This is a genomic window from Vibrio sp. 10N.286.49.B3 (assembly GCF_002873395.1).
Taxonomy (GTDB): Bacteria; Pseudomonadota; Gammaproteobacteria; order Enterobacterales; family Vibrionaceae; genus Vibrio.
On record NZ_MCUV01000035.1, the window covers coordinates 271,805 to 353,183 of the forward strand.

Consider the following 81,379-nt stretch of genomic DNA (forward strand, 5'->3'; position numbering starts at 1 on the left):
TCGAATGGGGTGATACAGATGAAGTCATCGCTGATCCTCAGCACCCTTATACACAGCTGCTGGTATCAGCAGTGCCAGATCCTAAAAAATCAATCCACGATAAGTTAAAAGGCAACAAAGGTGAAATACCACTTTGGACGCCTGACTCTGTGGGCTGTCCGTTTGCTGGGCGCTGCTCTCATGCCATGAGCAAGTGTAAAGAGCAATTACCTGGCGTAACACAACTCGCCGAGAATCACTTTGTGCGCTGCTATTTGCACGAAAGCTAAACCGCGTAATTAGACCCTTTCACTAGGGTCTAATTAACTTCTGATTTTATCACTATTGACCATCGCGACATAAAACCTAGGCAGAGAAATCTAGGCATAATGATAATGGAGTACAGAGTTGCAATTACTAATCAACCATATTGGCTATGAATCGAAAGGATCTAAGCAAGCCATTTTACAAACGCCTCAGCCTCGCTTATCTAATTACTCAGCGCTGCTGGTTTGTGCACAGAACCATATCACGGTCGATAACATTTCCATTGAAAAAAATGGAGAGGTTGATAATTGGCACTTTGGTCATTTTTATACGCTCAATTTTACCAAGTTTACTCAGCCTGGTACCTATTACATTCGTTTTGATAACTTACGCTCTGAAGTGTTTGAGATCAGCGAAAATCTACTCATGACACGCACCTTCTCCGATGTTCTAAACTACTTTAAATCACAACGCTCTAGTGGTCGCTTTGATAAGCAAGATCAGAATATTTCAGTCCTAAACAGCGACCAAACGATGGATGCTCACGGTGGCTGGTATGATGCATCTGGCGATGTGAGTAAATATTTGAGTCACCTTTCTTATGCCAATTATTTAAACCCACAACAGATACCAATGGTTGTGTGGAATATGCTTAAGGGGTTATCACTGACCGATTCTCACCCTGAGCTCTCACCATTTTCACAAGAGCGCTTAATCGAAGAAGCGCTATTTGGTGCAGACTTCCTATTAAGAATGCAAAGTACTGATGGCTACTTCTTTATGACCGTGTTTGATGGTTGGAGTAAAGAAACCCAGCAACGTGAAGTGTGTGCCTATGAAACTCAAGCAGGAAAGAAAACCAGCGATTATCAAGCAGGCTACCGTCAAGGTGGTGGTGTAGCGATTGCTTCTTTAGCAGCGACGGCTCGATTAGAACGAACTGGTGACTTTAAGCCCAATGAATACTTGCAAGCGGCTGAACGTGGCTATTGGCATTTACGTGAAAACAATCGCCACTATTTAGATGATAATCAAGAAAACATTATTGATGAGTACTGCGCGCTACTGGCTAGCTGCGAGCTATTTAAAACCACTCAAGAGCAGCGCTACCTAGCAGAAGCCAGAGATTGGGCGCAACGCCTGTCATTACGCCAACTTTCCGATGATAACCTGCAAAACTTCTGGTCTGCAAACCATGATGGTTCGCGCCCTTATTACCATGCAGTCGAAGCTGGGTTACCCGTTATAGCACTGTGTGAGTATTTAAGTATCGAAACAGAGTCTGCATATAAACAGCCGATTGCCACGGTTGTACTGCAAGCTTGTCAGTTTGAATTAAATATCAGCCAGCGTGTTACCAACCCTTTCAGCTACCCGCGCCAGTACGTCAAACCTGTTAATGGGAAGAAACAAGAAACTTTCTTTATGCCACATGATAATGAAAGCGGCTATTGGTGGCAGGGAGAAAATGCCCGCTTAGCCTCAATGGCAACTATGGCGTATCTTGCACAAGATCATATTAATAACCCTGCACTAAAAGCAGAACTGATCAACTTTGCGCAGCGTTCATTAGATTGGATTTTGGGGCTCAACCCTTACCATTGCTGCATGCTTGATGGGCATGGTCGCAATAATCCAGACTACCTACCTAAACATGGATTTTTTAATGCAAAAGGCGGCATCTGCAATGGAATAACATCAGGGGTTGATGATGAAAAAGACATCGCCTTTAATCCAACAGAGCATAAAAATGATAGCGAGCAAAATTGGCGCTGGGGAGAACAGTGGCTACCACATAGCGCTTGGTATCTATTGGCAATAATGGCGCAAACCTATCATTTTGAATCCATAAATAAAGCTAACGGCGAGGGTTGATGATGAGCTATCGTTTAGATTTTACTGTCTTATCTGAGCAAGATAACCACTGCCGACTCGGGTTAGCCTTACATAACTTAACTGATCAATCGATTAGTGCTTGGTCTTTGCATTTTGGTTTTGAGCGTTTTATTCAAGTCGATAGTGTTACTCAAGGCAGCTTATCTCAAGTTGGTAGTTTCCTAACTTTTACGCCCCCATCCTTGACACTTGAAGCCAATGAGCATATCTACATTGAATTTGACGTCGGTACTGCACCTTTGCGTTTCTTAACCGATGGTATTAAAGATGCGTTTATTCAGTTAAGTGAGTCATCCGTGTGCCCTATTCTACCGGTAATGGTCACTCCAATTGCTTTAGCTTCACCTTACCATCAGCGCACTCACATAGCGCATGTTGACAGCGCTCGCTATCCACTGATCCCTTTACCACAACAGCTAATTGCCCATGAGGGTGACTATACGTTGAACGATCAGAGTGAATTGTACTGCCACTGCGAACAGGCTCTTGACGGCGCTCACTGGCTACAAGAAGAACTGAATAACCTATACCAACTAACGGTTGCGGTTCATAAGCCAGCTAAAATCACTTCAACGTTGAATATTGACAACAACACACAGCAGTCCATCGCTTTCATAACTCTGCCGACTCTAGATGAGGGGCATTACCGCCTCTCAGTTAGTGCACAAAGTATTGTGATTTACTCTGGATCAAAAAGTGGCTTTATCCACGCTGCTGCAAGTTTAATCCAGCTTATTAGCACCAATAAAAATAGTAAAACATTATCAATACCTTGCTGTGAAATTGAGGATTCACCTCGCTTTGGTTATCGCGGCATGATGCTAGATTGCGCTCGCCATTTTCACTCAGTGACCAGCGTTAAAAAACTGATTAACCGCCTTGCTCACTATAAGTTCAACACCTTTCACTGGCACCTAACCGATGATGAAGGTTGGAGAATTGAAATAAAGTCACTACCTGCTTTAACGGATATTGGAGCATGGCGCGGTATAAATACAGCCATTGAACCACAATATTCTCACTTATCTGATACTTACGGTGGTTTTTATAGTCAGGCTGAAATTAAACATATCATTGCCTATGCCGAGCAGCGTGGGATCACGATTATCCCTGAAATTGATATTCCTGGACACTGCCGAGCGGCGGTTATCTCATTACCTGATTTATTGATCGACCAAGATGACACAACGGTATATCGCAGCATTCAAAACTATAGCGATAACGTGCTCAATCCTGCACTCGAAGGCACCTACTTTTTCTTAGATAGTGTTTTAGAAGAAGTCGCTGCCCTATTTCCTGGTCCTTATCTGCATATTGGCGCTGATGAAGTCCCTAATGGCGTTTGGCTTAACAGCCCAAAATGTCAGCAATTAATGAGTCAGGAAGGCTATCAAGAACCCAAAGAGCTGCAAGCTCACCTATTACGCTACGCCGAAAAGAAACTCAAAACACTGGGTAAGCGCATGCTGGGTTGGGAAGAAGCACAGCATGGTAATAAGGTCAGCAAAGATACCATTATTTACGCTTGGCAAAATGAACAAGCCGCCATTGATTGCGCTAAGCAAGGGTTTGATATCGTCCTGCAACCTGCTCAATTTACGTATTTAGATATGGTGCAAGATTACGCTCCAGAAGAGCCTGGCGTTGATTGGGCGGTCGTTCTTCCACTAGAAGCCGCTTACCGCTATGAACCTCTTGCCGAGATAGAAGCGAGCAGCCCGGTTCATCAGCGAATGTTAGGAATCCAGTGTGCAATGTGGTGTGAAGGAGTAAAGGACGAGCAACGCCTTGATTATCTGCTCTTTCCACGTATGACTGCGATAGCTGAAACCTGCTGGACAGCAGCGAAAAGCAGACACTGGCATGATTATTTAGCACGCCTCAAAGGGCACTTACCACTGCTCGACCGTCAGCATATAAATTACCGTCAACCTTGGTGATATCCAGCAAGTTTGGCAATAAACAGTAGCAAAAGGAAAGGCTCCTTTTGTTGAGCAACTTTAGTTAGCGACTCAATACGCTTATTTATAAGGAAATGACCATGAAGTACGGCTATTTTGATAATGACAATCGTGAATATGTAATCACTCGTCCAGATGTACCAGCGCCTTGGACTAACTACCTTGGCACTGAAAAATTTTGTACCGTCATTTCTCATAATGCTGGTGGGTATTCATTTTATAACTCTCCTGAGTATAACCGTGTTACCAAATTCCGTCCCAACGCCTCTTTTGATCGCCCAGGTCACTATGTTTACTTACGTGATGATGAGACGGGTGATTACTGGTCAATCTCATGGCAGCCTGTTGCTAAGAGTTTAGATGAAGCCAGTTATGAAGTGCGTCATGGTTTATCGTACTCAAAATTCAAATGTGACTACAACGGCATTGAAGCATCGAAAACGCTCTTTATTCCTAAAGGTGAAGATGCTGAAGTTTGGGATATTGTAATAAAAAACACCTCGGACAAACCACGCACTATCAGTGCCTTCTCATTTGTTGAGTTTTCATTTAGTCACATTGAATCTGATAACCAAAATCATCAAATGTCTCTCTATTCAGCAGGCACAGCATATCAAGACGGTGTTATTGAATATGACTTGTACTACAACACTAATGATTTTGAAGGATTTTATTACTTAGCCGCGACTTTTGACCCTGATAGCTATGATGGTCAGCGTGATAATTTCCTTGGCTTGTACCGTGATGAAGCCAACCCTATCGCTGTAGAGCAAGGGCGCTGTAGTAACAGTGCACAAACCTGTTATAACCACTGTGGCTCATTACATAAACAGTTTGTTATTCAACCTGGTGAAGAAGTTCGCTTCGCCTATATTCTCGGTCTAGGTAAAGATAATGGTGCTAAGTTACGTGAAAAGTATCAAGATCTTGCCAATGTGGACGCGGCTTTTGCTGGCATCAAATCTCACTGGGAGACTCGCTGTAACAAATTCCAAGTCAGCTCACCTAATGAAGGTTTGGATACCATGATCAACACATGGACGCTTTATCAAGCCGAAACCTGTGTTGTTTGGTCTCGTTTTGCATCATTTATCGAAGTCGGTGGACGTACCGGTCTTGGCTATCGAGATACCGCTCAAGATGCCATCTCGGTTCCGCACTCAAATCCAAGCATGACTCGCAAGCGCATTGTCGATCTACTGCGTGGTCAGGTACAAGCGGGTTATGGTCTGCACTTGTTTGATCCTGACTGGTTTGATCCAGAAAAATCCGATATTGAACCATCAAAATCTCCAACTGTTGTACCAACACCAAGCGATGAAGATAAGATTCATGGTATCGATGACACTTGCTCTGATGATCATTTATGGATTGTACCAACTATCTGTAAATACGTAATGGAAACCGGTGAAGAGAGCTTCTTTGACGAGCCGATCCCTTATGCCGATGGTGGCGTTGCCAGCGTCTATGACCACATGAAAGCCGCGTTGGATTTTTCAGCTAAATACGTAGGGCAAACGGGAATTTGTAAAGGGCTGCGTGCTGACTGGAATGATTGTCTAAACCTTGGTGGTGGCGAGTCGGCTATGGTCTCTTTCTTGCATTTCTGGGCACTGCAAGAGTTTATTGATCTAGCGAAGCACCTAGGTCGCCATGATGATGTCGATACTTACAGCACAATGGCGGAAGGTGTTCGTCAAGCGTGTGAAAAGCACCTTTGGGACGATGAAGGCGGTTGGTATATCCGTGGTCTCACTAAAGATGGCGACAAAATTGGTACTGCGCAACAAACCGAAGGTCGCATCCATTTAGAATCTAATACCCTTGCCGTTTTATCTGGCGCAGTTTCGCAAGAACGTGGTGAAATAGCGATGGATTCTGTCAACGAGCACCTCTATTGCGAATATGGTCTACACCTTAATTCCCCTTCCTTTTCAACACCAAATGATGACATTGGCTTTGTAACTCGCGTTTATCAAGGCGTGAAAGAAAATGGAGCTATCTTCTCTCACCCTAACCCTTGGGCGTGGGTTGCTGAAGCTAAGTTAGGTCGCGGTGATAGAGCAATGAAGTTCTATGATGCACTCAACCCATACAATCAAAATGACATGATTGAAACTCGCTATGCCGAACCTTACTCCTACGTACAATTTATCATGGGGCGCGATCACCAAGATCACGGACGTGCTAACCACCCTTGGTTAACAGGAACTTCTGGCTGGGCTTATTTTGCCGTTACCAACTTTATCCTTGGGGTGCGTTTAGGCTTTGATGGATTGATTGTTGACCCATGTATTCCAACCGAGTGGACAGGATTTTCTGTCCGTAGAGAGTGGCGTGATGCGGTATTTAATATCACCATAGAAAACCCAAATAATGTCAGTAAAGGGGTGGCATCCATCACCTTAAATGGCAATCCAATCGAAGGCGCGATTCCAGTTCAAGCAGCTGGAAGTAGTAATGATGTTGTTGTGGTACTCGGTTAAGTATCTTTCATTTTAGGGGAAGAACTCCGCTTCCCCTTACCGTATAAAAGGATTTTATTATGATCAAATTTGGAACCGGTGGTTGGCGCGCTTTTATTGGTGAAGAGTTCACTAAAGATAATGTACGCCTCGTAGCACAAGCTATTGCTAATATCATGCACAACGAAAACGTGACTGAAAAAGGCTTTATTATCGGTTATGACCGCCGCTTTTTATCCGATAAAGCGGGGGCATGGTTTGCCGAAGTTCTCGCCGCTAATGAGATCAAAGTGAGCTTTATTAATCGCTTTGTACCTACGCCTATTGTCATGTTTCAGGCTAAAAAAGATCAATGTGCCTACTCTGCTTGCATCACGGCATCACATAACCCTGCCGATTATAATGGCATTAAAATCTTTATTGAGGGTGGTCGTGACGCTGACGAGATTATTACTGAAAAGATTGAGTACCAAGTCGCTAACTTACAACAATCTGATGTTAAATCGGTCGATTTTGAACAAGCACTAAATGATAAAACTATAACAATCATTAATCCAATGAACGATTTCGTCGATTCAATCATTAATTTTATTGATATTGAGGCGATCAAAAAAGCCAACTTGCGTGTACTTATCGACCCTATGTTTGGCGTGGCAAAAAATGCCCTACAAACGGTATTAATTAACGGTCGTTGCGATGTTGATGTTATTAATGATGGCAAAAACCCTGATTTTGGTGGACTGATGCCATCACCAAGTGCTGCAACGCTTTATCGTCTAAAACACATGGTTGCAGCAGAAGGCTATGACATTGGTATTGGTACTGATGGCGATGCGGATCGATTGGGTATTATTGATGAAAAGGGGCATTTTATTCACCCTAACGAAGTGCTGATGCTGCTTTATTACTACATGCTTGAGTACAAAGGTTGGAAAGGTTCAGTGGTGCGTAATATTGCGACGACACACCTGCTCGACAAAATAGCTGCAGATCATGGTGAGAAAAGCTTTGAGGTGCCAGTTGGCTTTAAACACATTAGCTCACAAATGGAAGCCGATGACTCACTGATTGGTGGTGAAAGTTCCGGTGGTTTAACTATCCGAGGTCATATTAAAGGTAAAGATGGCGTATTTGCCTCTAGCTTATTGGTTGAAATGATCAGTGTCACTGGTAAAAAACTCTCTGACTTGTTAAACGAAATATACAGTAAATATGGCTATGCCTATACCGCTGAAGGTGATTGCACATTTAAACCAAACCAAAAAGAAGTGTTGTATAAGAAAATTTATACCGATAAGCAACTTCCTGAATTTATCCATGAAATTGAAAAAGTGAGCTATGAGGATGGTGCAAAAGTTTACTTTAAGAATGGGGGGTGGGTTATTGCTCGCTTCTCAGGAACGGAGCCTTTGCTACGAATTTTTGCTGAAATGGAAGATAAAGAAACCGCTGAGCAGGTAATGCTTCAAGTGAAGGAATTTTTGTCATTGTAAAAGTTATAGATTGCCTGCTTTATTCAGCACCAGCCTTGTCGCTGAAACCCTTTAAGTGAGGCACTTTGCCCAGCATGAGTCTGCTGGGCTTTTTTTAACAAACGAATAGCACTTTATTGGTGACGATTGTTATTGGTATAAAAAGCTAATATCCCGTCCGTTTCAATTTTCACCGTTACTGATTGCCCGACATTCAACATTTCTGCAGAGGTTGCGATAAATTTATTCCCTTCACTCTCGATAATATAACGACAATGCTCACCCATAAACTGTCGCTCTAATACCGTTATACGGCTTGCCTTGGCGATGGATAATTGGATGTGCTGAGGTCGAAGTAATAACTCACACTCCTGCCCCTGCGCTATATCATTTTGAGACTGCGCTTCGATAATACCAAACTGAGTATCAAACTCTGTTGCAGCTCTTTTCACTGCGGGTAAATAGCTGCCACCACCTAAAAAGTCGGCAACAAATTGACTTGAAGGCGCATAATACAGCTCTGCAGCACTCCCATATTGCTCAATAACGCCATGGTTCATCACTGCCATTTTATCAGCAAACGCAAAAGCTTCTTCACGGCTATGGGTGACAAAAATCGCTGTCACACCCTGCTTTTTAAAAATCTTCCTAATCTCGCTAATTAACTCATGGCGCACTTGAGTATCTATATTTGAAAATGGTTCATCGAGCAACAATAGATCGGGCTTACAGGCTAAAGAGCGTGCAATGGCGACTCGTTGCTGCTGACCACCCGATAGTTGGTGAGGATAACGCAGACCAAATCCCGTTAAATGTACCAGCTCCAGCATTTCTAAAACGCGGCTGGTTTGCTCTTTTGGGCTTAATAAACGCAATCCAAACGCGACATTTTCTTCGACCGTTAGATGGGGAAATAAAGCGTAATCTTGGAAAATCATCCCGATATTACGCTCCTCTGGTGCTAGCCAAGTTTCCGCATCATCCATAGTGACACCGTTCAGTTTCATTACGCCATGACTCAGTGGTAACAACCCTGCTATTGATTTAAGTAACGTCGTTTTTCCACAACCACTTGCGCCCAGTAAGCAGACAATTTCATCATGCTTTACCTGCAGTGATAGTGATTCTAATATGATCTGTTGATCGTATTCACAGGTCAGGTTTTCAATTGATAATGCGCAGTTCATCAATGGCTTTTCTCCAAGGAGCGGTTAACGATAACAAGAGGGATCAGCCCGACAAGTACAAGCAATACCGCCGGCATCGCAGCCAATTCTAGATGTTCATCTGATGCATAGTTAAATACATAAGTCGCAAGGGTTTCAAAATTAAATGGGCGTAATAATAGTGCCGCATTTAACTCTTTCATTGATTCTATAAAAACCAATAGCATCGCAATCAATACACCACGCTTTATCAATGGAAAGTGAACGCGGCATAACATCTGGGTGGTATTGCAACCCATAGTACGTGCAGCCATATCTAAAGAGGGGGAAATTTTATTTAAACTGCTTTCAATACTGCCAATGGCAACCGCTGAAAAACGTACAACTAAAGCAAAAGTAATGGCAAACATAGAACCAGAGAAAATTAGCCCAGGTCGACCCCAGTCCATCGCTTTGGCAATATCATTGACCGTATGATCCATCGTCAATACCGTTACCATCACCCCGATGGCTAATACTGTGCCAGGGACGGCATACCCCATCGATGAGCCACGCATAAATAAATGACTCAAACGACTTGGGCTTAATCGATGATAAAAATTGACGACAACAGCAAGGATAACCCCTATCACTGCTGCTGTTGTTGATACCTGTAAACTATTTAAAGCAAACTGCTTAAACTCGCTCGTCCAGCTTTGCTCAAAATATTGGAAAGCGTATAAACAGAGTTGCAAAAGTGGCAATAGAAATGCGATACCGACCAACCCCCAGCACCAAATCAGTGCAAACCATTTTTTCCAGCCTGTTAAGGTATAACGAAAATCTTCATGACTGCTAAATTGGCTTTGAAATAGTTTCTGTTTGCGTCGGCTATAGCGCTCTGCACTTAATAGCAATAAGACAATTATAAGCATAATAGCGGATATCTTCGCCGCAGCTGTTAAATTTGAATAACCCAACCACGTATCATAAACAGCAGTAGTTAACGTACTAACAGCAAAGTAGTTCATCGTGCCAAAATCACCTATCGTTTCCATTGCAACCAGGGAAAGACCCACAGCCATAGAAGGACGGACAAGCGGTAATGATATGCGACGAAAGCTTTTCCACGGTGAGCATTTTAATAAACGAGCAGATTGCAGTAACGATACACTCTGCTCCATAAAAGCCGCTCTGCATAAAAGATAAATATATGGGTAGAGTACTAGCGCTAGGACAATAGCTGCACCGGTTAATGTACGAATATCAGGAAACCAGTAGTCGCCGGCTTGCCATCCCGTCAGGTCGCGTAAAAGTACTTGGATGGGACCTGCAAAATCAAACCAATCAGTAAAGATATAACCCACTATATAGCCCGGCATGGCAAGCGGTAACACTAGTGCCCACTGCAACCACTTCTCACTCGGTAAGCGACACATTGCCATCAACCAAGCGCTCGGTATTCCAAATACAAGCGCAAGTAGCATGACAGCAAGGACCAAAACTACCGTATTGTAGGTATAGGTAAACATCACAGTCGACATTAGGTGACTGAATATATCGTCAGTCTCACCTATTGCAGTATAAAAAATCGCTAGAATAGGAAAAATCAGCAGTGAAGTTAGAACTCCGCTACTGATTTTCCATAATGCATTTTTTTCTTTCCCTTTAAAGTTAGGGATATGGTTCATCTTTTCAGCTCAATTAAAGGTCAAACTTCACTTCATCTAGCAGACGAATAGCCGTGCTATGGTATGAAGCGATGTCATCTAAAGATACCGTATCCGCTTTGAAATCACCCCATGAAGCAACTAAATCTGAACGCTTAACGCCTTCTTTTACAGGGTATTCAAAGTTATCTTCTGCATACATTTGTTGAGCTTTTGTATCGGTTAAAAACTCCATCAACTGAATAGCATTAGCTTTATTTGGTGAGTATTTTGCCAGTGCCATACCACTAATATTGACGTGTGTACCCTCTGCATTTTGGCTTGGAAAGTTAATATAAACGGCATCCGCCCACACTTTTTGTTCCTTGTCATTAAGCATCTTACCTAGGTAGTAACTGTTTCCTAATGCGTAATCACATAGCCCCTCTTTAATCGCTTTAACTTGAGCGCGATCGTTACCTTGTGGTTTGCGAGCTAAGTTTGCTTTGACCCCTTCAAGCCACGCTTTGGCTTCCGCCTCCCCTTTATGGGCAATCATGGCTGAAACTAATGACACGTTATAAGGGTGTTTTCCACTGCGAGTACACACCTTACCTTTTAACTCTGGGTTAGCGAGATCAGCATAGGTAAAGTCATCACTTAATTTACCAACACGATCGCGAGAAGTATAAATACTGCGCGTTCTTAATGTTAAAGCAAACCACTCATTATCATCGCCTTGATACTGTGCAGGAACATTTTTTTCAATCAATTCACTACTTACTGGCTGAACTAAATCTTTGCTTGTTAATTCAGCTAAACGACTAATATCTGTCGTTAAAACAACATCTGCAGGGCTGTACTCTCCCTCTTGAATAAGCTTTTCGGCAATGCCTTTTTTAGCAAACTTCACATTAACCTTAATACCAGTCTCTTCGGTAAAGGCTTTAAACATAGAAGCAACAAGGAAGGGTTGACGATAGGAGTAGACATTGACCTCTTCAGCAGCGAATACGGCTGAAGGTAATACGCTTGCTGCCAGTAAATAAAGGGGGAGTAGTTTGTTCATTAAGAGCCTTCCTTGAATATGCGAATTGTAATGATAATGTTTATCATTTGTATCATTATATTCAGCCCATTACTATTTACAAGCTTATAAATAAAAAAAGCTGCTACTTTAAAAGTAGCAGCTTAATCTTTATAAGATAAGTAACTTAAGGTTTAATCATTACTTTGTAGTAACGAACTCTGGGTAAGCACCAACACCACAGTCGTGCATATCCATACCTTCAAGCTCTTCTTCTTCTGTTACTCGAATGCCAATCGTTGCTTTCAGTACAGCCCAAACCGCAAGACTTGCACCAAATACCCAAGCAAAGATAACAACTGCACCAAGTAGTTGCGCGCCAAATGTTGCTCCATCGTTGCTTAGTGGAACCATCATTAGACCGAAGAAGCCACATACACCGTGTACAGAGATTGCACCAACTGGATCATCAATCTTAACTTTATCGAAAGCAATGATACTAAAGACAACCAATGCACCAGCACCAATACCAACCGCAACAGCCATTAGTGGCGATGGAGAACTTGGGTCTGCAGTAATAGCAACAAGACCAGCAAGTGCACCATTAAGAATCATTGTTAAGTCCGCTTTGCCCCACGTTGTCTTACACACTAATAAAGCAGCGATGGCACCAGCAGCAGCAGCAGCGTTCGTGTTTAAGAATACTTGACCTACCGCTGTTGCGTTTTCAGCGTCAGATAGCATGAGTTGTGAGCCACCGTTAAAACCAAACCAACCAAGCCATAGGATGAATGTACCTAAAGTAGCAAGTGGCATGTTTGAACCTGGAATTGGGTAAATTTGACCTTGCTTACCGTATTTGCCTTTACGTGCGCCAAGCAGTAACACACCAGATAGCGCAGCAGCAGCACCAGCCATGTGAACAATACCAGAGCCAGCAAAATCACTAAAGCCTGCTTCTGCTAGGAAACCACCACCCCATGTCCAGTAACCTTCTACTGGGTAAATGAATGCCGTTAAAACAACCGCAAAAATAAGGAAAGACCATAACTTCATTCGCTCAGCGACTGCACCTGATACTACAGACATTGCCGTTGCTACGAATACTACTTGGAAGAAGAAATCTGCTTCTAATGAGTGAGTTGCGCCATCATCTTGAGTTCCGATTAATGAACCAAATGAAGGTAACCAACCACCAGCGCTATTATCTATGTACATAATGTTGTAGCCGACAACTAAGAAAGTCGTACAAGCAATAGCATACAAACAAAAGTTCTTAGTTAAAATTTCTGTGGTATTTTTCGAGCGAACTAGACCAGCTTCTAACATAGCAAAGCCAGCTGCCATCCACATGACTAACGCACCTGAAATAAGAAGGAAAAAGGTGTCTAGCGCGTAGCGAAGTTCAATGACTGTTGTTGATAATTCCATAATATAATCTCCAATCCCTATCTTAAAGTGCTTCTGAATCCATTTCACCAGTACGGATACGAACCGCCTGACTTAGGTCATACACAAAAATTTTACCATCACCGATTTTGCCTGTGTGTGCAGCTTTGCTTATCGCTTCAACGACACGGTCAACATTATCTGCGTGTGTAGCGATTTCTAGTTTCACTTTTGGTAAAAAATCGACTTGGTATTCAGCACCACGATATAACTCTGTGTGCCCTTTTTGACGACCAAAGCCTTTAACTTCAGAGACTGTCATACCTTCAACACCAACATCTGCCAGCGCTTCACGAATATCATCAAGTTTAAATGGTTTTACTATTGCATTAATAAGTTTCATTGCCTTCCCTCTGCACACTAAGTTTTAACTCACTGTCTATAACTAATCAAGTTACGTGCCAATAATTAAACTATTGAATTTAAAGGTCTTTATTTGATTTGGGTAATTTAGATAAAAAAAACGCACCGTTATGGTGCGCAAGGTTCACTATATTAATGCAATTAATTGTATGCTCACCAATAAAGTGCAGAGCGTTACTAGGAATGATTAACGGTAACCAGTAAACTCTTTCCATTGATCGATCAATGACTCGAAATCTTCAATTCCACAACTTGCCGTGCTCTCACAATTATAGAAATCAAACTCACTGCCTTCTTCCATTTCTTCATCACTATTAAGGCTATTTTCCTCAACAGTGACTTCATCGGCACTAATCATCAAACTAATTTCACGTCCAATTAAACGATGTTCTTGTCCCATTTGCTTTTTAGCCATATCAATCAGATCGGTAACGTCGTCAATTTTTCTGGGTGTTTTACCTATCTCTTCTTGCAACCAACGACCGACAATCTCATGACCCATACTGCACTTTACGTAGTACTCGCCCATTAAGGTATTACGTGTAAATTGAAATTCCATCGCCGTTCGCCATATAAAATAAGAAAATTAGCCGGCTATTATAGCGTAACCACTGATAAAAAATAAAAAAAAGAGCCTATTGAATAAATCAATAAGCTCCTTGATTGCATACTACTGATCTCTATCGTAATAAACTCATCACGTCTATTTAATCAGCATCCTTTCCCCACGATTAAGCGGGTTCTTGGAAGATAACCTCTTGCGCTTTTTCTGTGTACTGCTCCATACGATGGAAGTTCAGATAGCGATACGTATCCGCTGCTGTCGCATCCAATTGCTGTGCATACTCTAGATACTCTTCCATCGTTGGTATACGACCTAAGATAGCACCGACTGCTGCTAATTCCGCAGAAGCTAAGTAAACATTCGCACCAGTACCTAAACGGTTCGGGAAGTTACGAGTTGAAGTAGAGATAACTGTCGCTTTATCAGCAACACGCGCTTGGTTACCCATACATAGTGAACAACCCGGCGTTTCAATACGTACACCAGCGCGACCAAAGATCCCGTAGTAGCCCTCTTCCGTCAGTTGGTCTTTATCCATCTTGGTTGGTGGAGCAATCCATAAACGTGTATCAAGCTGCCCCTTGAACTTATCAAGCAGCTTACCTGCAGCGCGGAAGTGACCAATGTTAGTCATACAAGAGCCAATAAAGACTTCTTCAATGCTTGTACCAGCAACATCTGCCAATAAGCGAGCATCATCAGGGTCATTAGGTGCACATAGAATAGGCTGATCAATCTCGGCTAAGTCGATTTCGATAACATGAGCATAGTCAGCATCACTATCTGCACTCATCAAGTCTGGTTTATCTAGCCACTCTTGCATTGCTGTCACGCGGCGCTCAAGCGTACGACGATCGCCATAACCTTCAGAGATCATCCACTTAAGCATAACAATGTTTGAGTTCAAGTACTCAGAAATTGACTCTTCTGATAACTTAACCGTACAGCCTGCAGCAGAGCGTTCTGCCGATGCATCCGATAGCTCAAATGCCTGCTCTACCGATAGATGTTCAACCCCTTCAATCTCTAATACACGACCAGAGAATTCATTGATCTTACCAGCTTTCTCAACGGTTAATAGCCCTTGCTTAATCCCATAGTAAGGGATCGCATGAACAAGATCGCGCAGGGTAATACCTGGCTTCATTTCACCTTTGAAACGTACCAAAATTGACTCTGGCATATCCAGTGGCATCACGCCCGTTGCAGCAGCAAAAGCCACTAAGCCAGAGCCGGCTGGGAATGAAATACCGAGAGGGAAACGAGTATGAGAGTCACCACCAGTACCTACAGTATCAGGTAGTAGCATACGGTTTAACCAAGAGTGAATAACACCATCACCAGGACGCAGTGAAACGCCAGCACGATTCATAATGAAGTCAGGCAGTGTATGGTGTGTATTGACATCAATCGGTTTTGGGTAAGCGGATGTATGACAGAAAGATTGCATCACAAGATCAGCTGAAAAGCCCAAACACGCTAAATCTTTCAGTTCATCACGGGTCATTGGTCCTGTTGTATCTTGAGAACCAACCGTCGTCATTTTAGGTTCACAGTAAGTGCCTGGACGAACGCCAGTAACACCGCACGCTTTACCAACCATCTTTTGCGCTAATGTATAGCCTTTGCCTGTATCTTCAACTTCAACTGGACGACGGAAAACTTCCGATGCTTCTAGCCCTAATGAAGTACGAGCACGATCCGTTAAACCGCGACCAATGATCAGTGGGATACGACCACCAGCACGCACTTCATCGATCAATACTTCTGTTTTTAGACCAAACTCGGCTAATACATCTCCAGAAGCATGGTCACAAACCTTACCGGCAAATGGATAAACATCAATAACATCACCCATGTTGAGCTTAGTTACATCCACTTCGATAGGTAATGCACCCGCATCTTCCATCGTATTGAAGAAGATTGGCGCAATTTTGCCACCAAGTACGTAACCACCTGCACGCTTATTCGGTACACATGGAATATCATCGCCCATGAACCATAAAACAGAGTTTGTCGCTGACTTACGTGATGAACCTGTACCAACTACATCACCAACATAAACAAGCTGATGACCTTTTTCTTTTAGTTGTTCAATCTGTGTGATTGGACCGATTTCACCCGCTTGATCTGGTTGAATACCTTCACGTTCATTTTTTAGCATCGCTAACGCATGAACAGGAATATCAGGGCGAGACCATGCATCAGGAGCAGGAGAAAGATCATCGGTATTCGTTTCACCGGTGACTTTAAATACGGTTAAAGTAATCTTCTCTTGTAAGGCTGGCTTAGATAAGAACCACTCGGCATCCGCCCAAGATTGCATGACTTGCTGTGCGAAGGTATTGCCTGATTTCGCTTTTTCTTCTACGTCATAAAATGCATCAAACATAAGAAGTGTATGAGATAGTGCTGTCACTGCAATTGGAGCAAGCTCGGCATTATCTAACAAAGCAATAAGAGGCTGAATATTATAGCCACCTTGCATTGTACCTAATAACTGAGCTGCCTTTTCAGGGCTAACCAGTGGTGAGCTCACTTCACTTTGAGTGATCGCCGTTAAAAAACCAGCTTTAACATAAGCGGCTTCATCGACACCTGGTGGAATACGGTTTTCTAATAGATCAAGAATAAAGGCTTCTTCACCTTGAGGCGGAGTTTTTAGAAGTTCGACCAAACTAGCCACTTGATCAGCGTCTAGTGGTTTAGGTACAACTCCTTCAGCAGCACGCTCTGCGACGTGTTTACGGTAAGCTTCAAGCACGACTTTTCCCTCTTATTACGGTCCCTTCACTTAGAATTAAATGAAGTAAACATCCTTGGAAATTTGGCTATCCATTGCCATGTCATCAAACAATATTGTGGGTATGATGAGTCATATTAAGTGATAAATAACACTAGATGAACCAATCTATGGGTGGCAGAATAGCAAGTTTAACGATAAATGAAAATCTTATCATCTTAACCAACATAGCAAGTTAAGCGAAATCCACTCTCTCAGTGCCACTGCTATCCTGTTTTTCTTAATAAAAAATAGCTTATATAATATCAACTGCAATAAGTACGTTGCTTAATTGAATGTGGTACCAATAATTAAGTAAAACGAACTAAAGTTATTTTCAGTTTGTCCATATGAGAAAATCATCGGACCAATTAAAGAATCAATGCCAACAAATACTGATCCTGCTGCGTACATTGGCGCATCTTTGAATTTCACATCAGATCCGGTCCATACACCGCCATACTCAATGGAACCACCGAGATAAATCGGCGAAACAAATAAGCCGAAATCATTTTCCGCCAATCGATAGCGATAAACTAAACTGCTAAAGGCAGAATTACTCCCGATCAAGCTATCATGGGGAACACCAGACAGTTTAAGAAAGCCCCCTAATGAACGAGGATTAATCAGTAAATCTGTCGACTCATTCATCACCACACCATAATCCATATTTGCAACAAGAGTATGACGCTGGTAAGTATGTGCGGCAGTGAAAGTCATCGAGATTTCTGAAACGGTATCTGTTGTTTTGTAATTCGTACCATCTTGCGCTTTATCATTCGATAAAAGGTAATCAATATCAAAATATAAGCCACTTGTTGGCAAACTAAAACTATCTAATGTATCTAAGCGGTAATTAGCAAAAACGCCTTTACGTTTAAATTTCGCATCAGTATAGCCACCCGAACTGACACTACCATCGGTATAACGCCCACCGATTTTAAACTCTTGCCACAGCGTTGGTTGATAGCCACCAGCCACTTCCAGCATGAAGTCTTTATAATTAAAAGATAAATATTCAGAGCTAAGATCCGTAGAATTGTCATCACGAATAATGGCATTATGGCGTTCACTGTTATACTCCACACTCGCTAAGGTAAATAGCTTTTGATTAAATAGTGATGGGCTGTATAACTCTAATTCCAGGTGCTTATCGGTACCAATATCCAGATTCGCTCTAAGCTCTGCGCCTCTGTCATTTAAATTGGTAAAGTTGGTTGATACCCCAAATGAATATTGGCTAGTCGTATTAAAATCATCTTCTAAAAAGAAGCGAAAGTCAGCGTAGTTAGGTCCCCAAGATTTTTCTTTTACATTGATGTAGAGATCCGTATTGCCATCACTTTGATCATAGCGATAAGTAATAAGTTCAAAGCGGTCTAATACATAAAGTGCTTGGATGCTCTCTTCTAATTCTTTAGTGCTTAATCTCTTTCCTGGTTCAATATTTAAACGATTGGTAATTAACTCATCGCTGTAGTGAGTATTATTTTCCACAAAAATGCGATCAACCACATTCTTATCACCATAATGTAAGTGCTTTTTTACACTCTGTTTATGATCAATATAAGCTTGATATTGCGCACTATTAACGGATAAATCTTGTAGTTTTTTGATATGTTCATAAGCGACTTGATAGCCTGCTAAGTACGCCTCTGGCATTTTAGCAAACTCGGTTGTTTCCATGGATCCAACGTTTGGCTTAAGGTAAACATCTTGGTTAATTAAGTTTTTTGATTGCTCTTTTGTACTACGACGTACTAGGTAGTTTGATAACTGATCAGCGACCGCTAAGAAGTTATTAAAATCCTCTTTGCTTTTGTAATCAGTACTAATATCCACAGCAATAACAATGTCGGCTCCCATCGCTTTGGCGACATCAACCGGCATATTATTCGTTACGCCACCATCGACTAACAAATGCCCATTGAGCTCATAAGGAGGAAGCGCGCCAGGTACGGACATGCTTGACATCATCGCATCAACTAAAAAGCCCTGATCAATAACGACCTGCTCAAGGTGTACAATATCGGTTGCCACTGAGCGATAAGGAATGGCTAAGTCATCAAAGGAGTTAAATGCGGGGAGGTTCCCTGTTGTTTCTCGCAAAATACGCAACATATTCTGCCCTTGAACCACACCTTTAGAGGCTTTGAAACCATCTAAACCAATACCAAGATCGACATTAAGTTGATAACGATCTTCATATTCTTTGTCTCGAACACGGCGTTGACTACGATTAACCTTATCTCGATAACCACTATTCCAGTCAACGCTATGGATAAAACTTTCTATTTCATCGGCACTCATCCCCGTTGCGTATAAGCCGCCAACGTATGCTCCCATGCTAGTCCCTGCAATGTAGTCGACGGGAATATTGAGTTCTTCTAACGCTTTTAAAACACCAATATGAGCCGCACCTTTTGCTCCACCACCAGCAAGAACCACACCTATCGTCGGTCTTTCTAAATTTTGATGATACTGATCAGGCGTAGCTAATAATGTTCGGCTAAAAACAAGACCACAAAAGGCAAGTATGCAATAACATACTTTCATATAACGATGTCGCTTCATTTCACATCAACCCTTAATTCAAATATCCATTTCGTTATCATTACAGGCAATTGGGGTAACTAAGCATTACCTGTCACTGGCATTAACCTACCATGAAAATAAGTCAACTAACCATTGTTGCGGTTTATTTTCACAGCTTTGTTTCATCTGTCCTTTTCTATCCCAAACTGGGAGCTTAAAGTCATTTTTACAATCTAACATTAGCCCGCCACCCACATCTTTTTTAAAGCCAAGTGTTGTGATCTGCTGTGGCCAAGGAAGTGTTAGAGGCTCTGGAATGCGTTTTTTTAAATAGTCAGCATAAACTCGCAGCGCACCGCTAGAACCCGTTAGATTGATTGACTTATTATCATCACGACCTAGCCAAATAGTTGTCACCTCACGACCATCGACCCCAACAAACCAACTATCTCGGCTATCATTACTTGTACCGGTTTTTCCGGCTAACCCCGCCGAAGCAAAATTGTGTTGTAAGAATCGTCCCGTTCCCTCGGTGACCCCTTTTTTCATCGCATAAGTGGTTAGCCAAGCAGCCTGTTGATCAACGGTTTGACTGACACTTGGTAAAAATTGATAAATCACTCGACCGTCGTTATCAACCACTGCACTTAATGCCGATAGTTTTGCCTTTTTCCCTGAATTAGTGATGCCTTGATACATTTGCGCTACCTGATATGGCGTCAGTGAAAATGCACCTAAGAACATAGAAGGCACTGGGCGTATCTCTTTTTTATCAATACCAAGCTTTTCTAACGTTTGTGATACCTCTGGAATACCAAGCGCCATTCCTAGCCTAACCGTTGGAACATTTAATGACCGAGCTAGTGCTTGATAAAGAGGCACATCACCACGAAATTTACGATCAAAGTTTCGCGGCGACCACTTCGTTCCTTGATTTCCTTGTAAGTGTAAAGGCGTGTCATCTAGCGTTGAAGCCAGTGTGTATTTATCCGGCTGAGCTAAAGCGGTTAAATAAACTGCCGGTTTAACTAGTGAACCGATTGGGCGACTGGCATTCAATGCGCGATTAAAGCCATCATAACCGGCACGTTTTCCTCCGACCATTGCACGGATCTCACCACTATGGCGATCAACGGCAATCGCTGCAGCTTCTAAATCACCACCCGCTCTTTTGGTTAGATTAGGAATGGTACCTATAATCGCTTTTTCTAGTTTCTCCTGCGAGACCGGGTCAAGTGATGTGAAAACCCTTAGCCCAGTACCCGAATGAAACTTATTACCCACTTTATTTCGTAATTCACGTTTTACTTGCTGAAAATAGGCTGGCTGGCGACTGGCAATTTTTATATTAGCCTGAATATCTAATGGGCGATTAACCGCTTGCTCATACTGCTGGGCGCTTAAAATATTTTGCTGCATCATTAAGCGCAAAACTAAGTCACGACGCGCCAATGCACGTTCAGGGTGACGAGCAGGGTTATAATAAGAGGGTCCTTTAACCATACCAACTAACAGCGCTAACTGATCGACTCTTAACTCTTGAATCGGCTTACCAAAATACAATCGTGCAGCTAAACCAAAGCCATGGATCGCTTCATTACCACTTTGACCTAGATAAACTTCATTTAAGTAGGCTTCTAGAATTCGATCTTTGCTGTAACGGTAATCGATAATCAAAGCAATAAAGGCTTCTCTCACTTTGCGCCAGAGCGTTCTCTCTCTTGATAAGAATAAGTTTTTCGCCAACTGCTGAGTTAATGTACTACCACCTTGTACGGTACGCCCTGCTTTTGCATTTGCAGCAAAGGCGCGCACAATGGCAACGGGTGAAACGCCACCATGCTGATAAAAATTACGATCTTCTGTTGCTAATAATGCATCAACCATCACTTCTGGAAACTGCTCCCTACGCAAAAATAATCGCTGCTCATCACTGTCTTTTTCCAGCATTCCTAGCATTTTAGGATCGATGCGTAAGTAGCCCATATCACGGTTACTTTCTAAAGATTGGATTCGGTTTAGTCCTGAGCGGTCAAAGTGCAACATGACATGACGATCGGGCTCTGGTCCATCTATAAACTCAAAAGGACGACGAACGAGTTCTATCTTTGTTGCTGACGAGGAGTACTCACCGGCGTGCCTTGGATGCCCGACCTTACGATAATTAAGCACATCTAACTCATTACGTACTTGTTGAATTGCCACACTGTCACCAGGAGAAAGCGTTAGTACGCGCCCATAGACCACCGTTGGTAGCTCAAAGAGCTGCCCTTCAAACTTTTGTTTTACGACAGAGTCTAAATACAGAGTAACAAAGACACAGATAGCCAGCACAGTTAGAGCCAGTTTCCACGCGACGCCCCACAGCATATTTAACCAATGGCGTTGACCTGCCTTTTTCTTGGTGGTTTTCTTTGCTGGCTTACGCTTCGCTGCCGGTTTCTTTGCGGTTGCTCGTTTCGCAGGTGCTTTTTTTGCTGCCGGAGACTTTTTAGGCGCAGGCGTTTTTTTTCCTGCTGTGACTGTTTTTATACTCATTAATTTAATTGTCGTTTTGTTTTTGTGGTCGCGATGTGATTCGCAGGATCATCGGGCCATACGTGCTTAGGGTATCGACCTTTCATCTCTTTTTGGACGTCTTTATAAGAACCACGCCAAAAACCTGCTAAATCCTGGGTCACTTGTAATGGGCGCTGAGCTGGAGATAGTAACTCAAGCACTATTTTTACTCTTCCTTGAGCAATGCGGGGTGAATCATGCTCACCAAAGACCTCTTGCATTCTAACCGACAGCATAGGATCGACACCGATTTGGTAATGGATCTTCTTTCGACTTCCTGTAGGTACACTATGGTGAGTCGGCAACCAATCGTCTAATTGCTGATTCAAAGGCCAGCCTAAACGTGCCAATAATGCCTGAGATAAGGGGATAGACCTCAGTCCTTTAACTGAAGAAACACCGGTCATATAAGGCGCTAACCAATCAGCTAACTCTGCAAGTAAACTGTCATTATCCATCGCTGGCCAAGGCTGCTCAGGAAGCCACTGTGCACCACAACGAATACGAGTCAGTAGCTGAGTGGTCGCTTCATCCCAATGTAAACTATCAAGCCCTTTACGTCTTATATAATTGAGTAAAGCTTCTGTTATTTTTGCTTTATCAGGCTCAGGCAATCGCTGTTTGTCGATAATAATATGGCCAATACGTTGCAATTTTTCTGCAATTAGACGACCACGTTTTTCATCCCAATCAACACGCTCTTCACTGATAAATTGTTCGGGAAAGAAAGCTTCTAATCGTTCAATATCCAATTCACAAGCTAAGAATATTTGGCTTGCTCCCTGTTGTGATCGCATCAAATCAATCGCGATGACATAACGGTTTTGCGCTAAAGGTTTTCCTTCCGCAATGAAAGCCCCATGGCCATTTGATAAAATAAAACCACTCGATGAGTCACCCGAAGAATTCGATCGCAGTTGTGCCACTCGATCTGGAAAAGCCAAAGTAAGTAACATTGCAACCAAAGAAGTATCAACTAACTGAGGCTTAAAATGAACATTCAGTTTATTCGATAAGGATCGGATGCGCTGTTCGACCAGACGAGCATTTATATGAGAGCCTTGTAAAAAATGCTGGATACTATCTTGAAAGTCAAAAACGCTTCTTTCTGGCTCTTCAAGTAAAGCGGCAACAAGTATTGATGTGTGCAACCATTGAGGAACAAAGCGCTCATTTAATGATACTTTATCTGCCACTCGAACCAGCATGCTGCCAACTCTAGGTTCAAGCCCTAAATGGTACGCCTTTTTTCCCTTTGCTGTTAACTGCCCAATCGGGTACTGAGAATCGGGCTCAACAAGCTTAAGCGTATGCAATAAATCCTGAGCTTGTTGCCACGCTGAATTCGCAGGAGCATCTAACCAGCTAAGAGTCGTCGCATCACGAGCTCCCCAGTAAGCTAACTCCATGCTAAGCCCTGTTAAATCGGCTTGCATAATTTCCGGTAAAGGAACCATCGCTTGCTGTTTGAGTTGCGCCTCACTGTATAAGCGAACGCAAATACCTGAATCTAAACGCCCTGCTCGCCCTGCCCTTTGCTCAGCAGAGGATTGGGCAATGCGCACCTGCTCAAGACGAGTGATACCTGTTTTTAAATCAAACCTTGCTACTCGTTCAAAACCAGAATCCACCACTAAGCGTATCCCCTCAATGGTTAGTGAGGTTTCCGCAATATTTGTCGCTAACACCACCTTTCTTTTACCATGCTGACTCGGAGCTATCGCCTTTTGTTGAGCTTGCTTGGTTAGCTGTCCGTAAAGAGGATAAATATCAACCTCTGCTGCTAAGTGTTTTAATTCTTGAGCGACTTGTTGGATGGTATTAACGCCGGGTAGAAATGCTAATAGCGAGCCAGTCTCATTAGCAATTAAAGCCTCTATATGTCGAACCATACAAGGCACTAAACGCTCATTCACCTTCATTGGCTGATAACGATACTCGACTGGATAGCTTCGCCCTTGAGATTCAATATAGGTAGCACTAGGCAGCAGATCACATAATGCGCCTTGATCGAGCGTGGCAGACATAACAACAATGGTGAGATCATCTCGTAATGCCGCTTGAATATCTAAACTCAATGCCAGTGCGGTATCTGCGTGAATACTACGCTCATGATATTCATCAAAAATAACCATACCAACCCCTTCTAGCTCGGGATCGGATTGGATCAGGCGCGTCATGACTCCCTCAGTCACAATTTCAAGTTGAGTATTACTACTCACTTTTGTTTCACCACGAATGCGAAAACCAATGGAATCACCAACCGATTCACCAACCTGATCCGCTAGGTACTGAGCGATGTTTCTAGCAGCTAAGCGACGTGGTTCAAGCATGATTATTTTGCCTGCCACTTTGCCTGACTTTATAAGTTGCAAAGGAAAGTATGTTGATTTACCAGCACCAGGTGCAGCTTTTAAAATAACCTGTTGGTAAGAATCAATGCTTGATAGTAGCTCTGGCATTACCGCTTCAATTGGCAATTGTGACAATGGAGGAAACCTTGCAATAAAAATAGATGAGGGAAAGTGCGGTTATAGTACCTAAAAATAGCGGATAAATGCACTTTAAGCTCACAGTCATTATCTCAAATCAAATAATTAACCTTGGCACATTCTCTTTTGCCATCTAGGCTTAAAATCAGCACCTTAGTTGCCTGGCTAAAAATTGGAGAGTGTAATGAATGAAACCTTGATAGGTAAATGGATTGGACTATCAACCTCTTACCTACCTAGAGAGGTTGCTTCTATTTTTGAAACCTATTTTTATATACAAGAGTATGGGGATGATGTCTCAATATTAAGTCACCCTAAGGTTGAGTTTTGCTTTTTCTTTTACGAAAAAAACACGAGTATCTCTTTATTACAAAGCGCGATATACGTCAGCAAAAATCTTGATAAAAAACTAATCCTTATTCACCAAGGTGAGCTACCTGATAGCTTATTAAAAACTAACTCTATCTACGACTATTGCGATATTAATAGCGTTAATATTATCCAATGGATAGAGCAATTACGCCATAATCTTAGCCAATACTTTGTCATCTCAGATTCTATAAAACCAACAATTGATCAAGTATGTAAACTTGATCAAAAAACACATTTTTTTAATAAAGATATCAGTGACATTCTTCACTACATTGATACAAATTTAGACCAATCACTTAGAGAAGAAGATGTTGCTAATTACTGCCACTACTCAGTTACTTACTTTTCTAAAGTCTTCCATCGCTCTATCGGTATCACCTTTCGTGACTACGTTATAGCGAAAAGAATTGCGATGGCAAAAAAAAGACTGATTGAGAATCATAAAACCAAAATATCATCCATTGCTTACCAGTGCGGATATCGAGATGTTTCCTATTTCTCTCGAATTTTTAAGAAGAAAACGGGAGTATCTCCTGGAATATACCGACTTAATCATACAAACAGTGTGCATATTGATAATTAGCGTATTAATAATAACGGTAAGGATGCGTAGATCTTGAAAGAAAACATCAATAATGGATTTAAAAATATAACCCTATTTTTAGCCCACGAATTATCCAGAGATAAAGTCATCTATTGGACAACATTCATTTCAACGGTTTTAGCCGTAAGCCTCTCTTTTATTAGCGGGGGAGACATTCCATATAATGCCAACCAATACCTTAATGTACTGGTTGAAGCTGGCTTTATTACCTTGGTCATATGGTATTGCTACTATTATCTACGCCTTCTGTTTAAATTACATCCAACCCCACTTCGTGCCTTGTTTTTACAATTTAAGCTCTTATTCACGCCTTATTATCGCCCTATTTATCTAGCGCTGATATTTGCTTGTATTGGTGTTAGTTTATCTAATTTTACTTTTGTTAAGGCGAATATCCCTTTCCTTAACCCTTATCAATATGATCTCATTTTTTCTCAACTGGACCAAGCATTACATTTTGGTTATCAACCTTGGCAATTAACTCACGCTTGGTTTTCCAGCATATATGCAAGTTTGACTATCAATATCGCCTATAACGCTTGGTTTTTTGTTATGTGGGTAACCCTCATCTTCTTTATTTTTTATCGCAAAAACGATCACTTACGTAAGCAGTTCTTACTGTGCTTTTTTCTCAGTTGGTTTCTCATTGGAGGCGGTATGGCAACAATTCTCTCTTCCATGGGCCCCTGCTACTTTGAGCAAGCAACTAATTCCAATTTATATATACCACTGATGATAAGACTATCAGAACAGAGTGCCATGCTAGTTGAAAATGATCACTTGCCATTATGGGCTATAAATACCCAAAAAGATCTATGGGTAAGTCATATCAATCAAAGCGGAGGTATCGGCGCTGGTATTTCGGCGATGCCAAGTATGCATGTATCGATTGCAGTATTAATTGCTATCAGCCTGTTTAAATTGAATAAAACCCTTGGAGTAGTCGCGTGGGGATATGCTATCTTAATTCAAATTGGATCTGTCCATTTGGGCTGGCATTATGCTGTCGATGGCTATATTAGTGCGATTATGACTTCGCTACTATGGTTAATTATTGAAAAAAAGATCCATCAATTATAGGGCTAACTTTTCATCTGATTATTATACTATTTCACAATAATTAACATCACAGATTACTTTAAGGTGTCGCTTGACTTCTTACTTCTGAAAGTGCTCTTTCTAAGTTTTCATTCGCAACTTTATAATACGAGGGATTCTTATCAATAGCTTGCTGCAAGTAAGGGATAGCCTCTTCTGGCTTACCCTGTAATATCAAAAAATATCCAACATTATTCAATGCTTCAGCGGCACCTACTTGTTTAGTAAAGACATTAATCGCTCGCTTAACTTGACCTTTAGCTAAATAAATAAGAGCTAAATTGTTCTGTGCCTTTTCATTATTGGCATCTTCTTCTAAAGCCGACACCATAAAGCGCTGAGCTTGTTGATAGTTACCTGACATATAATACGAATAGCCTGTATTGATTAAAGCATTAACTGAATTCGGTGTTATATCAAGCGCTTTAGCATAAAAAGATTGCGCTAAACCATGCTTACCATCGACATCATATAAAATGCCAATCCCCATATAAGCTTCGCTTGGTGATGCGGTATCAACAGATAAATCTGCTACTTTGGCAACGATCGATGAGCTTTGTATATCAATACTTTTACCACTTTTTAAACGAATCTGATCGGCATTAATTGCTCGATAAAAGTAACTCTTGGCCTGGTCGACTTTCCCTGATTTTAAATAAATGCTACCGAGCTGCTCTAATACTTGCTCATTGTTTGGGTTGGCTTTTACCGCTAATAAATAAGCCTGCTCTGCTAAAGAGTAGTTTCCTTTAGTTTGATGAATACGACCAATGTTATATAAGGTTTTATCTTGATACTTCGCCTCTGGGAACTCTAAAGAACGAAGATATTCATACAGTGCTAAATCGGTATTATTACTTTGTAATGCAGTGTCACCACGCATAATCGCCTCCTTCTCATTTAAAGGAGGCGCCTCTGAGCTTAACGTATCAACCGGCTTACCATTGTAAAGTGGGTCATTAAATGATGCTCTTTCTGGCTCTGATGCACAACCAAACATCAAAATGATGACTAGCCCAGAACAAAGCTTTATAGATCGTAATCGCATTGTTAACTCCATTATTGAAATGCATCAGATAAACTAATCAGGGCTGGCCCCACCGCAACAATAAAAAAGCAAGGCCAGATGAATAATAGTAGAGGGAAAATCATTTTTGTTGGGATTTTTGCAGCTATTTCTTCCACCGCTTGATTGCGTTTATCACGAAAGTCTTCAGTATAATCACGTAAAGTTTTCGATAAACTACCACCTATACGCGAAGCATGAGAAAGCATACCGACCAAACCTTGAATTTCGACCAGCCCTGTACGCTCAATCATCTCATCAAATGCTATTGGCATTTCGACCCCTGCTTTCATTTTTGCGCACACAGTCAGTAGCTCACCGGAAAAGTCAGGATGAGAAATTACAATCTCATCACCAACACGACGTAAAGCCGCATTAAAGCCTAAACCTGATTCCGTACATACCACCAGCAAATCAAGCGTATCAGGTACTGCTGCGCGCATTCTATTCTGCCTTTTAGATACCAACTGAGCCAATATGATATTAGGTAAGAAGAGACCAATAGCAATAGAGGCAATAATAAGCAATTGACGAAAAGCGATATCGGGATAGAAGAAATAAATAATTGCCGCTAAGCTTACACCTGTAATTATTGTAAATAGCTTTATTGCATAAAAATAAGATGGTGCCGATTGAGCATAATAACCAGCATGCATAAGCTTTTGTTTTATGGACGCTCGTTCTTTACTACTTTTAGGCGCCGTAATAGGAGATAATGACTCCAGTGTATTTTCTAAACGTGAAGAACGATTGTTGGTTTGAAAGTTATCTTTGTTACGTAACGTACCTAGCTTCATTCTAAGCGGTGATCTGGATGATAGGAATAGGCTACCAAGAATAAGTACAAATAAGCTTACTGATATTAATATCATAAGTAATATTAGCATCTGTTTATCAATGTTGATATTTGCCAACCATCGAAGAATATCGTCCATAACAATCACACCTCAAAGTTAACGATATTACGTATCCATACCGCCCCTATAAATAAACTAACGACACCAAAACTGATTAGCTTAATACCTCGCGGATCTTTATATAATGGCTCAACAAAGGTTGGATTAAAAATCGTCAAACCAAAAAAAAGAACAAAAGGGGAAAGAACTAATATCCAGGCTGATAAACGACTTTCAGCTGAAATGGTTTTAATTTTTCTAACCAGTTTAAAACGAGAGCGTAGGACAGCTGACACTTTATCCAGGTTTTCAGATAAATTACCACCGGTCTCCTTTTGCAATAAAACAGCACTAGAAAAGGCCAACATAGAAACGGTTGGAGTACGATCTGCCATCTGCATAATAGCCAAACGTATATCATAGCCATAATTAAGGAGATTGAAGGTATTCTTAAACTCAACGCCAATTGGAGCTGGCATTTCATTACCCACCTCATTAAAGGCTTGAGTAAGAGGCTGACCCGCTTGGAGCATTCGACGAATAATATCCAAAGCTTCAGGTAGTTGCTCTTCAAATAGAGCCAGCCTTTTCGATATTTGGCTTTTAATATAAAAATAGACTGCAGCCAATACTGAAATAAAAGCAACAATCGCCAAATAAAAAGGCTGCCCAAGGGCTAATAAAGTAATCGCAAATACTCCGCCTAAAAAAAATGATATCCCTAATGCCTTGCCTAAGGACCAGTCTAACCCTGATAGCTCTATTGATTTACGCAGCGAAGAAAAAAATGAGAATTTAATTAATTGACGATCAATAGGCGATAAACCCTTTAAGTAACGTTCATTAAGCAATGTTTTACTTTCTTCATCTAAAGTTGAGTGCGCCTGCTTCAGACGTTCGGCTAATTCACTGTGCTTTATTTTTGAGCCTGCTGCTGGCAGTATTAACGCTTGAGAGATAAAAACCACGGCAAAAAAGAGCAGTACAAGGAAAAAAGTAATATCATCAAATTCCATAATCGCCTCTACGAATTGGTTTCATTAAATACTTCAAATGGAATATGGCATCCTCGCTTAGACAGATGATCATGGCAACTAGGTACAATACCCGTTGAGGTGTAATACCCTTGAACATTCCCATCTTCATCTAACCCTCGCCGATTAAACTTAAACAGTTCTGACATTGTAATCACTTCACCTTCCATGCCATTAATTTCACAGATACTTACCATCCGACGCTTACCATCTTCTTGGCGCTCCATTTGTACAACAAGGTGGATAGCGGAAGCGATTTGTGCTCTTAAATTTTTGGTTGAAATATTCCAACCCGCCATGGAAAACATATTCTCAACTCGACTCAAAGCATCACGAGGGGTATTGGCGTGAATCGTTGCCAGTGAACCATCATGCCCTGTATTCATTGCCGCTAACATATCAACTGCTTCACTGCCCCTCACCTCACCAAGGACAATACGATCTGGTCGCATACGTAGTGAGTTTTTAACCAATTCTCGCTGCCCTATTTCCCCTTTACCTTCAAGGTTAGCTGGTCTTGTTTCCAAGCGGATAACATGGGGTTGTTGTAGTTGTAGCTCTGCTGAATCTTCAATGGTAATAATACGTTCGTCCTTAGGGATAAAACCAGAGAAAATATTGAGCGTCGTCGTTTTCCCAGAGCCAGTACCTCCAGAAATCAAAATATTCATTTCACCCTTTACGGCAGCTTCAATAAAAGTAGCCATGGCTTCTGATAAGGAATCAAAAGCTAATAGGTTATCCATAGTTAATCGGTCAACAGCGAAACGACGGATAGAAAGTGAGGGACCATCTAGCGATAAGGGAGGTATAATGGCATTAACACGCGAGCCATCTAATAAGCGCGCATCAACCATTGGTGATGATTCATCTATACGTCGCCCTACTTGGCTAACTATGCGATCAATAATATTACGTAAATGACGTTCATCAAGAAAAGTATAAGGCGTTACTTCTAGCTTACCGGCACGTTCAACATAAACGCTTTTAGGGCCATTCACCAAAATATCTGACACGCTTTTATCGTGCAGTAAAGGCTCTAGTGGTCCTAGCCCAAAGACCTCATCTTCTATCTGATTAATGACCCGTTTGCGCCCTTCAGCACTAAGAGCATGCGCTTGATCATCCGCCATTAGTTGTATGATGGCATCATGCAGATCTTTTTTGGCTCGACCTTTCTCAAGACTGGCTAGGAGACCTAAATCTAACGTTTCTAATAAACGCTTATGATAAAAGTGTTTAATTTCTAATTCTTGCTCTAGTTTTTTTCTATCGATATCAACTGCATGCTCTCGTGCATCAATTTCTCTTTGTTTTTTATCGATACTTGGTTGCTCTGTTATAATCTCTTTCTCTGGTTCAAGGCTAGAATCTCCACTAACTAAATCTGTCTTTTCTGTCTGCTCAGCCATCATGATTTTCTTTTGCAGATTCGTGTTTACATTTTTTCTTTTAAAAAACATACCGCTTCCTTAAGTATCAATAACATGATGAATATTGAATGTATTTTCTCTACGAAAACATTCGAGTTAACCAACCTTTAGGCTTATCTTGTGCTGGCAACTGTTCTTGAGAAAAAGAGACGATAGCTTTGGTTAAAGCGCTATTCTTTTTGGTCATAGTAAAAGGTTGACCAAGATTGCAACTCTCAGACGCAACTTTAAAGTCATTAGGCAATAGCTGGATTGTAATATCTTTATCGAACGTCTCTTCAATGTGCTTCAAGGTTATAGACTGATGTTTATCAAAACGATTCACCAAAATAGTCATTTGGTCTTTCGTCAAACCAAAGTCAAAGGTAAGCATGTTAGTAATTTTCGTAATGTTTTTTATCGCAACTAGATTTTGCTGAGTAACAATAAATGCTTTTGTCGCTGGAGCAATAACACACGAAAACAGCCGGTCAACACCACGAGACAAGTCGACAATGACGTAGGGATATAACTCTCTGAGTATAGGTAACAGTGGCCTAATTTGCTTAGCTTTATCATAATTATCATCACTATTATCTTGCATAAAACTTAGTGTATGTAATCCACTAGAGTGTTTAGTCACTAAACTATCGAGTGACATTTCATCTAAATCGGCAACATTCACAATAGCATCTGCAAGACCATAAGCTGGTGATAGGTTTAAATAGTCATCGATAACGCCAAACTGTAGATCAAGATCGAGTAAAAGCACATCACCAGGGTAGTGAGTCGCCATTTCAACAGCGGAGTTAACCGCGACTGTTGAGGCACCGGATCCCCCTTTAGCATTAATAAAAACCAATAATTCACCAAGGTTACGACTTGCGATCTTATCATCCGCAATGCTCTTCAGTAGCGGTAATAAATCATCTATCTCAGCATCGGCGGAGATAAAGTCGGCAGCCCCTAACTGCAAGGCTGTTTTGAGAGCAGTGCTATCACTTTCATCACCAAAAATAACTAAAAGTGCTTCATGTTTATGGCTTACATTATCAACATCAAAGCCATGCATTTTAATAATACTTTCAGCCCAAAGTTCTTGCGCCTCAACCACAATAAGATCGGGTGGTGAAAAAGATTTAAATTTAGAAGCTGTAACGCTGTCCATTGGTACTAAGTTGAGGTTCATGTTATTGCATTTTTCAAGCTCACTTTTAATATGAGATTGAAAAGCATCACTCGAATATAGAATCCAAACGGTTAAGTTTGTTTTAAGCCGTATCTTTCCTTGCTTGTTTGCCATAGATAAAACCGATTCAGACATATACCTTCCTTAACACCCCGTAACACCACTAGAAAACGCACCTAAACTTTCACTTGGTATCGTTGTTTCAAAACTTGGAATAGAGACGAGTCCACTACTTCCTAAAAAGTTAAGTAGTGATATAAATTGATAATTTAAACCTACCGCGCGCGCGCGAACAAAGCGCACATTATTTTTTGATGGTGATGCTAATACCGCGCCATTCACATCTAAATATTCAACTTCAATTCCGCTGATCCCACTAACTAAGCCGTTATTAGCAGCAATGGTGGCAATAGAACTGCTTGAGCTAATTGGGCATACCGCTGCTAACCTTGCTGCATGCCGAGTTGACTCGTTAACGGCTTGCAAAACGAACATGAAATAACCAATAGAAATAATTGAAAATATGAGTAAAAATAAAACAACCGATGCCCAAGTAAACTCAATAATTGCTAAACCTTGCTGTTGCTTACTACGATTTAAAGTATATTGCATTAGAAAATCCTCATCACTGAAGAAGAGGTCATCGGCACTGATAAAGAACGATTACTTATTGGTAAACTTGATGCAAATGTAGGCAAAAATGTATAACTCGCAACAATGCTAACATATTGATTATCAGTACAATTAATTACAACATCGCTAACCTGCCAATTACGTAATTGTGCTGATGTTCCATTGACTGAACCAAAAACCACAACTTTCTTGATATCCTCAATACGATTATTAACTGGGCCACACCCTGCTGCATTCGTTTGGGTTGAAGCATACCTTGCACCTATCCTTACCGACTTATTTAAGGTATTTAGCTCTAGCATCATGCGTGAAACCTCAATGACAGCAACCAACAATAACAATAACACTGGTAATGCGATCAGCAACTCAAGCGCAGCAAACCCCTTCGAAGGTGAGTTCATGATCCACCTCCAACTGAATTAGCATCTTTAAATAGTACAATTCGAGTTACTCCGGTATCGGTATCATTTTCAGATAAACCGCCTTCAACAACATGGCAATGATCGATAAATTCACCAAAGATACTCTGCTGCCCCTTGCTACTACTTTCTTTCTTGCCACTATTTCCGTTGTTATCATTAGTTTCATCAGCGCTTGATGCCGTTGATGTACCTTCATAAGCATAACGTTGAATCAAGAAAAAACACCCAATGCTTGTTACGGTAAACTCGGTTTTACCACCATTACCTTTGGCTGTAGTATTAGATGAATCACAATCTAAAATAGGCACTGGCAATACTCGTCGCCAAGCAGAACCACCATCGGTGCGACACTCTTCATCGGCTAAACAACTTACCGTTTCTGTCTTATAAGTTTGGTAAGTCAATTTGTCAGCATCGGTCGATTGATTATAGTCGGCTAGATTATCAAGTGTGATTTCGGTTTCTGGCTCAACAATAATTAAGTCAGGAGCGTAATACACACCATCAAGTGTCTCCCCAGTAAATCGACTATCAATACTCCCTGTTGGACCAACAGCATTGCCCGGCTCTGTTGAAATCTTATCTCCAATAGTAAACACTGTGCTATTTCTGCCTACCAGAGCATCACTGACATCACTTTTACCATTGCCTACATCTAATAGATGAAAGTTACCCGAACCTAACCCACCATCATCGGACTGGCTGCCCGATTTAATTTCATACACAGTTCCTGAGGTGTAACCTGCCGGGCCAGCTTCATCACCTTCACACATACCAATAGGGAGTACATTTGAGGTTTCATCAATAAAAGCGGGACCAGCGACTGTACTTGCTGACACATTTTTATCTAAGTTAAAAACCTGTAAGAAGAAACTAGTTATCTCTAAACCTAGCACCTGAACCCTGACATAAATTCGCTCCGATGAGAGAGGGAACGTTGAGGAAAATGTTGCTGTTGGCGAGTCTGCATATTGAATAGAGAGTGAGTGCAAACCGCTTTGCTCATCAGCTAATGCAATTTCATCATTGCCAGAAGATGTCATGATTGTCTTATAAGCCTCTATAACACTATCTTCTGTTTCATTTTTCGTTTTGAGGGTATTCGCAATTGATGCACCAGCTAAAGCTGCAGAGTCAACCGCATTTTGTAGACGTGTTTTATTAACTACCAGATGGTTTACATCAATAGCAAAAGCTGCAATGGCAATAAATGTTAACATAGCCATCGTCACCATAATTAAAACAAGCCCCTTTTGTCGGCGGACTTGATAGCGAGCATTGATACGTCTCATAATGAGTCCTTAGGGTTATTGTGCAAACCCTTCTAGGAACTGGCTATCACTTCCATTAAGCTCTGAATCTGACTTCCCTGTGTAAGTATGATAAGCCCCTTCCATTCTTTCCCCACTGCCGGTAGGAATAACATCTACGTTATCTTGCGTTGCAGTAAGGTCATATGTTTGTTGTGCGCGCATATTTGCAACATGGTGCCCTAGCTTTGCATTATTATGAGCGCAACCTAGTAAAGAAAGTATAGCTAACATTAGCAATATTGGCTTAATTTGAGTCCACATATATGTATCCCTTAATCTCTAGTTATCTATAAACTGTGTCCAAATACACCTTCCGAGCCACCTTGTGAGTCATCTATATCATCCATGCTTCTCGGTACATTTTTTCTTGATTGGTTAGATGGTTCTGCAATATATGCACCTTGCCCTAATAAATAATATTTCATATCGGTAGGCTCTACATAAGCATCGGTTGGTAGACTGACTTTGCTACGATCTATCGGTTTAGCAAGCCTTGGAGTAACCAATATCACTAACTCTGTTTCTCCCGACACATACTCCTGGCTATTAAATAACTGGCCTAATACAGGAATATCACCAAAACCAGGCATTTTATTTGAAACATCGCGCACATTCTCACTTAACAAACCAGCAATCCCAATGGTTTGCCCATCGGCTAATTCTAATGTTGATGATGCACTACGACGAGTTATTGGCGGAATAATATAAGAACCGTTGGTATCGCCAGGACTTAACGTTAATGCACTAGCACTCGCTATTTCACTGACATCTACCGCTAAGTTTAAGTTTATTTTTTGATCACTTAAAATTGTAGGGATAAATTTAAGTCCTACACCATACTCTTTATATTCAATAGTGACCCCATCGTCATTTGGCACAGGAATAGGGAATTCTCCACCAGCTAAGAATTCCGCTTTTGAGCCACTCAATGTGGTTAAATTCGGTTCTGCCAGCACCTTCGCAGTACCATTTTGCTTAGCCACATCAAGTGCAAAAGAAAATAGAGTATTACCATCAATAAATGAGCCTAATATCCCATAATCTCCTGAGGATGGAATATCAAAAATAGGTGTCGCTCCAATAATGCCAGAAGCAACGGATGATGCTCCCCATGTAAAGTTTGAGCCACTTGATTGGAAAAAAGTAAAATTCGCATCAAACTTTCGCACTAAACTGCGCTGAACTTCGGCAATCGTCACCTCAAGCATCACTTGCTGAGCACCCCCTATAGTCATTAAGTTAATGACACCGGTTTTATTTGCCTGTTGGCTTAATGATTGCCCTTCTTTATCAGCAGAAACACCCGCCGTGTAAGTTTCTGCGACACGTAAAGCAGTATTCATTTGTGCCTGTGAACTTACTTGACCGTTTAAGATCAGGCGATTTTGGCTACTGTGAACCTCTATAGTTTCATTAGGTAAGAAGTCATATAATTTGGCTTTTAAACTGTTAAGATCATGCGTCACTTCTATATTCATTGATTCAATTAGCTTTCCACTACGATCCCAAGCCATCAAATTGGTTGTTCCTAACTTTTTACCGATTAAAAAAGCCTCATTAGATTTAAGCATCACAATATCCAATATATCAGGATCGCCCAACGAGACTCGTTTTGCCGAACCTGACAACTTGATCGGTATCGATTTATGATGAGGGACCGTGATGGTTTTCCCAGTCTGAGTTGAACTCCAAGCAGAAAAGCTCATAAAAACAGTAACAATTAACGACACAACTAAATTTTTCATCTATCACCTCAATTATTGACTCGAACATTCGAAGACTGCGTCCCTTTAATGATGGTGACACTGGGTGCGACGTAACGTTTTTTATATTTCATTTTTTTCGGTGGCGGTGGTGGTGGCGTATTGGGGTTGCGCAACGTGAGCTGGATTGCCCCTTTACTGCGCGCACTAAGCAACTTTTCCGCTTCTAAAGGAGAAACCTCAAGCGTTACTGCTCGGACGATCAGAGGTTTGTTTTCTTTCGTTCTAGCCGTTTGGTCAATCGCTAATACTTTAATATTTTTCAATACTGTTTCGGTGTTTGCGGAATTTTTACCCTTGGTTATGGTATTTAATACATCAACTCTATTTCCGGGTAATAGAAAGCCTGCCACCCCAATGACATCATTAACCCGAATGGTTACTGCTCGTTTATCTTCAGGGATCAACGTAGCAAAAGTTGAACCTTCACCGTTGACGCCTAATCGGAAGGGTAAAATAATCTCACCTGGGTAAATATTATTGGATGCCACTTGCCCTATTAACTCATCTTCAGCAGTAAACTGATTATCACTACGCCACTCTTTTTCAAGTAATTTAGTGGTTAAGTGACGATCTTCTATTACTGTCCCAGCCGGTATTTCTAGCGCTGCAATGATAACAGGCTCTCTTTCCACTACCTTTACATCAACTTGTGGTTGCAGTTGTGTTTGATTTTCCATCCACTGTTTAGCAAAAAAAACAGCCGCTAAACCAAACACGATTGATAGCAAGAGCAGTATAATTATTTGACTTCGACTCATTGTGAATCTCCTTGGGGCTCAGTAGTAAAGTAAACACTCCAAGCCTTATTCAACATATTCGCTGTTACGATCGGCTCTAAAGCTTCAAATGCGGCAATATCACGACAGATTCCAGCTAAGTCTCTTGGTAAACAAGGGATATAATCAACCTGATGAATACGATGTAACTCTAGCGTAGTCGTGATTGCTGATTCATCAAGAGTCAACTGCCTTTCTTTTGCTACAGTGCGCCATAACTGAATGTACTCAGACTCTGTTAAAGGGTTAAATTGAATCTTATAACCAAGCCGTCTTAAAAAGGCTGGGTCGGCTATTTTTTTAGGGCTTAAGTTTGTTGAAAAGGCGAGAGTTAAAACAAAAGGAACACTTATCTGCTGGCCATTAGGTAAGGAAAGGTAGTCATAAGAATACTCCATTGGCACAATCCATCGATTTAACAGAGCATCGACAGGCATCGCTTGACGCCCTAAATCATCAATAATAAAAATGCCGTTATTGGCCATCATTTGTAACGGGGCCATCCACACTCGATTATGCTCAGTATGGTTAACCTCTAGCATGTCCATGGTCAACTCACCACCAACTTGTACACTTGGTCTATGGCATAGCACCCAGCGAGCATCATATTGATCTTTAAATACAATGGAATCGGTTTTATTTTCTGTTACCCGTTGATGATGCTGAGAAGACAAAACTTTAATCACATTGCCATCAGCGTAAACAGCATGAGGTATGTATACTGAGGTCTTCAATGCATTCAGTAATCGAGTCGCTACAAATGTTTTCCCCATCCCGGCATCACCATATAATAGAAGCGCTCGACCTGAATTAATGGCAGGGCCTAAAACCGAGATAAGGCGCTCAACACCGAACACATCCTCTAAAGATCGCTCGACATCAGGGCGTGTAACCTTGTTGTTTCGAACATCCTGCGCAATAACCATTTGGGTATAATTGGCTAAGGAAACAGGAGTAGGCCCAAGATATGCATCTTTCACAAAAGCCTTATTCGCCTCCTTAGCCCCTAACTCTGACAGTGCATAACGAACATTACCTTGGGTATTACTAGAAAATGTACTACTAAGGCTTGCGAGGGGTTGAAAAACCTCAAGGTAGTTATTTTTCCTCAGATTAAGTAACAATTCCTCTATCATATGACTGTTTATCGCCATTAATAGCGCCAATTGACGTAAATCAGATTTAGGGTAAGCTGCTAAGTGTTTTAGTATTAAATTCTCTAACACTGCAACTGGAACATTTAGTTCGCTAAAGGTTGTCGGGACTTGAGGGGCTGAGACTTGAGGAACTGGAGATGTAGGCGTATTAAACGATTTTTCTTCACTGTTTACCTGCTCTTTCATAGCAGAGCTCCTAAAAATAATAAAATAAAGCAAGCCCTAAAACAGCAGAAGGAGCAAAAGGCATTTTTTGGCAATTTTCACGGCGCACAAAACCACGTTCACTAATAAATATTTGAGTGGACAAGGTTGAATCACGAACCGATGAAAAACCTCTCAATAAGTTAGCATTGGGTCGCTTTAATAGAATGTAATCAAATAGTGCAACAACTCCTGCTGCCAATAAAATCCAGTAACTCACCGCTAATAAGTTTCCCCAACCAACAAGAAAACCAATTACACCAAGAAATTTTACATCGCCTGGTGCCATTGCTTTTAATAGATAGAGAAGTAATGCACCACTAAATAACACTACACCTCCAAGTAAAGCGCCGCTAAAAGAGTGCCATAGCGCTGTACTATTGGTGATAATTACAATGCTGTGTAATACAAGCAGCAGCATGAGGTATACATTCGGAATACGGTGTTCTCTGGCATCATAAACAGCTATAACAACCAACAATGCCCAGATAGTAATATTCACGTTTCGCTGCCTATATATTGTAATTTTAGTTTAACCATCACTGTAAAATCGATTGTATTTTTGTAATTAATGTACCCTGATAGCCTAAGAAAAGGCTTAACAGGGCTCCTGCTAGTAATGCAGCTCCAATAACATATTCAACAGCAGTTAAACCTTCTTCATCAAGAAAAAAACATTTTACAGCCTGAAATTTCATATTTATTCCTTACTGTTGTGTCTATTTTTTCTTATTGTCAGAGTTAAATACTTTTATTGATAATGTATAATTATTACTACTTGCCAATTGAACTTATTGTTGATGTCAATTTTTCAGCTAAATCTGTTTTTAATGAACCAAACACTGCTGTTAACGCCGCAACGAGTAACGCTGCACCAATTACATACTCAACCACTGTCAGTCCTTCTTCATCACGCATGAACGCTTTGATATTATTCAATACAGTTTTCATTGTTTTTCTCCTAATATTAAGCAATTCATTTTATTGCTACTTTCAATCTAGTTACTGACAAAAGTAATAGTTAGGACTTTTATAGCCTCTTTTGGTACTTTTTTGTCATCGGAGGTGTATCACAACTAAATAAGTTAATCGCACCCCATCTGGAATACCGAGCGAAAAAGACCTGCGCGAACTCACAATTTTGATCCAATTACGCGACTGAGGCGTATTTTTATCCATTGTTTTATTTCCAGGGATTGAAATCTCACCAACTGCACACCATATAAGCTCGAAACATTCATCATTATCATAGTGAATGGAAGCGCCAAGCGGGTGTTGCCCTACGATAAAAATGTAAAGCAACCATTAGCAAGTAAGAGCTTAAAATAAAATACAAAATTAACTTTATAACGCATTGAAAAATTAAGTTAGTTACATATTGTACTTAAGTTTACTATTGATTATTTGCCACCACGGGGACTTTCTGCTATAGATAGCCGCCTCAAATTAACTGTATTGCAGTTGACTAGGTGTAAGTAGGAGATGCGGTATGCCAGAAACAAGAAAAAAAGCGCTAGGCATCCTAGCCATTGCCGGTGTTGAACCGTACCAAGCAAAAGCAGGTGAAGAGTACATGTCACCTGAGCAAACGGATCATTTTACAAAGATTTTGGATGCATGGCGCAACCAACTCAGGGAAGAAGTAAATCGTACTGTTAACCACATGCAGGACGAAGCAGCTAACTTTCCTGACCCAGTTGACCGTGCCTCTCAAGAAGAAGAGTTTAGCTTAGAGCTTCGTAACCGAGACCGCGAACGCCGCCTAATCAAAAAAATCGAAAAGACACTCAATAAGATTGAAGAAGAAGATTTCGGTTTCTGTGATTCATGTGGTATCGAAATCGGTATTCGCCGCCTTGAAGCTCGCCCTACAGCTGATTTATGTATCGACTGTAAAACGCTTGCTGAAATCAAAGAAAAACAGATGCAAGGTTAATCCTGCACTTGTTTATAAAGGGGGCTTCGGCTCCCTTTTTTAATTAACCATTGCTTTATTCTATTGATATGAACAACGAAAACGCCACCACATTCAATCGCACCTCCCCTTACGTGGGACGTTTTGCCCCATCACCATCAGGGCCACTGCATTTTGGATCGCTCGTTGCTGCTTTAGGGAGCTATTTCCAAGCTCGATCAAATAATGGGCAATGGTTAGTTAGAATGGAAGATCTCGACCCTCCTCGTGAAATGCCAGGAGCAGCAGACCTGATATTAAAAACGCTTGAAAGCTACCACCTCTATTGGGATAGCAATATTGTTTACCAAAGTCAGCGCCATGACTTTTATCAAGCGCAAATTGACCAGTGGTTGTTAGAAAATAAAGCCTATTACTGTCAGTGCACTCGTAAACAAATAAAAGAGCAAGGTGGCTACTACCCTGGCACTTGTCGCAATGCTGCGATTAATACACCAGAAAACAGCGCTGTTAGAGTCGTAATGAATCATCCGGTCGAAACATTCATCGATCAGAAACATGGCGACGTTATTATACCTAAAGCCCTTGCCCGTGAAGATTTCATCATCAAACGTCGCGATGGCTTATTTGCCTATAATTTGGCGGTAGTATTAGATGATATTGACCAAAAGGTTACTGAGGTAGTAAGAGGTGCAGACCTCATTGAGCCAACCGGTCGGCAGATCAGTCTCTACCATAATTTGAATGTGACGCCTGTTGATTATGTACACTTGCCATTAGCGCTAGATGTATACGGTCAAAAACTATCCAAGCAAAATCATGCTACAGCGATTGACTTACAGGATCCAAAGCCAACATTATTGCAAGCAATGCACTTTTTAGGTTTTAATATCCACAGAGATATGAATGACTTAACTATCGATGAAGTGATTAAGTGGGGCTGTCAAAATTGGCATCTATCGCTGTTAACTACAGAGAACAAGATAACGCCAAGATTCTCAAACGCCTCACTCTAGGCTATTATAGCCCACAATAACATAGAGCCGATCCATTTTAGGACTAAGTAATGCAGAGTTGGCGATACCAATCTTTGCCATAAGCTAATGAATAAAAACGACAATACCCCACGCGATGAACGCGAACACGGAGATATCGATCTGAATATTACAACTCGCCAAGAGCACAATATCTCACGTAAGCAGATCAGCGATAATGCGCTTAAAGTTCTTTATCGACTGAATGGTGCGGGCTTTGATGCCTATTTAGTCGGTGGTGGTGTCCGAGATCTGCTCTTAGACCAACAGCCTAAAGATTTTGATATTGCGACCAATGCCACACCAGAGCAAATCAAAAACCTATTTCGTAACTGCCGTCTTATTGGCCGTAGGTTTCGCTTAGCTCATATCATGTTTGGTCGTGATATTATTGAGGTCGCAACCTTCCGTGGTCACCATCAAGAACCCGATAAAAACGTTTCAGCACAATCGAAAGAAGGCATGTTACTGCGTGATAATGTCTACGGTACGGTGGAAGAAGATGCTGAGCGCCGTGATTTCACGATCAATGCAATGTACTACAACATCGCAGATTACAGCATCCACGATTATGCTGGCGGCATGGAAGATCTTGAAGATAGACTGATTCGTCTTATCGGTGAACCTGAAGTTCGCTACAGAGAAGATCCAGTACGAATGCTGCGCGCTATCCGTTTTGCTGCCAAATTAGATTTTGATATCGAAGAAGATACCGCTGATCCTATTGAGCATCTTGCACATCTGCTACAAGATATTCCAGCAGCACGCTTGTTTGAAGAGTCTCTAAAGCTTCTACAATCAGGCTATGGTCTTGAAACGTATCACTTAATGCGTGAATACAATCTATTTCAACAGATGTTCCCTCTGATTTCTGAGCAGTTTACCGCTGACTACGCATCACAAACAGAACAGATGTTAGATCTCGCTCTCGACTCTACCGATCAGCGTATTGAAGAAGATAAACGCATCAACCCTGCTTTCATGTTTGCCGCTATTTTATGGTATCCAGTGAAAGCGCTTGCTGATCAAATGATGGTAGAGCAAGGCATGGCTGAATATGATGCCATTATGGAAGCAAGTAATGTCGTACTTGATCAACAAGTAAAGAGCATTGCTATTCCCCGTCGTCATACGGCTACGATTCGTGAAATTTGGCAACTGCAACTTCGCCTGCCACGTCGCAGTGGTAAGCGTGCATTTAGACTCATGGAACTGAATAAATTCCGTGCTGGTTACGATTTCCTCGCAATGCGTGGTGAGATCGAAGGTGGTGAAACCGCAAAATTAGCCAAATGGTGGGAAAGATTCCAAAGCGCTGGACGAAATATGCGTCAAGCAATGGCAAACGATCTTGCCGCACCAGGTAAGCCGAACCGCCGCCGTAATAACTATCGTAATAAAAAGAGTAAATCGGCAGAATGATAACGGTATATATAGCGATCGGTAGTAACTTAGCCGATCCTATCACTCAAGCGAACAGTGCGATCAATGCACTAAAAACATTGCCGCAGAGTGCGTTTATTTGTTCGTCTCAACTCTACAGCAGCACTCCAATGGGGCCACAAAATCAGCCCGATTATATTAATGCTGTTGTCGCGATAAAAACCCAATTAACGCCTCTTGAACTACTTGATTGCACACAGGCCATTGAGCAAGAGCAAGGGCGTGTCCGTAAAGATGAACGTTGGGGACCTAGAACACTAGATCTCGATATTATCTTATATGGCAATGAGGTGATCGATTCTGAACGCTTAACTGTACCTCATCATGGTATGGCTGAACGTGAGTTTGTTCTTTATCCACTCGCAGAAATCGCACCAAATTTACAACTCCCTGATGGGACGAAGCTAACAACGCTAATAGACCGTGTTGATAAAAACGGGCTTAGTATTTGGCATAAATAGCCAGATCCTAGTAAGGATAATTAATGAAAAAAATCACAATTAATGATCTTCGCAAATACAAAGCGGAAGGTCGCAAATTTGCTTCTTCTACTGCTTATGATGCAAGTTTTGCTCAACTGTTTGAAAGCCAAGAGATGCCAGTATTATTAGTTGGTGACTCTTTAGGTATGGTATTGCAAGGTCAACCTGATACTTTGCCAGTAACAGTTGAAGATATTGCTTACCACACGCGCGGAGTACGTGCTGGTAGCCCAAATAGTCTACTAATGGCTGATATGCCATTTATGAGCTACGCAACGCCAGAAGAAGCTTGTAAGAACGCAGCAACGCTAATGCGAGCTGGAGCAAATATGGTAAAACTTGAAGGTGGAAGCTGGTTAGCTGAAACTGTCAGCATGCTTGCGGAGCGAGCTGTACCTGTTTGTGCTCACCTTGGTTTAACACCACAGTCAGTGAATATTTTTGGTGGCTACAAAATTCAAGGTCGCGATCAAGAGCAGGCCGATAAAATGGTTGCTGATGCATTAACGCTACAAAATGCTGGTGCACAAATCGTCCTACTTGAGTGTGTTCCTGCTGAACTTGCCGAGCGCATCACAAAAGCATGTGATGTTCCTGTTATTGGTATCGGTGCTGGTAATGTAACAGATGGACAGATCTTAGTAATGCATGACATGTTTGGTATTTCAGCAAACTATATGCCTCGCTTCTCTAAGAACTTCCTTGCTGAAACTGGGGATATGCGTACTGCAGTTGCTAAGTACATTCAAGATGTTGCCGATGCAACTTTCCCTGATGATGCTCATACTATTGCTTAGGAGACAGCATGCAAACTTTTGCTGAAATTGCTCTATTACGTGAACAAATTAAACAGTTTAAACGTGATGACCGTACTATTGCTTTTGTCCCAACAATGGGTAATTTGCATGAAGGTCACTTAACACTTGTTCGTAAAGCTCGTGAACAGGCTGATATTGTAGTCGTGAGTATTTTTGTTAATCCAATGCAATTTGAACGTGCTGACGATCTTAACAACTACCCTCGCACACTAGAAGATGACTTAAGTAAATTAAATGGTGAAGGTGTCGAACTTGTATTTACACCAACACCAGAAATCATGTATCCGGAAGGGCTAGATAAGCAGACGTTTGTTGAAGTACCTGGGTTATCTCAAATGCTAGAAGGTGCCTCAAGACCAGGGCACTTTCGTGGTGTTGCAACCATAGTGACAAAGTTATTCAATATCGTGCAACCCGATGTTGCATGCTTTGGTGAAAAAGACTACCAACAACTTGCTGTCTTACGCCAGATGACTTTGGATCTTGCCTTAGATATCACCGTTATTGGTGTACCTACCGTTCGTGAAATGGATGGGTTAGCCATGAGTTCTCGTAACGGTAACCTAACGATGGATGAGCGCCAAAGAGCCCCTGTTCTTGCTCGCACCATGCGTTGGATTAGCAGTGCTGTTCGTGCTGGTAGAGATGACTATGCCTCTGTGATTGAAGATGCAAGTGACCAGTTACGTGCTGCGGGTTTGCAACCTGATGAGATTTTTATTCGTGATGCAAGAACGCTGCAATCTATCAATTCAGAATCAAGCCAAGCCGTCATTTTAATGGCTGCATTTTTAGGCAAAGTTCGCTTGATTGATAATCAGGTTTTTGATCTTACTGTTGAAGCAAAAGAAGAGCCTGAAGCAAGCGAGTCTACAGAATAAGTTTTACTTAGCTCAACACATTAAAAAGCCAAGAGTATTCGATAACTCTTGGCTTTTTACGATATTAACTTCTTAAACCAATACCTTTCGTTACTAGGTAGTAAGCAACAGAGTATAAACTGATAATAAACAGACCTAATACACTAAATGAAGCGACGATACCCACATCAGATACACCTAGGAATCCGTAACGGAATGCATTCACCATGTAAACAATTGGGTTGAGTTTAGATACACCTTGCCAAAACTCAGGCAGTAAACTGATCGAGTAAAACACACCACCTAAGTAAGTCAGTGGAGTTAACACGAAAGTCGGTATTATCGAAATATCATCAAAGGTTTTCGCAAAAATAGCATTAATTAATCCACCAAGTGCAAAAACGACCGATGTTAAAAATACCGTTACTATGATTACACCCCAATGCTGGATTTGTAGATCGACAAAGAATAACGAAACAAAAGTAACGATCGCACCGACCGCTAATCCTCGCGTCACACCACCCATAACGTAACCAGCAATAATGATGTAATTAGGTACCGGTGCAACTAATAGCTCTTCGATATTCTTTTGTAATTTAGCACTAAAGAAAGAGGAGGCTACGTTGGAATATGAGTTAGTGATAACTGACATCATAATTAAACCAGGAACAATATATTCCATGTAACTAAAGCCATTCATTTCACCAATTCGCGAACCAATCAAGTTACCAAAAATGATAAAATAAAGAGACATAGTGATCGCAGGTGGGACAATCGTTTGTACCCAAATTCGCGTAAAACGTACGATTTCTTTTGTTAATAAACTTTTGAATGCTGTCCAATATTGTTGATACATTACTTATCACCTTGTTCGTTAACGATACGAATAAATAACTCTTCTAAACGGTTCGCTTTATTTCGCATAGATAACACTTTGATACCTTGCTCAGTTAACTCTGAAAATACATCATTTAATGGCTGGCTTTTGTCTATTTCTACTTCCAAAGAACCATTATTATAATGTGATTTATTAACGCTTTTTAGTTCTGGCTCTGCGCTACCTGGTAGAAGATCTAAAATAAACGTTTCAACCTTAAGCTTACCAAGCAGGGACTTCATTGTCGTATTTTCAATTAACTCACCACGATTGATAATACCAATATTACGACACAACATCTCAGCCTCTTCAAGGTAGTGTGTCGTCAAAATGATCGTGATCCCCTGCTGGTTGATCTTCTGTAAAAATTCCCACATCGAGCGACGTAGTTCAATATCAACCCCAGCGGTTGGCTCATCTAAAATAAGCAGTTGCGGCTCATGCATTAAGGCGCGCGCTATCATCAAACGACGCTTCATACCGCCTGATAAGTTACGAGCTCGTTCTGCTTTTTTATCCCACAAATCTAATTGAGTAAGATATTTTTTAGCTCTTTCTTTTGCAACGGGCTTCGGTACACCGTAATAACCAGCCTGCTGTAAAACAATTTGCTCGACAGTTTCAAATTGATTGAAGTTAAACTCTTGAGGAACAAGTCCTAAATGCTGCTTAGCTCGCTCTAAGTCTTGATCGATATTATGACCAAATACCTTTACGCTACCTGAAGTCTTATTCACTAAAGAAGAAATGATGCCTATCGTAGTCGACTTTCCTGCTCCATTTGGTCCTAAAAGCGCATAAAAATCGCCTTTCTCCACTTGTAAGCTGACACCTTTTAATGCTTCAAACCCACCAGCGTAGGTTTTACGCAACTGTTCAATTTCTAATGCATACATAAAATGCGATACCTTGCTCTAACGTAGTAACTTTAATGGCTCTTTTATACCACTTTACTGTTAAGATTCGCAGAAAATTCAGGGATAAAACAGAATTATCCTCACTATAAAAAGAGTGGTATATTGTTATCACTTAATTTTAAATGACGATGACCTCTCTATTTTAAGCTGAGCAATAGCATTACCGCTTACTCACTGAACGGATTCAAGTTGAGCTCATCATAAATATAAGTGTCACAGACATCAGATGAGTTCTTTTCTGAGAATAAAGATAGGAAGAAAATTTAGACATTGTGTATAGTGTCTGAAGTATTATAAGGGAAATAAGATGCCAGAAATTAAAGAACTTTTTGAAAATAATTCGATTTGGTCAGAATCCATTAAAGCGAAGAAGCCTGAGTATTTTTCAAAACTAGAAGAAGGTCAAAACCCAGGTTTCCTTTGGATAGGCTGTTCTGATAGTCGTGTACCAGCAGAGCGCTTGACTGGATTATATTCTGGAGAGTTATTTGTTCACCGTAATGTCGCTAACCAAGTTATTCATACCGATTTAAACTGCCTTTCTGTACTGCAATACGCTGTTGATGTATTAAAAGTCAACCATATTATAGTTTGCGGTCACTATGGTTGTGGCGGTGTCAATGCTGCAATAGATAATCCACAACTTGGGCTTATCAACAACTGGCTACTTCACATTCGAGATTTGTACCTCAAACATCGTAATGTTTTTGAACAGCTACCTCGTGAAGAATGGGGTGATAAACTGTGTGAAATCAATGTAGCAGAGCAAGTTTATAACGTCGGTAATTCAACGGTGATGCAAAGTGCATGGGAGCGCGGACAGGAAGTTGAGATCCACGGCGTCGTCTATGGAATCGGTGATGGTAAGTTAGAAGATCTTGGTTTACGTAGCTCAAACCGAGAAGATTTAGAGGCATCCTATCAGGCGGCTCTCGCTAAGATTCTCAATCTTAACTAATCTCTTTACCAGAGTTATACCATTAGCTCGCTTTTATTAAGATATAAAAATGCCCATAATATCCGCTGATTTATGGGCATTTTTGTCATTTATTTAGCAAGGTATATTACTCTTGCGGAACCACTTTACCAATGTAAGATAAGTGACGGTATTTTTGTGCGTAATCAATACCCACACCAACCACAAACTCATCAGGAATAGAAAAACCAATCCATTTAGCATCCACTTCAATTTCACGACGTGATGGCTTATCAAGTAAAGTACAGATTTGAATCGATTTAGGCTCTCGTAAAGATAATATCTCCACGACTTTTGTTAGCGTGTTACCTGTGTCGATAATATCTTCAACAAGTAAAACATCCTTACCTTTTATATCATCATCAAGGTCTTTCAGAATGCGCACATCTCGTGAGCTTTCCATGCTATTGCCGTAGCTTGATGCTGTCATGAAATCGACGTGATGAATCAAGTCTATTGCACGAGATAAGTCAGCCATAAAAACGAAAGAACCTCGTAACAGCCCGACTAAGACTAACTCATTACTACCCTGATAATGCTCGGTGATCTGTTGACCTAACGCTCGTACTCGATCCTGAACTTCTTGCTCAGTGATCATAACTTCAACTGTATGCTTCATGTTGTTCTCAATTCATTGGATGATAATCGCATTTTTATCTTTAATGCCCCATCAATGATAGAACACACAAAGTAAAATGCCGACTTACTGCGCCGCTATCTTAACATTTCATAGAAGTTAAATTAAAGCGTTTCCCATTCGCTCACTAATTCTCATTTATGAGAAAATATTGTTTTTTTTGATTAAGATTAAGATTATCAGCATGATAGCCTCTAAATGAGTTGACAGCCCCATATGCATCATTACACTCAATAGTAAATAAAACATAATGACAGCATAGTCAGTAATGTGCATATAAATCACTTGGCAAGGAATAGCAATGAATACTACAGCACCGAAAACAAGAACGAGGCTTTCACCTCAGAAACGAAAATTACAGCTCATGGAAGTAGCATTAGGTGTATTTGCTCGACGTGGAATTGGTCGTGGGGGACATGCTGATATTGCAGAGATAGCTGGTATTTCAGTTGCCACAACGTTTAATTACTTCCCAACTCGTGAAGATCTGGTTGATGAAATACTTAATCACACCGTCAGTCAATTCTCGAACTTTCTTGTTGAGAACATCGACTTTGATCGCCATGTAAAAGATAACCTTTATAACATCACTACAGCAATGCTTGCCCTAGTACAAAAAAATGAAGACTGGGTTAAAGTCTGGTTTGAGTGGAGCGCATCGACTCGTGAAGAAGTGTGGCCTTTATTTGTTCATGCCAACCATACTAATCAACTACTCATTGAAAATATTTTCGCTAAAGGTATCGAGCGTGGTGAAATCTGCTCACAACATCAAACGCGTCATTTAGCGAGCTTATTTCATGGTTTATGCTACTCACTATTTTTACAAGCAAATCGCATACAAACAGACAACATTGAATACTCTCACATTAAATTATGCGATTTATCAGAAAGCTACATGAACATGCTCTGCATTTATAAGTAATCTCACTTTCCTTATTTAGAGTAAACAACAGATCATACAAAAAGACCGCTGAATATTCAGCGGTCTTTTTATTTAAAGAATTCTATCTTTATTTTTTTCTTTTTACTGCTTTTGCATTTGGTAAGTCAGTAATTGTCCCTTCAAAGACTTCAGCAGCTAGACCAACAGATTCATGCAGTGTTGGGTGAGCGTGGATTGTCAATGCGATATCTTCTGCATCACAACCCATCTCAATAGCAAGGCCAATTTCACCTAACAGTTCACCACCATTGGTACCAACGATAGCGCCACCGATCACGCGGTGAGACTCTTTATCAAAGATAAGCTTCGTCATACCTTCAGCACAATCAGAAGCAATCGCACGCCCTGATGCAGCCCAAGGGAAAGTCGCCACTTCAAAGTTCAAGCCTTCTGCTTTTGCTTCTTTTTCTGTTTTACCTACCCAAGCAACTTCTGGCTCAGTATAAGCAATTGATGGGATAACTTTAGGGTCAAAGTAGTGCTTCTTACCCGCAATAACCTCAGCGGCAACATGACCTTCATGCACACCTTTATGAGCAAGCATTGGTTGGCCAACAATATCACCAATCGCATGGATATGTGGAACATTGGTGCGCATTTGCTTATCAACATTAATGAAGCCACGTTGATCAACTTCAATGCCGGCTTTTTCAGCATCCATTAATTGACCATTAGGAACACGACCAATAGCAACAAGTACAGCGTCATAACGCTCAGCTTCTGTTGGTGCTTTCTTGCCTTCCATTGATACGTAAATACCATCTTCTTTCGCTTCAACCGCTGTTACTTTCGTTTCTAGCATTAGGTTGAATTTGTTCTTAATTTTCTTTGTGTAAACTTTAACGATGTCTTTATCCGCTGCTGGGATAACTTGATCAAACATCTCAACCACATCGATTTTAGAACCTAATGAATGGTAAACCGTTGCCATTTCAAGGCCAATGATACCACCACCCATGATAAGTAATTTACCTGGTACTTCTTTTAAATCTAGCGCATCGGTTGAGTCCCAAATACGAGGGTCTTCATGAGGAATAAATGGCAGTTTAATTGGGCGCGAGCCTGCTGCAACGATAGCATTATCAAAGTTAACAGTGGTTTTTCCATCTTCGCCATCAACTTCAATTGAGTTAGGACCTGTGAACTTACCAAAGCCATTAACAATGTTAACTTTACGCATCTTAGCCATACCGCCAAGACCGCCAGTTAGTTGGTTAATTACTTTATCTTTCCATAAACGAATTTTATTAATATCCGTTTGCGGCTCACCAAATACAATGCCGTGATCCGCTAATGCTTTTGCTTCTTCGATTACTTTTGATACATGAAGTAGTGCTTTTGATGGAATACAACCAACATTAAGACAAACACCACCTAGCGTGCTGTAACGTTCAACGATTACAGTTTCTAGACCTAAATCTGCGCAGCGGAAAGCAGCTGAATAACCAGCAGGACCTGCACCAAGTACAACAACTTGGGCTTTAATTTCTTTGCTCATTGTGACCTCTTGTAGTCATTATCCCTAACAGGCGAAGTATTACCTTCTCTTAAAATGCCTTTCAAACCTTCTCCATATTTTACAGAGATGTTAATGCAGTGAAAGTAGCATCAAGTTAGCCTGTGAGCTAGACAACAATTCATTGCTCGTAGTGTCAAACCAGTAACCCCAACAATGACATTATTGTCCAATCGATTTATCTTGATTAAAAATTAAGGTGACTGCAAAGCCACCTTAATCATTATTCCTATAGTACTAGGCGACGAATGTCAGACAAAGCACTGTTTAGGAAAGTAATGAAACGAGCGCCCTCTGCACCATCAATCACACGGTGATCGTATGATAATGACAATGGAAGCTGTAAACGTGGCTCAAATTCTTTACCGTTCCAGACTGGCTTAATCTCTGATTTCGATACCCCTAAGATACCAACCTCAGGTGCATTTACAATTGGGGTAAATGCTGTACCGCCAATACCACCTAGGCTAGAAATCGTGAAACAGCCACCTTGCATATCTGAAGCGGTTAGTTTGCCAGAACGTGCTTTCTTAGAAATTACCATTAGCTCTTCAGATAGCTCGTAGATACCTTTCTTGTTTACATCTTTAAAGACTGGAACCACAAGACCATTTGGCGTATCAACAGCGATACCAACATTGACATATTTCTTCAGAATAATGCTTTCACCGTCTTCAGATAGAGACGAGTTAAACGCTGGGAATGCTTCTAACGCTTTCGCGACAGCTTTCATGATGAACACCAGTGGCGTGATCTTCATGCCTGTATCTTTCTTCGCTTCGATAGCATTCTGTTCTTTACGGAATGCTTCTAGCTCAGTGATATCAGCATTATCCCACTGAGTAACATGCGGGATCATTACCCAGTTACGGTGCAGGTTAGCACCCGAAATTTTCTTAATCTTAGAAAGTTTCTGTACTTCTGTATCACCAAACTTGCTGAAATCAACTTTTGGCCATGGTAGTAGACCAAGAGCAGAACCGTCACCACCTTTGCTCGATGCTGCAGCACCAGACTCTAAACGCTTAAGCGCATCTTTAACGTAAGATTGAACATCTTCTTTAAGAATGCGGCTCTTACGACCAGTACCTTTAACTTTAGAAAGATTAACGCCAAATTCACGAGCAATACGACGAACAACTGGAGAGGCGTGTGCGTAGTCACCGTTCTCTTGGAAATCGCCTGCGGTTGCTGGAGCTGCCGTTTCTGCTTTAGGAGCCGATGCCGCTGGAACTGCTGCCTGTGCAGGAGTTGAAGCGGCGACTGGAGCGACACCTTCCACAACAAACGTCATGATTAGAGAGCCAGTTGATACCGTATCTCCTGCTGCAATCTTGATTTCTTTAACGGTACCAGCAAATGGTGCTGGTACTTCCATTGATGCTTTGTCGCCTTCCACAGTAATGAGAGATTGCTCTTCTTCTACTATATCGCCAACCGCGACCATAATTTCAGTAACTTCTACTTCATCACCGCCGATATCTGGAACGTTTACTTCTTTTTCAGCTGATGCTGCTGGAGCCGCAGCAACTGGTGCCGCCGCTGGGGCTGTAGCAACAGGAGCACCTGAGCCAGCCACTTCGAATACCATGACTAGAGAACCCGTCGATACTGAGTCACCAGAAGCAATCTTAATTTCTTTGACCGTACCTGCAAATGGTGCTGGTACTTCCATTGAAGCCTTATCACCTTCGACAGTAAGAAGTGACTGTTCTTCTTCAACGCTATCACCGATAGCAACCATGATTTCCGTCACTTCAACTTCATCACCGCCGATATCTGGAACATGAACTTCTTTAAGTTCAACCGATGCTGGCGCTACAGCAGCAGGTGCCACTGCTTCAACGACTGGCGCAGCCGGTGCTGCTGCACCTTCTACGTCAAAAATCATAATAAGAGAACCCGTTGATACTGAGTCGCCTTCAGAGATTTTAATTTCTTTAACGATACCCGCTTGAGAAGCTGGAACTTCCATCGAAGCTTTATCGCCTTCAACAGTGATCAGTGACTGTTCTTCTTCAACTTTGTCGCCAACGTTAACCAGAATCTCAGTTACTTCAACCTCATCTGCACCGATATCAGGTACATTAATTTCGATTGTCATTGTATTTTCCTACCTTAATGGAAGTCTTATGCGTATTGCGGGTTAGTTTTCTCAGTATCAATATTGAATTTAGCAATGGCTTCAACAACCACTGATTTATCAATATCACCACGTTTCACAAGCTCAGTTAGCGCTGCAACTACTACATAGCCAGCATTAACTTCGAAGTGACGACGTAGGTTCTCACGGCTGTCTGAACGACCAAAGCCATCAGTACCTAGTACCTTGTAAGACTCAGCAGGAACGAATGCACGTACTTGCTCAGCGTAGTTCTTCATGTAATCGGTGGCTGCAATCGCTGGCTCACTACCAAGAACCGTTGTGATGTAAGGTACTTTTGCTTCCGCTTCTGGGTGAAGCATGTTTTCACGCTCTACCGCTTGACCATCACGAGTTAGTTCATTGAAAGACGTTACAGAGAACACGTCAGACGCTACGCCATAATCATCACTTAAGATCTGTGCAGCTTTACGTACTTCGTTCATGATCGTACCTGAACTCATCAGCTGAACTTTTGCTTTCGCACCAGCGTAAGATTCAAGCTTGTAGATACCTTTACGAATGCCTTCTTCAGCGCCTTCTGGCATTGCTGGCATTGCGTAGTTTTCGTTCATCACGGTTAGGTAGTAGTACACGTTCTCTTGGTTCTCACCATACATACGACGAATACCATCTTGCATGATAACAGCCAGTTCATAAGCGAACGTTGGGTCATAAGAGATACAGTTAGGTACTGTGTTTGCCATGATGTGCGAGTGACCATCTTCGTGCTGCAGACCTTCACCGTTTAGTGTGGTACGACCTGCTGTAGCACCCAGTAGGAAACCACGAGCTTGTTGATCGCCTGCTAACCACGCCATGTCACCAATACGTTGGAAACCAAACATTGAGTAGTAAATGTAGAATGGGATCATTGGTAAGTCATTGGTGCTGTATGACGTTGCCGCAGCAACCCATGAAGCCATAGAACCTAGCTCGTTGATACCTTCTTGCAGTACTTGACCTGAGGTTGCTTCTTTGTAGTAAGAAACAATGCCTTTATCTTCAGGTGTGTAATCTTGACCGTGTGGGTTATAAATACCAATTTGACGGAATAGACCTTCCATACCAAATGTACGTGCTTCATCACAAATGATAGGAACAATATTCTTACCAATGCTCTTATCTTTAAGCAGAATATTTAGCGTTCGAACGTAAGCCATCGTCGTAGAAATATCACGCTTTTGCTCACCTAACAGTGGTGCAAATGCTTCCAGTTCAGGAACTTTAAATTCTTGAGTAAACTTAGGCAGACGCTTAGGTGTGTAACCATGTAGCGCATCACGACGAGCGTGCAAGTAGTTATACTCTGCCGAACCTTCTTCTAATTTAAGGTAAGGAAGTTCTGTGATTTTCTCATCAGAAAGCAGATCTTGTAGACCCAAACGATCACGTAGGTGTTGAACATGAGTCATGTCCATTTTCTTCACACCATGCGCAATGTTTTTACCTTCCGCAGCATCACCCATACCGTAGCCTTTAACGGTTTTAGCTAAGATTACCGTTGGCTTACCGTTTGTTTCTTTTGCATTGTTGAATGCAGCAAACAGTTTAGAAGAGTCATGACCGCCACGTTTAAGCGCGAATATTTCATCATCTGTCATATCAGCAACAAGTGCTGCTGTTTCTGGGTACTTACCAAAGAAGTGCTCACGTACGTAGGCGCCATCTTTAGATTTGAATGTTTGGTAGTCACCGTCGATAGTTTCGTTCATTAACTGAAGAAGCTTACCCGTCGTATCTTTAGCAAGAAGAGAATCCCAGTTGCTACCCCAGATAACTTTAACAACGTTCCAACCTGCGCCTTTAAATAGACCTTCAAGTTCTTGAATGATGCTACCGTTGCCCATAACAGGACCGTCTAGACGCTGCAAGTTACAGTTAATTAGGAAGCAGAGGTTATCCAGCTTTTCACGAGCAGCAAAAGAGATTGCACCGCGTGATTCTGGCTCATCCATCTCACCATCACCTAGGAAGGCATATACGCGTTGCGCTGACGTTTCTTTCAGACCGCGACCATCAAGGTACTTAAGGAAGCGAGCTTGATAGATAGCAGAAATAGGACCAAGCCCCATAGATACTGTTGGGAACTGCCAGAATTCAGGCATTAGTTTAGGGTGCGGGTAAGAAGGAATACCTTTGCCATCGACTTCTTGGCGGAAGTTATCTAGCTGCTCTTCCGTTAGACGACCTTCAACGAATGCACGAGAGTAGATACCTGGAGAGATATGACCTTGGTAGTAAACGAGATCGCCACCATCTGTCTCGTTTGGAGCACGGAAGAAGTGGTTGAAACAAACCTCGTAGAATGCAGCTGCTGACTGGTAAGAAGCCATGTGACCACCAAGGTCTAGGTCTTTCTTAGAAGCGCGCAATACGATCATGATTGCGTTCCAGCGAATAATTGAACGAATACGGCGCTCAAGAGTTACATCACCAGGATAAGCTGGTTCTTGTGCTGCTGGAATGGTGTTGATGTAGTTAGTGTTGATACCCGTTGGCATATCAACGCCATCTAAACGAGCTTTATCTAATACCTGCTCGAGTAGATATTGAGCGCGCTCAACACCTTCTTCTCGAACAACTGACTCAAGTGCTTCTAACCAATCTTGAGTTTCCAGTGCATCAACGTCATGCTTCATGTCAGACATTGCAATCTATCCTTTTGTTAGTGGGACTCTGCTAAAAACGCAAAAAATCGTTAAATTACGACTCTTTACCTTGTTCAATTCGGCGTAAAGAACGCTCTCTTCGTGACTGCTCTTTCGTCAAATCTAACAATGTTTCTTCGATATATGCTAAATGTGAATGTGACATTTCTCGTGCTTTCTCTGGCTGACCAGAAATAATCGCATCCACTATATTAGCTCTATGTTTACTGACACTATTCACCACCTCAGTACGGCGATGTAATAGCTTTAAATTCTGTAGCATATTTTGTTCAAGCAGTGGGGCTAAGCTGCGTACAATATGGAGCAATACAACATTATGCGCCGCTTCCGTTAAAGCGACTAAAAAACCCATGACAGCAGAGGCTTCTGCCTTAACGTCATTGTCTTGTTGTGATTGGTGTATTGCTTCTTGGCAAGCTTTAATACGGGCAAAGTCTTCATCAGTCCCTCGCAGTGCTGCAAAATAAGCCGAAATCCCTTCCATTGCATGGCGAGATTCCAATAAATCGAGTTGTGTTTCAGGATGGGACGATAATAAATCAAGCAATGGATCAGAAAAACTTTTCCAAACGTCAGTACTTACAAAGGTTCCACCGCCTTGACGACGAGTAAGTAAGTGCTTGGCTTCTAAACGTTGAATGGCTTCTCGGATTGAAGGGCGAGAGACATCAAATTGCTTAGCTAACTCTCGTTCTGGTGGTAATTGCTGCCCTGGAGCAAGCGTTCCTTCTACAATCAACCGTTCTAACTCTTGCTCAATAACATCAGAGAGTTTGGGTTGACGGATCCTTTGATAAGTCATATTTATTATGCTCATTCCCTTGACGGTAATTGGTCATACCAATTTTTCAACTTAGACAAGAAATTAACATAATCAAAATGGCAATGTCCAGCCAAAAATTGACTTAAATCATAAAACAGAGGGCTAGATAACAGTGAGTTAACAACAAAATCTAGATTGGGTAATATACAGAAAAGGAAGTGTTACAGAAAAAACACTCTAAAACAGCACTTAGAACAGCCCTAAATTATGTAATAATCATACAAATGTAAGTTTGCTTCACTGGCAATTGATTACATATTCAGCGTCACCTCTCTATTAATAACCATTAAGAGTTAATATCCTTTCATCATTCTGTAAGTTATTACGAAAACTTTCATTTTTTTTCATTATTTATTTCAACCATTTTTGCTATTTTTCGAGCCCCATTTTCACAACAAAAGATAACATGGCGATATGAGGGACTCAGCATGGTGGCACAACAAAAAAAACACAAATTCCTCACATAAAAGACAAGATATAAAACCCCATGACTTACTCCCCTTTCAATAAACTGCGGTAATACGACCAATCAAAACATAGACCGGGATCCGTTTTACGTAATGGTGCGATATATTGATGTCCCGTTATTCGCTCTTTTATAATGGCTGGATAGTGTATTTGTAGAGTTAGGGTCAACTGTTGTAAGGCTTGATATTGCTGCTTGGTATAAGGAACAAAGTCACTCCCTTCTAGTTCAACCCCAACAGAGTAGTCATTGCACTTTGAACGCCCAGCAAAACACGAAAGCCCGGCATGCCAAGCTCGGTGCATAAACGAAACAAACTGAACAATTTCACCATCACGACGAATTAAGCAATGTGCCGATACTTTCATCTTATAAACAACTGAAAAAAAACAGTGCTCTTTAGGGTTTAGCTTGCCTGTAAACAGTTGCTCAATATAGGGACCACCAAATTCACCAGGAGGCAAACTAATATTGTGTAACACCAAGAGTGATATATCTTTTATATCTCCTCTTTGGTCATAAAATGGTGATGGAACCTTTTTAACGTCGCTTAGCCAACCTTGCTTATCAATATTCATCATTTCTCTACTCTTTTATTTATTGACTAGCCAGAGTATCATTCTCATCTCACTCTCTTTCAAGAACAGATTTGCGATGAAAAATACCCACAACAGCCAAGAACGCCTTGACTACCTAAAGCAACAACTTCCCCTTGAGATCACTCGCGCCGTGACTGATACTCTAAAAGAAGATTTAGGTGGATGTCTTGATCCTGCCGCTGATATAACCGCAAGTCTAATTCCTGCTAATGCCCATAATACCGCAACCATCATTACTCGTGAGCACGGTGTGTTTTGTGGTCAAGCTTGGGCTGATGAAGTCTTTAAGCAACTTGGCGGTGAAGTTAACATCGATTGGCATGTACAAGATGGCGACAAAGTCGTACCAAACCAGGTCCTTTGTACTCTATCTGGACCATCGCGCATCTTATTAATCGGTGAACGTAATGCGATGAACTTTATTCAGACACTTTCTGGCTGTGCGACCGTGGTAGCGCAATACGCTGAGTGTATCCAAGGTACAGGTTGTCGCCTACTCGATACGCGTAAAACGATTCCTGGATTACGCAGCGCATTAAAATATGCCGTAGCATGTGGTGGTGGTCATAACCATCGTATTGGCGTCTTTGATGCTTATTTGATTAAAGAAAACCACATTATTGCTTGTGGCGGGATCACACAAGCAATCACAACAGCAAAAGAGCTCAACCCTGGTAAACCCGTTGAAGTTGAAACGGAAAGTTTAGATGAACTACGACTGGCTATTGATGCTGGCGCTGATATCATCATGTTAGATAACTTCACCACCGATATGATGCGTGAAGCGGTTAAAATTAATGCTGGTCGCGCTGCATTAGAAAACTCTGGTAACGTGACTTTTGAAACGATTCGTGAATTTGCAGAGACTGGTGTTGACTATATCTCTGTTGGTGCATTAACCAAGCACCTTAAGGCGATGGACTTATCCATGCGTTTTAAAGATTAACAACCATTGATACTCATAAGAAACTGATTTAATTTACTATCGATAGCATAAGCGCTGACTTATTTAATTCAGCGCTTTTTTTATACATACAAATCATACCTCCGCTTTTACTCTTCAAAAACCATCGCTATACCACTTGCTAGCCATGATAAAACTTGAGAATGATCACATATCAGTTGAGCATTTATGCAACAAAAATCAAAGTGTAATTAAGCTAGTCACAAAAATAATCACTAGCGCATGAGTCACGACTTCATATAAATCTATGCTCCATTTCGACCCATACATATAACAAAGGACAAAAATATGGTTAATCGAAAGAAAGCTCAACACGGATTTACTTTAATCGAACTGATGATCGTGGTCGCCATTATTGGCATCTTGTCGGCTTTTGCTGTGCCGGCATATCAAAATTACACCATGAAAGCGCATGCTACCGATATGCTCAGTGCTTCCGCCGCCATGAAAACCAGTGTCGGGCTCTGCTTGTCAGAAAATGGAAGTTCAACAAACACGCCATGCTTCTCGGGTACGAATGGCTCAATTCAAGCTCAATCTTTTGATGGTTTTGATTTAAGCGCAGCGGTTAGCGGTGCTGATGTCACTATTTCGGCAAAGGTTTCTGGTGCAAAAGGAGCGCTACCAAGTGATGCTGCCGTTAAACTCACCGCGGTTCATAATGGCAATAGCATCAATTGGGGCGTATCGTGTTCAGGGGAAGATAGTGATGAGTGGTGCCCATCTAATGATTAATTCAAATCTTATTAATGTTTTAAGCCAAGCTAACGTACTCAAAGCAAATCAAGTTGAGGCTATTTTTCAACACACTCACTCAACATCACTCAATGAACTGGAAGCCTTGTTTGATCTAGAATTATTGGAACCATCATTCATTACTGAACAATTAAGTGCCCTCTTTGGCTTACCTGAAGTTGATCTCGAGTTATATGAGTACCAACCCCTTTGCAAAGAGTTAGGGTTACGCGACCTGATTATCCGCCACCAAGTGATCCCGATTAGTCGCAGTCTGACAACATTAACACTTGCAACTTATGATCCCACGAATCAGCAAACGGAAGATGATTTTCGCTTTGCTACTGGTCTTCAAGTGTCCTTAGTGGTTTGTCATTTCCGCTATATACAAGGGGCTATTCGTCGCCTGTATGGTCAGCAGCACAACCCTGTTGAACATAATCATAAGGAGATACACCAAGATGAACTGCCCTACCTGCTAGATATGGAAAAAGAGCAGACCGAAGAGCTCGATCAACAGCATCTTGATGACTCTCCAGTTAGCCGCTTCATTCAACAGGTTTTATTGGAAGCTGCGGCTAAAGGTGCTTCTGATATTCATTTTGAGCCTTATGAGCAATGCTACCGAGTGCGTCTAAGGTGTGACGGTATACTCATTGAAACACAGAGCTTAACCCCGCAACTAAGCCGTCGTATGACTTCTCGAATAAAGATCTTAGCCCAACTTGATATTGCCGAACGTCGTTTGCCACAAGATGGTCGCATGAGCGTTCGAGTCAATGACACAACCACGATTGATATGCGCATCTCAACATTACCAACATTATGGGGAGAAAAAGTCGTATTACGATTACTCGATAACCGCACCACACAACTTGATATTGACCAGCTTGGTTTTAGTGATATTCAGAAAAAACAATATCTAACAGCACTAAGAAAACCACAGGGAATGATCCTTGTTACTGGTCCAACAGGAAGCGGTAAATCGATCTCCCTTTACGCGGGGTTAAAAACGCTCAATACACAAGAAGTGAATATATCGACCGCAGAGGATCCCATTGAGATGCCAATTAACGGCGTCAACCAAGTTCAAGTTTTACCTAAGATTGGGCTCGATTTTTCGCAAGCACTACGGGCATTTTTACGCCAAGATCCCGATGTTGTTATGGTGGGCGAAATCCGTGATTTAGAAACAGCTGAAATAGCAATGAAAGCATCCCAAACGGGTCACTTAGTGCTCTCTACCTTACATACCAATTCCGCTGTGGATACGATGGTCAGACTAAAGCAGATGGGAATCGAGCCTTTTAACCTCGCCTCTTCATTAAGCTTGATCGTTGCTCAGCGGTTAGCTCGTTGTTTGTGCCCGAAATGTAAAGAAGTTGACCAGCGTTCAGCCTACTTACAGCAACACCTTAATTTACCGAACAGTAGCGTCTTATATGAAGCGAATCCTTCTGGTTGCCCAGAGTGTATTAATGGTTACCAGGGAAGAACGGGCGTCTATGAGGTATTAGAAATCAACGCCCAAATAACTGAAGCATTAATGAAAGGGGCAAATACTCAGGAATTAGAGCAACTAGTCTATCAAAACCAAACCTCTAACTTGCATCAGTCTGGGGTAGAAAAAATGCAAAAAGGACTAACAAGCTACAACGAATTACAACGTATCCTTCATGATTTCTAACTTTTCCCTCCTTGTTTTATCCAAGCAAGGAGGTCTTAAAGAGAGGCAAGCTATGTTTAAAGGAACGAAACCTCAATTAAAAAACTACCGCTGGAAAGGGTTAGATAGTCGCAATGGAAAATGCTCTGGAAACCTATTGGCTCTGACTGAACAAGAAGCTCGACAACACCTCAACCAAAAGAATATCCGCCTTTTTCGGCTCAAGTCAAATCCCCCATCCTTATTGGTACGCCTATCTCAGCGTTGTAATAATAAGGACATTACCCTACTCACACGGCAAATGGCGACAATGCTAGAAACCGGTATTCCATTAACTCAAGCATTACAGCTAGTCAGTAGCCACCAAACCAAAGCAGAAATGACCTCTATACTGACTCACTTACGCACGCAAATAGAAGGCGGTCACTCTCTGTCACAAGCATTAAACACGACTAGTCCCGTTTTTCATGGTCTATATGTTGATTTAATCTCAGCGGGTGAGCAATCGGGTCATTTAGCTCATGCCTTTTTACGCCTCGCTCTGTATCGAGAAAAGAGTGATATATTAAAATCCAAGGTCATCAAAGCACTTATCTACCCTAGCATTATTCTCATCACCGCTTTAATTGTCTCTTATTTAATGCTTACCCAAGTCATTCCACAATTTGAGAGCATGTTTTCTGGTTTTAATGCTGAATTACCTTGGTTCACTCGTAAAGTTTTAACCCTTTCCGATTGGGTTCAAAATTACAGTCTCTTTATTATGTTGGTGACTTTAACGCTCACCTCGGTTTTTTACTCTTGGCAAAAGCGTTCACAAGCGGTGCAATTAAGGCTGCATAAATTTGCCCTGCAACTGCCCATTATTGGCATCATTTTATCGAAAGCAGCCATTGCAAAATTTAGCCGTACATTAGCCACGAACGTTGCTGCTGGTATTCCGCTGATATCCAGTTTAAATAGTGCTTCTCATACTGCTGGTAACCTTTTTTATCAAACTAATATCAGCAAAATATGCCAAGAAACGGCAACCGGTGTGCCTATTTATATTGCAATGAAGAACACTCAAGCCTTTCCCGATACTGTTGTCCAAATGGTTATGATTGGAGAAGAATCAGGGCAATTAGATGACATGCTCAATAAGATCGCCACCATGTATGAAAGCGATGTCGATCATAGCGTTGATAATTTGGGGCAAATGCTAGAGCCATTAATTATTGTTTTATTAGGAGGATTAATTGGTGGGCTCGTTATTGCGATGTATTTACCAATCTTTAACTTAATGAGCGTGATAGGATAGAATCACTATTTCATTATATTTTTAAGAGCATTAACTCATGGAAGCGTTTCATTATTACCCTTGGCTTTTTACTTGTTTAGCTACAATTTTTGGCTTGGTCATTGGTAGCTTTCTAAATGTCGTCATCCACCGATTGCCCATTATGATGGAGCGAGAATGGCAAGAAGAGTGTGCGGAGGCTTTCGAAAAATACAATATTCCTAAACCAGAGGGAAAATACAATTTAAGTATTCCACACTCTAGTTGCCCTCAATGTCAGCACCGCATTGGCATTATTGACAATATTCCACTCATCAGTTGGTTATTATTAAAAGGTCAATGTCGTCATTGCTCTCACCCAATCAGCGCTCGTTATCCACTGGTCGAACTATTAACCGCTGGGCTGAGTTTTACCATTGCACATCATTTTGGCTTTGGCTATTTCACCATCGCTTTACTGATCTTTACTTTTATTCTGCTGGCGGCAACATTTATTGACCTTGATACCATGCTACTGCCTGATCAATTGACCTTACCCTTACTTTGGGGCGGGATTAGTCTGGCATTATTAGAGCTTAGCCCCGTTTCATTGCAAGATTCTGTCATTGGCGCGATATGTGGTTACCTGTGTTTGTGGTCGGTCTTTTGGGGCTTTAAACTGCTGACAGGTAAAGATGGAATGGGATATGGAGACTTTAAGCTCCTAGCTGCCTTAGGCGCATGGCTTGGTTGGCAATATTTACCGATGATCATTTTACTTTCTTCATTCATCGGATTAATTTTTGGACTCATTCAACTACGCTTGCAGAAAAAAGGCATCGATAAAGCCTTTCCGTTTGGTCCTTATCTTGCTATCGCAGGTTGGATCAGCCTAGTTTGGGGAGAGCATATTCTGAATTGGTATTTAACATCTATTGTAGGTATCTAACTATGCCATTAATTATTGGTCTCACAGGTGGGATAGCAAGTGGTAAAACGACCGTTGCAGATCTATTCCAGCAGCATTTTAATATTGATATTGTTGATGCCGATGTGGTAGCGCGTGAAGTCGTTGCGCTAGGCAGTGTAGGGCTAAGTAAAATTGTCGATCACTTCGGCTCTGCTATCACCCTTGAGGATGGTCAATTAGATAGGGCCAAGTTACGTGAACACATTTTTTCAAACCCTCAAGAGAAAGCGTGGTTAGACCAATTATTGCACCCAATGATCCGTGAGAAAATATTAAGCGAACTATATAAAACAACGTCTCCCTATGCTTTACTAGTTGTGCCTTTGATGATTGAAAACAATTTACAGGTCTTAACTGATCGACTGCTGGTTATTGATGTAAGCCCTGATATTCAGATTCAACGGACAATGGACAGGGATAATGTGAGTGAAAAACAGGTCCGTGCTATTTTACAATCTCAAGCTAGCAGAGAAGAACGCCTACTGCAGGCTGATGATATTGTGGAAAATAACACATTAAATCAACCTCTCTTGCCTAAAATCACAGAATTACATCAAAAGTACCTAGCCATCGCTAGGGGTAATCTGGGAAAATAGAGCTGAGCACATTGAGAAATAAGAAATAATATGAGTACGCATAAATTTGAACACCCATTAAATGAAAAGACACGCATTTACCTGCGAGTTGAATCACTCCTAAGGCAGTTGCATCTGTCTTCTGCATTTTCTGATGCTCAGCAGTACCAATTATTTTTTCGCTCTTTGTTTGATTTATTAGAAATCTTTGAGCAAGTACAAATAAAAAATGACTTAGCAAAAGATTTAGAAAAGCAGCGCTTATCCTACCAAGCATGGCAAAGTGTTGAGGGTGTCGATCAAGATATGCTCACAAGCCTACTAACCAATATTGAGCTAATTCACACGCAATTAATTAAAGCTGAACGATTTGGTCAAGCGCTTAAAGAGGATCGCTTCTTAAGTGCCACGCGTCAGCGATTTAATTTACCTGGTGGCTCTTGTTGTTTTGATCTGCCAGCACTTCATTACTGGTTGCACTTACCAACAAATAAAAAAGCCAAAGATGTCAATCGCTGGCTCACTAGCCTTAAGCCTCTTTCCGATGCGCTTAGCCTTTGGTTAAAACTGACTCGTGAAACTGGTCAATTTAAAGCCAAAATTGCTCGTAAAGGCTTTTTTCAAAGTGATGCCGATCAAGCAAACATTCTTCGCTTAAGCATCCCTTTAAGTCACGGGGTTTACCCTATGATATCTGGCAATAAAAACCGCATTGCCATTAAATTTATTAACTTTGAATCCGGTCAAGCTTGTACTCAAGATGTTGAGTTTGATCTTGCGATTTGCTGTTAAGCTTACTTAGATATTTTATTCAGGATCTATTTTTTATGACCAAACCTACCATTGTTCAATGCCCTCAATGCCAAGCTGACGTCGAGTGGGGAGAGCAAAGTCCACATCGACCATTTTGTAGCAAAAAGTGCCAAATGATTGATTTCGGAGAATGGGCAGATGAAGAGAACTCTATTCCTGGCGCACCAGATATGTCAGATTCGGATGGCTGGTCAGAAGATCCATATTAAAAAAGTTCTTATTTGAATTATTATTCGATTAGTTTTCTTTCAGACACAAAAAAACGGAGCCAAATGGCTCCGTTTTTATCATGAGAAAGCAAAAGAATTACTTCTTAGCAAGTTTCTCTTTGATACGAGCAGACTTACCAGAACGCTCACGTAGGTAGTACAACTTGGCACGACGTACTGCACCACGGCGTTTAACTTCAATGCTATCAACCATTGGAGAGTGAGTTTGGAACGTACGCTCAACACCTTCACCGTTCGAGATTTTACGAACTGTGAATGCTGAGTGAAGGCCACGGTTACGAATACCGATTACAACACCTTCGAACGCCTGTAGACGCTCACGGTCACCTTCTTTTACCTTAACCTGAACTACAACAGTGTCACCTGGTGCGAATTTAGGAAGGTCTGATTTCATTTGCTCTTGCTCAAGAGCGTTGATGATATTACTCATTTGTAAATACCCTAGAATAAACTGATACTAAATTTAATAGGTTACTGCTTACTTTTTATCATTCGCTTTATGCGACTTAATAAATTCAGCCAGTAATTGTTCCTGTTCGTCAGTCAGAGCTAGGTTTTCCAGGAGCTCTGGTCTTCTTAGCCAAGTACGGGCTAACGATTGTTTCAATCGCCAGCGACGAATATCCTGATGGTTTCCAGATCTGAGTACCGCAGGCACTTCAGCTCCATCTAACACTTCTGGACGCGTATAATGAGGGCAATCTAACAAGCCATTGGCAAAGGAGTCTTCCTCTGCTGACGCAAAATCACCTAATACACCCGGAATAAACCGAGAGACAGAATCAATTAACGTCATGGCCGGTATTTCACCACCCGTCATCACAAAATCACCAATTGACCATTCTTCGTCAACTTCGGATTGAATGATACGCTCATCTACCCCTTCATAGCGCCCACAAATAAGAAGTAAATTCTCATTAGTAGCCAACTCTTCAACCCCTGTCTGGTCGAGCTTGCGACCTTGAGGAGAAAGGTAAATGACTTTCGTCTTACCTGGTGATGATTGTTTGGCTGTTTGGATAGCATCGCGCAAAGGCTGAACCATCATTAACATACCAGGACCACCACCATAAGGTCTATCATCAACAGTGCGATGTTTGTCATGAGTGAAATCACGAGGATTCCAAGTCTCTATAGACAAAAGACCTTTTTTTACCGCTTGACCTGTTACCCCAAAATCAGTAACTGAACGGAACATTTCAGGAAATAGGCTAATTATGCCAACCCACATGTGTTCTCTCGCTCTCTACGTTTTAAGGGATTAAAATCCAGGATCCCAGTCAACTTCGATCCGGCGAGCTTCGCGATCAACTTTTTTGATCACTTGCTCTTCAAGATACGGAATTAACCGTTCTTTTTGGCCAAAAGCATCTTTAAGATTTGCTTTAACTACCAAAACATCATTTGAACCCGTTTCCAATAAGTCAGTGACTTCACCAAGGTTGTAACCTTTAGTGGTGAAAACTTGCATACCAAACAATTCACGCCAGTAGAATTCATCTTCTGACAATTCAGGTAGAGAGGCAGGATCAATAGCAATTTCAAAGTTGGTTAGTAGTTGTGCGTCTTCACGTACATCTAACCCTTCCAGTTTACATACATAGCCTTGACCATGACGTTTCCAGCTTTCTACTTTGTACTCGACCCATTTGCCTTTTTGGTTTAAATACCAAGGTACATAATCAAAAATGCTTTCAGCATTGTCTGTGTAGGAAAAAATCTTAAGCCAGCCACGAATGCCGTAAGTAGACCCAAGTTTACCCACCACAATTCTTTCGTTTTGCTCACTCACTATTTTCTTCTCCTTCATCGACATAAGCTACTTCTCTATATAATAAAGAATTAAGCCGCTTTAGAAGCGTCTTTAACTAGCTTAGCTACGCGGTCTGAAACAGATGCGCCTTGACCAACCCAGTGATTTACACGGTCTAGGTCGATACGTAGGCCTTCTTCTTGACCTGTTGCAGTAGGGTTAAAGAAACCTACTTTCTCGATGAAACGGCCAGTTGCTGAATTACGGCTGTCCGCTACTACGATTTGATAGAATGGACGCTTTTTAGCGCCATGACGTGCCAAACGAATGGTAACCATATCGTCCTCTTTGCTTTCTTAAAAAAAAAATTAACCCCAGGAGCTAGGTACTAATGAAAGACTAGCTTGGGGTCTCGTGCCAAATTAAAGCCCCAGAATTTTACTCTTATTCAGAACCAATGCAAGGGCTTTAGCTACTTTTTCGCCACTAATAATGACAAAAATAATTTTATAATGAAGTCAGATGTATAAAAAAAACGACTAACTTATTTATTCATAAGAAAAATAAAGCTCATCGTTTTTTATATGGTTTTATTCACACATAGATGAATTAGCGACCAAATGGACCGCCCATGCCACCCATTCCGCCCATACCACCCATCATGCCTTTCATATTTCGCATCATGCCTTTCATTCCACCCTTCTGCATTTTCTTCATCATTTTTTGCATTTGAGTGAACTGTTTTAATAGGCGGTTGACATCTTGAACTTGAGTACCAGAACCCGCAGCAATACGTTTCTTACGAGAACCTTTAATTAATTCAGGGCGTTGACGCTCTTTCATCGTCATAGAATTAATCACAGCTTCCATTTGCTTAAACATTTTGTCATCGACTTGATCTTTAACATTATCTGGAAGGTTGCTCATGCCAGGCAATTTGTCCATCATGCCCATCATGCCGCCCATGTTTTGCATTTGACCTAACTGCTCACGGAAGTCTTCTAAATCAAACCCTTTTTTCTCTTTGAATTTTTTCGCTAACTTTTCAGCTTGATCAGTATCAACATTGCGCTGTAAGTCTTCAATTAAAGAGAGAACATCACCCATGCCTAAAATGCGAGAGGCAACACGATCAGGGTGGAACGGTTCTAGTGCATCGGTTTTTTCACCAACACCTAAGAATTTAATTGGCTTACCAGTAATATGACGCACTGATAATGCAGCACCACCTCGAGCATCACCATCAACTTTAGTTAAGATAACACCGGTTAACGGGAGTGCATCGCCAAACGCTTTCGCTGTGTTCGCGGCATCTTGACCAGTCATTGCATCAACAACGAATAATGTCTCAACCGGAGTAATCGCGGTGTGAAGATCTTGGATTTCTCCCATCATTTCTTCATCAATCGCTAAACGACCAGCCGTATCGACAATCAGTACATCGAAGAATTTCTTTTTCGCATGATCGATCGCAGCATTCGCAATCGCCAAAGGCTTTTGATCAGCCGATGAAGGGAAGAAGTCAACGCCTACATCCTCAGCAAGTGTTTCTAGCTGTTTAATCGCAGCAGGACGGTAAACGTCGGCAGAAACGACAAGAACTTTCTTTTTATCTCTTTCTTTTAATAGCTTTGCCAGTTTACCTACCGATGTGGTTTTACCCGCACCTTGTAAACCCGCCATCAAAATAACAGCAGGTGGTTGAGCTGCTAAATCAAGCGCTTCATTTGACTCACCCATTACCGCTTCAAGTTCAGCTTGTACGATCTTAATGAACTCTTGACCTGGAGTAAGTGATTTTGACACCTCAACGCCAACAGCACCTTCTTTAACGCGTTTAACGAAATCACGTACTACAGGTAGAGCAACGTCAGCCTCTAACAGTGCCATGCGCACTTCGCGTAGGGTTTCTTTAATATTATCTTCGGTCAATCGACCTTTACCGCTGATATTTTTCAGCGTTTTGGATAGTCTATCCGTTAAATTATCAAACATAATTCTCTCTTCGCTCAAGGCTGCGATCTATTAAGGTAAGTATACCTTAGGGTTTAGGTGAGTCATACCCGTGAAATAAGGCATATTTACCAGCCACATTCGGAACTGAGAACTCACTCTATATCAATTCTATTTATTTACACCATAGCCCAATAGCCAGATGCAGGGTATAATTCATTAATTCAGTTTTATTTGTGTAGGAAACATGGACAGTTTATTGGCTATTTTTGCCGTCGTTCTCTATCTATCAGCTATCATCATGATAGTACCGGGTCTTGTTCAGCAAGCTGGTATTAAGGCAAAATACGTTTTTGTCTGTGCACTGCTCGCTCTTACTTTTCATGCCGGCTTGTTAAGTGACTCGATCGTTAACGACTTTGGGCAAAACCTTAGCATTTTAAATGTCGCCTCACTGATCAGCTTTATTATCTCTTTTGTTATGAGCGTTGCCATGCTGAAAACTCGCTTATGGTTCTTATTACCTATAGCTTATAGTTTTTCTGCTATAAATCTAAGTGCTTCTGCTTTTCTTCCTAGCACGTTTATGACGCATCTAGAGCATAATCCTAAATTACTCATTCATATTTCGCTTGCTTTATTTGCTTACTCTACACTAACGATAGGCACTTTATATGCAATTCAATTAGCTTGGCTTGATCATAAGCTGAGAAAAAAGAAAAAACTCACAATCAATCCAAACCTTCCCCCTTTAATGATGGTGGAGAGGCAGCTTTTCAAGATCATTTTAATTGGTAATCTATTATTAACCGGCACTCTATTTACTGGGTTCGTGTTTATTCAAGATATGTTTGCTCAAGGAAAGGCTCATAAAGCCATCTTATCTTTTGTTGCTTGGCTTATCTATTCCCTGCTGTTATGGGGGCACTACCAACAAGGTTGGCGTGGAAAAAAAGTCACTTGGTTCGCTATTATTGGATCAAGCCTTCTCACACTCGCTTACTTTGGTAGTCGATTCGTACAAGAAATCATTTTAAATTAAATTCAACAAGGTAAGCTTGTTTAGCGTGATAATAATGTCGCCCTTACAATGCTCATGACTTAGCACTTCAGGTCATTTACAAACCATACTATATATAGGGATCATATTGCTTTGAACGACATATCTACGGGTATTTTATTTGCAATACTTGCATGTCTCATCGTTATTTCGGCTTACTTTTCAGGTTCAGAAACAGGAATGATGTCTCTGAATCGCTATCGACTTAAGCATTTAGCTCAAAATGGACATAAAGGCGCAAAGCGAGTCGAAAAGCTACTTGATCGCCCAGATAGACTTATTGGATTGATATTAATTGGTAATAACCTCGTTAATATCTTAGCTTCTGCTATCGCCACGATTTTGGGGATGCGTATTTATGGTGATGCTGGGGTTGCTATTTCAACGGGGGCATTAACGCTCGTTATCCTTGTCTTTGCTGAAGTCACGCCAAAAACGATTGCGACACTCTACCCTGAGCGTATTTCCTATATCAGTAGTGTTCTTTTGAGCCTACTTATGAAGGTGCTATCTCCACTGGTTATTTTGGTCAACTTTATTACCAATGGCTTTATTCGTATTTTAGGTATTAAAGTTGATCATTCATCAGAAGATAATCTCAGTTCTGAAGAATTAAGAACCGTCGTTAACCAAGCAGGTAAGCTCATCCCTAGTCGTCACCAGGACATGCTTATTTCTATTTTGGATTTAGAGCATGTTACCGTTAACGATATTATGATCCCACGTAATGAGATCTCTGGGATAGATATTAATGATGACTGGAAATCGATCGTTCGCCAACTAACGCACTCTCCACATGGTCGTGTGGTGCTCTACCGCGATCAAATTGATGAAGTGGTCGGAATGTTAAGGTTGCGCGAAGCATACCGTCTTATGCTTGAAAAGAATGCCTTTAGTAAAGAGACGCTATTGCGTGCTGCTGATGAGGTTTACTTTATTCCTGAAGGCACACCTTTAAATGTGCAAATGATGAAATTTCAGCGTAATAAAGAGCGAATTGGCTTAGTGGTCGATGAGTATGGCGACATTAATGGTCTTATTACGCTTGAAGATATTTTAGAAGAGATTATTGGCGAGTTTACCACTTCGATTGCACCTAGCTTATCTGATGAGATCACACCACAAAATGATGGTAGCTTTTTAATTGAAGGCAGCGCTAACATTCGTGATATTAACAAGAGTTTGAAATGGGAGCTACCCACTGATGGTCCCCGTACATTAAATGGCTTAATTTTAGAGCACTTAGAAGATATACCGGAAAGCCATATTAGCCTAAGTGTTTCAAGGCACCCAATGGAAGTTCTAGAGCTAGAAGAAAACCGCATTAAGTTGGTTCGAGTATTTCCAAAACTCAAAAAAGCGAATGCATAAATCAATGTAGTATCAAGCTATTTAGCATAAGGCAATTTAACGCCTTACGATTAAGTTAGCCGATACAAAACAACAAAAAAGACCTTGAGTGCTCAGAGCGAATCAAGGTCTTTTTATTTAGAGGTTGAGTAATGCTAATTATAATTTAGTTAACCTTTAACTCTTGCAGCATACTCTCAGGTAAAGCCAACTCATCATTGCTATTGGTTCCGATACCAGAATCAATAATAGCCTTAGCAATCTCTTGTGCCTCTTGTAGCGAATGCATTGCTGCGGTGCCACATTGATATTCATTTAGCTCAGGAATCGCATTTTGGTCTGATACTTTCAATACGTCTTCCATCGCGGCTAGCCAAGCCTCTGCGACTGCATTTTCGCTCGGTGTACCAATTAAGCTCATATAGAAACCTGTACGACATCCCATTGGTGAAATATCGATAATCTCAACACTGTCACCATTTAAATGTGCACGCATAAAGCCTGCGTATAAATGCTCTAAAGTGTGTATACCCTTTTCCGATAAGATATCTTTATTCGGCGCAGTAAAACGTAAATCAAAGACGGTTATCGTATCGCCTTTTGGGGTTTGCATTGTTTTAGCAACTCGTACTGCTGGAGCGTTCATTCTTGTATGATCGACGGTAAAACTATCAAGTAATGGCATTTTGATTCTTCCTTGCATTGTTATCCATTAAAAAAACCAGCTACGTTTTTTATCCAGCTCTTGACGACACTGCTTCAACTGCCAGCCATATTCATTTGCTTGCTGCTCAACTCTGCGAGCAATATTGATCAACCATGGCTTCTGGTTATATGTATTACGCTGATAACCGCCACGCCCTTCATGATAAGCCAGGTATTGATTGTAAGTGTCCCACTTTGATATTTTAAGCTGTTGCTGTGTACCCGTTGTGTACCAACCAATAAACATCAACGCATCATCAAAATTAGTTCTGGAGCCACCATGCTTGGTTTCTTTTTGAAAATCAGACCAGGCAGCGTCTTGTGCTTGAGCATAACCATAGGCACTACTAGTCCTTCCCCAAGGAATGAACCCTAGTACGTATTTTTTCGGTGGACGTGCATCGTGGCGAAAGCTGCTTTCTTGCTTAACAAAAGCCATGGCAACCTGGATAGGCGTTCCCCACTTTTTCTCCATCGCGAGAGCATCTTTATACCAGCCAGACTTTTCACGAAAAATATCACAAAGGTCATCTTGTTTTTTCGGTGGTGCTGTTGCACACCCTGCCAGTAATACGATACAGCCTAGGGCAATGAGCGCACGCTGATAATATTGTCGTGATATTAACATTGCTCTATTTTTCATTTAAATACTGTTTATTCCATTCAACAAGATTGTATGTTAAACATGCACCATCAAGAGTAAGAGTGATGATGCATCTATCCATTTTATTTATGCTTTATCTAAGTATGAGAAATACTCAGCAAGAAAACTATCAAATGATACCTTATCTGCTTGCTCTATCTCTGCTTGAGCAAGGCGTGAACGCTCAACTTCTTGTTCCATTAACTCACGGCTGTACACTTGGTATTGGTGCTGAGAGTGCCTCTGACTAAACTCATCACCCAGTACGCAACCAACCTTACCTAAGCTACCGTACTGTTTTGTTTTTTCTAACAACTGAGCCGAAATCGTCAATTCAGGGTTATCAATCCACTCACTAAACTTTTCACATGTCTTTTGGTATTCATTACCTTGTAGCTGGGAATCCATAGTTTTTGCAATCACCATTAAATCGGCAAATACTCGTTTTGCCCAGTCTTGCAAACTCAACTTTTCACCTTGGCAGCCGATCTGTAGCTCTAAACCAACCTGACGCCCTTCTAAAATCACTTTATTCCAGTTTTCGTGCCAACATGCCAATTCGCAGTTATCCATAGGTGCGGAGTCTGACAATACACTCCAAGTTAAAAAGAGATCCAGGAAACGAACCTGATCTTCGGTGATTCCCACAGGGCTAAATGGATTAACATCTAATGAACGTACTTCGATATATTCAACACCTGAGCGCGCTAAAGCTTCCGATGGCTTTTCTCCATTTTTAGCCACACGTTTAGGGCGGATCGGGGCATAGAGCTCATTCTCTATCTGTAAAACATTGCTGTTTAATTGACGATGATGACCTGCAACATTGACCCCTATTTTAGCAAACTCTTCTGATGGTGTATGAATGGCTTTATTTAGCCCCTCTAGATACTCATCAAGGCTATTAAAGCCAATTTTAAGCCCGCTCTGCTCACTATTGGTATAACCTAAATCACTCAAGCGTAAAGAGGTCGCTTGAGGTAGATAGAGTGTCTCACCGATCTTTTTAAAAGGTAGTTTTGTCTCTTTGCCTTGTAAAAAAGAAGAGCAAAGTGCAGGAGATGCGCCAAATAAGTAAGGAAGCAGCCAGCCAAAGCGGTAATAATTACGAATCAAACCAAAGTAAGCTTCCGATTTTGAATGCTCTCGTTGAGCTTGTTCTTGCTCACCATATAAAGCATCCCAAAAAGATTCAGGAAAAGAAAAGTTAAAATGAACGCCAGAGATAACTTGCATCAAACTGCCATAGCGGTGCTTTAGCCCTTCGCGGTAAAGCGTTTTCATTCTGCCATTATTTGATGTGCCGTATTGAGCCAGTTGGATATCCTCTTCGTTACCAACATAACAAGGCATCGACAATGGCCAGAACTTCTCTGAACCCACTTTAGTTTGAGCAAAATGGTGAATATCTGATAACTGTGAAATAAGGGTAGATACTTCATTTGATACAGGCGTAATGAACTCTAATAATGATTCTGAGAAATCTGTCGTTACCCAGTTATTTGTTAGCGCCGATCCCAATGCCTTTGGGTGAGGTGTCACGGCAAGGTGCCCCTCAGCACTATAACGTAATGTTTCACGTTCTACACCTCTGCCAAATTGTGAGAATACAGTAGGGTTAGTAGCGACTTGCTGAAGTCGCGTTGTAAAATCAGTCAAAATTAAGTTCACTTATTTTATATTGCTCTATTTGAACAAACGAAATTTGGTGGTGAATAAATTGGCAGATAGTTCATTAAAAAAACCTATCTACCAAAATACTTAATGAGGTGCGTTAAACCTCTCCCTTTAATATATTCTCTAACGTATGATTTCAAGCTCTTTTATTGCTATACCTAGTTTTTCAAGCTGAGGTTGCAATGATTTCGCATCACCGACAATAATAATTTGATAATCTTGCGGATTGAACCATTTCTTGGCCAAATCATTCAGTGTTGCTTTATCAACCGTATCGACAATATGATTGCGTTGCTGCAAGTAATCATCGTCTAAATCAAAGGTAAGAATATTACTCAGCAATGCTGCTTTTTGTGATGGTGTTTCATACTTTAGTGCATCTTGCTGCGCGACCGCTAAACGCATAAATTGCACTTCTTCATCCGTCAAACCAGCTGAGCTAAATAGACTTAATTCTTTTTGTAACTCAAGCAAAGATGCAATGGTGGCATCTGCGCGTACTTGAGCATTAAAGACAACGGCACCAACTTCTCGAGAACTGGCAAAGTAACCACTCGCTCCATAGGTGTAACCTTTATCTTCGCGTAAGTTTTGATTAATGCGACTATTGAAGTTACCACCTAAATTAAAGTTGGTTAACTGGCTTAAGTAAAGCTCTCCAGTCACATCAAATGGCAAACCTTGACGTACCATTCGTACGATACTCTGTGGTGCATTGGGTTTATCAACTAAATAAATAGCCTGCTCTGAGTTAGGTTTAAGTTCTTGAGAGATTAAAGTACCTTGCTTTGGTCCTTGCCACTGCTCAATAAAGCTTAGTTGCTTTCTGATATCATTCTGTTCAATATCGCCAACCACAACAATTTCAACACCATCAGGAGTGTAATTTTGGCGGTAGAACTGTTTTACATCATCCAGTGTTAAGGCTGCTAACGATGCTTCTGTACCATCATTCGAGCGAGCATAAAGAGTATCGCCATATAAAATCTGACGTGTTGCTTGAGAGGCCATCCAGCTTGGTTGTTGGTGCTGGTAAATGACACCTTCTAACATCTGCTGTTTTACTCTATTAAAATCACTCTGCTCAAAAGCTGGCGAAAATAACATATCTTCAACCAATGCTAATGTTTCTGGGAGCTGCTTGGTTAATGATGAAATGGTTACATTAGTACTATAAGAGTTGGCACTAAAACTAATTTCACTGCCTAATTTATCTAACTCTGCTTGAATTGCTTCAATGGAAAGGTTCTTTGTCCCCTCTTCCATTAAAGCTGCTGTTAAGCTTGCTAATCCTTCCTTGCCTTGCTCAACATAACGGTTACCAGCGGGTAATTGAATTTGCATCTGAACCGTTGGTGTTTCTGCGCTGAGCGTACCTATTAATTCCACCCCATTAGCAAAGCTCTGCTTATATAACGTGGGTATGGTTGCTTTAACACTCTGAGCGGCTTGTGGAGTAACTGAGCGATCAAAGCTATCACTCACTTGACGATAATCAAGATCTTGCTCTGTTACTTTTTCATAAGTCGGCAGCGTACGAGGAGGCGCAATAAATGTGGCTTCTTTTACTGCAAGAGAGAGTTGACCTTGAGGAATAACACTTAACGTTACCTTCGGCTTATCTTTAATAAACTTATCATAAGCCGCCTGCACAGATTCTGGAGTCACCGCACGAATTTGTTCTAGTTGTTCTTCAATGCGATCAGGCTGACCATAAAAGGTCTCATTGGATGCTAGACGTGAAACTTTTCCTTTGACACTCTGCAAAGAAAACACGGCATTAGCTTCCGACTTACCTGTAATTTGATCGAGTCTATCTTGAGTCACACCTTGCTTTTCAAACTGCATTAACGTCTGCATAACAGCATCGTTTAATTGGCTAAGATCGCCTTTTTCTCCATCAGGTCCCATGGCATATACATATAAAGTACAAGCCAACTCAGCACAATCTTGATAGGCGCCAATATTGATCGCTTTTTGTGTTTTAATCAGATTCTGATACAGGTAACTGTTTGTTCCACTGCCTAATACATTAGCAAGTGCATTAATCGAGGCTTGATTATCATCACCACGATATGTCGTAGGCCAACCAATTAATACCATCGGCTGACGGATGCGATCTTCTAATGTCACATAGCGATCTTCACTTAATGTCACTGGCTGTTTTGGTGCATCGAACACCTCAGGCCCACGAGGAATGGTGCCAAAATATTGATTCACCCACTCTAATGTTTGCTCTTTATCAATATCTCCCCCAATCGTGATCACAGCATTATTTGGACCATACCAGCGTAAAAAGAAAGCTTTTAGATCATTCACATCAACACGATCTAAATCTTCCACATAGCCAATGGTTTGCCATGAATAGGGGTGTCCTTCAGGGAACATCGCTTCTGATATTCGCTCCCACATTAATCCGTATGGTCGATTATCATAGTTTTGTGCTCGTTCATTTTTTACCGTATCACGCTGTATTTCAAACTTCTCTTGTGACACCGCCTCAAGCAAAAAGCCCATTCTATCGGACTCTAACCAAAGCATTTTTTCTAGTTGATTCGCAGGAACCGTTTCAAAGTAATTGGTACGATCACGGTTTGTTGTTCCGTTTAATGTACCACCAGCTTCAGTGATGATTTTAAAATGCTGCTGGTCACCGACGTGCTTTGAACCTTGGAACATCATATGCTCAAAGAAATGCGCAAAACCTGACTTACCAATCTCTTCTCGCGCTGAACCAACGTGATAAGTGACATCAACATGGACCAATGGATCAGAGTGATCTGGAGAAAGAATAACAGTTAACCCATTATCAAGTTGATACTTACTATAAGGTATCTGTACTTTACCCTTCTCTTGCTTTGCTTGTTCTATAAACGTAATGCCTGACGGTACATTGTGATCAATAACTGGCGCTGGAATATCAGTACTGCAGCCATATAATGCGACCAAAGAAAAAGTACTTAACCAATGCTTTTTCATAATCTGTCCTTAAGAAGAATCGAATACTGGTATCTATTCGATATAATGGGGTTGAAGAGTAAAGCGCCTTAAAATAGACCTAAATAAATCGCCGCTAACAAAGAGTAACGAACGGCTTTTCCTATACTAATGAGAATAACACAGGGTAAAAACTTCATGCGTAGCCAGCCTGCGGCCAAACATAATGGATCACCGATAATCGGTAGCCAGCTAAACAGTAGCGACCAATAGCCATATTTTTCTAACCACTGCAGTGCTTTATGACCATGTTTCTCTTTTTGAGTTCGATTCGGTAGCCATAAACCGAGCCAATAGTTGGTTAACCCACCTAATGTATTACCTAATGTCGCAACGACGATTACCGAAAATACTGAAAATTGATCCAAGCTCAATGTCGCCACTAAACCGGCTTCTGAGCCGCCTGGTAATAATGTGGCACTTAAAAAACCGGTAATAAACAAGACCCACAATGCTGAATCAGAAAACCACAAAGCAACGTGCTCAAAAGTTGTATTAAATAGTTCTAACATTGGTCACTCTAAAAAAGATAATAAAAAAGGGATGCTAAATAGCATCCCTCTGACTATAAACGATTTTAGCGCTTGGGTTAAACAAGAGCCGTCGTTATTTATGTTTCTGCTAGCCAACTAGAGCAAGCAAAATACCCGCAGCAACCGCTGAACCTAATACACCGGCAACATTTGGCCCCATAGCATGCATTAGTAGGAAGTTTTGTGGGTTAGCTTCAAGCCCTACTTTGTTCACTACCCTTGCAGCCATTGGAACCGCTGAAACGCCAGCAGCACCAATCAATGGGTTAATATCTTCTTGCGAGTACTTATTGAGCAACTTAGCCATCAGTATGCCTGTTGCTGTACCAATACTAAATGCCACAGCGCCTAAACCTAAAATACCGAGGGTTTCTAAGTTTAGGAATGTATCGGCTTGCAGTTTCGAGCCAACACCTAAACCTAAGAAGATTGTTACGATATTAATCAACTCATTTTGAGCGGTTTTAGACAGCCTATCGACAACGCCAGCTTCTCTCATTAGGTTACCTAAACAAAACATCCCCACAAGTGGCGTTGCAGAAGGTAAAAAGAGAATAGTCATCACAAGTACCGCAAGAGGAAATAGCGTTTTTTCCGCTTTACTGACTGGACGCAGTTGCGCCATCTGTATTTTTCGCTCTTCCGGGCTCGTTAACGCTTTCATTATCGGAGGCTGAATAATAGGGACTAGAGCCATATAGCTATAAGCTGCCACCGCAATTGCCCCTAATAAATCAGGAGATAAGCGGCTAGCTAAGAAGATAGCGGTCGGACCATCTGCTCCACCAATGATGGCAATAGAAGCAGCATCCTCCATGCTAAATTCAATACCAGGAACATAGTTGAGTAAAATCGCACCAAACAGCGTTGCAAAAATACCAAACTGAGCGGCAGCGCCTAACCATAGTGTTTTCGGATTCGCAATTAGCGCTCCAAAATCGGTCATTGCCCCTACGCCCATAAAGATGAGCAGAGGAAATATGCCAGTTTCTATTCCGATATAATAAACGTAATACAACAAGCCACCAGGCTCTGTAAACCCTGCATTAGGAATATTGGCCAGTATTGCACCGAACCCTATAGGTAGCAGTAGTAATGGCTCAAATCCTTTTTTAATTGCCAAAAACAGTAATAGGCAACCCACGAGCATCATGCATAATTGCCCGAACTCAAAGTTTGCAATCCCTGTTTCTGACCATAAGATCATTAATCCTTCCATGAATCAAAGCTCCCTAGGCAAGGTTTAATAAAGGCGAACCAACGGTAACGGCATCACCTTCTTTAACAATTAAATCTTGCACTATGCCGCCACGAGCAGCTCGGATTTCTGTCTCCATCTTCATTGCTTCTAAAATGATCAGAACATCACCTTCCGCAACTTCACTTCCTGCTTGTACATTGACTTTAAAAATATTACCAGCCAATGGTGCAGGGATCGCTTCCGCTTCACTCGCTGCAACAGGAGACGCTGAAATAGCAGGTTTAGCAACAGGAGCTACCGAGGTGAGTTCACCCTGAGCACCGACTTCAACATCATAAACTTGTCCATCAACTTTAACGCTATAGCTCTCAATGCCTGTTTTTGCTGGCGCACTAACCGCAGGCGCCGTAGTTGGAGCAGTTTCAAGTGTTGGCGCTGGCTCAAATGCATCAGGATTATTGCGGTTTTTCAAGAATTTCAAACCAACCTGAGGGAATAGAGCATAAGTTAGGACATCATCGACACTGTCTTCTGCTAGTGAGATATCTTCACTTTTAGCAAGATCAAGTAACTCAGTCGTTAGGCTATCAAGCTCATGTTCAATAAGATCCGCTGGTCGACACGTGATCGCTTCACCGCCCTCAAGAACCTTAGCCTGCAACTCTAGATTCACTTCTGCTGGTGCTTGCCCATACTCTCCCTTGAGTACCCCTGCCGTCTCTTTAGTAATGCTCTTATAGCGCTGACCCGTCAGTACATTAATAACGGCCTGAGTTCCGACAATCTGTGAAGTTGGAGTAACAAGAGGGATATAGCCTAGATCTTTACGAACTTTAGGGATCTCATCTAATACTTCATCAAGGCGATCAGCTGCGCCCTGCTCTTTTAATTGACCTTCCATATTGGTCAGCATTCCGCCTGGTACCTGAGCAATAAGAATACGCGAGTCGACCCCTTTCATCTGGCCTTCCCATTTTGCGTATTTCTTCCTTACTTCACGGAAATAGGCAGCAATTGGCTCTATTTGCTCAAGTTTAAGGTTTGTATCTCGCTCTGTACCTTCTAGCATAGCGACAACGGTTTCTGTTGGCGTATGACCGTAAGTTTGGCTCATTGAAGAGATCGCAGTATCAAGAATATCAATCCCTGCTTCTACAGCTTTAACTGCTGTCGCTGTTGATAAGCCCGTCGTTGCATGACAATGCAGAGCAAGCGGTACATCACACGATGCTTTTATTCTTGTAATCAGCTCTTCTGCTTCGTAAGGTTTTAATAATCCTGACATATCCTTAATACACAACGAATGACAACCAAGATCTTCTAAGCGCTTAGCCAAATCAACCCAAGTATTGGTGTTATGAACTGGGCTGGTTGTGTATGACAATGTACCTTGAGCATGGCCACCCGTTTTTATCGTCGCCTTAACTGCAGTTTCAAAGTTACGCACATCATTCATCGCATCAAAGATACGAAATACATCCATACCATTGTTGTGAGCACGCTCAATAAACTTTTCGACAACATCATCTGCATAGTGACGGTAACCTAATAAGTTCTGACCTCGTAACAGCATCTGCATTGGAGTATTAGGCATTGCCTTTTTTAATGCACGTAAACGCTCCCAAGGATCTTCACCTAAAAAGCGGATACAAGAATCAAACGTGGCTCCTCCCCAAGTTTCAAGAGACCAGTAGCCAACTTTATCCAACTCAGCAGCTATTGGTAACATATCTTCAACACGCATACGCGTAGCAAAGAGGGATTGGTGGGCGTCACGAAGTACAACATCAGTAATCGCTAATGGTTTAGACATTCTCATAAACTCCTTTTTAAAATCCTTTAAAGTACTACTTAGCAGTAGGTGTGCGATATTGATGAACCGCAGCCGATATTGCCGCCACTACCTGTGGACTAACAGCAGAAGGGGTTGATTGTGTTTGAGTGTTTTTTTTGGGTATGACTGTGCTCGGGGAGCATACTACTTCTTCTGGCAGTAGCTTTGACATCATCCGAACAAGAAACACAAGAATGGTGAGAAAAATAAATACTACAGACATTCCGGTGATCATTAAGGTTGCTGCATCGCCTAGCAAACTTCCAATGTTTGACATATAACTTCCTTTCTTAGTCATCCTGACAAAGGGGATTAATCAGTATAATTAATGCGCTAGATTGTCACTAATCCCTGATTATCTCGTCTAACTGGAATTTGTCAATTTTGTTTAATGAAGTATTGAACTTTAAACCCATTTTGATCACAAAAACACACATCCACACTAATAAATTAACAGTCATTGACACTATTCCTGCCACCAGAAAACATAACAACCTAAGTTATTTTTCGATCAAAATTTGATTTGTCATGATCAACGTACATTGGATAAAAGATGGATATAAGAGGAATAACTAGAAAGAGAAAGAGAAAGAGAGAGAGAGAGAGAGAGAGAGAGAGAAAATCTAAGGCATTGAAATGATAATAGATACAAAAAAGCCTCGCAATAGCGAGGCTTTTTTGTCAAAGGTGGTGCGCCCTGGAGGATTCGAACCTCCGACCGCCTGGTTCGTAGCCAGGTACTCTATCCAGCTGAGCTAAGGGCGCAACAAGGTTTCGATACTGTTTAAAC

Annotated in this window: 71 protein-coding genes and 1 tRNA gene (1 of these 72 only partly in view); 25 read left to right on the forward strand and 47 right to left on the reverse strand. The window is 41.3% G+C overall.

All coding sequences use genetic code 11. The features are described 5' to 3' along the window. The 5 genes from BCU68_RS13435 to BCU68_RS13455 form a co-directional block, all read left to right on the forward strand. On the forward strand, positions 1 to 269 hold the 3' end of the coding sequence (locus tag BCU68_RS13435; protein ID WP_102565256.1) for an ABC transporter ATP-binding protein. Its footprint begins 727 nt before the window's first position; the window shows 269 of its 996 coding nt (coding positions 728-996); its start codon lies beyond the left edge, outside the window; its stop codon occupies positions 267 to 269. Between the two features lie 118 nt (positions 270 to 387). Next, entirely contained in the window at positions 388 to 2,121 is a 1,734-nt protein-coding gene (locus tag BCU68_RS13440) for a glycoside hydrolase family 9 protein (RefSeq protein ID WP_102565257.1), read from the forward strand. A gap of 2 nt (positions 2,122 to 2,123) precedes the next feature. Next, a complete protein-coding gene (locus BCU68_RS13445; RefSeq protein WP_102565328.1) occupies positions 2,124 to 4,082 on the forward strand; it encodes a family 20 glycosylhydrolase in 1,959 nt (652 codons plus the stop codon). Between the two features lie 101 nt (positions 4,083 to 4,183). Further along, on the forward strand, positions 4,184 to 6,589 hold the full coding sequence (locus BCU68_RS13450; RefSeq protein WP_102565258.1) for a N,N'-diacetylchitobiose phosphorylase: 2,406 nt from the start codon (positions 4,184 to 4,186) through the stop codon (positions 6,587 to 6,589). A 59-nt stretch (positions 6,590 to 6,648) separates the two neighbouring features. Then, entirely contained in the window at positions 6,649 to 8,061 is a 1,413-nt protein-coding gene (locus tag BCU68_RS13455; RefSeq protein ID WP_102565259.1) for a phosphoglucomutase/phosphomannomutase family protein, read from the forward strand. A 113-nt stretch (positions 8,062 to 8,174) separates the two neighbouring features. On the opposite strand, the gene BCU68_RS13460 is transcribed toward BCU68_RS13455, so the two are convergent. The 10 genes from BCU68_RS13460 to hrpB all read right to left on the reverse strand — a co-directional run bounded on the left by BCU68_RS13460 (position 8,175) and on the right by hrpB (position 24,603). After that, on the reverse strand, positions 8,175 to 9,227 hold the full coding sequence (locus BCU68_RS13460) for an ABC transporter ATP-binding protein (RefSeq protein WP_102565260.1): 1,053 nt from the start codon (positions 9,225 to 9,227) through the stop codon (positions 8,175 to 8,177). Next, positions 9,227 to 10,876 carry an iron ABC transporter permease gene (locus BCU68_RS13465; RefSeq protein ID WP_102565261.1) on the reverse strand — a complete coding sequence of 550 codons (1,650 nt, stop codon included), beginning with the start codon at positions 10,874 to 10,876 and terminating at the stop codon, positions 9,227 to 9,229. Before BCU68_RS13465 ends, BCU68_RS13460 begins: the two co-directional genes overlap by 1 nt. Before the next feature lie 13 nt (positions 10,877 to 10,889). Further along, on the reverse strand, positions 10,890 to 11,903 hold the full coding sequence (locus BCU68_RS13470; RefSeq protein WP_102565262.1) for a Fe(3+) ABC transporter substrate-binding protein: 1,014 nt from the start codon (positions 11,901 to 11,903) through the stop codon (positions 10,890 to 10,892). 159 nt (positions 11,904 to 12,062) lie between these two features. Continuing rightward, positions 12,063 to 13,292: an ammonium transporter gene (locus BCU68_RS13475; RefSeq protein WP_102565263.1), complete on the reverse strand. Its 1,230-nt coding sequence runs from the start codon at positions 13,290 to 13,292 to the stop codon at positions 12,063 to 12,065. A gap of 22 nt (positions 13,293 to 13,314) precedes the next feature. Next, on the reverse strand, positions 13,315 to 13,653 hold the full coding sequence (gene glnK / locus BCU68_RS13480) for a P-II family nitrogen regulator (protein ID WP_102565264.1): 339 nt from the start codon (positions 13,651 to 13,653) through the stop codon (positions 13,315 to 13,317). 207 nt (positions 13,654 to 13,860) lie between these two features. Beyond that, on the reverse strand, positions 13,861 to 14,232 hold the full coding sequence (locus BCU68_RS13485) for a YacL family protein (protein ID WP_102565265.1): 372 nt from the start codon (positions 14,230 to 14,232) through the stop codon (positions 13,861 to 13,863). 172 nt (positions 14,233 to 14,404) lie between these two features. Beyond that, on the reverse strand, positions 14,405 to 17,002 hold the full coding sequence (gene acnB / locus BCU68_RS13490; RefSeq protein ID WP_102565266.1) for a bifunctional aconitate hydratase 2/2-methylisocitrate dehydratase: 2,598 nt from the start codon (positions 17,000 to 17,002) through the stop codon (positions 14,405 to 14,407). Between the two features lie 306 nt (positions 17,003 to 17,308). Continuing rightward, on the reverse strand, positions 17,309 to 19,594 hold the full coding sequence (locus BCU68_RS13495; RefSeq protein WP_102565267.1) for a patatin-like phospholipase family protein: 2,286 nt from the start codon (positions 19,592 to 19,594) through the stop codon (positions 17,309 to 17,311). Positions 19,595 to 19,681: 87 nt separating this feature from the next. Continuing rightward, positions 19,682 to 22,093 (reverse strand): penicillin-binding protein 1B, encoded by a 2,412-nt coding sequence (mrcB, locus tag BCU68_RS13500; RefSeq protein WP_102565268.1) that lies wholly within the window; start codon positions 22,091 to 22,093, stop codon positions 19,682 to 19,684. Further along, positions 22,093 to 24,603 carry an ATP-dependent helicase HrpB gene (gene hrpB / locus BCU68_RS13505; protein ID WP_102565269.1) on the reverse strand — a complete coding sequence of 837 codons (2,511 nt, stop codon included), beginning with the start codon at positions 24,601 to 24,603 and terminating at the stop codon, positions 22,093 to 22,095. Before hrpB ends, mrcB begins: the two co-directional genes overlap by 1 nt. Positions 24,604 to 24,790: 187 nt before the next feature. Between hrpB and BCU68_RS13510 the strand changes: the two genes are divergently transcribed. Beyond that, positions 24,791 to 25,561 (forward strand): AraC family transcriptional regulator, encoded by a 771-nt coding sequence (locus tag BCU68_RS13510; RefSeq protein WP_102565270.1) that lies wholly within the window; start codon positions 24,791 to 24,793, stop codon positions 25,559 to 25,561. Positions 25,562 to 25,594: 33 nt separating this feature from the next. After that, positions 25,595 to 26,662: a phosphatase PAP2 family protein gene (locus BCU68_RS13515; RefSeq protein ID WP_157935200.1), complete on the forward strand. Its 1,068-nt coding sequence runs from the start codon at positions 25,595 to 25,597 to the stop codon at positions 26,660 to 26,662. Between the two features lie 58 nt (positions 26,663 to 26,720). Here BCU68_RS13515 and BCU68_RS13520 read toward each other — a convergent pair whose 3' ends face one another. The 15 genes from BCU68_RS13520 to BCU68_RS16895 all read right to left on the reverse strand — a co-directional run bounded on the left by BCU68_RS13520 (position 26,721) and on the right by BCU68_RS16895 (position 39,499). Beyond that, entirely contained in the window at positions 26,721 to 27,740 is a 1,020-nt protein-coding gene (locus BCU68_RS13520) for a tetratricopeptide repeat protein (protein ID WP_102565272.1), read from the reverse strand. Continuing rightward, a complete protein-coding gene (locus BCU68_RS13525) occupies positions 27,740 to 28,681 on the reverse strand; it encodes a type II secretion system F family protein (protein ID WP_102565273.1) in 942 nt (313 codons plus the stop codon). Before BCU68_RS13525 ends, BCU68_RS13520 begins: the two co-directional genes overlap by 1 nt. Positions 28,682 to 28,686: 5 nt before the next feature. Then, positions 28,687 to 29,658 (reverse strand): type II secretion system F family protein, encoded by a 972-nt coding sequence (locus BCU68_RS13530; RefSeq protein ID WP_102565274.1) that lies wholly within the window; start codon positions 29,656 to 29,658, stop codon positions 28,687 to 28,689. An 8-nt stretch (positions 29,659 to 29,666) separates the two neighbouring features. Further along, the gene (locus tag BCU68_RS13535) at positions 29,667 to 31,139 is read right to left on the reverse strand and encodes a CpaF family protein (RefSeq protein WP_102565275.1); all 1,473 of its coding nucleotides are present in this window, start codon (positions 31,137 to 31,139) and stop codon (positions 29,667 to 29,669) included. 49 nt (positions 31,140 to 31,188) lie between these two features. Continuing rightward, a complete protein-coding gene (locus tag BCU68_RS13540) occupies positions 31,189 to 32,412 on the reverse strand; it encodes an AAA family ATPase (RefSeq protein WP_102565276.1) in 1,224 nt (407 codons plus the stop codon). Between the two features lie 9 nt (positions 32,413 to 32,421). Continuing rightward, complete coding sequence (locus tag BCU68_RS13545; protein ID WP_102565277.1) at positions 32,422 to 32,889, reverse strand: TadE family protein; 468 nt, start codon at positions 32,887 to 32,889, stop codon at positions 32,422 to 32,424. Beyond that, a complete protein-coding gene (locus tag BCU68_RS13550; RefSeq protein WP_102565278.1) occupies positions 32,889 to 33,311 on the reverse strand; it encodes a TadE/TadG family type IV pilus assembly protein in 423 nt (140 codons plus the stop codon). The genes BCU68_RS13545 and BCU68_RS13550 overlap by 1 nt, the downstream gene beginning before the upstream one ends. Continuing rightward, a complete protein-coding gene (locus tag BCU68_RS13555) occupies positions 33,308 to 34,624 on the reverse strand; it encodes a TadE/TadG family type IV pilus assembly protein (RefSeq protein WP_102565279.1) in 1,317 nt (438 codons plus the stop codon). Before BCU68_RS13555 ends, BCU68_RS13550 begins: the two co-directional genes overlap by 4 nt. A gap of 15 nt (positions 34,625 to 34,639) precedes the next feature. Continuing rightward, complete coding sequence (locus BCU68_RS13560; RefSeq protein WP_102565280.1) at positions 34,640 to 34,906, reverse strand: hypothetical protein; 267 nt, start codon at positions 34,904 to 34,906, stop codon at positions 34,640 to 34,642. A 26-nt stretch (positions 34,907 to 34,932) separates the two neighbouring features. Continuing rightward, entirely contained in the window at positions 34,933 to 36,390 is a 1,458-nt protein-coding gene (locus BCU68_RS13565; protein WP_102565281.1) for a type II and III secretion system protein family protein, read from the reverse strand. Positions 36,391 to 36,398: 8 nt separating this feature from the next. Next, a complete protein-coding gene (gene cpaB, locus BCU68_RS13570; RefSeq protein ID WP_102565282.1) occupies positions 36,399 to 37,169 on the reverse strand; it encodes a Flp pilus assembly protein CpaB in 771 nt (256 codons plus the stop codon). Continuing rightward, a complete protein-coding gene (locus BCU68_RS13575; protein ID WP_102565283.1) occupies positions 37,166 to 38,530 on the reverse strand; it encodes an AAA family ATPase in 1,365 nt (454 codons plus the stop codon). The genes cpaB and BCU68_RS13575 overlap by 4 nt, the downstream gene beginning before the upstream one ends. A gap of 10 nt (positions 38,531 to 38,540) precedes the next feature. After that, positions 38,541 to 39,050, reverse strand: a complete 510-nt coding sequence (locus BCU68_RS13580; RefSeq protein ID WP_157935201.1) for an A24 family peptidase — start codon at positions 39,048 to 39,050, stop codon at positions 38,541 to 38,543. 37 nt (positions 39,051 to 39,087) lie between these two features. Then, positions 39,088 to 39,246 (reverse strand): hypothetical protein, encoded by a 159-nt coding sequence (locus BCU68_RS17065; RefSeq protein ID WP_198591736.1) that lies wholly within the window; start codon positions 39,244 to 39,246, stop codon positions 39,088 to 39,090. Positions 39,247 to 39,322: 76 nt separating this feature from the next. After that, positions 39,323 to 39,499, reverse strand: a complete 177-nt coding sequence (locus BCU68_RS16895; protein ID WP_133126149.1) for a Flp family type IVb pilin — start codon at positions 39,497 to 39,499, stop codon at positions 39,323 to 39,325. A 538-nt stretch (positions 39,500 to 40,037) separates the two neighbouring features. On the opposite strand from BCU68_RS16895, the gene dksA reads away from it, so the two are divergent. The 6 genes from dksA (at position 40,038) to panC (ending at position 45,121) form a co-directional block, all read left to right on the forward strand. After that, positions 40,038 to 40,484, forward strand: a complete 447-nt coding sequence (gene dksA / locus BCU68_RS13585; RefSeq protein WP_102565285.1) for an RNA polymerase-binding protein DksA — start codon at positions 40,038 to 40,040, stop codon at positions 40,482 to 40,484. A 68-nt stretch (positions 40,485 to 40,552) separates the two neighbouring features. Then, complete coding sequence (gene gluQRS, locus BCU68_RS13590) at positions 40,553 to 41,479, forward strand: tRNA glutamyl-Q(34) synthetase GluQRS (protein WP_102565329.1); 927 nt, start codon at positions 40,553 to 40,555, stop codon at positions 41,477 to 41,479. A gap of 87 nt (positions 41,480 to 41,566) precedes the next feature. Beyond that, positions 41,567 to 42,919 carry a polynucleotide adenylyltransferase PcnB gene (gene pcnB, locus BCU68_RS13595; protein ID WP_102565286.1) on the forward strand — a complete coding sequence of 451 codons (1,353 nt, stop codon included), beginning with the start codon at positions 41,567 to 41,569 and terminating at the stop codon, positions 42,917 to 42,919. Further along, on the forward strand, positions 42,916 to 43,401 hold the full coding sequence (gene folK / locus BCU68_RS13600; protein ID WP_102565287.1) for a 2-amino-4-hydroxy-6-hydroxymethyldihydropteridine diphosphokinase: 486 nt from the start codon (positions 42,916 to 42,918) through the stop codon (positions 43,399 to 43,401). Before pcnB ends, folK begins: the two co-directional genes overlap by 4 nt. A gap of 23 nt (positions 43,402 to 43,424) precedes the next feature. Continuing rightward, on the forward strand, positions 43,425 to 44,219 hold the full coding sequence (panB, locus tag BCU68_RS13605; RefSeq protein ID WP_102565288.1) for a 3-methyl-2-oxobutanoate hydroxymethyltransferase: 795 nt from the start codon (positions 43,425 to 43,427) through the stop codon (positions 44,217 to 44,219). A gap of 8 nt (positions 44,220 to 44,227) precedes the next feature. After that, positions 44,228 to 45,121: a pantoate--beta-alanine ligase gene (gene panC / locus BCU68_RS13610; RefSeq protein WP_102565289.1), complete on the forward strand. Its 894-nt coding sequence runs from the start codon at positions 44,228 to 44,230 to the stop codon at positions 45,119 to 45,121. A gap of 64 nt (positions 45,122 to 45,185) precedes the next feature. Here the strand turns inward: panC and BCU68_RS13615 are convergent, their stop codons facing one another. Then, the gene (locus BCU68_RS13615) at positions 45,186 to 45,956 is read right to left on the reverse strand and encodes an ABC transporter permease (protein WP_102565290.1); all 771 of its coding nucleotides are present in this window, start codon (positions 45,954 to 45,956) and stop codon (positions 45,186 to 45,188) included. After that, on the reverse strand, positions 45,956 to 46,873 hold the full coding sequence (locus BCU68_RS13620; protein WP_102565291.1) for an ABC transporter ATP-binding protein: 918 nt from the start codon (positions 46,871 to 46,873) through the stop codon (positions 45,956 to 45,958). The genes BCU68_RS13615 and BCU68_RS13620 overlap by 1 nt, the downstream gene beginning before the upstream one ends. Positions 46,874 to 47,201: 328 nt before the next feature. Here BCU68_RS13620 and can point away from each other — a divergent pair, with 328 nt between their 5' ends. Further along, positions 47,202 to 47,852, forward strand: a complete 651-nt coding sequence (can, locus tag BCU68_RS13625) for a carbonate dehydratase (protein WP_102565292.1) — start codon at positions 47,202 to 47,204, stop codon at positions 47,850 to 47,852. Positions 47,853 to 47,958: 106 nt separating this feature from the next. On the opposite strand, the gene hpt is transcribed toward can, so the two are convergent. Then, positions 47,959 to 48,489: a hypoxanthine phosphoribosyltransferase gene (gene hpt / locus BCU68_RS13630; RefSeq protein WP_102565293.1), complete on the reverse strand. Its 531-nt coding sequence runs from the start codon at positions 48,487 to 48,489 to the stop codon at positions 47,959 to 47,961. 319 nt (positions 48,490 to 48,808) lie between these two features. Here hpt and BCU68_RS13635 point away from each other — a divergent pair, with 319 nt between their 5' ends. Continuing rightward, a complete protein-coding gene (locus tag BCU68_RS13635; RefSeq protein ID WP_102565294.1) occupies positions 48,809 to 49,432 on the forward strand; it encodes a TetR/AcrR family transcriptional regulator in 624 nt (207 codons plus the stop codon). Positions 49,433 to 49,520: 88 nt separating this feature from the next. Here the strand turns inward: BCU68_RS13635 and lpdA are convergent, their stop codons facing one another. From lpdA to ampD, 5 genes are all read right to left on the reverse strand, one after another. Beyond that, positions 49,521 to 50,951 carry a dihydrolipoyl dehydrogenase gene (gene lpdA / locus BCU68_RS13640; RefSeq protein ID WP_102565295.1) on the reverse strand — a complete coding sequence of 477 codons (1,431 nt, stop codon included), beginning with the start codon at positions 50,949 to 50,951 and terminating at the stop codon, positions 49,521 to 49,523. A gap of 247 nt (positions 50,952 to 51,198) precedes the next feature. Beyond that, the gene (gene aceF, locus BCU68_RS13645) at positions 51,199 to 53,073 is read right to left on the reverse strand and encodes a pyruvate dehydrogenase complex dihydrolipoyllysine-residue acetyltransferase (RefSeq protein ID WP_102565296.1); all 1,875 of its coding nucleotides are present in this window, start codon (positions 53,071 to 53,073) and stop codon (positions 51,199 to 51,201) included. Positions 53,074 to 53,099: 26 nt separating this feature from the next. Beyond that, on the reverse strand, positions 53,100 to 55,763 hold the full coding sequence (gene aceE / locus BCU68_RS13650; protein WP_102565297.1) for a pyruvate dehydrogenase (acetyl-transferring), homodimeric type: 2,664 nt from the start codon (positions 55,761 to 55,763) through the stop codon (positions 53,100 to 53,102). A gap of 55 nt (positions 55,764 to 55,818) precedes the next feature. Then, positions 55,819 to 56,586 (reverse strand): pyruvate dehydrogenase complex transcriptional repressor PdhR, encoded by a 768-nt coding sequence (gene pdhR / locus BCU68_RS13655; RefSeq protein ID WP_102565298.1) that lies wholly within the window; start codon positions 56,584 to 56,586, stop codon positions 55,819 to 55,821. Positions 56,587 to 57,099: 513 nt separating this feature from the next. Further along, the gene (gene ampD / locus BCU68_RS13660) at positions 57,100 to 57,654 is read right to left on the reverse strand and encodes a 1,6-anhydro-N-acetylmuramyl-L-alanine amidase AmpD (protein WP_102565299.1); all 555 of its coding nucleotides are present in this window, start codon (positions 57,652 to 57,654) and stop codon (positions 57,100 to 57,102) included. Positions 57,655 to 57,727: 73 nt separating this feature from the next. Here ampD and nadC point away from each other — a divergent pair, with 73 nt between their 5' ends. From nadC to yacG, 8 genes are all read left to right on the forward strand, one after another. Then, on the forward strand, positions 57,728 to 58,618 hold the full coding sequence (gene nadC, locus BCU68_RS13665; RefSeq protein ID WP_102565300.1) for a carboxylating nicotinate-nucleotide diphosphorylase: 891 nt from the start codon (positions 57,728 to 57,730) through the stop codon (positions 58,616 to 58,618). Positions 58,619 to 58,924: 306 nt separating this feature from the next. Beyond that, complete coding sequence (locus BCU68_RS13670) at positions 58,925 to 59,371, forward strand: prepilin-type N-terminal cleavage/methylation domain-containing protein (RefSeq protein ID WP_102565301.1); 447 nt, start codon at positions 58,925 to 58,927, stop codon at positions 59,369 to 59,371. Then, positions 59,367 to 61,058 carry a type IV-A pilus assembly ATPase PilB gene (pilB, locus tag BCU68_RS13675; protein WP_102565330.1) on the forward strand — a complete coding sequence of 564 codons (1,692 nt, stop codon included), beginning with the start codon at positions 59,367 to 59,369 and terminating at the stop codon, positions 61,056 to 61,058. Before BCU68_RS13670 ends, pilB begins: the two co-directional genes overlap by 5 nt. Before the next feature lie 52 nt (positions 61,059 to 61,110). Then, on the forward strand, positions 61,111 to 62,337 hold the full coding sequence (locus BCU68_RS13680; RefSeq protein ID WP_102565331.1) for a type II secretion system F family protein: 1,227 nt from the start codon (positions 61,111 to 61,113) through the stop codon (positions 62,335 to 62,337). Positions 62,338 to 62,374: 37 nt separating this feature from the next. Then, positions 62,375 to 63,244 carry an A24 family peptidase gene (locus BCU68_RS13685; protein WP_102565302.1) on the forward strand — a complete coding sequence of 290 codons (870 nt, stop codon included), beginning with the start codon at positions 62,375 to 62,377 and terminating at the stop codon, positions 63,242 to 63,244. A 2-nt stretch (positions 63,245 to 63,246) separates the two neighbouring features. Then, a complete protein-coding gene (gene coaE, locus BCU68_RS13690) occupies positions 63,247 to 63,861 on the forward strand; it encodes a dephospho-CoA kinase (protein WP_102565303.1) in 615 nt (204 codons plus the stop codon). A gap of 30 nt (positions 63,862 to 63,891) precedes the next feature. After that, on the forward strand, positions 63,892 to 64,632 hold the full coding sequence (gene zapD, locus BCU68_RS13695; RefSeq protein WP_102565304.1) for a cell division protein ZapD: 741 nt from the start codon (positions 63,892 to 63,894) through the stop codon (positions 64,630 to 64,632). A gap of 35 nt (positions 64,633 to 64,667) precedes the next feature. Further along, positions 64,668 to 64,862, forward strand: a complete 195-nt coding sequence (gene yacG, locus BCU68_RS13700; protein WP_102565305.1) for a DNA gyrase inhibitor YacG — start codon at positions 64,668 to 64,670, stop codon at positions 64,860 to 64,862. A gap of 97 nt (positions 64,863 to 64,959) precedes the next feature. Here the strand turns inward: yacG and rplS are convergent, their stop codons facing one another. The 5 genes from rplS to ffh form a co-directional block, all read right to left on the reverse strand. After that, a complete protein-coding gene (rplS, locus tag BCU68_RS13705; protein WP_102565306.1) occupies positions 64,960 to 65,313 on the reverse strand; it encodes a 50S ribosomal protein L19 in 354 nt (117 codons plus the stop codon). A gap of 48 nt (positions 65,314 to 65,361) precedes the next feature. Continuing rightward, positions 65,362 to 66,114, reverse strand: coding sequence for a tRNA (guanosine(37)-N1)-methyltransferase TrmD (gene trmD / locus BCU68_RS13710; RefSeq protein WP_102565307.1), 753 nt, complete (start codon positions 66,112 to 66,114; stop codon positions 65,362 to 65,364). Between the two features lie 30 nt (positions 66,115 to 66,144). Continuing rightward, positions 66,145 to 66,699, reverse strand: coding sequence for a ribosome maturation factor RimM (gene rimM / locus BCU68_RS13715; protein ID WP_102565308.1), 555 nt, complete (start codon positions 66,697 to 66,699; stop codon positions 66,145 to 66,147). A 26-nt stretch (positions 66,700 to 66,725) separates the two neighbouring features. Then, a complete protein-coding gene (gene rpsP / locus BCU68_RS13720) occupies positions 66,726 to 66,974 on the reverse strand; it encodes a 30S ribosomal protein S16 (protein ID WP_102565309.1) in 249 nt (82 codons plus the stop codon). Positions 66,975 to 67,245: 271 nt separating this feature from the next. After that, on the reverse strand, positions 67,246 to 68,631 hold the full coding sequence (ffh, locus tag BCU68_RS13725) for a signal recognition particle protein (protein WP_102565310.1): 1,386 nt from the start codon (positions 68,629 to 68,631) through the stop codon (positions 67,246 to 67,248). A 205-nt stretch (positions 68,632 to 68,836) separates the two neighbouring features. Between ffh and BCU68_RS13730 the strand changes: the two genes are divergently transcribed. Both BCU68_RS13730 and BCU68_RS13735 read left to right on the forward strand, forming a co-directional pair. After that, on the forward strand, positions 68,837 to 69,631 hold the full coding sequence (locus BCU68_RS13730) for an inner membrane protein YpjD (protein ID WP_102565311.1): 795 nt from the start codon (positions 68,837 to 68,839) through the stop codon (positions 69,629 to 69,631). A 111-nt stretch (positions 69,632 to 69,742) separates the two neighbouring features. Further along, positions 69,743 to 71,020 (forward strand): CNNM domain-containing protein, encoded by a 1,278-nt coding sequence (locus tag BCU68_RS13735; protein ID WP_102565312.1) that lies wholly within the window; start codon positions 69,743 to 69,745, stop codon positions 71,018 to 71,020. Positions 71,021 to 71,165: 145 nt separating this feature from the next. Here the strand turns inward: BCU68_RS13735 and luxS are convergent, their stop codons facing one another. The 9 genes from luxS to BCU68_RS13780 form a co-directional block, all read right to left on the reverse strand. After that, positions 71,166 to 71,684 carry an S-ribosylhomocysteine lyase gene (gene luxS / locus BCU68_RS13740; RefSeq protein ID WP_102565313.1) on the reverse strand — a complete coding sequence of 173 codons (519 nt, stop codon included), beginning with the start codon at positions 71,682 to 71,684 and terminating at the stop codon, positions 71,166 to 71,168. 27 nt (positions 71,685 to 71,711) lie between these two features. Further along, positions 71,712 to 72,332, reverse strand: coding sequence for a hypothetical protein (locus tag BCU68_RS13745; RefSeq protein WP_102565332.1), 621 nt, complete (start codon positions 72,330 to 72,332; stop codon positions 71,712 to 71,714). 102 nt (positions 72,333 to 72,434) lie between these two features. Next, positions 72,435 to 74,006 (reverse strand): glutamate--cysteine ligase, encoded by a 1,572-nt coding sequence (gene gshA, locus BCU68_RS13750; protein ID WP_102565333.1) that lies wholly within the window; start codon positions 74,004 to 74,006, stop codon positions 72,435 to 72,437. 141 nt (positions 74,007 to 74,147) lie between these two features. Then, positions 74,148 to 77,003, reverse strand: a complete 2,856-nt coding sequence (locus BCU68_RS13755) for a pitrilysin family protein (RefSeq protein WP_102565314.1) — start codon at positions 77,001 to 77,003, stop codon at positions 74,148 to 74,150. 68 nt (positions 77,004 to 77,071) lie between these two features. Further along, on the reverse strand, positions 77,072 to 77,533 hold the full coding sequence (locus tag BCU68_RS13760; RefSeq protein WP_102565315.1) for a YqaA family protein: 462 nt from the start codon (positions 77,531 to 77,533) through the stop codon (positions 77,072 to 77,074). A gap of 109 nt (positions 77,534 to 77,642) precedes the next feature. Further along, positions 77,643 to 78,773 carry a sodium ion-translocating decarboxylase subunit beta gene (locus BCU68_RS13765; protein WP_102565316.1) on the reverse strand — a complete coding sequence of 377 codons (1,131 nt, stop codon included), beginning with the start codon at positions 78,771 to 78,773 and terminating at the stop codon, positions 77,643 to 77,645. 13 nt (positions 78,774 to 78,786) lie between these two features. Then, positions 78,787 to 80,568 carry a sodium-extruding oxaloacetate decarboxylase subunit alpha gene (oadA, locus tag BCU68_RS13770; RefSeq protein WP_102565317.1) on the reverse strand — a complete coding sequence of 594 codons (1,782 nt, stop codon included), beginning with the start codon at positions 80,566 to 80,568 and terminating at the stop codon, positions 78,787 to 78,789. A 34-nt stretch (positions 80,569 to 80,602) separates the two neighbouring features. Further along, positions 80,603 to 80,866, reverse strand: a complete 264-nt coding sequence (locus BCU68_RS13775) for an oxaloacetate decarboxylase subunit gamma (protein ID WP_102565318.1) — start codon at positions 80,864 to 80,866, stop codon at positions 80,603 to 80,605. Between the two features lie 411 nt (positions 80,867 to 81,277). Further along, a tRNA-Arg gene (locus BCU68_RS13780) sits at positions 81,278 to 81,354 on the reverse strand. Positions 81,355 to 81,379 lie beyond the last annotated feature (25 nt).

Excerpts from the sequence above, each read along its gene's own strand:
- rpsP (WP_102565309.1), bottom strand. The coding sequence starts at position 66,974 with ATGGTTACCATTCGTTTGGCACGTCATGGCGCTAAAAAGCGTCCATTC.
- mrcB (WP_102565268.1), bottom strand. The coding sequence starts at position 22,093 with ATGAGTATAAAAACAGTCACAGCAGGAAAAAAAACGCCTGCGCCTAAA.
- yacG (WP_102565305.1), top strand. The coding sequence starts at position 64,668 with ATGACCAAACCTACCATTGTTCAATGCCCTCAATGCCAAGCTGACGTC.
- BCU68_RS13670 (WP_102565301.1), top strand. The coding sequence starts at position 58,925 with ATGGTTAATCGAAAGAAAGCTCAACACGGATTTACTTTAATCGAACTG.
- BCU68_RS13560 (WP_102565280.1), bottom strand. The coding sequence starts at position 34,906 with ATGTGGACTCAAATTAAGCCAATATTGCTAATGTTAGCTATACTTTCT.
- BCU68_RS13455 (WP_102565259.1), top strand. The coding sequence starts at position 6,649 with ATGATCAAATTTGGAACCGGTGGTTGGCGCGCTTTTATTGGTGAAGAG.
- BCU68_RS13745 (WP_102565332.1), bottom strand. The coding sequence starts at position 72,332 with ATGTTAATATCACGACAATATTATCAGCGTGCGCTCATTGCCCTAGGC.
- luxS (WP_102565313.1), bottom strand. The coding sequence starts at position 71,684 with ATGCCATTACTTGATAGTTTTACCGTCGATCATACAAGAATGAACGCT.
- BCU68_RS13460 (WP_102565260.1), bottom strand. The coding sequence starts at position 9,227 with ATGAACTGCGCATTATCAATTGAAAACCTGACCTGTGAATACGATCAA.
- BCU68_RS13545 (WP_102565277.1), bottom strand. The coding sequence starts at position 32,889 with ATGCAATATACTTTAAATCGTAGTAAGCAACAGCAAGGTTTAGCAATT.
- BCU68_RS13765 (WP_102565316.1), bottom strand. The coding sequence starts at position 78,773 with ATGGAAGGATTAATGATCTTATGGTCAGAAACAGGGATTGCAAACTTT.
- BCU68_RS16895 (WP_133126149.1), bottom strand. The coding sequence starts at position 39,499 with ATGAAAACTGTATTGAATAATATCAAAGCGTTCATGCGTGATGAAGAA.
- BCU68_RS13620 (WP_102565291.1), bottom strand. The coding sequence starts at position 46,873 with ATGTATGCATTAGAAATTGAACAGTTGCGTAAAACCTACGCTGGTGGG.
- BCU68_RS13565 (WP_102565281.1), bottom strand. The coding sequence starts at position 36,390 with ATGAAAAATTTAGTTGTGTCGTTAATTGTTACTGTTTTTATGAGCTTT.
- BCU68_RS13450 (WP_102565258.1), top strand. The coding sequence starts at position 4,184 with ATGAAGTACGGCTATTTTGATAATGACAATCGTGAATATGTAATCACT.
- BCU68_RS13495 (WP_102565267.1), bottom strand. The coding sequence starts at position 19,594 with ATGAAGCGACATCGTTATATGAAAGTATGTTATTGCATACTTGCCTTT.
- aceF (WP_102565296.1), bottom strand. The coding sequence starts at position 53,073 with ATGACAATCGAAATTAATGTACCTGATATCGGTGCAGATGAGGTTGAA.
- trmD (WP_102565307.1), bottom strand. The coding sequence starts at position 66,114 with ATGTGGGTTGGCATAATTAGCCTATTTCCTGAAATGTTCCGTTCAGTT.
- BCU68_RS13540 (WP_102565276.1), bottom strand. The coding sequence starts at position 32,412 with ATGTCTGAATCGGTTTTATCTATGGCAAACAAGCAAGGAAAGATACGG.
- BCU68_RS13445 (WP_102565328.1), top strand. The coding sequence starts at position 2,124 with ATGAGCTATCGTTTAGATTTTACTGTCTTATCTGAGCAAGATAACCAC.
- zapD (WP_102565304.1), top strand. The coding sequence starts at position 63,892 with ATGAGTACGCATAAATTTGAACACCCATTAAATGAAAAGACACGCATT.
- BCU68_RS13635 (WP_102565294.1), top strand. The coding sequence starts at position 48,809 with ATGAATACTACAGCACCGAAAACAAGAACGAGGCTTTCACCTCAGAAA.
- BCU68_RS13530 (WP_102565274.1), bottom strand. The coding sequence starts at position 29,658 with ATGGAATTTGATGATATTACTTTTTTCCTTGTACTGCTCTTTTTTGCC.
- ampD (WP_102565299.1), bottom strand. The coding sequence starts at position 57,654 with ATGATGAATATTGATAAGCAAGGTTGGCTAAGCGACGTTAAAAAGGTT.
- BCU68_RS13615 (WP_102565290.1), bottom strand. The coding sequence starts at position 45,956 with ATGTATCAACAATATTGGACAGCATTCAAAAGTTTATTAACAAAAGAA.
- coaE (WP_102565303.1), top strand. The coding sequence starts at position 63,247 with ATGCCATTAATTATTGGTCTCACAGGTGGGATAGCAAGTGGTAAAACG.
- BCU68_RS13510 (WP_102565270.1), top strand. The coding sequence starts at position 24,791 with ATGAATGAAACCTTGATAGGTAAATGGATTGGACTATCAACCTCTTAC.
- glnK (WP_102565264.1), bottom strand. The coding sequence starts at position 13,653 with ATGAAACTTATTAATGCAATAGTAAAACCATTTAAACTTGATGATATT.
- panC (WP_102565289.1), top strand. The coding sequence starts at position 44,228 with ATGCAAACTTTTGCTGAAATTGCTCTATTACGTGAACAAATTAAACAG.
- folK (WP_102565287.1), top strand. The coding sequence starts at position 42,916 with ATGATAACGGTATATATAGCGATCGGTAGTAACTTAGCCGATCCTATC.
- cpaB (WP_102565282.1), bottom strand. The coding sequence starts at position 37,169 with ATGAGTCGAAGTCAAATAATTATACTGCTCTTGCTATCAATCGTGTTT.
- rplS (WP_102565306.1), bottom strand. The coding sequence starts at position 65,313 with ATGAGTAATATCATCAACGCTCTTGAGCAAGAGCAAATGAAATCAGAC.
- nadC (WP_102565300.1), top strand. The coding sequence starts at position 57,728 with ATGAAAAATACCCACAACAGCCAAGAACGCCTTGACTACCTAAAGCAA.
- BCU68_RS13775 (WP_102565318.1), bottom strand. The coding sequence starts at position 80,866 with ATGTCAAACATTGGAAGTTTGCTAGGCGATGCAGCAACCTTAATGATC.
- BCU68_RS13485 (WP_102565265.1), bottom strand. The coding sequence starts at position 14,232 with ATGGAATTTCAATTTACACGTAATACCTTAATGGGCGAGTACTACGTA.
- BCU68_RS13685 (WP_102565302.1), top strand. The coding sequence starts at position 62,375 with ATGGAAGCGTTTCATTATTACCCTTGGCTTTTTACTTGTTTAGCTACA.
- pcnB (WP_102565286.1), top strand. The coding sequence starts at position 41,567 with ATGAATAAAAACGACAATACCCCACGCGATGAACGCGAACACGGAGAT.
- dksA (WP_102565285.1), top strand. The coding sequence starts at position 40,038 with ATGCCAGAAACAAGAAAAAAAGCGCTAGGCATCCTAGCCATTGCCGGT.
- ffh (WP_102565310.1), bottom strand. The coding sequence starts at position 68,631 with ATGTTTGATAATTTAACGGATAGACTATCCAAAACGCTGAAAAATATC.
- BCU68_RS13760 (WP_102565315.1), bottom strand. The coding sequence starts at position 77,533 with ATGTTAGAACTATTTAATACAACTTTTGAGCACGTTGCTTTGTGGTTT.
- BCU68_RS13730 (WP_102565311.1), top strand. The coding sequence starts at position 68,837 with ATGGACAGTTTATTGGCTATTTTTGCCGTCGTTCTCTATCTATCAGCT.
- BCU68_RS13755 (WP_102565314.1), bottom strand. The coding sequence starts at position 77,003 with ATGAAAAAGCATTGGTTAAGTACTTTTTCTTTGGTCGCATTATATGGC.
- pdhR (WP_102565298.1), bottom strand. The coding sequence starts at position 56,586 with ATGACTTATCAAAGGATCCGTCAACCCAAACTCTCTGATGTTATTGAG.
- BCU68_RS13550 (WP_102565278.1), bottom strand. The coding sequence starts at position 33,311 with ATGAACTCACCTTCGAAGGGGTTTGCTGCGCTTGAGTTGCTGATCGCA.
- BCU68_RS13535 (WP_102565275.1), bottom strand. The coding sequence starts at position 31,139 with ATGTTTTTTAAAAGAAAAAATGTAAACACGAATCTGCAAAAGAAAATC.
- can (WP_102565292.1), top strand. The coding sequence starts at position 47,202 with ATGCCAGAAATTAAAGAACTTTTTGAAAATAATTCGATTTGGTCAGAA.
- hpt (WP_102565293.1), bottom strand. The coding sequence starts at position 48,489 with ATGAAGCATACAGTTGAAGTTATGATCACTGAGCAAGAAGTTCAGGAT.
- rimM (WP_102565308.1), bottom strand. The coding sequence starts at position 66,699 with ATGTCGATGAAGGAGAAGAAAATAGTGAGTGAGCAAAACGAAAGAATT.
- BCU68_RS13465 (WP_102565261.1), bottom strand. The coding sequence starts at position 10,876 with ATGAACCATATCCCTAACTTTAAAGGGAAAGAAAAAAATGCATTATGG.
- aceE (WP_102565297.1), bottom strand. The coding sequence starts at position 55,763 with ATGTCTGACATGAAGCATGACGTTGATGCACTGGAAACTCAAGATTGG.
- BCU68_RS13475 (WP_102565263.1), bottom strand. The coding sequence starts at position 13,292 with ATGGAATTATCAACAACAGTCATTGAACTTCGCTACGCGCTAGACACC.
- BCU68_RS13470 (WP_102565262.1), bottom strand. The coding sequence starts at position 11,903 with ATGAACAAACTACTCCCCCTTTATTTACTGGCAGCAAGCGTATTACCT.
- BCU68_RS13520 (WP_102565272.1), bottom strand. The coding sequence starts at position 27,740 with ATGGAGTTAACAATGCGATTACGATCTATAAAGCTTTGTTCTGGGCTA.
- lpdA (WP_102565295.1), bottom strand. The coding sequence starts at position 50,951 with ATGAGCAAAGAAATTAAAGCCCAAGTTGTTGTACTTGGTGCAGGTCCT.
- oadA (WP_102565317.1), bottom strand. The coding sequence starts at position 80,568 with ATGTCTAAACCATTAGCGATTACTGATGTTGTACTTCGTGACGCCCAC.
- gluQRS (WP_102565329.1), top strand. The coding sequence starts at position 40,553 with ATGAACAACGAAAACGCCACCACATTCAATCGCACCTCCCCTTACGTG.
- BCU68_RS17065 (WP_198591736.1), bottom strand. The coding sequence starts at position 39,246 with ATGAAATTTCAGGCTGTAAAATGTTTTTTTCTTGATGAAGAAGGTTTA.
- BCU68_RS13525 (WP_102565273.1), bottom strand. The coding sequence starts at position 28,681 with ATGGACGATATTCTTCGATGGTTGGCAAATATCAACATTGATAAACAG.
- BCU68_RS13575 (WP_102565283.1), bottom strand. The coding sequence starts at position 38,530 with ATGAAAGAGCAGGTAAACAGTGAAGAAAAATCGTTTAATACGCCTACA.
- panB (WP_102565288.1), top strand. The coding sequence starts at position 43,425 with ATGAAAAAAATCACAATTAATGATCTTCGCAAATACAAAGCGGAAGGT.
- BCU68_RS13680 (WP_102565331.1), top strand. The coding sequence starts at position 61,111 with ATGTTTAAAGGAACGAAACCTCAATTAAAAAACTACCGCTGGAAAGGG.
- BCU68_RS13555 (WP_102565279.1), bottom strand. The coding sequence starts at position 34,624 with ATGAGACGTATCAATGCTCGCTATCAAGTCCGCCGACAAAAGGGGCTT.